The 115,343-nt window shown below is 72.0% G+C and carries 98 protein-coding genes, 1 tRNA gene and 3 pseudogenes (2 of these 102 running past the window's edge); 62 read left to right on the forward strand and 40 right to left on the reverse strand.

Features of this window, described 5'->3' with window-relative positions; translation table 11 throughout:
* From GNZ18_RS30395 to GNZ18_RS30405, 3 genes are all read left to right on the forward strand, one after another.
* On the forward strand, positions 1–180 hold the 3' portion of the coding sequence (locus GNZ18_RS30395; protein WP_216651481.1) for a MarR family winged helix-turn-helix transcriptional regulator. Its footprint begins 261 nt before the window's first position; 180 of the gene's 441 nt are visible here — the last part of the coding sequence; its start codon lies beyond the left edge, outside the window; its stop codon occupies positions 178–180.
* Positions 181–238: 58 nt separating this feature from the next.
* A complete protein-coding gene (locus GNZ18_RS30400) occupies positions 239–667 on the forward strand; it encodes a nuclear transport factor 2 family protein (protein ID WP_156220048.1) in 429 nt (142 codons plus the stop codon).
* Between the two features lie 153 nt (positions 668–820).
* Positions 821–1,495 carry a cysteine hydrolase family protein gene (locus GNZ18_RS30405; protein WP_156220049.1) on the forward strand — a complete coding sequence of 225 codons (675 nt, stop codon included), beginning with the start codon at positions 821–823 and terminating at the stop codon, positions 1,493–1,495.
* A 480-nt stretch (positions 1,496–1,975) separates the two neighbouring features.
* Here GNZ18_RS30405 and GNZ18_RS44105 read toward each other — a convergent pair whose 3' ends face one another.
* The 7 genes from GNZ18_RS44105 to GNZ18_RS30440 form a co-directional block, all read right to left on the reverse strand.
* The gene (locus GNZ18_RS44105; RefSeq protein WP_376766289.1) at positions 1,976–2,788 is read right to left on the reverse strand and encodes an SAF domain-containing protein; all 813 of its coding nucleotides are present in this window, start codon (positions 2,786–2,788) and stop codon (positions 1,976–1,978) included.
* 71 nt (positions 2,789–2,859) lie between these two features.
* A complete protein-coding gene (locus GNZ18_RS30415) occupies positions 2,860–3,684 on the reverse strand; it encodes an S-methyl-5'-thioadenosine phosphorylase (protein WP_156220051.1) in 825 nt (274 codons plus the stop codon).
* A 153-nt stretch (positions 3,685–3,837) separates the two neighbouring features.
* On the reverse strand, positions 3,838–5,967 hold the full coding sequence (locus tag GNZ18_RS30420; protein WP_156220052.1) for an MMPL family transporter: 2,130 nt from the start codon (positions 5,965–5,967) through the stop codon (positions 3,838–3,840).
* A 677-nt stretch (positions 5,968–6,644) separates the two neighbouring features.
* Positions 6,645–7,019 (reverse strand): FmdB family zinc ribbon protein, encoded by a 375-nt coding sequence (locus GNZ18_RS30425; RefSeq protein ID WP_214620166.1) that lies wholly within the window; start codon positions 7,017–7,019, stop codon positions 6,645–6,647.
* A 153-nt stretch (positions 7,020–7,172) separates the two neighbouring features.
* Positions 7,173–8,657 (reverse strand): potassium/proton antiporter, encoded by a 1,485-nt coding sequence (locus tag GNZ18_RS30430; RefSeq protein ID WP_312874846.1) that lies wholly within the window; start codon positions 8,655–8,657, stop codon positions 7,173–7,175.
* A 103-nt stretch (positions 8,658–8,760) separates the two neighbouring features.
* Entirely contained in the window at positions 8,761–9,753 is a 993-nt protein-coding gene (locus GNZ18_RS30435; protein ID WP_156220053.1) for a 2-hydroxyacid dehydrogenase, read from the reverse strand.
* Between the two features lie 206 nt (positions 9,754–9,959).
* A complete protein-coding gene (locus GNZ18_RS30440; protein ID WP_156220054.1) occupies positions 9,960–10,559 on the reverse strand; it encodes a 5-formyltetrahydrofolate cyclo-ligase in 600 nt (199 codons plus the stop codon).
* Positions 10,560–10,574: 15 nt separating this feature from the next.
* On the opposite strand from GNZ18_RS30440, the gene galU reads away from it, so the two are divergent.
* From galU to GNZ18_RS30460, 4 genes are all read left to right on the forward strand, one after another.
* Positions 10,575–11,480, forward strand: a complete 906-nt coding sequence (galU, locus tag GNZ18_RS30445) for a UTP--glucose-1-phosphate uridylyltransferase GalU (protein WP_156220055.1) — start codon at positions 10,575–10,577, stop codon at positions 11,478–11,480.
* 84 nt (positions 11,481–11,564) lie between these two features.
* On the forward strand, positions 11,565–12,773 hold the full coding sequence (gene glp / locus GNZ18_RS30450; RefSeq protein WP_156220056.1) for a molybdotransferase-like divisome protein Glp: 1,209 nt from the start codon (positions 11,565–11,567) through the stop codon (positions 12,771–12,773).
* Positions 12,774–12,778: 5 nt separating this feature from the next.
* The gene (gene moaC, locus GNZ18_RS30455; protein WP_156220178.1) at positions 12,779–13,264 is read left to right on the forward strand and encodes a cyclic pyranopterin monophosphate synthase MoaC; all 486 of its coding nucleotides are present in this window, start codon (positions 12,779–12,781) and stop codon (positions 13,262–13,264) included.
* A gap of 23 nt (positions 13,265–13,287) precedes the next feature.
* A complete protein-coding gene (locus GNZ18_RS30460; RefSeq protein ID WP_156220057.1) occupies positions 13,288–13,758 on the forward strand; it encodes a MogA/MoaB family molybdenum cofactor biosynthesis protein in 471 nt (156 codons plus the stop codon).
* Here the strand turns inward: GNZ18_RS30460 and GNZ18_RS30465 are convergent.
* A complete protein-coding gene (locus tag GNZ18_RS30465; RefSeq protein WP_214620160.1) occupies positions 13,755–14,540 on the reverse strand; it encodes a DeoR/GlpR family DNA-binding transcription regulator in 786 nt (261 codons plus the stop codon). The genes GNZ18_RS30460 and GNZ18_RS30465 overlap by 4 nt on opposite strands.
* A gap of 137 nt (positions 14,541–14,677) precedes the next feature.
* On the opposite strand from GNZ18_RS30465, the gene GNZ18_RS30470 reads away from it, so the two are divergent.
* From GNZ18_RS30470 to GNZ18_RS43325, 8 genes are all read left to right on the forward strand, one after another.
* Positions 14,678–15,589, forward strand: coding sequence for an SIS domain-containing protein (locus GNZ18_RS30470; RefSeq protein WP_246250670.1), 912 nt, complete (start codon positions 14,678–14,680; stop codon positions 15,587–15,589).
* Positions 15,586–16,731, forward strand: a complete 1,146-nt coding sequence (gene nagA, locus GNZ18_RS30475; RefSeq protein WP_312874847.1) for an N-acetylglucosamine-6-phosphate deacetylase — start codon at positions 15,586–15,588, stop codon at positions 16,729–16,731. Before GNZ18_RS30470 ends, nagA begins: the two co-directional genes overlap by 4 nt.
* Positions 16,728–17,639 (forward strand): 1-phosphofructokinase family hexose kinase, encoded by a 912-nt coding sequence (locus GNZ18_RS30480; protein WP_312874848.1) that lies wholly within the window; start codon positions 16,728–16,730, stop codon positions 17,637–17,639. The genes nagA and GNZ18_RS30480 overlap by 4 nt, the downstream gene beginning before the upstream one ends.
* Positions 17,627–18,466 carry a class II fructose-bisphosphate aldolase gene (locus tag GNZ18_RS30485; RefSeq protein WP_156220058.1) on the forward strand — a complete coding sequence of 280 codons (840 nt, stop codon included), beginning with the start codon at positions 17,627–17,629 and terminating at the stop codon, positions 18,464–18,466. Before GNZ18_RS30480 ends, GNZ18_RS30485 begins: the two co-directional genes overlap by 13 nt.
* Positions 18,467–18,494: 28 nt before the next feature.
* The gene (locus tag GNZ18_RS30490) at positions 18,495–19,136 is read left to right on the forward strand and encodes a GNAT family N-acetyltransferase (protein ID WP_156220059.1); all 642 of its coding nucleotides are present in this window, start codon (positions 18,495–18,497) and stop codon (positions 19,134–19,136) included.
* Positions 19,137–19,354: 218 nt separating this feature from the next.
* Positions 19,355–19,903 carry a divisome protein SepX/GlpR gene (gene sepX / locus GNZ18_RS30495; RefSeq protein ID WP_214620157.1) on the forward strand — a complete coding sequence of 183 codons (549 nt, stop codon included), beginning with the start codon at positions 19,355–19,357 and terminating at the stop codon, positions 19,901–19,903.
* A gap of 47 nt (positions 19,904–19,950) precedes the next feature.
* Positions 19,951–20,024: transfer RNA gene (locus GNZ18_RS30500), tRNA-Ala, on the forward strand.
* 814 nt (positions 20,025–20,838) lie between these two features.
* Complete coding sequence (locus GNZ18_RS43325) at positions 20,839–20,961, forward strand: hypothetical protein (protein WP_281378171.1); 123 nt, start codon at positions 20,839–20,841, stop codon at positions 20,959–20,961.
* A gap of 249 nt (positions 20,962–21,210) precedes the next feature.
* On the opposite strand, the pseudogene GNZ18_RS44110 reads toward GNZ18_RS43325, so the two are convergent.
* Both GNZ18_RS44110 and GNZ18_RS30510 read right to left on the reverse strand, forming a co-directional pair.
* Positions 21,211–21,558 (reverse strand): annotated as a pseudogene (locus GNZ18_RS44110) (tyrosine-type recombinase/integrase); the annotation flags it as partial.
* Positions 21,559–22,438: 880 nt separating this feature from the next.
* Entirely contained in the window at positions 22,439–23,374 is a 936-nt protein-coding gene (locus GNZ18_RS30510) for a hypothetical protein (RefSeq protein ID WP_156220060.1), read from the reverse strand.
* A 2,381-nt stretch (positions 23,375–25,755) separates the two neighbouring features.
* Here GNZ18_RS30510 and GNZ18_RS30515 point away from each other — a divergent pair.
* The 3 genes and pseudogenes from GNZ18_RS30515 (at position 25,756) to GNZ18_RS30530 (ending at position 28,150) form a co-directional block, all read left to right on the forward strand.
* Positions 25,756–26,133, forward strand: coding sequence for a hypothetical protein (locus tag GNZ18_RS30515; protein WP_156220061.1), 378 nt, complete (start codon positions 25,756–25,758; stop codon positions 26,131–26,133).
* A gap of 144 nt (positions 26,134–26,277) precedes the next feature.
* Positions 26,278–27,479: pseudogene (locus tag GNZ18_RS42640) on the forward strand (S8 family serine peptidase).
* A gap of 65 nt (positions 27,480–27,544) precedes the next feature.
* Positions 27,545–28,150 carry a hypothetical protein gene (locus tag GNZ18_RS30530; protein WP_156220064.1) on the forward strand — a complete coding sequence of 202 codons (606 nt, stop codon included), beginning with the start codon at positions 27,545–27,547 and terminating at the stop codon, positions 28,148–28,150.
* 102 nt (positions 28,151–28,252) lie between these two features.
* Here the strand turns inward: GNZ18_RS30530 and GNZ18_RS30535 are convergent, their stop codons facing one another.
* Positions 28,253–30,274, reverse strand: coding sequence for an NB-ARC domain-containing protein (locus GNZ18_RS30535; protein ID WP_156220065.1), 2,022 nt, complete (start codon positions 30,272–30,274; stop codon positions 28,253–28,255).
* Between the two features lie 615 nt (positions 30,275–30,889).
* Positions 30,890–31,048 carry a hypothetical protein gene (locus GNZ18_RS30540; RefSeq protein WP_156220066.1) on the reverse strand — a complete coding sequence of 53 codons (159 nt, stop codon included), beginning with the start codon at positions 31,046–31,048 and terminating at the stop codon, positions 30,890–30,892.
* A 5-nt stretch (positions 31,049–31,053) separates the two neighbouring features.
* Here GNZ18_RS30540 and GNZ18_RS30545 point away from each other — a divergent pair, with 5 nt between their 5' ends.
* The 5 genes from GNZ18_RS30545 to GNZ18_RS43330 all read left to right on the forward strand — a co-directional run bounded on the left by GNZ18_RS30545 (position 31,054) and on the right by GNZ18_RS43330 (position 34,261).
* Positions 31,054–31,341 carry a phage distal tail protein gene (locus GNZ18_RS30545; protein ID WP_156220067.1) on the forward strand — a complete coding sequence of 96 codons (288 nt, stop codon included), beginning with the start codon at positions 31,054–31,056 and terminating at the stop codon, positions 31,339–31,341.
* 64 nt (positions 31,342–31,405) lie between these two features.
* The gene (locus GNZ18_RS30550; RefSeq protein WP_156220068.1) at positions 31,406–32,566 is read left to right on the forward strand and encodes a siphovirus ReqiPepy6 Gp37-like family protein; all 1,161 of its coding nucleotides are present in this window, start codon (positions 31,406–31,408) and stop codon (positions 32,564–32,566) included.
* Positions 32,563–33,486: a hypothetical protein gene (locus GNZ18_RS30555; protein WP_156220069.1), complete on the forward strand. Its 924-nt coding sequence runs from the start codon at positions 32,563–32,565 to the stop codon at positions 33,484–33,486. The genes GNZ18_RS30550 and GNZ18_RS30555 overlap by 4 nt, the downstream gene beginning before the upstream one ends.
* An 8-nt stretch (positions 33,487–33,494) precedes the next feature.
* Entirely contained in the window at positions 33,495–34,133 is a 639-nt protein-coding gene (locus GNZ18_RS30560) for a hypothetical protein (protein WP_156220070.1), read from the forward strand.
* Entirely contained in the window at positions 34,130–34,261 is a 132-nt protein-coding gene (locus GNZ18_RS43330; RefSeq protein WP_281378172.1) for a hypothetical protein, read from the forward strand. The genes GNZ18_RS30560 and GNZ18_RS43330 overlap by 4 nt, the downstream gene beginning before the upstream one ends.
* Before the next feature lie 207 nt (positions 34,262–34,468).
* Here the strand turns inward: GNZ18_RS43330 and GNZ18_RS43825 are convergent, their stop codons facing one another.
* Positions 34,469–36,874: a tetratricopeptide repeat protein gene (locus tag GNZ18_RS43825; protein WP_216651482.1), complete on the reverse strand. Its 2,406-nt coding sequence runs from the start codon at positions 36,872–36,874 to the stop codon at positions 34,469–34,471.
* 1,358 nt (positions 36,875–38,232) lie between these two features.
* On the opposite strand from GNZ18_RS43825, the pseudogene GNZ18_RS30570 reads away from it, so the two are divergent.
* A pseudogene (locus GNZ18_RS30570) lies at positions 38,233–38,415 on the forward strand (IS982 family transposase); the annotation flags it as partial.
* 95 nt (positions 38,416–38,510) lie between these two features.
* Here GNZ18_RS30570 and GNZ18_RS43830 read toward each other — a convergent pair.
* Entirely contained in the window at positions 38,511–40,967 is a 2,457-nt protein-coding gene (locus tag GNZ18_RS43830; RefSeq protein WP_173390924.1) for a tetratricopeptide repeat protein, read from the reverse strand.
* An 846-nt stretch (positions 40,968–41,813) separates the two neighbouring features.
* On the opposite strand from GNZ18_RS43830, the gene GNZ18_RS30580 reads away from it, so the two are divergent.
* Together GNZ18_RS30580 and GNZ18_RS30585 are read left to right on the forward strand one after the other, a co-directional pair.
* On the forward strand, positions 41,814–44,621 hold the full coding sequence (locus tag GNZ18_RS30580; protein WP_156220073.1) for a tetratricopeptide repeat protein: 2,808 nt from the start codon (positions 41,814–41,816) through the stop codon (positions 44,619–44,621).
* Between the two features lie 621 nt (positions 44,622–45,242).
* Complete coding sequence (locus GNZ18_RS30585) at positions 45,243–45,566, forward strand: histone-like nucleoid-structuring protein Lsr2 (protein ID WP_156220074.1); 324 nt, start codon at positions 45,243–45,245, stop codon at positions 45,564–45,566.
* A gap of 1,829 nt (positions 45,567–47,395) precedes the next feature.
* On the opposite strand, the gene GNZ18_RS44215 is transcribed toward GNZ18_RS30585, so the two are convergent.
* From GNZ18_RS44215 to GNZ18_RS30595, 3 genes are read right to left on the reverse strand one after another with little or no spacing between them, the layout of a single operon-like run.
* A complete protein-coding gene (locus GNZ18_RS44215; RefSeq protein ID WP_446678412.1) occupies positions 47,396–47,536 on the reverse strand; it encodes a DUF7662 domain-containing protein in 141 nt (46 codons plus the stop codon).
* Positions 47,533–47,706 (reverse strand): hypothetical protein, encoded by a 174-nt coding sequence (locus GNZ18_RS30590; RefSeq protein WP_156220075.1) that lies wholly within the window; start codon positions 47,704–47,706, stop codon positions 47,533–47,535. The genes GNZ18_RS44215 and GNZ18_RS30590 overlap by 4 nt, the downstream gene beginning before the upstream one ends.
* The gene (locus GNZ18_RS30595; RefSeq protein ID WP_156220076.1) at positions 47,703–49,247 is read right to left on the reverse strand and encodes an ABC transporter substrate-binding protein; all 1,545 of its coding nucleotides are present in this window, start codon (positions 49,245–49,247) and stop codon (positions 47,703–47,705) included. The genes GNZ18_RS30590 and GNZ18_RS30595 overlap by 4 nt, the downstream gene beginning before the upstream one ends.
* A 613-nt stretch (positions 49,248–49,860) precedes the next feature.
* Between GNZ18_RS30595 and GNZ18_RS30600 the strand changes: the two genes are divergently transcribed.
* The gene (locus tag GNZ18_RS30600; protein ID WP_156220077.1) at positions 49,861–50,625 is read left to right on the forward strand and encodes a DUF4286 family protein; all 765 of its coding nucleotides are present in this window, start codon (positions 49,861–49,863) and stop codon (positions 50,623–50,625) included.
* Positions 50,626–50,790: 165 nt separating this feature from the next.
* Here the strand turns inward: GNZ18_RS30600 and GNZ18_RS30605 are convergent, their stop codons facing one another.
* Positions 50,791–51,381 carry an MFS transporter gene (locus GNZ18_RS30605; protein WP_156220078.1) on the reverse strand — a complete coding sequence of 197 codons (591 nt, stop codon included), beginning with the start codon at positions 51,379–51,381 and terminating at the stop codon, positions 50,791–50,793.
* 122 nt (positions 51,382–51,503) lie between these two features.
* On the reverse strand, positions 51,504–53,075 hold the full coding sequence (locus GNZ18_RS30610) for a peptide ABC transporter substrate-binding protein (RefSeq protein ID WP_173390925.1): 1,572 nt from the start codon (positions 53,073–53,075) through the stop codon (positions 51,504–51,506).
* A gap of 1,019 nt (positions 53,076–54,094) precedes the next feature.
* Between GNZ18_RS30610 and GNZ18_RS30615 the strand changes: the two genes are divergently transcribed.
* The 15 genes from GNZ18_RS30615 to GNZ18_RS30685 all read left to right on the forward strand — a co-directional run bounded on the left by GNZ18_RS30615 (position 54,095) and on the right by GNZ18_RS30685 (position 66,733).
* Complete coding sequence (locus GNZ18_RS30615) at positions 54,095–54,388, forward strand: hypothetical protein (protein ID WP_156220080.1); 294 nt, start codon at positions 54,095–54,097, stop codon at positions 54,386–54,388.
* Positions 54,389–54,690: 302 nt separating this feature from the next.
* Positions 54,691–56,157: an AMP-binding protein gene (locus tag GNZ18_RS30620; protein WP_246250675.1), complete on the forward strand. Its 1,467-nt coding sequence runs from the start codon at positions 54,691–54,693 to the stop codon at positions 56,155–56,157.
* On the forward strand, positions 56,154–57,074 hold the full coding sequence (locus tag GNZ18_RS30625; RefSeq protein ID WP_156220082.1) for a lysophospholipid acyltransferase family protein: 921 nt from the start codon (positions 56,154–56,156) through the stop codon (positions 57,072–57,074). Before GNZ18_RS30620 ends, GNZ18_RS30625 begins: the two co-directional genes overlap by 4 nt.
* A gap of 26 nt (positions 57,075–57,100) precedes the next feature.
* Entirely contained in the window at positions 57,101–57,388 is a 288-nt protein-coding gene (locus GNZ18_RS30630; protein WP_156220083.1) for an acyl carrier protein, read from the forward strand.
* Complete coding sequence (locus GNZ18_RS30635; RefSeq protein ID WP_156220084.1) at positions 57,378–58,385, forward strand: ABC transporter ATP-binding protein; 1,008 nt, start codon at positions 57,378–57,380, stop codon at positions 58,383–58,385. Before GNZ18_RS30630 ends, GNZ18_RS30635 begins: the two co-directional genes overlap by 11 nt.
* Positions 58,382–59,185 carry an ABC transporter permease gene (locus GNZ18_RS30640; RefSeq protein WP_156220085.1) on the forward strand — a complete coding sequence of 268 codons (804 nt, stop codon included), beginning with the start codon at positions 58,382–58,384 and terminating at the stop codon, positions 59,183–59,185. Before GNZ18_RS30635 ends, GNZ18_RS30640 begins: the two co-directional genes overlap by 4 nt.
* Entirely contained in the window at positions 59,185–60,237 is a 1,053-nt protein-coding gene (locus tag GNZ18_RS30645; RefSeq protein WP_156220086.1) for a cytochrome P450, read from the forward strand. Before GNZ18_RS30640 ends, GNZ18_RS30645 begins: the two co-directional genes overlap by 1 nt.
* Before the next feature lie 2 nt (positions 60,238–60,239).
* On the forward strand, positions 60,240–61,391 hold the full coding sequence (locus GNZ18_RS30650; RefSeq protein WP_156220087.1) for an alpha-hydroxy acid oxidase: 1,152 nt from the start codon (positions 60,240–60,242) through the stop codon (positions 61,389–61,391).
* Between the two features lie 77 nt (positions 61,392–61,468).
* Positions 61,469–62,179, forward strand: coding sequence for a polysaccharide deacetylase family protein (locus tag GNZ18_RS30655; protein ID WP_173390927.1), 711 nt, complete (start codon positions 61,469–61,471; stop codon positions 62,177–62,179).
* Entirely contained in the window at positions 62,155–63,021 is an 867-nt protein-coding gene (locus GNZ18_RS30660; protein ID WP_173390928.1) for a glycosyltransferase family 2 protein, read from the forward strand. Before GNZ18_RS30655 ends, GNZ18_RS30660 begins: the two co-directional genes overlap by 25 nt.
* A complete protein-coding gene (locus GNZ18_RS30665; protein WP_156220090.1) occupies positions 63,018–63,857 on the forward strand; it encodes a sulfotransferase family protein in 840 nt (279 codons plus the stop codon). The genes GNZ18_RS30660 and GNZ18_RS30665 overlap by 4 nt, the downstream gene beginning before the upstream one ends.
* Entirely contained in the window at positions 63,854–64,741 is an 888-nt protein-coding gene (locus GNZ18_RS30670) for a Gfo/Idh/MocA family protein (RefSeq protein WP_173390929.1), read from the forward strand. The genes GNZ18_RS30665 and GNZ18_RS30670 overlap by 4 nt, the downstream gene beginning before the upstream one ends.
* The gene (locus GNZ18_RS30675; protein ID WP_156220092.1) at positions 64,735–65,418 is read left to right on the forward strand and encodes a hypothetical protein; all 684 of its coding nucleotides are present in this window, start codon (positions 64,735–64,737) and stop codon (positions 65,416–65,418) included. The genes GNZ18_RS30670 and GNZ18_RS30675 overlap by 7 nt, the downstream gene beginning before the upstream one ends.
* Positions 65,409–66,251, forward strand: coding sequence for a sugar phosphate isomerase/epimerase family protein (locus GNZ18_RS30680; protein ID WP_156220093.1), 843 nt, complete (start codon positions 65,409–65,411; stop codon positions 66,249–66,251). The genes GNZ18_RS30675 and GNZ18_RS30680 overlap by 10 nt, the downstream gene beginning before the upstream one ends.
* A 56-nt stretch (positions 66,252–66,307) precedes the next feature.
* Positions 66,308–66,733, forward strand: a complete 426-nt coding sequence (locus GNZ18_RS30685; RefSeq protein ID WP_156220094.1) for a VOC family protein — start codon at positions 66,308–66,310, stop codon at positions 66,731–66,733.
* Between the two features lie 14 nt (positions 66,734–66,747).
* Here GNZ18_RS30685 and GNZ18_RS30690 read toward each other — a convergent pair whose 3' ends face one another.
* Entirely contained in the window at positions 66,748–67,629 is an 882-nt protein-coding gene (locus GNZ18_RS30690) for a LysR family transcriptional regulator (RefSeq protein ID WP_312874849.1), read from the reverse strand.
* Positions 67,630–67,708: 79 nt separating this feature from the next.
* Here GNZ18_RS30690 and GNZ18_RS30695 point away from each other — a divergent pair, with 79 nt between their 5' ends.
* Both GNZ18_RS30695 and GNZ18_RS30700 read left to right on the forward strand, forming a co-directional pair.
* Positions 67,709–69,001 carry an MFS transporter gene (locus GNZ18_RS30695; RefSeq protein WP_173390930.1) on the forward strand — a complete coding sequence of 431 codons (1,293 nt, stop codon included), beginning with the start codon at positions 67,709–67,711 and terminating at the stop codon, positions 68,999–69,001.
* Complete coding sequence (locus GNZ18_RS30700; RefSeq protein WP_156220096.1) at positions 68,904–69,779, forward strand: SDR family oxidoreductase; 876 nt, start codon at positions 68,904–68,906, stop codon at positions 69,777–69,779. The genes GNZ18_RS30695 and GNZ18_RS30700 overlap by 98 nt, the downstream gene beginning before the upstream one ends.
* Before the next feature lie 27 nt (positions 69,780–69,806).
* Here the strand turns inward: GNZ18_RS30700 and GNZ18_RS30705 are convergent, their stop codons facing one another.
* The 5 genes from GNZ18_RS30705 to GNZ18_RS30725 all read right to left on the reverse strand — a co-directional run bounded on the left by GNZ18_RS30705 (position 69,807) and on the right by GNZ18_RS30725 (position 74,659).
* Positions 69,807–70,319 (reverse strand): GNAT family N-acetyltransferase, encoded by a 513-nt coding sequence (locus GNZ18_RS30705; protein ID WP_156220097.1) that lies wholly within the window; start codon positions 70,317–70,319, stop codon positions 69,807–69,809.
* Positions 70,320–70,648: 329 nt separating this feature from the next.
* Complete coding sequence (locus GNZ18_RS30710; RefSeq protein WP_156220098.1) at positions 70,649–71,431, reverse strand: TIGR03084 family metal-binding protein; 783 nt, start codon at positions 71,429–71,431, stop codon at positions 70,649–70,651.
* A complete protein-coding gene (locus tag GNZ18_RS30715) occupies positions 71,428–72,432 on the reverse strand; it encodes a carboxymuconolactone decarboxylase family protein (protein ID WP_216651483.1) in 1,005 nt (334 codons plus the stop codon). Before GNZ18_RS30715 ends, GNZ18_RS30710 begins: the two co-directional genes overlap by 4 nt.
* Positions 72,433–72,434: 2 nt before the next feature.
* The gene (locus GNZ18_RS30720) at positions 72,435–74,090 is read right to left on the reverse strand and encodes an FAD-dependent oxidoreductase (RefSeq protein ID WP_156220099.1); all 1,656 of its coding nucleotides are present in this window, start codon (positions 74,088–74,090) and stop codon (positions 72,435–72,437) included.
* Positions 74,087–74,659, reverse strand: a complete 573-nt coding sequence (locus tag GNZ18_RS30725) for a DUF5987 family protein (RefSeq protein ID WP_156220100.1) — start codon at positions 74,657–74,659, stop codon at positions 74,087–74,089. The genes GNZ18_RS30720 and GNZ18_RS30725 overlap by 4 nt, the downstream gene beginning before the upstream one ends.
* 248 nt (positions 74,660–74,907) lie before the next feature.
* Here GNZ18_RS30725 and GNZ18_RS30730 point away from each other — a divergent pair, with 248 nt between their 5' ends.
* From GNZ18_RS30730 to GNZ18_RS30740, 3 genes are all read left to right on the forward strand, one after another.
* Positions 74,908–75,900: a DUF1702 family protein gene (locus GNZ18_RS30730; protein WP_156220101.1), complete on the forward strand. Its 993-nt coding sequence runs from the start codon at positions 74,908–74,910 to the stop codon at positions 75,898–75,900.
* A 240-nt stretch (positions 75,901–76,140) separates the two neighbouring features.
* Complete coding sequence (locus tag GNZ18_RS30735; protein WP_156220102.1) at positions 76,141–78,123, forward strand: FG-GAP-like repeat-containing protein; 1,983 nt, start codon at positions 76,141–76,143, stop codon at positions 78,121–78,123.
* A complete protein-coding gene (locus GNZ18_RS30740; RefSeq protein WP_156220103.1) occupies positions 78,120–79,106 on the forward strand; it encodes an enediyne biosynthesis protein in 987 nt (328 codons plus the stop codon). Before GNZ18_RS30735 ends, GNZ18_RS30740 begins: the two co-directional genes overlap by 4 nt.
* A gap of 83 nt (positions 79,107–79,189) precedes the next feature.
* Here the strand turns inward: GNZ18_RS30740 and GNZ18_RS30745 are convergent, their stop codons facing one another.
* From GNZ18_RS30745 to GNZ18_RS43835, 3 genes are all read right to left on the reverse strand, one after another.
* Positions 79,190–80,125 (reverse strand): DUF6924 domain-containing protein, encoded by a 936-nt coding sequence (locus tag GNZ18_RS30745; protein ID WP_156220104.1) that lies wholly within the window; start codon positions 80,123–80,125, stop codon positions 79,190–79,192.
* 76 nt (positions 80,126–80,201) lie between these two features.
* Positions 80,202–81,269, reverse strand: coding sequence for an amidohydrolase family protein (locus tag GNZ18_RS30750; protein ID WP_156220105.1), 1,068 nt, complete (start codon positions 81,267–81,269; stop codon positions 80,202–80,204).
* 100 nt (positions 81,270–81,369) lie between these two features.
* A complete protein-coding gene (locus tag GNZ18_RS43835) occupies positions 81,370–81,831 on the reverse strand; it encodes a CBS domain-containing protein (protein ID WP_216651484.1) in 462 nt (153 codons plus the stop codon).
* A gap of 155 nt (positions 81,832–81,986) precedes the next feature.
* Here GNZ18_RS43835 and GNZ18_RS30760 point away from each other — a divergent pair, with 155 nt between their 5' ends.
* The 5 genes from GNZ18_RS30760 to GNZ18_RS30780 all read left to right on the forward strand — a co-directional run bounded on the left by GNZ18_RS30760 (position 81,987) and on the right by GNZ18_RS30780 (position 88,510).
* Entirely contained in the window at positions 81,987–83,258 is a 1,272-nt protein-coding gene (locus GNZ18_RS30760) for an ArsB/NhaD family transporter (RefSeq protein ID WP_446678413.1), read from the forward strand.
* 106 nt (positions 83,259–83,364) lie between these two features.
* Positions 83,365–84,021 carry a TetR/AcrR family transcriptional regulator gene (locus tag GNZ18_RS30765; RefSeq protein ID WP_214620124.1) on the forward strand — a complete coding sequence of 219 codons (657 nt, stop codon included), beginning with the start codon at positions 83,365–83,367 and terminating at the stop codon, positions 84,019–84,021.
* Positions 84,022–84,211: 190 nt separating this feature from the next.
* Positions 84,212–85,165, forward strand: coding sequence for an ABC transporter ATP-binding protein (locus tag GNZ18_RS30770; RefSeq protein WP_312874850.1), 954 nt, complete (start codon positions 84,212–84,214; stop codon positions 85,163–85,165).
* Positions 85,162–86,766, forward strand: coding sequence for an ABC transporter permease (locus tag GNZ18_RS30775; protein ID WP_156220107.1), 1,605 nt, complete (start codon positions 85,162–85,164; stop codon positions 86,764–86,766). Before GNZ18_RS30770 ends, GNZ18_RS30775 begins: the two co-directional genes overlap by 4 nt.
* Before the next feature lie 88 nt (positions 86,767–86,854).
* Complete coding sequence (locus tag GNZ18_RS30780; protein WP_216651485.1) at positions 86,855–88,510, forward strand: sulfatase-like hydrolase/transferase; 1,656 nt, start codon at positions 86,855–86,857, stop codon at positions 88,508–88,510.
* Here the strand turns inward: GNZ18_RS30780 and GNZ18_RS30785 are convergent.
* The 5 genes from GNZ18_RS30785 to GNZ18_RS30805 all read right to left on the reverse strand — a co-directional run bounded on the left by GNZ18_RS30785 (position 88,507) and on the right by GNZ18_RS30805 (position 93,149).
* The gene (locus GNZ18_RS30785; protein WP_214620120.1) at positions 88,507–89,448 is read right to left on the reverse strand and encodes a helix-turn-helix domain-containing protein; all 942 of its coding nucleotides are present in this window, start codon (positions 89,446–89,448) and stop codon (positions 88,507–88,509) included. The two genes, GNZ18_RS30780 and GNZ18_RS30785, sit on opposite strands and share 4 nt — an antisense overlap.
* A 57-nt stretch (positions 89,449–89,505) precedes the next feature.
* Positions 89,506–90,255: an SDR family NAD(P)-dependent oxidoreductase gene (locus tag GNZ18_RS30790; protein ID WP_156220108.1), complete on the reverse strand. Its 750-nt coding sequence runs from the start codon at positions 90,253–90,255 to the stop codon at positions 89,506–89,508.
* Entirely contained in the window at positions 90,252–91,274 is a 1,023-nt protein-coding gene (locus tag GNZ18_RS43840) for a 2,3-butanediol dehydrogenase (RefSeq protein WP_173390916.1), read from the reverse strand. The genes GNZ18_RS30790 and GNZ18_RS43840 overlap by 4 nt, the downstream gene beginning before the upstream one ends.
* Positions 91,271–92,542, reverse strand: coding sequence for an MFS transporter (locus tag GNZ18_RS30800; RefSeq protein WP_156220109.1), 1,272 nt, complete (start codon positions 92,540–92,542; stop codon positions 91,271–91,273). The genes GNZ18_RS43840 and GNZ18_RS30800 overlap by 4 nt, the downstream gene beginning before the upstream one ends.
* A 73-nt stretch (positions 92,543–92,615) precedes the next feature.
* Positions 92,616–93,149 (reverse strand): 2,4'-dihydroxyacetophenone dioxygenase family protein, encoded by a 534-nt coding sequence (locus GNZ18_RS30805; protein WP_156220110.1) that lies wholly within the window; start codon positions 93,147–93,149, stop codon positions 92,616–92,618.
* A gap of 251 nt (positions 93,150–93,400) precedes the next feature.
* Here GNZ18_RS30805 and GNZ18_RS30810 point away from each other — a divergent pair, with 251 nt between their 5' ends.
* Complete coding sequence (locus GNZ18_RS30810) at positions 93,401–93,850, forward strand: lamin tail domain-containing protein (RefSeq protein ID WP_312874851.1); 450 nt, start codon at positions 93,401–93,403, stop codon at positions 93,848–93,850.
* On the opposite strand, the gene GNZ18_RS30815 is transcribed toward GNZ18_RS30810, so the two are convergent.
* Complete coding sequence (locus GNZ18_RS30815; RefSeq protein ID WP_214620117.1) at positions 93,847–94,695, reverse strand: helix-turn-helix domain-containing protein; 849 nt, start codon at positions 94,693–94,695, stop codon at positions 93,847–93,849. The genes GNZ18_RS30810 and GNZ18_RS30815 overlap by 4 nt on opposite strands.
* Before the next feature lie 102 nt (positions 94,696–94,797).
* On the opposite strand from GNZ18_RS30815, the gene GNZ18_RS30820 reads away from it, so the two are divergent.
* From GNZ18_RS30820 to GNZ18_RS30835, 4 genes are all read left to right on the forward strand, one after another.
* Positions 94,798–95,736 (forward strand): SDR family NAD(P)-dependent oxidoreductase, encoded by a 939-nt coding sequence (locus GNZ18_RS30820; RefSeq protein WP_156220111.1) that lies wholly within the window; start codon positions 94,798–94,800, stop codon positions 95,734–95,736.
* Positions 95,737–95,829: 93 nt separating this feature from the next.
* Positions 95,830–96,033, forward strand: coding sequence for a hypothetical protein (locus tag GNZ18_RS30825; RefSeq protein WP_156220112.1), 204 nt, complete (start codon positions 95,830–95,832; stop codon positions 96,031–96,033).
* Entirely contained in the window at positions 96,030–96,494 is a 465-nt protein-coding gene (locus GNZ18_RS30830) for a NifU-related iron-sulfur-binding protein (RefSeq protein ID WP_156220113.1), read from the forward strand. Before GNZ18_RS30825 ends, GNZ18_RS30830 begins: the two co-directional genes overlap by 4 nt.
* The gene (locus tag GNZ18_RS30835; protein ID WP_156220114.1) at positions 96,491–97,168 is read left to right on the forward strand and encodes a DUF6084 family protein; all 678 of its coding nucleotides are present in this window, start codon (positions 96,491–96,493) and stop codon (positions 97,166–97,168) included. The genes GNZ18_RS30830 and GNZ18_RS30835 overlap by 4 nt, the downstream gene beginning before the upstream one ends.
* Before the next feature lie 28 nt (positions 97,169–97,196).
* Here GNZ18_RS30835 and GNZ18_RS30840 read toward each other — a convergent pair whose 3' ends face one another.
* Both GNZ18_RS30840 and GNZ18_RS30845 read right to left on the reverse strand, forming a co-directional pair.
* Entirely contained in the window at positions 97,197–98,615 is a 1,419-nt protein-coding gene (locus GNZ18_RS30840; protein ID WP_156220115.1) for a nucleotide disphospho-sugar-binding domain-containing protein, read from the reverse strand.
* A 153-nt stretch (positions 98,616–98,768) separates the two neighbouring features.
* On the reverse strand, positions 98,769–100,889 hold the full coding sequence (locus tag GNZ18_RS30845) for an MMPL family transporter (RefSeq protein WP_156220116.1): 2,121 nt from the start codon (positions 100,887–100,889) through the stop codon (positions 98,769–98,771).
* Positions 100,890–101,066: 177 nt separating this feature from the next.
* On the opposite strand from GNZ18_RS30845, the gene GNZ18_RS30850 reads away from it, so the two are divergent.
* The gene (locus GNZ18_RS30850) at positions 101,067–101,846 is read left to right on the forward strand and encodes an SDR family NAD(P)-dependent oxidoreductase (protein WP_216651486.1); all 780 of its coding nucleotides are present in this window, start codon (positions 101,067–101,069) and stop codon (positions 101,844–101,846) included.
* Between the two features lie 84 nt (positions 101,847–101,930).
* Here the strand turns inward: GNZ18_RS30850 and GNZ18_RS30855 are convergent, their stop codons facing one another.
* On the reverse strand, positions 101,931–102,317 hold the full coding sequence (locus GNZ18_RS30855) for a VOC family protein (protein ID WP_156220118.1): 387 nt from the start codon (positions 102,315–102,317) through the stop codon (positions 101,931–101,933).
* A 362-nt stretch (positions 102,318–102,679) separates the two neighbouring features.
* Between GNZ18_RS30855 and GNZ18_RS40945 the strand changes: the two genes are divergently transcribed.
* The 3 genes from GNZ18_RS40945 to GNZ18_RS30865 are packed head-to-tail and all read left to right on the forward strand — an operon-like array spanning position 102,680 to position 106,044.
* Complete coding sequence (locus GNZ18_RS40945; RefSeq protein WP_173390931.1) at positions 102,680–103,432, forward strand: hypothetical protein; 753 nt, start codon at positions 102,680–102,682, stop codon at positions 103,430–103,432.
* Positions 103,429–104,736 carry an RCC1 domain-containing protein gene (locus tag GNZ18_RS40950; protein WP_173390932.1) on the forward strand — a complete coding sequence of 436 codons (1,308 nt, stop codon included), beginning with the start codon at positions 103,429–103,431 and terminating at the stop codon, positions 104,734–104,736. The genes GNZ18_RS40945 and GNZ18_RS40950 overlap by 4 nt, the downstream gene beginning before the upstream one ends.
* Positions 104,737–104,793: 57 nt before the next feature.
* Positions 104,794–106,044 (forward strand): cation:proton antiporter, encoded by a 1,251-nt coding sequence (locus GNZ18_RS30865; protein ID WP_216651487.1) that lies wholly within the window; start codon positions 104,794–104,796, stop codon positions 106,042–106,044.
* Positions 106,045–106,102: 58 nt separating this feature from the next.
* Here GNZ18_RS30865 and GNZ18_RS30870 read toward each other — a convergent pair whose 3' ends face one another.
* Both GNZ18_RS30870 and GNZ18_RS30875 read right to left on the reverse strand, forming a co-directional pair.
* Positions 106,103–107,779: a (2,3-dihydroxybenzoyl)adenylate synthase gene (locus GNZ18_RS30870; protein WP_156220121.1), complete on the reverse strand. Its 1,677-nt coding sequence runs from the start codon at positions 107,777–107,779 to the stop codon at positions 106,103–106,105.
* On the reverse strand, positions 107,776–112,932 hold the full coding sequence (locus GNZ18_RS30875; RefSeq protein ID WP_156220122.1) for a type I polyketide synthase: 5,157 nt from the start codon (positions 112,930–112,932) through the stop codon (positions 107,776–107,778). The genes GNZ18_RS30870 and GNZ18_RS30875 overlap by 4 nt, the downstream gene beginning before the upstream one ends.
* A gap of 141 nt (positions 112,933–113,073) precedes the next feature.
* Between GNZ18_RS30875 and GNZ18_RS30880 the strand changes: the two genes are divergently transcribed.
* A complete protein-coding gene (locus tag GNZ18_RS30880) occupies positions 113,074–114,636 on the forward strand; it encodes an FAD-dependent monooxygenase (protein WP_173390933.1) in 1,563 nt (520 codons plus the stop codon).
* A gap of 48 nt (positions 114,637–114,684) precedes the next feature.
* On the opposite strand, the gene GNZ18_RS30885 is transcribed toward GNZ18_RS30880, so the two are convergent.
* Positions 114,685–115,343, reverse strand: partial view of a quinone oxidoreductase family protein gene (locus GNZ18_RS30885; protein ID WP_312874852.1) — the 3' portion only. Its footprint extends 304 nt past the window's final position; 659 of the gene's 963 nt are visible here — the last part of the coding sequence; its start codon lies off the right edge, out of view; the stop codon is at positions 114,685–114,687.

Here is a 115,343-nt window from a genome sequence, read left to right on the forward strand (position 1 = left end):
GACGATGGCCGCGTCCAGGTCACCGACGAAGGGCGGGAGCGCTGGACGCGGGTCCGCGCCGCGATCGGCCCGATCACCCAAACCCTGTGGGGCGACCTGCCGGAGGAGGACCTGGCCGTCGCCGGACGCGTCCTGAACATCGTCCTGGACAGGGCGAACACGGTGCTGGCAGCCCCCTGAGACTCCGCACCCAACAGGACGGCACATCGCCCCAGCCCGGACAAAGAAGGAAGACGCCATGCCCACGGACACTCGGATCGCCGACCGCATCGAGATCGGCGACCTGGTCGCCCGCTTCGCGCTCCTGCTCGACGAGAAGCGGTGGGAGGACGCGTCCACGGTTTTCGCCGAAGACGTGACGGTGCACTCGCCGCGCGGCGGCGAACTCCGCGGCATCGACAAGGTCGTCGACTTCATGCGGCGGAGTGAGGTCGAGGGGGAGCACACCCAGCACACGACCACCGACCTGCTGGTGGACGTCGGCGGCGACCAGGCGACCGCGTCGGCGAACTCGACCGTGTACTTCTACCGCGACGGCCAGGCACCCCACTTCACCGGCGGGCTTCGCCAGCATTTCACCGTGGCCCGGACGCCGGGAGGCTGGCGCCTCCGCGAGGTACGGATCACCCCGGCATGGAGCCGCGACAGCACACGATCGGAAACCTGATCGCGGGGCCGATCAGGTCGGGGGAGCGCCGGGTCTTCGGGTGGGGCGGCCACCGGCACTCCTCGCGCTGCCGACCCGCGGCGCCTTCCATGCTGATCACCGTCCGGGAGGGTGCGACGCTACGGAAGTGCGTCAATCTCCGATGGAGGGTCGATGAACCAGGCGCTGGACCGGCGGCCGAAGGTGCATGCCTGGCACATCCAGGAGCGGGAGTACGCCCGTCAGGAGGAGCGGAGGGGACGTCGGCACGCCTACGAGCACATCGCACCGGCGACGACCGCGCTGGTCGTCATCGACATGGTGCCGTTCTTCGTGTCTCAGTCGCCCTACGCTCTGGGTGTGGTCCCCAACATCGCGCGCCTTGCCGCCGGCTTGCGTGCCGCCGGGGGCACGGTGGCGTGGATCCTCCCGACGGGCCCACCCGCGCGCAGCGAGTTCTACGGGCCGCGCGTCGCCGAACTGTTCGACCATCGCGCGGAGGGCGCTCCGCTGCGGGACCGGCTCTGGCCCCGGTTTCGCGTCGACGATCAGGACATCGTCGTCGACAAGACCGCCGCCAGTGCTTTCTTCCCCGGCCGTTGCCGACTTCCGCACCTCCTGGACCAGCGCGGTATCGACACCGTGTTGATCACCGGCACGGTCACCAACGTGTGCTGCGAGTCCTCCGCCCGCGACGCCGGCACCCTCGGCTACCGGGTCATCATGGTGGCCGACGCCAACGCCGCGCGGACCGACCAGGACCACAACGCCACCCTCCACACGATCTACCGCACCTTCGGCGACGTACGCCCCACGACCGACGTCCTCGCCCTGGTCCGCAACTCGTGAGGCTCGGCTCTGTCGGCTATGTCATCTCCGTCGGCCCCCGGCGCTCCCTCGACCCCGTCGGCCCCGGAGGGGCGGGCGGCCCCGTTGACTCCGGAGACCCGGGCACCCCCGTCGGCCCCGGAAGCGCGGGCGACCCCGTCGACTCCGGAGACCCGGGCACCCCCGTCGGCCCCGGAACCGCGGGCGACCCCGTCGACTCCGGAGACCCAGGCACCCCCGTCGACTCCGGAGACCCGGGCGGGCCCCGTCGGCCTCGGAGACGCGTGGCGGCCCCGTCGGCTCCCGAGACCCGGGCAACCCCCGTCGGCCCCGGAGGCGTGGGCGGCCCCGTCGACTTCGGAGACCCAGGCACCCCCGTCGGCCCCGGCAACCCCGGAGACCCCAGGCGAGTTCGATGAGGCGGGCGAGCTGTGATCTGGGCGCTGGCCCCTGATTGTGGGGGGTTGCTTGGGGTTGCTCTGGAAGTGTGGACGGGGTGGTCTACTGGCCTCCAGTGATTGATATGGCGAGGGGGGCTCCGGCGCCCGCCAGGGCTGCGGCCTGGGTGCGGTTGGTCGCGACCACTATGAGTGCTCCGTCTTGGCCTCCTTCTTTGGCCGGTGGCGGGACGGCCAGTACCGGGACCTCTGACACCACGAGGCGGGCGCCGCCCCAGCCGCCCGGATCATCGGGGCGCGAAGAGGCTGGCTGGTCGGAGCGGTCGATGGCGGAACTTCTGGTGTCAGGCGGTGAGAGCGCTGCGATTCCTATTGAGGAGCTTCCTGGGCGGTGCCCGGTCGTGAGGTATGCAGGTGTGTTGCTGAGCTTGGTGTAGGCGGTACGTGCGGAGGGGGTGGTGTGGTTTTGCTGGTTGGTCGTGTGGGGTGGGGGTGTTGTGCGGGGTTGGTCGATGGTTGGGGAGGCTTCTTCAGGTGGGGTGTCGGGCGAGGGCGCGGTCAGGGGGTCTGGGATTGGTGTTGTTCGGGTTGTGAGGATGTCTATGCGGTTGCCCGGGTGGAGCAGGCGGACGGACGCGGCGTCGGCGATGCGGACCGGGGCCGCCACCGTGCCGGGAGCGTAGCCCTCAAGGAGGGAGTCGCCGATCAGGCGGGCGTCGGTGAGGGGTTCGCCGCGGCGCATGGGGGCGGCCAGGACGCGGCCGGTGGCGCTGGTGCGGAGGGCGCCGGACGGGACGGCACCGCGCGGCAGGGCCAGGGCGCGGAGGTCGGACGGGCGCAGGGTCGTTCCGGCGGGGAGGTCGCGGGCCGCTCCGAGGACGTGGACGGACGGTGGCGGCCCAGGGCGCAGGGCCATGAGGGCGGTGCCGGCGGCGGCCGCGGCGAGCAGTGCCGCCAGGGGCCGCCGCAGGCGGGCTAAGCGGGTGTTCACGGCAGTTCCAGAGGGAGCTTGATGCCGTCCAGGACCCGGGGGCAGGGGCAGCCGCGCTCGGCGGGCAGGGCGCCGACCACGTCCGCCACGAGGGTGCGGAGGCGGTCGATGTTCTCGCCGAAGACGCGGAGGACCTCCTCCATCGTGACGCCGTCGCCCTCCTCGATGCCGGCGTCGAGGTCGGTGACCAGGCAGAGGGGGGTGTAGCAGAGCGCCAGCTCGCGGGCGAGGACGGCCTCCGGGTGGCCGGTCATGCCGACCAGCGTCCAGCCCTGGGCGGCGAACCACTGGGACTCGGCGCGGGTGGAGAAGCGGGGGCCCTCGATGACGACCAGGGTGCCGCCCTCGACCGGGCGCCAGCCCGCGGCCTTCGCGGAGTCGGCGGCGGCGCGGCGGCCCGCCGGGCAGTACGGGTCGGAGAACGACAGGTGGACGGCGCCGCCCTCGTCGTAGAAGGTCTGGGCGCGGCCGTGGGTGCGGTCGGCGAGCTGGTCGGGGACGGCCAGCGTCCCGGGGCCGTACTCCGGGGTGAGGGAGCCGACGGCGCTCGGCGCGAGGACCTGGCGGACGCCGAGGGAGCGCAGCGCCCACAGGTTGGCGCGATAAGGGATCTTGTGGGGCGGGTAGCGGTGGTCGCGGCCGTGGCGGGGGAGGAAGGCGACGCGGCGGCCGGCGAGCTCGCCGAGCGCGATCACGTCGCTCGGCGTGCCGTAGGGGGTCTCGACCCGGACCTCCTCGATGTCGTCGAGGAAGGAGTAGAAACCGGAACCGCCGATCACCCCGATGTCGGCGGACGCTGCGTCTTCTCGCGAAGTGGACATGACGCGACCCTAGCCAGCCCTCTTCACCGCTCGACAGCCCCGCCGCCGATTGTGGATAACCCGCGCCGCGGCGAAAAAGGATCAAGGTTCGAACACGCCGGGATCGCAGAAGGGCCCAGCCATGCGGCCGGGCCCTTCCAGGTTGTTCTACGGTCAGCCGACCGGGTCCAGGACCTTCGACTCCGCGTGGGCGGGGTCGTGCTTGGCGAGGCGGCCCGGGGTCCAGATGCGCCGTCCGATGTCGTAGGACAGGGCGGGCAGCAGCAGGGACCGGACGATCAGCGTGTCGAGCAGGACGCCGAAGGCGACCACGAAGCCCATCTCGGCCATGGACACCAGCGGCAGCGTGGCCAGGGCGGCGAAGGTCGCGGCCAGGACCAGCCCGGCGGAGGTGATGACGCCGCCGGTGACGGCCAGCCCGCGCTGGATGCCGCGGCGCGTGCCGAGCGCCTCGGACTCCTCACGGACGCGGTGCATGAGGAAGATGTTGTAGTCGACCCCCAGCGCGACCAGGAAGATGAAGGCCAGCAAGGGGAAGCCGGAGTCGGTGCCCTCGTAGCCGAAGCCGTGCTGGAAGATCAGGGCGCACGCCCCGAGCGAGGCGAGGAACGACAGGACGACGGTGGCCATCATCAGCAGCGGCGCGACCAGCGCGCGCAGCAGCAGGATGAGGATCAGGAACACCACGGCCAGGACGATCGGGATGATGACCTTGTTGTCCCGGGTGGAGGCCCGGCTGATGTCCAGGGAGGTCGCGGTGGTGCCGCCGACCTTCCCGTCCGCGGACGGGACGGAGTGGACCGCTTCCCGCAGCCGGTCGATCGTGTCCTTCGCGGCCTGGCTGTCGGCGGAGTGGCGCATGGTCGCCTCGTACTGGACGAGGCCGTTCGCGGTGACGGGGCGGCCCAGTTCGGCGATGCCCTGGGTCTTCTGGATGGCGGCGCCGAGCGGGGCCGCGGCGGACGCCTTGCCGATGACGACGGCCGGGGCGCCGGAGCCCGCCGGGTAGTGGCGGGAGACGACCTCCGCGCCGACGATGGAGTCGGGGCGTCCGGTGAACTGGCCCGCGTCCGAGAGCCCGTTCGCGTTGAGCGAGCCCAGGCCGAAGGTGAGGGCGAACAGGCCCACGGCGGTGACGGCCCAGAGCGCGCGCGGGTGCTTGCCGACCAGCCCGGAGACCCGGTTCCAGATGCCGTGCTCCGACTCGTACGCCTCGGGCTGGAGGTACTTCTCGTCGTAGCGGGGGACGAGGGGCCAGAACAGCCAGCGTCCGAAGATGACCAGGAGGGCCGGCAGCAGGGTCACCATGGCGGCGAGCGCCGTGAGGACGCCGGCGGCGGCGACCGGGCCCATGCCCGCGGTGGAGTTCATGTCGGCGAGCAGCAGGCACAGCAGCCCGACCGCGACGGTCGCGGCGGAGGCGATGACGGCCGGGGCGGCGCGGTGCAGCGCGTAGGCCATGGCCTCGTGCCGGTCCTCGTGGCGGTGCAGTTCCTCGCGGTAGCGGGCGACGAGCAGGAGCGCGTAGTCGGTGGCGACGCCGAAGACCAGGACGGTGAGGACGCCCGCGCTCTGGCCGTTCACGGTCAGGCCCGCGTTCTTGGCCAGCAGGTAGACGACCGACTGGGCGAGCCCCAGCGCGAACACCGCGCTCAGCACGGGGACGAACCACAGCATCGGGCTGCGGTAGATGATCAGCAGCAGGACGATCACGACGATCCCGGCGGCCATGAGCAGGAAGCCGTCCAGGCTCTTGAAGACCTCGAACATGTCGGCGCCGCTGCCCCCGGGGCCGGTGACGTGCGCCTCCAGTCCGGGCGGTCCCCGCTTGGCGATGTCGCGCGCGCCGTCGACGGCGCCGGTCAGGTCCTCGTCGGTGAGGGGCACGAGGGTCTGCAGGGCCTTGCCGTCCTTGGACGGGAACGGTCCCTGCGCCTTCTGCGCTCCCGGCAGATGCTCAAGCCCGGCCAGGTCGGAGGCGGCCTTCGCCTTGTCCGCGGCGGTGATGCCCGCGGGACGCTCGTAGACGACGACGGCGAGGATCGTCTCGTCCTTGCGGAACTGCTCTTGCAGTTCGATGACCTGCGTGGACTCGGCACCACCGGGCAGCCAGGACGCCGCGTCGTTCTCCTGGACGTCGGCCAGCTTGCCCGCCAGGGGCCCGAGGGCGGCCAGCAGCACGACCCACAGGCCGAGGACGGCCCACTTGCTGCGCCGTCCGGCGATCATTCCGGCCAGGCGGTGGCCCAGGGATCTGGGGGGAGCCGGGCTCTGTGCGCTCATGTTCCTTCTCATTCCGTCCGGGGGGGTAACGAGATATATCGCGTCGCAACGGAAACGATGTCTCGCCTGGAGAGAGATGTCAAGTAGTATCGCGAATTAAGGGGAGGCCGCCGATGGCGAGCTTCTCGTGTTTAGAGTCTCTCGAAAGTAGAGCTTTGTCAAACCGCGACGCGGTCGCGGTGTGCGGGGGTGGGGGCCGGCTCCGCGGATGCCGTCCAGGTCAACCGACAGGATGTGCTGCTCGTCGCGCCGTCCGGTTCCATGCCGTCCGCCCCCAAGGTCTGTCCCGTCCTTCGCATCAATGTTCGATGCAAAGGGTGCGGTTGCGCGTCGGGCAGAAGACGGGAACCGCTCTACCTCACGCGGGGCAGGAGGTTAGGGGGACCTACCCCTTGAGATGTATGTCGTGAGGGAGGCGCCTGCCCGCATGGAGGAGGAGCCGGGGCGGGTCCTCGTTCTCGGGTACAGGGCACGCCGAGCGGTCGCAGGGACGCGCGTAGGCCGCCGAATCGGTCGCCGTAGCGCGATTCAGCGGCGGTGTTCAGAAGGGGCTGAGGGAGGCTTCCGGGCCGCTTCCGGGGGCGTCCCGCAGGCGCGGGGACGTCGGCGACGCCGTCAAGCCGCGCCGCCCGGGAGCGGGTGGCGCGGCTGGTGCCCAGGTCTCGCGGCCTGGCGGGTCAGGCGACCTTCTCGGACGAGGAGGACTTCGCGGCCGGCTTCGACGACGTGCCCGAGGACGAGGAGTCGCTCGACGACTTCGACGACGAGTCGGACTTGGCCGAGTCGCCGGAGCCGCCCGAGCCGTTCGACCCGTCCGAGGCGCCGTTCGAGGAGGACCCTCCGGACGAGGAGCCCACGGTGGCGGTCTTGCCGGAGCCGCGGCTGTCCGTCCGGTAGAAGCCCGAACCCTTGAAGATGATCCCCGCGGCGGAGAAGACCTTGCGCAGCTTGCCGTCGCAGGCCGGGCATTCGGTCAGCGCGTCGTCGCTGAACTTCTGCACGACCTCAAGAGGCTCGCCGCACTCGGTGCAAACGTACTGATACGTCGGCACGGTTCCTCCTCGCTGACTCAGCCCGGGGGAGAGCCGGGCTGGCACTCACTTTGAACGACTGCTAATGGTACCCATGCATGGAACGGGATTCGCCCCCGGCCTGTTCCCGCCTCCGGCCGGAGGCCCTCCTCGCGTCCCGCGGCCGAGACCGGATCACACGCCCGTCTCGCCGAACCAGCCGGCCAGCCTGCCCTGGCGGCTGACGGCGCGCAGGCGGCGTTCGGTGGTGTCCCGCACGGTGTCGGTGGTCACGACCAGGAGCGTGTCCCCCGCTTCCAGGCGCGTCGTGGGTTCGGGGACGAAACTCGCCCCGTTCCGGACGACCAGGGTGACGGACGCGCCGGCGGGCAGCCGGAGCTCGAATATCTCCACGCCGCCCAGCCGGGAGTCGGGGGGGATCCGGACCTCCAGCAGGTCCGCGTGGAGTTCTTCCAGGGGCGCCGCTTCCACGTCCAGTTCGCGTGTCTGTTCGTCGCTCTTGAGCCCGCACCAGCGCGCGACCAGGGGCAGCGTCGGGCCCTGGAGGAGCGTGAACACGACGACGATGGTGAAGACGATGGAGAAGAGGCGGTCGGCGTCCGGGACGTCCTGCACCATGGGGATCGTGGCCAGGACGATCGGGACCGCGCCCCGGAGCCCGGCCCAGGACGCGAAGACCTTCTCCCCCCAGGAGAGCCGGAACCCGATCGTCGACAGGAAGACCGATACCGGCCGCGCGATGAGCAGCAGGACGAACCCGATGACGAGCGCCGGGGCGATCTGGCCGGGGAGGTCGCCGGGTGAGGCGAGCAGGCCGAGCATGACGAACAGGCCGATCTGGGCGAGCCAGCCGATGCCCTCCGCGAAGCCGCGCGTGGCGGGACGGTGCGGAAGCCTGGCGTTCCCCAGGACGAGCGCGCTGACGTACACCGCGAGGAACCCGCTGGAGTGCAGCAGCGTGGCCGCGCCGTAGCTGCCGACGGAGAGCGACAGGACGGCGATGGGGTAGAGGCCGGACGCGGGCAGCGCGATGCGGCGCAGCGCCTGGGCGCCGAGCCAGCCGATGATCAGGCCGATCACCCCGCCGGCGATCAGCTCGTAGACCATCACGGCGAGCAGTTCGGCGGGGTTCGGGACGCTCGCGTGCGCGCTGAGCGTGACCACGATGATCACGACGGGTGCGTCGTTGAAGCCGGACTCGGCCTCCAGCAGGCCGCTCAGCCTGGCGGGCAGCGGGAGGCGGCGCAGCACCGAGAACACGGCGGCCGCGTCGGTCGGGGCGAGCACCGCGGCCAGCAGGAACGCGGGGCGCCAGTCGAGGTCGATGAGCCACATGGCGGCGAGCGCGACGACGAGGATGCTGATCAGCGTGCCGATCGTGGACACGCTGAGCGCCGCGGGCACCGACGGGCGGACCTGCCGCCAGTTCGTGGTGACGCCGCCTTCGGCCAGGATCAGGACGAGGGCGGCGAGGCCGAGCGTCTCGGCGAGCTCGGCGTTGTCGAAGTTGATGTGAAGGGGACCGGACTCGCCAACGAGCAGGCCGAGGCCCATGTACGCCAGGAGGGTGGGAAGCCCCGCCTGGTGTGACAGCCTGACTGCCACGATTGCGCTGAGTACGAGCACGGCCCCGAGGAGTAGCCAGATGTCGAGGTGCACATCCCACCCTTCGGGGTCGTCAAAGTTGAACGTTTAGGAATTCTACATATTCATGGCCGTATCGCACACTTGTGGTTGAGGGACGTGATGTCGCAGGTGCCCGCTATCGACGTCTGACCTGCGGATTTACCCCGTTCACAATATTCTGCACTTCGCGTCCCAGGACGGCCGCCGTGACGTTGTCCCGCACGATCGCGACGAGGTTGAGCTGCGACTGCGAGGACCCTCCCGCCGCGTGCGGGGACAGCAGGACGTTCTCGTGGGAGCGCAGCGGATGCCCCGCCCGGAGGGGCTCCTCGTCGAACACGTCCAGCGCCGCTCCGGCGAGCCGTCCCGATTCCAGGGCGGCGAGGACGGCGTCATCGGGCGCGATGCTCCCGCGCGCCACGTTCACCAGCAGCGCGCCGTCCGGAAGCAGCGCGAGGCGCTCCGGGCCGATCAGCCCCCGCGTCCCGTCGGCCAGCGGCAGCGCGAGCACGACGATGTCGGACGTCGCCAACAGATCGTCGAGTTCCCTGTAGGTGGCGGACGCCTCGGGGCGCGGACGCCGCGTCCAGTACGAGACGGCGCAGCCGAGCGCCGCGAAGAGACGCGCCGCCTCGGAGCCGATCGCACCGAAACCCACGATCCCGACCCGCTGCGCATGCAGCTCGCGGGGTTGCCGCGCGGCGAGTTCCATCTGCGGCCACTCCCCGGCGCGCACCCGCCGGTCGCCCCACACGAGGTGGCGGCACAGGGCGAACGCGGCGCCGACGGCCCACTCGGCCACGCCGCGCGCGTTGGCGCCCGCCGTGTTGGCCACCGGGACGTCCCTGGAGGTGAGCGCCGCGACGTCGATGCTGTCCGTGCCGACCGACGGCATCTGGACGAACGCCAGCCGCGGCCCGGCGGCGACGGCGGCGGCGTCCAGCACCATCTCGCCGGTGAAGTCGCCGATCACCACCTCGGCGCCGTCCGCGAGGGCCGAGTGCAGGCCGTCCTGGCTCCTGCTCTGGGGAAATGTCACATCGACGGCGTCGCCCAGGGGCGCGAACAGGCCGCGCACGAGGTCCTCGCCGAGGGGGGGCAGGGACAGGATCCGCCACGGGTCCGTCATCTCGAACCTCCCAGGTCCGCGTTGCCGGGAGGCGCGCCACCCCGGCGGCCGGGGCGCCGCTTCCTCCCGGTTTCGATCTTGCCGTCCCACACCCTAGGCGCCGCCCCCGGCGGCGCAGAGACCGGCACCAGGCACCACACGGCAACAAATGGCCCATTGCGGCCACAATCGCCACGCGGTCACCCCTGGGCGCCCCGCGCGAGGGGTCAGCCCAGGCGCAACAGCCCGCCGGACGGGGTCACCGCGGCGCGCACCCGCTGGTCGTGGGGCTCCGCGGGCACCTCCGGCAGCAGTTCCCCGTCGTACAGCACGGCCACGGTCAAGATCGCGGGCCCGACACGCGCCAGCGCGCGGTCGTATGACCCGCCGCCGCGTCCCAGGCGCATGCCCGCGCGGTCGACGGCCACCGCCGGTGCCAGCACCACATCCGCGCTGGCCACGGCCCCGGGACCGCGTGGAGGCTCGGTCGGTTCGAGGATGCCATGGGGGCCGGGGGCCAGGGAGTCCGGCCCCTCGTAGGACGCCCAGTCCAGGTCGCCGTCCGGCAGCAGCCTGGGCAGCAGGACGTAGGTGCCGCGCTTCCACAGCGCGAACAGCAGGCCGCGCGTGTCGGGCTCGGAGTCCAGCGACACGTGCGCCGCGACGGTCCCGGCCATCTCGATCTCGGGTTCCGACAGCAGCGCGTCCCGGATGGACCGTGCCGCGTCGGAGCGCACGTCAGACGACATGGTCGCACGCTTTCCCAGTAGTTCCGCGCGTAGGCGGGTCTTCGTCACTATGTCGTGCACGCTGTGGTCCTCACGCATGACTAGGGTCTCTACATGGCCGACATTGCACCTGTGCTCAAGGCGGTCGTCCCGGCGGCCGGTCTCGGTACCCGATTCTTGCCCGCCACCAAGGCGACGCCAAAGGAAATGCTGCCGATCGTCGACAAACCGGCGATCCAGTACGTCGTCGAGGAGGCGGTCGATGCCGGCCTCAACGATGTGCTGATGATCACCGGGCGCAGCAAACGCTCCATCGAGGACCACTTCGACCGCGCGTACGAGCTGGAGGAGGCACTGCGCGCGAAGGGCGACGACGAGCGGCTCGGGGCCGTCCGGGAGTCCAGCGAGCTGGCGATCATGCACTACGTCCGGCAGGGCGAGCCGCGCGGGCTCGGGCACGCCGTGCACTGCGCGCGCCAGCACGTCGGCGACGAGCCGTTCGCGATCCTGCTCGGCGACGACATGATCGACGCCCGGGACCGGCTGCTCAAGCGCATGATCGAGGTGCGCGGGCAGTACGGCGGCAGCGTCGTGGCGCTCATGGAGGTGGAGCCCGACCAGGTCTCGGCCTACGGCTGCGCCGCGATCGAGGCCACCGACGAGGACGATGTCGTCCGCATCAGCGACCTGGTCGAGAAGCCCGCCGCCGAGGAGGCGCCGAGCAACTGGATCATCATCGGCCGCTACGTCTGCGACCCGGCGGTCTTCGACGTCCTGGAGAAGACGCCTCCGGGGCGCGGCGGCGAGATCCAGCTCACCGACGCGCTGCGCACCCTCGCCGACATGCCCGCCGACCAGGGCGGCACCGTCTACGGCGTCAAGTTCCGCGGCCGCCGCTACGACACGGGCAACAAGCTGGAGTACCTGCGGACGGTCGTCCAGTTCGCCTCCGAGCGGCCCGACCTGGCCCCGGAGTTCATGCCGTGGCTCCGCGAGTTCGTCCAGAAGCACGACTCCTGACCGCGCGGTGACGGACGGCGCCGCGGCGGTCGGCGTGGGGAGCGCCTGCGACGCGCGGGTACGCGTCACACTGGGGATGTGGGCATGAGATCAGTCGACGAGCATCTGACCGACATCCTCGGCAGCGTTCCCGTGCTGCCGCCGCTCGACCTGGCGCTGCTGGAGGCGCAGGGGACGGTGCTCGCCGAGCCCGTCTCCGCGCCCGTGCCGCTGCCCCCGTTCGACAACTCCGCGATGGACGGCTACGCCGTGGTCGCGGCGGATATCGCGGGGGCCTCGGAGGCGGAGCCGGTCGTCCTGCCGGTGGTCGGCGACATCCTGGCGGGCGATCCCGGGGTGTCGGCGATCCGGCCGGGGCTGACCGCCCGGATCATGACGGGCGCGCCGCTGCCCGCCGGGGCCGACGCGGTGATCCCGGTGGAGTGGACCGACGGCGGCGCCGCCACGGTGCGGATCTCGCGCCCGGCGCCCGCCGGCAACTACATCCGCCGCGCCGGTGAGGACGTCCTCGCCGGCCAGGTCGTCGCCGACGAGGGCACCCGGCTGGGCGCGGCGCAGATCGGCATGCTCGCGGCCGTCGGGCGGGCGCGCGTGGTCGTCCGGCCGAGGCCCCGCGTCGTCGTGCTCTCGACCGGCACCGAACTGCGCGAACCCGGCGAACGCCTCGGCGACGGGCAGATCTGGGAGTCCAACTCGTTCATGCTCACCGCCGCCGTCGTCGAGGCCGGCGGCGTCGGCTTCCGGCAGGCGACCGTCGAGGACGAGCCGGTGAAGGTGCTGGAGGCCCTGCGCGACCAACTCGTCCGCGCCGACGCGATCGTCACCTCCGGCGGCGTCTCGATGGGCACCCGGGACGTCGTCAAGGAGGTGCTGACCGGGGTCGGGACCGTGGAGTTCCACAAGGTCCGGATGCGCCCCGGCAAGCCTCAGGGCTTCGGGCTGTTCGAGGGGACGCCGGTGTTCACGCTCCCCGGCAACCCCGTCAGCGCCTACATCTCCTTCCAGGTCTTCGTCCGGCCCGCGCTGCGCGCCATGCAGGGGCTGGATCCCGAACCGCTGCCGACGGTCAGCGCCGTCCTCGGGCAGGACGTGCGGTCCCCGGCGGGGATGCGTCACTTCGTGCGTGGCAGGCTGTCCTACAACCGCGGTTTCTACACCGTCACCCCGGCCGACGTGCAGGGCTCCCACCAGCTCGGCTCGCTCTCCTCCGCGGACGCGTTGATCACGCTTCCGGAGGAGGCCGAGGCCATGCCCGCCGGCTCCCACGTCGATGTCATGAGGTTGCCGGCATGAGCGCAATGGGCACCGAGTTCACCCACCTGGACGAGAAGGGCGCGGCCCGCATGGTCGACGTCTCGTCCAAGGACGTCTCCTCCCGCACGGCCACCGCGACGGGCTTCGTCCGGCTGTCCGCCGAGTGCGTGGCGCTGCTGCGCGCGGGCGACATACCGAAGGGCGACGCCGTCTCGGTGGCGCGCATCGCCGGGATCATGGGCGCCAAGCGCGTCCCCGACCTCGTCCCGCTGTGCCACCCGATCGCGCTGCACGGCGTGACGGTCGAGCTGACCGTCCAGGACGCGGGCGTCGCGATCACCGCCACCACCCGGACCGCCGACCGCACCGGCGTGGAGATGGAGGCGCTGACCTCCGTCACCGTCGCCGCGCTGGCGCTGGTCGACATGGTGAAGGCCGTCGACCCGGCGGCCGTGATCACCGACGTCCGGGTCGAGGAGAAGACCGGCGGCAAGACCGGCGTCTGGCGCCGCCCCGCCGGACGGGCATGAGGGACCGGCACGGGGGAGGCGCGATGATCCGGGCGATGGCGGTCACGGTGTCCAACCGGGCCTCGGCGGGGGTGTACGCCGACAAGTCCGGGCCGGTGCTGGTCGAGATGCTGGAGGACCTCGGCTGCCAGGTGGACGGGCCGGTGGTCGTCCCCGACGGGGAGCCCGTCGCCGGCGTCCTGCGGGACGCGGTCGAGGGCGGCTACGACGTCGTCGTGACCTCCGGCGGAACCGGCCTCACCCCGACCGACCGGACGCCGGAGATGACGCGCCTGGTGATCGAGCGCGAGATCCCGGGCATCGCCGAGGCGATCCGGCTGGAGGGGCGGGAGGCGGTGCCCGCGGCGATCCTGTCCCGCGGCCTCGCCGGTGTCGCGGGCCGCACCCTGATCGTCAACCTGCCGGGCTCGACCGGCGGCGTCCGCGACGGGATGACCGTCCTCGGGCGCGTGCTGGAGCACGCCGTCGACCAGATCGCCGGCGGCGACCACTAGGCGCGGATCACCCGGACGCCGGCCTCCCTGAAGGCGTCGAGGTCCGCGTCGGGCACGCTGGCGTCGGTCACCAGGACGTCGATCCTGGACGTCTCGCAGATCTTGGCGAACGCGCGGCGGCCGATCTTGGAGCCGTCCGCGACGACGATGATCTGGTCGGCGCGCTCGGCCATCAGCCGCCCGACGTCGGCCTCGCCCTCGTTGCGGCAGGTGGCGCCGTGCTCGACGGTCACGCCGTTCACGCCGAGGATCGCGACGTCCAGCGTCACCTGGTCGAAGATCCCGGTGGCGAGCGGGCCGGTGAGCTCATAGGACTGCGGGCGCGGCACCCCGCCGGTCAGAACGATCTTCACATGCGGGCGGACGGCCAGCTCGCTGCCGATGTTGAGCGCGTTCGTCACGATCGTGATCGTGGGTGAGGGGCCCTCGGCGTGCAGGTCGGCGCGGGTGGCCAGCACCCGGGCGACCTCCGAGGTCGTCGTGCCGCCGTTCAGCCCGATGATCGAGTCGGGCCGGGCGAGTTCGGCGGTCGCCGCCGCGATGCGCTGCTTCTCCGGGGCGTGCCGCGCGCTCTTGTAGCGCAGCGGCAGGTCATAGCTCACGCTCTGCGCGACGGCGCCGCCCCGGGTGCGGGTGAGCATCTGCTGCTGGGCGAGCTGGTCGAAGTCGCGGCGGATCGTCGCGGCGGAGACCTCCATCCGCGCGGCGGCCTCCTCGACCGTGAGCCGCCCCTCCTCCGCGAGCAGACCCAGCAAGGCGTTCCAGCGCTCATGACGGGACACGGCGGCCCCCGTTCGCGCGTGCCAGCAGGCGTGACGAGGTCATCCCAGGATTCTAGCGATGCGCGGACATGGTCCTTTTTGCTCTGTTTTGCTATAAAACAAGCACTAACAAGCATGAGTGTGCAAGGAGGTCGCCCATGGCGGACATGCCGGACAACACGGCCGGTGCCCATACCGAGGCCGAGATCGGCTCCCAGCCCGCGCTGTGGCGCCGGGCCGCCGAGTCCGCGCCGGGTCTGGCCCCCGTCCTGCCCCGTCCGGGCGAGCGCGTCGCGGTGGTGGGCTGCGGGACGTCGTGGTTCATCGCGCAGGCGTACGCGGCGCTGCGCGAGGCCGCCGGGCAGGGCGAGACCGACGCGTTCGCCGCGTCCGAGATGCCGGACGGGCGCCCCTACGACCGCCTGCTGGCCCTGACCAGGTCGGGGACGACGACCGAGGTCCTGGACGTCCTCGGACGCGTGCGGGGCGCCGTCCCGACCGTCGCGATCACCGCCGACCCGGCGACGCCCGTCATGACCCTCGCCGACGAGGTCGTCGTGCTCGACTACGCCGACGAGCGGTCGGTGGTGCAGACGCGCTTCGCCACCACCCAGCTCATGCTGCTGCGCGCCCACCTCGGGCAGGACGTCGCGGACGCGCTCGCGGACGTCGAGCGGGCCCTCGCCGAGCCGCTCCCGGAGGCCGCCGCCCAGGCCGAGCAGTTCACCTTCCTCGGACGCGGCTGGAGCGTCGGCCTCGCGCACGAGGCGGCGCTCAAGATGCGCGAGGCCGCCCGGGTCTGGACCGAGTCGTACCCCGCCATGGAGTACCGGCACGGCCCGATCAGCATCACCGGCCCCGGACGCGTCGCCTGGATGCTCGGCGACCCGCCCGCCGGGCTGGCCGCCCAGGTGGGCGGCGTCGGCGGCACGATGATCACGAGCGGGCTGGACCCGCTCGCCGACCTCGTCCGCGTCCAGCGGCTGGCCGTGCGGCTCGCCCGCGCCCAGGGCGCCGACCCCGATGCGCCCCGCAACCTGACCCGCTCGGTCATCCTGGACGCGTCGTGACCGTCCTGCGCGACGCGCGTCTCGTGCTGCCCGGCGGTGTCCGGCGCGGTGACCTGCACATCCGGGACGCCCGCATCGTCCCGGAACCCGCGTCGCCGAGCGTAGCGGGCGGCTCCGACACCGCACCGTCCGAAGTGATCGACCTGGGCGGGCGGTACGTCGTGCCCGGGTTCGTCGACATGCACGTCCACGGCGGCGCGGGCGCGTCCTACCAGGCCGGGACGGCGGAGGACGCGCGCCGGGCGGCGGCCTTCCACCTCGCCGCCGGGACGACCACCACGATCGCGAGCCTGGTCACCGGCGACCCGCGCGAACTCGCCGACGCGGTCGCGGCGCTGGCCGACCTCGCCGCCGACGGGGTGCTCGCGGGCGTCCACCTCGAAGGCCCCTACCTCGCGCGGGAGCGGTGCGGCGCGCACGACCCCGCGCTGCTCAGGCCCCCCGACCTCGACGAGTTCCGGAGGCTGGCCGAACTCGGACGCGGCCACCTCCGCATGATCACGGTGGCGCCGGAGCTGCCGGGCGCGCTCGACCTCGTCCGCGCGGCGGGGGACGCGGGCGTGATCGCCGCCGTCGGGCACACCGAGGCGCCGGGCGCGATCGCCCGCGCGGCGTTCGACGCGGGCGCCCGCGTGGCGACGCACCTGTTCAACGCCATGCGCCCGCTGCACCACCGCGAGGGCGGTCCGATCGCCGCCGCGCTGACCGACCCCCGGGTCACCGTCGAGCTGATCAACGACGGCGTGCACGTGGAGCCCGCCGTCGCGCGGCTCGCCTTCGACGCGGCGGGCCCCGGCCGGGTCGCGCTGATCACCGACGCGATGGCGGCGGCCGGGATGGGCGACGGCGACTACCGGCTCGGCGTGATGGACGTCCAGGTCCGCGGCGGCCGCGCGACGCTCGCGGGCGGGTCGTCGATCGCGGGCAGCACGATCACGATGGCGGACGGCTTCCGCCGCGCGGTCACCGAGGTCGGCCTGCCGATCGAGCGGGCCGCCGAGGCCGCCGCGCTGACCCCGGCGCGGGCCCTCGGCATCGACGCGCGCGTCGGGTCCCTGGAGCCCGGCAAGGACGCGGACCTCCTCGTCCTGGACGACGACCTGACCGTGTCCAGGGTGATGAAGGGCGGCCGCTGGCTGTGATCCTCACGGTCACGCTGAATCTCGCATGGGACGTCACCTACGAGGTGCCGTCCGTGACGTGGGGCGGGTCCAACCGCGTGGGCGCGGTGCGGGAGCGGGCGGGCGGCAAGGGCGTCAACGTCGCCCGGGTGGCCGCCGCGCTCGGCGAGGACGTCCTGGCCATCGGTCTCGCCGGGGGAGTGACGGGCGACCTCGTCCGCGCGGACCTGGACGCGGTTGGCCTTCCGCATGCGTTCCGCCCCGTCCAGGGGACGTCCCGGCGCACCCTGACGGTCGTCACTCCCGAGCAGACAACGGTCTTCAACGAGACGGGCCCGGAAATCTCCCTAGGGGAGTGGGAGGCGTTCCAAGAGCACTACAGGGAACGTCTCCGCCGAGCGGAGGTGATCGTCCTCTCGGGCAGCCTCCCGCCAGGCGTCCCCCGCGACGCCTACGCCACGCTGACGGCCCTCGCGGCGGGCCGTCCGGTGATCCTCGACGCGGACGGCGACGCGCTCTCCCTGGGCGTCTCAGCGGGTCCCGCGGTCGTGAAACCCAACGCGGACGAACTCCGCCGCGCCACCGGGCGCGGGCCCGTCCCCGGCGCCCGCGCGCTACGGAACGCGGGCGCGAACGCCGTACTGGTGTCACTCGGCCATGAAGGTCTCCTGGCCGTGACCCCGGACGGTGCCTGGCAGGCGAGACCGCCGGCGCCCATGGCGGGCAACCCCACCGGCGCCGGGGACGCGGCGGTGGCCGCCACCGCACGTGCCCTGATCTCCTCCACCCCCTGGCCCGCCCTCCTGCGGGACGCGGTCGCGCTGTCGGCCGCCGCGGTGCGCGCACCCGTCGCGGGCGACTTCGACGCCGCCGCCTACGCCCGCCTCCTCCCCGAGATCGCCATAGAAGGACTCCCATGCCCCTCGTAGGAACCGGCGACATCCTGAAGGCCGAGCGCGGCACGGGCGCGTTCAACGTCGTCATGCTGGAGCATGCCACCGCCATCGTCGCGGGGGCGGAGGCCGCCGGGACGCCCGTCGTCCTCCAGATCAGCGAGAACTGCGTGCGGTACCACGGCGCCGCGGCCCCGATCATCGCCGCCGCGCTCGCGACCGCCAGCGCCGCCGCCGTGCCCGTGGCGGTCCATCTCGACCACGCGACGTCCGTCGACCTCGTCCACGAGGCGGTCGGGCTGGGCGTCGGGTCGGTGATGTTCGACGCGTCCACCCTTCCCTACGCCGACAACGTCGCCGCCACCGCCGAGGTCGCCGCCTGGTGCCACGCCCGCGGGGTCTTCGTGGAGGCCGAACTCGGCGAGGTGGGCGGCAAGGACGGCGTGCACGCCCCGGGGGCCCGCACCGACCCCGCCGAAGCCGCCGCCTACGTGTCCGCCACCGACGTGGACGCGCTCGCCGTCGCCGTCGGCACCTCGCACGCCATGCTCACCCGCGACGCCGTCCTCGATCTGGACCTGATCGCCGAACTGCGTGCCGCCGTGCCCGTCCCGCTCGTCCTGCACGGCTCCTCGGGCGTGCCGGACGCGACGCTCGCCGCCGCCGTCCGGCACGGCATGGCGAAGATCAATATCGCCACCCACCTCAACGCGGTCCTCACCGCCGAGGTCAGACGGGCGCTGGACGCCGCCCCGGCGCTCGTCGACCCCCGCAAATACCTGAAACCCGCCCGAAACGCCGTCTCCGCTGAGGTGGCCCGGCTCCTCGACGTGCTGGGCGGCGGAATTCTCGGTGACAATTGATGGCGTCCACCCCCGCTACCAGGGAATCATGGGAACCGTGGAACGCTTGCGGGGATGGCCGGTCACCCTGACCGAGGGCCCTGTCGGGCTGCGCCCGCTGCGGCACCGCGACGCCGCCACCTGGCGCGACCTGCGGGTCCGCAACGCCGACTGGCTCCGCCCCTGGGAGCCCACCAACCCCGAGACGCCGCTGTTCCGCAGCGGCCTCGGCCCCTACGTCAGCATGGTCCACACCATGCGCCGCGAGGCCCGCCAGGGCCTCGCCCTCCCCTGGGTCGTCACCCACGAGGACCACTTCGCGGGCCAGCTCACGATCGGCGCGATCGTCTGGGGCTCGGCCCGCTCCGCCCAGATCGGCTACTGGGTCGACCGCCAGGTCGCCGGGCGCGGGGTCATTCCCACCGCCGTCGCCCTCGCCGTCGACCACTGTTTCTTCACCGTCGGGCTCCACCGGGTCGAGGCGAATATCCGCCCGGAGAACACCGCCAGCCGCCGCGTCGTCGAGAAACTCGGATTCCGGGAAGAGGGAATTCGGCGCCGCCATCTGCACATCGACGGCGCGTGGCGCGACCACATCTGCTACGCCCTCACCGTCGAGGACGTGCCCGGTGGCCTGCGCGCCCGCTGGCTCGCCGGACGCAAGCAGGCCTTTCCCCGCTCGACCTCATGACGCCGGGCTGACTTTCCGCCCGTAAGAATCCTGCGATCGAGAAGGCTCGGCAAACGGAGAGTAACGGCGGCATCGATCTCGCGACACACCGCCCCTTATGCTCGTCAACCTCTGACACCGGCTCGTACCGTGCGGGGCGTGACCCTGCTCCCATTGCACGTTCGCGCGCCGAAAGTCGGCTCGCCGGTCAAGCGTGCCCTGGGAACGGCGGTGAGCCGGTGAGCAGCGCCGTCCTGTACCTCGCGATCGTCGCGGTCTGGGCCGTCGTCCTCGTCCCCATGTGGCTGCGCCGCGACACCGAGGCCGGGATCACCCGCCTCCTCCACAAACGCGCCGAGGAGCCCACCGCGGACACGACCCCTCCCGACACCCTGGAGGAGGCCCCGGAACCCCCCCAGCCCGAACACGGGGCCCGCCCGGCCCGTCCCGGCCGCGCCGCCGTCATCGCCCGGCGCCGCCGCCGCACCGCCGGCCTGTCCCTGCTGGCGATGACCACCATCGTCCTGACCGCGACGGGCGTCGCGCCGTGGTGGGCCGTCCTGCCCCCGGTCGCCCTGCTGGCCGGGCACCTCGCGCTGCTCCGCGTCGCCGTCGGCATGGACGCCGCCCGCGCCCAGGCCGCCGCGGAGGCCCGCGCCAAGGCCCGCCAGGCCGAACAGCCCACCGAACCGGCCGAGACCGCCGAACCCGCCGAGGTCATCGAACTCGTCCCCGCCGACGAGGTCTTCGACCAGTACGCCGACGACCGCCGCGCCGTAGGCGAATAACCCGTGCGCGAGCATGTCCCGATGTTTGCTAACCTTACGGAGTCCTTGGGGCTGTAGCGCAGTCCGGTAGCGCACCTCGTTCGCATCGAGGGGGTCAGGGGTTCAAATCCCCTCAGCTCCACCCCAGGTGAGACCCGCTTTGCGGGTCTCGACCGCAGTCCCACAGGAACCCGCCTGTGGGAATTCTGTGGGACGATCATGAAATTCTGATCGTCCTCCACCCTTGCGTGCCGTACAGCGCGGTCCCGCAGTAGCTCGTCCAGAACCGCCACGGGCGAAGAGCCGCTGATCTTCAGTCGGGCATCGAGCGCCGCTTCCCAGCGGGCCGTCAGAGCCTCGCGGAGCTGTGACCGCATGGAGTCGGTCACATGGGAGTACCGCGCGCCCATGCCGCCCATCTCGTGCCCGAAGCGCTCATGCGACAGCTTGGCGTCGATGCGGTCCTCGTTGATCCACGTCTTGTGCGAGTGCCGCAGCAGGTGCGGGGTCAGGCCTTCGGCGATCGGCAGCCAGCACGCCGTGCTGCGTTCGATGTAGTTGCGTCCTCGCACGGGGATGCCGGGGAACGGTCCGGCCAGCACTGGAACGGGCCGCCGGGGGCGCGGTGCCTTGGGCGGATACCACCCCTCGGCCGCGGGCTTGAAGATCATGGACTCAAACCCGCTACGGCGCCAGTGCGGTGCCCTCACCGGCACCAAAGCGTTGCGGGGGTCGCGGCGGCGGTTGATGCGGCCGGTGAACACGTGAGCGCCGCCGGGGTGCGCTGGTGTGCCCTTGGCGGGGCGGTAGCAGGAGCAGACCTCCTCCCGCGGCGCGCGGGTCGCGCTCGCCTGCTGTGCCAGCAACGCCGCCAAGAAGTCCGGCAGGTCCACGTCTCTGCGGCTGTCGTCCTTGGGCGCGCACCGCTCCCAGGTGCCATCGTCGAGTTCCTCGAGTTGCTGCTCGATGCGCAGGACCGTGCCGCGCAGGTAGGGGCGTTCCAGGCCGACCAGTTCGGCCCACCGCGCGCCGGTGTAGCTCAGCGCGATGACGAGGACGAACTCGTCATCGCGCCCTGAGAGGACCGCGCAGCGTTCGGCTATCAGCAGTGCGCCCAAAGGATCCACGATGGGCTTCTCCGGGGCACGGTGCCGGGCTTTGCCCGCGCGCCGGCCTCGGCCGCGTGGCTTGGGGACCGGGTTGAAATCGATCTTGTTCTCCGGTGGGGCGGCGGCATCGGCCAGCACCACCGACAAAACCCCCCGATAGGTGCGGATCGTGTCGGGTTTGTAGCCCTGGCTCCTCATATGCCTCTCCCATTTGCCGACCGTGTCCGGGGAGATGTCGACGAGCGGATCGTCCTGGAAGTAGGGCAGCAGGCTGGTCTCCAGCGCGCTGCGATAGTTCCCCATCGTGCGCGAGGCCAGGTCCTGGCGGGAGTACCAGACGTTCGCCCACTGACCGAAGGTCTCCTTGCCTGCTTTGGGGGCCTGCCATCGGCCTCCGCGCACATCGGCTTCGGCGTCCTCGGCCGCCTTCTTCGCCTCGCGCTTGGTCTTGTAGCGGACGGCCTTGCCGTCGGCGCCCTTTACGCTCGGCCATTTTCCTTGACCGTCGCTGTAGCGGGCGATGTAGTAGATCCGTGATCCGCGACCACGCTTTTCGGCATATGCCACAGTGCCTCCTTCGGAGTGAGGTGGCGCAACTCGCCTGCTGTTTCAAGGTGCACACATAGTACAAGATCCACGTCTGCTCGACGCATGTTAATCGGGTCACTCTCTGCCTTGTTTGTAGCAATTTCGGCTGACAGCTCCGCTGACGCGGGATTCGCTACTCTGGCGTGGTAGGTGAATTCAGTGTGGGAGGAGCAAAGCGCTGCGAAGCAATGCGGTGGGCTGCTTTGGGGGTTGGAGATGTATGGCGTGGAGGAGCTCGATGTCCGATCGCGCGGGTGTGAGGCAGGTCGCCACAGGGGTGTTGAGGTAGAGGTGTGCCGGTGTGCTCGTCGGCCCTCGGCGTGCGGCTCCCCTCCGGCGGGCTGATATGCACCGGCAGGAGCCCTTCTGCTCGGAACGAGCCTCCTTCCACCTCCACTCGGTATCTGAAGCGGCGTCTCTCCTTGCTGATGAGGTAACAGAGAGTTGGCTGCGCGAGAAGGCCCGATGTCGGCAGGTTCCACACTGCTTGATCTCTGGCAAATACATGTTCTCCGATGAACATCTTCAGCAGATAGTGAGATTGTTCGAACGGAGGCCGCTCCAGTCGGCTCCCGTGCCGCAGCCGAGAGAGCCCCTCGCTCCTGCGAACGGAACGAAACCTCTCAATGCTCGAGCTTCGCGCCGAAAACCCCTGGGCTGACCGAGCGACCGCTTCCGCGACATGTCGAACACTGAGGGCACATCTCTCGTGCGGGCGGCGAGCGGTGACCCCAGGGAGTCGGACGGATCGCGGGACGGCCACCTCCCGCCCAGCGGGTCGCGATGGCGGGCGCGACGGGAAAGCGCTTCCCGGCATCTCAGGGTGAGGAGGCGTTTCAGAGCGCGCCTCGACGCCGGGTCATGTGTGCCAGCGCTTGCGAAGGTCTTTCAGAATGTCGGCGGCGGCGCGCTGGTCGGCGCCGTTGTTGGTGGTCGGTGGTGGCGGAGTGATGTGGTCACATTTGCGAACGTAGTCACCGCAGTCGAGGTGGCCGTGGTGGTCGCACAAGGGGCACGCATCGATCGAGGCCCGGAGTTGCCTGGCGTGCGTCGCCGAGGTGGGAGCGCGGGTAGCGTCCTGGCGGTGTCGGGTGAGACGGCGGGGGAAGTCGCGGCGTCCGGCGTCGCTGTTGATCCACGCGGCGATGTTGCGGATGCCATCGCGGGTGGCATCGGCCAGGATCGCACGCACCTCGGTGGGCGTGGCGCCGTAGGCGGTGATGAGGCCGGTGGTGAACGCGGCCAGGTCATGCTCTGGGCGGCCCGGACGGTCGGCGCCTCCGGAGGGCGAAGAGGTGCTGTGGGGGGTGGGGGCGGGTGGGCTGCGATGACCGTAGCCGTCTGCGGTGGGAGGAGCAGGTGGGGAGGAACCGGCGGCTGCTCCGCCGATCGGTGCAGTCCCCGCGACGGGTTCCGCGGTAGGAGCGGTGGTCGGGGCCGGCGGGTAGGTCAGCTGGTAGGGGAGGGTCTTGCGTCTGCGTTGGAATGCTTTGGCCGCACGCGGTGACAGGGGGGAGCCGTTGTCGGGATGCAGGGGAGTCAGCCAGCCCTTGGCCACCAGTGAATCGCGGACACGCGCCACGGTTCCGGCGGAGCGGATTTTGCATCGTTGCATGAGCCTCCGGTCGGTCAGCCACGCTCGGTCGTAGGGCGGGGTGTGGGCGTGGTTGGCGTAGCACAGCGCCATCGCTAGTTCGATGGTCGACAACTCCGCGGCGGCGGCGCCCCATAGCGCGTCCTGGTAGTACTGGTAGGGCTTGGCCGGTTGGGGCTCCTGGGCGTCATCCTCGGGCACCACGCCCCCAGCGGTTCAGCGGATTCGATGACCGGGGGCGCCGAGCGTTCATGTTCTGCCCATGGGGTTGCAGATGAAGGGGAGCAGGTCGGTTCGAGGCGGGGTTGTGCGAGACGGCGGCCGCATCGCGGTGTCTCGCCTGCATGCCGCCAATGCCCAGCGGCCCGTGCGCAGTTCGGTCACCGGGGGTCAGCGGTGAGTCGAGGAGCTGCCTTCCTCGCGGTGGGCATCGCCGGTGCTGTCCTGATGCGGCGCGCCAGGAGTTCTGTGCGCGCTCATCAACGGGCTGTCGTCCCCGGTGGAGGGGGCGTTCGCGCCGCGGCGCCGGAGGGTGTTGATCTGGGGCGCCGGTGTCGGGATCTGGTCGCCAAGGCACGGAACGGGGTGAGGTCGCCTTCGCTGCGGCGGGTCACCTTGCAGACCGTTCGCTCGTCGATGTCCAGCACGGCGCGGTCGAGGGGAGGTCGGTCACCGGGCCGAGCGCTTTCAGCGCTTGGCGGGACCGTGATCGGCCACGGGGAGCTTTGTCGTGCTGGACGCGGGACGAGCCGCCGCCCTCTGATCCGGCATGAGGGTGTGGGTGCCACTCGGCTGGGGGCTTCGCGGTGTTGGGTGTAAGGGGACCTCCTCAGCCGAGAGGTCTTCTGCCAGGCGGACTCGCGTGGGCCTTCTCGCTGTCCCTGATGCTGCCGCGGTCTGACGTTTGCTGGCGTGGGGTTGGCACCTTCCATTCGGATCCCCCTTGGTTTGAGGTGGCTTCGACGTCGTCATGTGGTCGCGGGTCGGGTTTGGGTCGGAATTGATGGAGTGACGATAGCGGCGGAAGTGTCAGCTCGGCTGTCAGCCACATGGTGGCCAAGGGGCATGCAAGTTCCCCGATTCGGCCGTTGTGCGGTGGGACGGGAAGCGTTGGCGGTGTGCACAAGGGCGCGGCTGGGGTGCTGTTCAAGGGCCTGCCATCGACGCGGGACCCGCTACTACCCCCGCGAATGACGTCACCGGCAGGCCGGCTGCGGCAACGCCTTCGTGTGCATTCGCTGGGAACCACAAGGCAGACGTAATATCCAGTTTGGTGGCCCTGGTAGCCGCATGAGGCCGCTCAAGTATTCGGTGCTCTGCTGATCGGGCCGGCCCGTCCGAACTGGTCCCGCAAGCCTGGTGGACGGTCGACTAATGCTGGGTGAGCGCGAAGGCCGTTCCGATCTGCATGCCGACGCCGTGGATGAGTCCTGTGTCGTTCGCCGACAGGCTTCACGGGTGTCGCGCCGAACACGCCGCGTCCAAGGTGTGACCGAGCGGACCGATCACCACCCGGCCTCCTCACCCATGGTCGGGGTGGGAGGGCGGCGCTGCGGTCCTCCCGACTCATTGCTGAGCGGCCTCCGCTTTCGTGTGGTCGGTCAGCACAGGTTCCCGAGGTTGCAGCTGGTTGAGAATTCCCAGGGGACTGGCCCGGAGCGGTCTTGGCGGCACTGTAGCGCCGGTGGTGTCAGCGCGGTTGTCAGCGCTGGGGCCGCTGTCGAGTCCGGCGTCGAGGAGGTTTCGATCGCCGCTCGAGCGGCTTCGCCGTTCGAGATCGAAGTTCTCAGAGGGTCAAAAGAGGGTGGGCTCCGATGATCGGAGCAGTCTGATCCGCTCATCGGAGCAGCGCTGCTCCGATGAGCGGGGCAGTCCGGGCGGTGTCTGCTCCGATGAGCAGAGCACTGTCTGCTCCGCTAGGCGGAGCAGGGAGAAGAGGTGCCTGCTCCGATCATCGGAGCAGCGCCAGCGCCGTGAAGGGATGTCCGGCGCGGCGGGGCGGGGAGAAGATGCCGACGCATGCTCGGCTTTCCCCGAAGTCCCCTTCGCCGGAGATACCGGGGACGGTGTTGGGCGATGCGATGTCCGGGCGGACGGGCTCTACTGCGTCGGGTACACGGACATCGAACCCGCCGACTCGCTGGCGGGTGACCGATGGCGTGATGGTTCGGCCTCACGTGCGACGCCTATGCCCGCGAGCGCGCCTCACGCTGGGCTCGTGGTGATCTGCCGGAGGCAGGTTCCTGGAAGAAATTTCGGCTGACAGTTCGGCTGACATTGCCGCCCCTACTCTTTGGTTCGGGCTCCAGCAGACGTGGATGCCTCTCCGGTGTGGGCGGGCGCAGCCTTCCATGAGCATTTCCAAATAGGTGCCGGCGCCGGGCCGTCTTGAGCCGCAGCCCGTTCAACATGATGAGGAAGTAGGTCTGATGAGGACAGGTGCGGTTGTTGTCGCCACTTTCGGGATGGTGCTGTGCGTGGCCGCGTGCAACGGCTCGGGGGACGCGGGCGATGTGGGAAGCCCGCCACCTCCGCCTTCCTTCTACACAAACGGGCCCAGTGGAGCCGCCAATCCTCGTGGATTGGACGGCACTTGGTCACCGATCAACGCCAGCCCCATCGCCACCTTGACCATTACCGGCGAGAAGGTGACCACCACGGGGAGACTCGCCTGCCCAGGGGCCATCAGCGAAATCGGTTCTCGTCATCCGGTGATCACGATGAGCTGCGCGGGCGGCGCCCATGCGGACCGCAAGCGGGGTGCCGTGATCGTGCTGGATCCCGGGTCGCTGGCGATCAACTGGGAAGGGCCCGCCTGGGGCGGCCTCGTGGACAGTCTGCGCCGCAGATCCGAGGCCCGAAGCGCTGCGGCTGCCTTGACCCTCCCGCGTTGCCCGGGCTGGCGCGGCCGCCTGGTGTGCCGCGCCGCTGCGCCGCTGGCCGTGGGCGAGGAGCACTAGATGCTGGAGCGCAGCCGAAGACTGGCCCATATGGCGACCGCGCTGGTCGTCGTCGCGGTCGTCGGTGCGCCCGGCGCCGCGGCGGCCGACCCCAGGCCCCGACAGGGGGAGTGGTGGTTCTCCGCGTGGGGTGTGGACGATCTCATGTGGCCGATCTCCAAGGGGAAGGGAGTGACCGTCGGCCTCATCGATTCCGGGGTCGAGGCGGATCTGCCGGATCTGCGGGGCGTGGTGCTGCCGGGCCTGGACGCCGAGAATTGGGGCACCGACGGCCGCCGCGACCTCAACAAGTTCGACAAGGCCGGCCACGGGACGGCGATGGCCTCGGCGATCGCCGGTCAGGGACACGGAACGGGAATGGTCGGCGTCGCACCTGAGGCCAAAATCCTTCCCGTGCTGGCGCAGAGCGTGCCCGCCTACATCAAGGGAATCCGCTACGTCGTCGACCACGGCGCCACGGTGGTCAACCTCTCGCAGGCGGCGCCCATGGCCTGCCCACCCGATCTGCAGCAGGCCGTCTCCAAGCGTTGGAGCGGGACGCCGTCGTCGTCGTCGGTGCGGGCAACGAGGGCAGCGAAGGAAATCCCAGCAACACACCGGCCAACTGCAAGGGCGTCCTGGCGGTGGGCGCCGTCGATGCGAAATTGAGGCCCTGGGAGAAGACCGAGCGCCAGGACTATGTGACGGTCGCCGCTCCGAGCGTCCACACGATCGCGCTGGGCCGGGATGGGCGGCTTTGGGGCGGCAGCGGCACCAGCGACGCCACCGCGCTGACCTCCGGGGTGATCGCGCTGGTGCGCGCCAGATTCCCGCAGATGACCAACCGGGAGCTGGTGCGGCAGCTCATCGCCTCTGCCAAGGACGTCTGGGTCAAGGGCCGCGACGACCGCACGGGCTACGGGGTCATCCGCCCCTACCGGCTACTGGCCCGCAAGGTGCCGAAGGGCACCGCCAACCCCGTCTTCGAGGACTACGACCGGTGGGCCGAGCGGCACCAGCCCACCCCGCGGGCGAAGGCCGCGCCGGGCTCCGACGACCCGGTGAGCACCGGCACCATCATCGGCTTCGTCGCCATCGCCGGCTTCTGGGTCCTGGTGGCGGTGACCGTCGTCGTCCTCGCCCGGCGCAAGAGCGGGCGGAGCGGCCCGCCGCCCGGCCCCCCACCACTCGACCCCCCACCACTCGGCCCCGGCGCTGGCGCCGGGATACCTCCAGGGTTCGGCCGGCCTCAGCGGCCGCTGCAGCCGTCCGGTGGGGAGCTGCCCGATTGGCATCTCGGCGGTTCCTACCAGCCACCCGCCCAGCACCGGCCTCCGCGGGACGATGGCCCTCCACCGCCTCGCTGACCTCGCGCACGGATGCAGTGGCTGAACACGCAGGCTGGGGAGGTGCCGCGGCCGCGATTGCGTGGGTGGGGCGGCGCATCGTCGACTCGCGGTGTCCGGCTAATGCCGCCGCAGGCCCCGACCGGGGCGCCGCCTACGCCGGGGCCCTCGCCGCCGCCACCCCCGCGCAGGTAAAACAGCTCAACACTGCGCAGGCGGCGATCGCCAAGGAGTCCACCGCGGTCGGCCAGTCCGCGGCGGACGGGATGTACGACGCGGGCGCCCAAGCGGGCAAAGGGTTCCTCGCCGGGCTCACCGCGCAGCAGAAGGCGATCGAGCGGGCCATGGCCGACCTCGCCAAGTCGATGAAGAACAGGATCAAGAAGGAGCTGAAGATCCGCTCGCCGTCGCAGGTCATGGCCGACCTAGGCAAAGAGGTCGGCGCCGGACTGGCCGACGGTGTCGACACCTCCCTGGCGGAGGTGAAGGTATCGACCGAACGCATGAGCAGCCTTCTTGTACCGGTGACCATCCCGGCAGCCCCGGCGCCTGCCGCGGCCTCGTCGGGCAGCCGACGGGGCGGGATCAGCATCGAGGAGCTGCACATCCACGAGGTCACCGACAGGCCCACCAAGCAGGCCGTCAGCGACGCGCTCCACGACGTGTATGTCCTACACCGGTCGCTGCTGTGAACTTCCACGCAGGCCGAAGAATTGTCGAATTTTGACAGACTAGGGCGAGGCAGAAATTCTCTGGCACGCACTGCACCGGCGCGGTGTTTCACGCATCCGAGCTCACGCGCCGATCAGCCTTAGTCGGTGGAGACCTTGGCTGATGATCAGAATCTCATCGTCTCGATCAGGGCTGAATCGGCACCATCGCACCGGATGATCGTTGCGCCAGAGGGCGACCTCGCGGCCGGTGGCCATCTCCCACACCCGTACAACGCTGTCGTAGTCGCTGGTGAGGACCCGGGAGCCGTCGATGTTGAAGGCCACCGTCGTAATCTCCCCAGTGTGGCCGGTCAGGGTGTGGAGTTCGCGGCCGGTGGCTATCTCCCACACTCGCGCGGTGTGGTCGTCGCTGCCGGTGAGGGCTCGGGTGCCGTCGGGGCTGATCGCTACCGCGTTCACCCAGCCGGTGTGGCCGGTGATGATGTGTTCGAGGGGGCTTGTCACGGGGGAGAGAGCGCCGGGGGTGAGGGGGCGTAGCCAGACGGTGTGATCGGGAGGAGTCAGCGTTGCGGCCCATGCCGCGGTGGCGGGATCGGGATGGTCCATCAACCGGCCGATGAGCTGTTCGGCCAACTGCCCGGCCAGCACCTCGTGCGGGGCGGTGAGCGCGGGAGTGGATTGCATCAGGGCGCGACGGATCGCCTTGGCGTGGGGATGGGTGGTGTGGCTGTAGTCACCGATCAGGTCCGGCAGGCTGGCACCGGTGATGCGAGCGTGCATCCAGCTGATCTGGCCCAGCAGCTCCACCAGCTCACCCTCCCGGCCTGCCTGGGCCAGGTGCCAGGGCAGGTTCGCCAGCAGGTACCGGTCGTCGGTGCTCAGTTGAGCCCATGTGCCGGGGGTGCGGGCTTGATAGCCCGTCAGTAATGCCTCGTGTGCGGTGCGGACCAGGTCGGATCCCAGGCGTTGGGTGATGGTGTCGTACTGCAAGTCGTGCGCGATATACCAGCCGTCCCCGGTGCGGGTGGTCAGGGAGCGGCCGATCAGGTCGGTCAGCAGGCGGTTGACCTCCAGCTCGGGCAGCGGATGCCACAGGGCTGCGGCTGCGGTGGCAGAGAAGGGGCCGCGGCCGGTGAAGGCCGCCAGCCGCAGGTACCGGTCCCGGTCGGCGGGTGGGAGCTCGTTGATGCCGACGTCGATGGCGGCCCGCAGCGTGGGGTGGTCGTACTCGGGGTCGAAGGCGCCCTCGATCCGCTGAAGGTCCAGCTCGATCAGTGCCAGGATGTCGGCGTAGCTGCGGCCGTGGGCCGCCATCGCGCCCGCCATGGCGACCCCCAGCGCGAGATTTTGTAGACGGGTGCACAGCCGGTACGCCTGCGGCGGCAGGTGGGCGACCGGCGTGCCGGTCCAGCGCGCCAGAATCTGCACGGCCTGGTCCTGGGTAAGCTGATCGACCTCGATAGGGACGGCGTTGACCATGGTGACCAGGTCGGTGATCCGGGTGGTGAACAGCACCGGGCAGTCCGGCCCCAGGCCCAGCACCGCGTCCAAGGGCCCGCGGGTCCACACGTTGTCCAGCACGATCAGCAGCCGCTGTCCGGCCAGCGCCGCCGACACTGCGTCTCGCGCCTGGCCGAGCGTGGTGTAGCTGGGTTCGGGGATGCGCAGTCGGCGGGCTAGTTCGGTCAGCAGCGTGACCGGGTCGGTGCCTGGGTCGGTTTTTAACCACGTCACGTGCCGATACGGGCGGCGCAGACGCTTGTTGCGGGTCACCGCTACCGCCAGCGTCGACTTGCCCGCGCCCCCGAATCCCGCCAGCGCGACCACCCGCGCACCACCGCGCAGGGCCCGCACCGCCGCACCGGCCAGGTCCGGGCGCTCGACGAAGTAGGGCACCACACGCGGGGCGTCCCCCAGGAATGCCTCCGGGCCCGCCAGCTCACGCAAGCGGAGTCTGACCTGCCGCTGCCGCGCCCGCCGCACCAACCCGAACACCAACGCCAGCGTCGCCACGATTGCGCCGACCCAACTGGCCCGCTCCAACCCCTTATCTCGCCCCCCGCCCGCTAGCAGCGCCCATCCTAACGCCGCCATGATCGCTACCGCCGCCGTCCAGTAGCGCCACACGCCCCATCCCGCCATGCCACCGCATCCTGCCCGCAACCCGGCACCCCCGACCCGGAAACGCCGAACCCGGCCACCCAATCCATGACGTTAAGCCTGGCTCGATCCCGCACTGGTCGATGGCGCGATCGGGCCCGGCCCTCAAAGGCGAGTCTCAGGGAGAAGGGCGGGTCGAATGCCGATCCTCACCCAGCAGGTCAGCGAGATCGGCACCCACGGTCCGGCTCCTGAGCTGACGACCGTCACCTGGACCAGCCCTCTCGGGCAGGTCACGGTCCTGTCGGACTGGCCGTCGGGATACCTAGTGCGGCCGGGTGCGCGCGGCCTGGACATGCCGACGTTCAAGGCGTATGAGGACGAGTCCCCGGGCATCCACGGGAACCGTCGGCGGGACACCAAGGCCAACGCCCGGGAGATCATGATCCCGGTCGCGATCTACGCCGACGATGGCCGCCCCGCGTTCCTGGCCCGGAAACGCCGACTGCTGCGGGACCTGTCGCCCCTGGAGGGTGATGGCCGGGGGATCTTGACGCTCACCGAGGCGGACGGGTCCTCCCGCTCGATCACCGCGATCTATGCCTCCGGCGCCGAGGGGGCCGAGGATGTCGACTCGGCCGGGCGCTGCTGGATCTCCTACGGGCTCACCTGGACGTGCGAGTCGCCGTTCTGGCTCGGCGCCGAGTTCCTCCGCACCTTCCGCGCCGTCGGCAGCGACCAACCGTTCTTCCCCAGCGGGGTCCCCTGGGCGGTGACCGACTCCCAGGTGCTGGGGACCGGGGTGGAGATCGTCAACCCCGGTGACGTGCCCGCGTTTCCGGTCTGCCGCGACGTTCACCCACCCGACCGGCGGGTCCTGGACCCTCAGCCGCGACCTGTCCGCGTCCGACGTCGCGGTCATCGACTGCCGCGAGCGGATCGAGACCGCAGTGCTGAACGGGACCGAGAACCTGTGGCCGAACATCGACGAGGCCGCCGTGCTGTGGCCGCTGCTGCGCGGCACCAACACCGTGGACCTCCTCGCATCCGGTGCCACCAGCGGCACCACCGTCAAGGTCCGGCTCCGGCCGCGCTACCTGTCGGCCTGACCCACACGACCGCGCGCCCCCGGCCACGGACGCCTCCACACCGCGTACCCGAAGGGAGGTGGCGGTGTTCGCATTGAAGATCCGCCGAAGCGGTGACCTGGCCCCGCTCGGCGCTCTCAGCGACTACACCACCATGCAAGCCATCCCGCGGCACAACGCCGTCGGCTCCTGGACTCTGACGATCGCCGCCGACAGCGACAAGGCCGTCCACCTCATCGAGGGCAACGGCCTGATCATCCGGTTCAACGGGTCCCGGATCATGTCCGGCGACATTCAGGCGGTCGACTCCACCCAGACCAGCGACGACGGCGATGTCGGGACCCTGAAGGTGTCGGGAGCCGACGACAACCAGCTCCTCAAGCAGGCCACGGTGTGGCCGAACCCCGGCCAGGACGACGCGCACCAGACCGCCGGGACCTACAAGGTGTCGGGGCCGGCCGAGACGGTGATGCGGCAGCTCGTCAACGTCAACATCGGGCCCGCCGCCCGGCCCGCCCGCCGGGTCGCCGGTCTGGTCCTGGCCGACGACCTGGGCCGAGGCCCGACCCTCACCAAGCAGATCAACCAGTTCGCCAACCTGCTGGACGTCCTGGCCGACATCGGCAACTCCGCCGGGCTGGGGTTCCGGATCGTGCAGGCCGGGGACCGGCGCCGGTTCGAGGTCTACCAGCCGCGCGCCTCCGGCCTCACCTGGAGCTTCGGGCGCGGGAACCTCTCGGATGTCTCCTACACCAAGACACCGCCGACCTGTACCTGCGCGATCGTGGTCGCCGGAGGCACCAGCTCCCCGCGCGTGGTCAAGGAATACCTGCGCGCGGACCCGCTCGTGCCGAGCCTGAGGATCGAGCAGTTCGTCGACAAGACCGACGTCGACACCGGGTCGGTGGACCTGGCCGCGCAGATGGCCCAGGCCGCCGAGGAAGCCCTCACCGCGGGCGCGCGGCAAGCCTCGCTGTCGTTGTCCCCGATCGACATCGACGGCTGCCGGTACGGCCGCGACTACGGCGTCGGCGACCAGGGGTCGGTGATGGTCCGCGGCGAGCTGGTCACCGACACCGTCCGCGAGGTCACCCTCAACTCCGACACCGCGACCGGTGACAGCGTCCGCCCGGTGATCGGCACGGCCGACGCCGCCGACTCCCGCCAGCCCAACAGCGCGCTCATGAAGCTCCTGGCCGCGATCAACCGCCGGATACGCCTTATCGAAACCCGGGTGCCGAAGTGACCGAGTTCTCCTACCCCTACGGGTCCACCAAGATCGCCACCGAGGACGAGTTCTGCCGCATGATGATGTGGGCGGCGCCGGACGGCGTATGCGCATCCTGGTCGGGGCCGGAGCTGCGCCCCACCGCCAACGGATCCGGCACCGTCACCGTCCCGCCCGGTGAGGCGTTCGTCCGGGGCCAGAAATACCTCAACGACGCCGACAAGCAGCTCACCGTCCCGCCGAACAGCACCGGCGCGACCCGCCTCGACTACGTCGTGCTGAGAAACGACCCTCCCAACGACCGCATCACCGCCGAGTACAAGCCGGGCGGGACCAGCCTGCTGCCGCTCGTGCAGAGCTGGAACGGCGTCTGGGAGATCCCCATCGGCGCGGGGAAGATGAAACCCGGCGCCGCCGGTGTCCAGCCCGAGGACATGGTCGACGCCCGCTGGTTCACCGGGTGGCCGGTCGCCCCGTCGATCCCCACCTCCCGGCCCGCGCCCTACCGGGACCGGATGATCTGCGAGAACGGCGTCATCCTCACCGGCACCGGCACCGACTGGAAGGTCTACGACCCGTTCGCCGACACCGGCTGGGTGAACCTGGTGCCCAACGGCAGCAACGCCGACGCATGGTCCCCGTCGGGGGTGTCACGGATCCGCTGCCGTGACAGGCGGACGGAACTTCGGCTCTCGGTGCGGCGATGGGCCACCAACGGTGTCGGCACCGCCGACGACGACGGGTCATGCGTGTTCAACCTCGCCCCGCAGTACCGGCCCCCAGTAGAGGTGCTCGGGTTCGGCTACGCCCAGGTCGCGCGGCAGACCGTCATCGCGGTCAACGTCGAGACCGGCGGCGACGTCCGCCTCCGGTCGCTGGTCGCCGACCTGCCCGCCTCGCGCACCGTGCAGGCGTTCCTTTCCTGGTTCATCGGCTGAGGGGAGATATGGGCAGGCACTGGTTCGGGCAGTCCCCGAGCGACTGGACGTTCAAGACCGGCGATGGCAACACCGTCGTCCTCGCCCCGGACAAGCCGTTGACGTTCTGGTCGCAGCCCGTCGGCGGCCAACGATACGACGACCTCCTCGATGAGGACGGCAACAAGATCACCGAGATCCGGTCCGCGACCGGCCTCGGCGACCTGCCGCCCGGCTCGATCCCTCGTTTTCAGGGCCCTGAGGACGTCTGGCTGATGTGGGTCGACGGCGGAGTGGGCGTGCGCTTTGCGATGCTCGCCACCGACGTGGGCGACACCCTCGCCCTGGTCCCCGACACCGTCGCGGTGGTGGCGGCGATCCAGGCGACCCTGGCGACGCTCGCCCACGTCGCTCGCACCGGGCTCTACTCCGACCTTGCGGGCACGCCGGCCCTGGCACGAGTTGCCACGACCGGCCGCTACCCCGACCTCAACGAGCTCCCGGCCCCTGGCCTGCAATACGTCACCAAGGGGGCAGAGGGCTGGCCGGTCCGCTCCAGCACCGCCCCCGACGCGAACCGGCCCGCCATGTGGATCGGGGCCTCTCCAGCTCCTCCCAACGGCGGCGCCTACTCTCTCGACAACGATCTGTGGGCGGCGGTCGCGTGATCGTCATCTACGTCCTCAAGGACGGGCTCTGGAAGGCAGCCGGTCGGCCGCCGATCACCCCGCCCGCTCCGCCCAACCCCCGCCCCTACGGCTCCGGCCCCTACGGCTCCGGCCCCTACGGACGCTAGCTATATAGATAGGCGCGTCCCCCACCCATGCCGGTGCCGTCATAGGCCAGCACACCGTGGTCGCGGCCGGTGGAGGTGCCGTACCTGACCGCCGTGTCGGCACGTACCGGCGGGCACTCCCTGCAACTGGCATATGACTCGGCCCGTCCGGCGTCCGGCTGGTTTCGCGCTGCCGTTGCGGTCTCGGTCGATGGCCGACCGGGCTCTCTACCCGGCCCCCTCCAGGTTCTCCCGCACCGTCTTGGTGAGAGGGTGGTCCTCCCCCAGCACACGGCGGCATCCTGCCAAGGTGGCCTCCAGTAGCGGGATCGCGCGCCCCAGATCGCCCGCCTCCTGGTAGGCGCCAGCCAGGTTGCTGCGGGAGATCAGGGTGTTGGGGTGGTCGTTGCCCAGTACCCGTTCCCGGTCGGTCAGTGTCGCCTCCAGTAGCGGGATCGCGCGCTCCAGATCGCCCGCCTCGTAGTAGGCGCCAGCCAGGTTGTTGCGGGAGGTCAGGGTGTGGGGGTGGTCGTTGCCCAGTACCCGTTCCCGGTCGGTCAGTGTCGCCTCCAGTAGCGGGATCGCGCGCTTCAGATCGCCCGCCGCCTGGTAGGCGTGTGCCAGGTTGTTGCGGGAGGTCAGGGTGTGGGGGTGGTCGTTGCCCAGTACCCGCTCCTGGTCGGTTAGCGTCTGCTGGTGTAGCGGGATCGCGCGCCCCAGATCGCCCGCCTCCTGGTAGGCGCGGGCCAGGTTGCTGCGGGAGGTCAGGGTGCGGGGGTGGTCGTTGCCCAGTACCCGCTCCTGGTCGGTCAGTGTCGCCTCCAGTAGCGGGATCGCGCGCTCCAGATCGCCCGCCTCCTGGTAGGCGTAGGCCAGGTTGCTGCGGGAGATCAGAGTGTCGGGGTGGTCGTTGCCCAGTACCCGTTCCCGGTCGGTTAGCGTCTGCTGGTGTAGCGGGATCGCGCGCCCCAGATCGCCCGCCTCCTGGTAGGCGCCAGCCAGGTTGCTGCGGGAGGCCAGGGTGCGGGGGTGGTCGTTGCCCAGTACCCGCTCCTGGTCGGTCAGTGTCGCCTCCAGTAGCGGGATCGCGCGCCCCAGATCGCCCGCCTCCTGGTAGGCGTAGGCCAGGTTGCTGCGGGAGATCAGAGTGTCGGGGTGGTCGTCGCCCAGCACCCGTTCCTGGTCGGTCAGTGTCGCCTTCAGCAGCGGGATCGCGCGCCCCAGATCGCCCGACGCGTAGTAGGCGCCAGCCAGGTTGTTGCGGGAGGCCAGGGTGTTGGGGTGGTCGTTGCCCAGTACCCGTTCCCGGTCGGTCAGTGTCGCCTCCAGTAGCGGGATCGCGCGCTCCAGATCGCCCGCCTCGTAGTAGGCGCCAGCCAGGTTGTTGCGGGAGGTCAGAGTGTCGGGGTGGTCGGGGCCGTGGAGGCGTTGGTTGCTGGCAAGGGCACGCTGGTAGTAGGCGATGGCGCGGGCGATGGCGCCTTGCTCGTGCAGGAACAAGGCGGCACTGTCCAGGAGCAGGCTGGTTGTGGTGGTGTCAGTGTCGGGGTCGGCGTGTTCGGCCAGGGCGTCGATGTGGGGCAGCAGGCTCCGCCAGGTCGGCCATCCTGCCGGGTCGTCGGTGTCGGCGGGGGTGGCTTGGTGGAGGAGGGTGGTGGCGTGGTGGCGGGCGGTGTCGATGTCGGCGGGTTGGCGGTGGGGGTCGCGGGGGTCGGGGGTGCGGGCGACGGCTTGGACCAGGCGGTGCACGCTGATGGTCTCGGGGCTCAGGGTGATCATGTTGTAGGCGGCGAGTTCCCCCAGCGCCGTGGCCAGCCCGACCGGATCGGTGACCGGGTCGGTGATGGGGGTGGGGAGGGTGCGGGGGATGGTCTCGGGTGCCCACCAGGCCATGATCCGCAGCAGCTCACCGGCCAGTGGGGTGCTTTCGGCGAGGGTGTCCAGGGTGATGCGCCAGATCAGGGCGATGGTGGCGGAGTCGCTGCCTCGCGCCGCTCGGTCGTATATCGCTGCCGGGTTGGCGCGATAGAGTTCCAGGTAGTCCTCCGGGGTCAGGTGCGCTTGGCGGACGAAGGCGGCGGCCTGCTTGACCGCCAGCGGCAACCAGCCCAGTTCAGCGCACAACTCCGCCCCCTTCTCCAACCCGGTGGGCACACCAGCGCCCGGGCCCGAGGCCGGGCGGCCGACGGTGAGGACGCCGCGCAGCAGGTCCAGTGCGTCCGATTCGCTCAGCACGTCCAGCTTGATCAGCGCCGGGGCGATGTCGTGCCAGCCCTCCCGCAGCCGACTGGTGATCAGGAACCGGCCTGCCGGGGCGCCCGCCACCAGCTCGGCCACGTCACCGGGGTCGGTGACGTTGTCCAGCACCACCAGCCAGCCTGCATGGGATGCCAGCCACCGCCGCGCCCACGCCGCCCGCTCCTGCACCGGTACCGCCCCCGGCGCGGCCGGTGTGCTCCGGGTCATCTCGGGCACCAGCACCCCCGCCAGCTCCGCCAGCCCCGCGGTGATGTTGGCGGCCGAATCGGCGGTGATCCACCAGGTCAGCACGTGCGCATCGGCGTGCTGCCGCGCCCAGCGGGCGGCCAGCGTGCTCTTGCCGACCCCGCCCAGCCCGTGCACCGCCTGCACCACCGCCCCACCCGGCCCCGCCAACGCAGCATCCAACTCCGCCAACTCCGCTGATCGGCCGACGAACAACTCCGTGCCAAACCGCAGATTCGACGGCGCCCCCCGCGGCGGATCGACCTCCTCGGCCCTGGGCAGCGGCACCGCCTGATACACATCCACGTGCGTGGGCGAGTTGATGACATCGCCGCCAGCAGCGATCGCCGCCGGACCAGACGCCTCGACCGACCCCGGATCCCCAGACCCCGGCCGCGCAGACCCCGGTTTCCCCGGTCCGGGATCGCCCGCAGCGGGGCGACGGCCACGCCACCTCATGAGGTCCCCGGGTCGTCCCGGGTCACCTCGGTCCCCGAATCGCTGACATCGCCTCCCGCCGCGATCGCCCCCAGACCCGACGCGCTCACACCCCCACCCGGCGCCGGGGCCGGTGGCGGGGGTGCTGGAGCGGCCGACACAGGCCGGGACACCCTTGTCGAGGATCCCGACACCGACCCCTGCGCCGCGATCGCGCCGTCCCCGGACGCCGACACCCCGACCGACCCACCCGACTGCGGCTCCGGATCGGGGGCACTAGTGAAGGTCAGCCACGCCAGCAGGCCACCCCCCACCACAACGAACGCCACCGTCGCCGCCCACCACGCCGCATCCCACCGCTGCGTCAACATCCCCGTGGCCACATTCACCACCGCACCGACCACCACACCCGCGCCCGCCGCGCCCGCCTGCCGCCAACGCCTCGCACCCATGGCTCCCCCTCCCGCGCAAGGACGCGCACCCGCACCCGTTCCACACCACGATGTCCCACGCCGCACCGCCAGCACACGCCCTTCCGCGCACCTGACCGCAATCGTCCAAACACAGAGTCCCGCACACACGAAACAGGCGGCCCTGCCAGGCACACGACGGCCCGGCGCGGCCGGCGACGCGACCCGCGCGGGTAGACACCGGAGGCGTCGGCGCGCTCGTCGATGTGCTGTGCGATCCGGACCGACGCCTTCCCGCCCTGGTGATCGCTTCGCCGACCAGCCCTGACAGCGCGTGGTCCGAACGCCTCGCCCAGATAGTCCAAAGGTGCGTTGGCGCAGCCTCTCGGCCGTCTCAAGCCACGCCGCTTGTTCTCGTATGAGGTTGAGCCGATTTTGCTGCACGGCTTCAACCGCACTCTTGTCGTCTGCCCATCCGCTCATGGCTCTCTTTCAGGCTGGAGGCTTATCTTCTCAGGGATGTAGCTGACGGTCAGCTTTTCATGGGGGCGCCGGAGGGAGAGCTACCCTCCCTTTACCTGCCTTCGATTTCGAAGGTGAACAGCATGTGCTCCGCGTCGCCTGCCCCGCTGTGCACCCGGATATGGTTCGGAGGTGCACCGTCTCGAGGCGGTGATCTGGACGTTGAAGAACCAATTCGGGCTGGAACGCCATGCCGCACGCACCACCCAGGGCCTGTGGACACGCCTGTGCCAGCGCATCTGCGCCCTCAACGCCGCGATCCGGCACAACCGGCTGACCGACGCCCCGGTCAAACGGTCAATGACCGCCTACGACCACTGACCACACCACCCAACAACCCCCATCAACGATCTAGCCGCCCCCGCTCGAGTCCCGAATCAGATCGGATGTGTGGGGTGGGGCGGCGAATGTGACTGCTAATCCTTCGCGGTGGTGCTGGCTCGAATCGATTCCTCGAGGGTCGCGTGAGCGACGGCTTCGCTGTACTCATCGCCCGCCATGGCGAAGATCGTCACAGCGGCCTGTCCTGCTTTGATCGCTTCCTCGAACCGCCGCACCCCGCGCAGCACAATTCCCAGATTGGTCAGCGCGCGACCTTCGCCCTGCCGGTCGCCGGTCTGGCGGCAGATGGCCAGTCCCTGCCGATGAGCGTTCACCGCCTCCCCAAATCGCCGCGCCAGCCGTAGCGCTATGCCCAGGTTGTTCAACGCCATGGCTTCGCTGTGGCGGTCGCCGGTCTCGTGGTAGAGGATGATGGCATTCTGGTGGGCGGTGACGGCCTCCTCGACTCGCCGCGTCTGCCGTAGCGCAATCCCTAGGTTGTTCAGTGTCTGGCCTTCGCCTCGACGGTCGCCGGTTCGGCGGCAGATGGCCAGGCCCTGCCGATGAGCGTTCACCGCCTCCTCAAATCGCCGCACCTGTCGTAGCGCGATCCCTAGGTTGTTCAGTGTCTGGCCTTCGCCTCGACGGTCGCCGGTTCGGTGGTAGAGGGTGAGGGCGTCCTGGTAGGTGTAAATGGCGTCGTCAACCGCTCCTGTCTGCTGTAGCGCGATGCCCAGGTCGTTCAGTGCCGTAGCTTCGCCGTGGAGGTTGCCAGCCTCGCGGCAGACGGCTAGATGCTGCCGATAGGCGCTTACCGCCTCCTCGAACCGCTCAACCTCGGGAAGCGGATCCTGGTAGGCGAAGGCGATGCCCGCGTAGGCGATGAACGCGTCCTCAGACTGCCGTGCCTGCCGCAGCGCGACACCTAGGTTGTTCAGCGCTGTCCCTTCGCTGTTCCGGTCGCCGGTCTCGCGGAAGACGGCGACGGCGTCCTGGTGGGCGGTGATGGCCTCCTCGAACCGCCGCACTTCGACTAGTGCAAGCCCCAGGTTGTTCAGCGCGGCGCCTTCGCCATCTCGATTGCCGATGCGTTTGGCGGTGTCGCGAGCGAGGGAGGACATGGTGATCCACTCGCTGAACAGCCGCCGCCAGTTCAGAAAGAAGGCCAGTTCAAGGGGCAGAACGATGGCGACGGCGGAGTGGCCGACGTCAGCGGCGGTGTGCGCGGCCGCCGCCAGGTGGGGCAGTTCGATGTCCAGCCACGCAAGCGCCTGCCAGCGGCTGCCGAACCCGCCGGCGACCGGATCCTCGACCGTCGGGTTCAGATGGGCGACCGCGGCTCTGGCGGTAACGGTGTAGTGGCGTAGCAGGCGGTGCAGGGCCTGGTCGCGGTGATCGACCTCGGCGTGCTGCAGGCTCAAGGTGTTGGCGTACTGGCGGACCAGGTCGTGCATCCGCCACCGGCCGGGGGCGGTGCCGCGTTCGATGAGGTGGGCGCGGGCCATCTCCTTCAGCACAGCCCGGACGGCCGGTTCTGGTTGTGCGGTGAGGGCGGCGGCCGCGGTGGTGGAGATGTCAGGGCCGGGGTTGAGGGTCAGCAACCGGAACAGCTGCTGCTGGTGGGGGGTGGGGGAGCGGTAGGACAGCTCGAACGCGCGCCGGACGCCCTCATCCCCGTAGGCCAGCCCGTCGATAGGCTGGACCTGCTGGAGTTCCCCGGTGAGCACCGCGGGAGTAAGGGCGGGGTCTTCTGCCAGCAGGGCGGCGGCGATCCGCAACGCCAGCGGCAAAAACCCGCACACCTCCGCCAGCTGAGCGGCCCCAACAAGGCCGGCGGGGATGCGGGTGTCGTGGGGGTCGGCGATGCGGAGCGCGGCATCCAGCATCGCCACCGCCCCATCGACGTCGAGGACGTTCAGGTCGAGCAGGCGGGCGTTGAGCATGGCCAGGGTATGGCGGAAGGTGAGGATCGCCGCGTTCACCCCGTCGGCCGGTAGCAGCAACTCCCCCTGCTGGGGAGTGTCGATGTTGTCGGCGATGATGAGGATCCGCTGGCCGTGGGCGGCGAATTCGGCCAGGATGGACCGGTAGAGGCGGGAGCGGTCCTGGGCGTGGGCGGGGATGTGCTCACCCGGCACGCCGAGGGCGCCGAGCATGCCCTCCAGCACCTGGCCAGGGTCGCGGCGACGGTCTTCGTCGTAGCCGAACAGGTCGGCGAACAGCACCCCGCCGGGGAACCAGTCGCGCCCCAGCGCCGTCCGCGCGGCCTGGACGGCCAGTTCGGTCTTGCCCACTCCTGCCAGGCCGCCGACCGCGGTCACCACGACCGCCCGCGCCCGCTCGTCCCTCGTCTGGTCTGCGGGCCCGGGGGGCTTCAGGCTGTCCAGGAGCCGGTCCAGGTCGCGTTGCCGTCCGGTGAAGGTGGGTGATCCCGCTGGCAGGCCTGATGTCGCCATAGGGATCTGTGGCGGCAGTATGACCGTGATGTCGCGGCCTAGGATCGCCGGGCCGACCACGATCCCGCCTGAGATCTGGTTTCGGGTCTGCGGCACCGGCACTCAGTCCCTCGCCGGATCCTGCGCCGATTCATCACCCGGCTGCTCTTGCACGGCGCCGCGACCGGCCGTCTCACCAGGCGGTTGGTAGAAGCCTCCCCCCCGGGGGACTGGTGGGAGTCCGGCAAGGCCGGTGCAGCGGCGGGCCCAGGCATGGGCGCTGCGTGAGAGGCGACGGGGCCGTTGATATCACGGCCCATCACCAGCGGCCCGTAGTTCGGCCCGCCGCTGAAGGTATTGGACACCGTCCCTTCACCCGGCTCACCGGCCTGCGGCCTGGCAGCGGACCCGGCTTCGGCGCCGGTCGGCGGTGCTGGTGCCGTATGCGGTGCTGGCGGGGTGGCCGCAGGTGGTGGAGGCGGGGGACCGGAGGTAACGGCTCCGTTGATGTCGCGGCCCATCACCAGCGGTCCGTGGTTGGTTCCGCTGGTGAAGGTGTTGACCGTGGCGCTGGCGGAGGGCTGCTCGGCCTCTGAACGGGTACCGGGAAGCAGTGGCAGAGTCATCACGAACGCGGCCAAAGCGGCGAACGCGCTGAGTACACCGGCCAGCCACCCGGCCTGCTCCAGGCCCCGCACCCGCCAGAACACCGCCAGCACCATCGCGGCCGCCGCCGCAGCGCCCACACCTGCCCACGCCAGCACGCGCCGCTCATAGCGGCATCATCACCCCTCGCCGCCCGGCAGGACGCGCCCTTGGGCGCACACGCCCACAAGCGGCCACCTCCTCGGAATCCGCCCCAAGGACGCACGGCGAGTGGCCGCGTGACCGGGGCCGGTCACCGGCCTGCGGACCCAGGCCAACTGCGCGCGATCGGAGTCGTGGTGCCCGTACCGTCGCGCCATGGCGGGTGAACGGCGGGGCGGGCCTCAGGGCGGGTCGGGTTGGGTGGTGAACTCGGTGTCGGGGGCGGTGGTGATCGGGTCGGTGGTGCAGGGCCGCGACATCACCGTGCAGCTCCCGCCCCAGGTGCCTACCGGGCTCAACGGCTGGCGCGCCCCGACACCGGAGTTCGTCGGCCGCGACGACGCCCTGACCGAACTGCTGGACGTCCTTGCTCCCACCCCGCCTGGCGACCTGGCGGGCGGAGGAACGACGGCCGGCGCAGGTGCGGGGGCGCGGGTGGCGTTGGTAACTGCGGCGGTGGCGGGCCTGGGCGGCATCGGCAAGACCGAACTCGCCCTCCAAGCCGTCCACATCGCACTGAACAACGGCTGGTTCAGCGGCGGCGTCCTGCCGATCGACCTGCACGGCTACGCGCCCGCGCCCACGCGCCTCACCGTCCACCAGGCCATCGCGAACCTGCTGCGCGGGTTGAGCGTCCCCGATGAGGTTCTTCCGGCCGCCTTCGATGAGCGGGTGCGGATGTACCGGGCGGTGCTGGCCGCCTACGCCGACCTGGGCACCCCGATCCTGGTGGTCCTGGACAACGCCGCCCCCGACACCGACCTTGAGGACCTGATTCCGGGCGTCGGCCGCGCGGTCGTCACCTCCCGCCACATCCTGGCGCACCTGCCGGCACGTCTGCTCGACCTGGAAGTCCTGTCCGACCACCACGCCACCGACCTCTTGGCGCGGCTGCTGACCTCCAAACGCCCGACCGACACCCGCGCCGCCGACCATCCCGAGCACGCCGCGCAGGTCGCCGCGGCGTGCGCCGGACTGCCGTTGGCGATTCATCTGGTCGCCGCGCTGCTGGCCACCCACCCGGGCATGCCGCTGGCGGTGATGGCCGAGCGGCTGCGTGACGAGGCCACCCGGCTGGAGCGCATCGACGAGGACCGGCCGGGCCTGCGCGCCGCCTTCACCCTGTCCTACCAGGCGCTTCCCGCCGACCAGCAGCGTATGTTCCGCCTGATCACCTGCAACCCCGGCCCCCACATCTCCACCCGCGCCGCCGCCGCCACCGCCCTGCTTTGGCCCGGCGAAGGCGAGCGGCTGGTCGAACGCCTCGCCCAAGCGCACCTGCTCGAACCCGGCGAACTTTACGGCTGGTGGCGGATGCATGACCTGGTCCGCCAGTACGCCACCGCCCTCAGCCTGGAGCACTCCAGGACCGATTATCGCGACCGAGCCCTGCGCCGGCTGCTGCAGCATTACCTCGAAACCACGAGAGCTGCGGCCGCCCATCTGAACCCGACCGTCGCCGATCCGGCCACGCTCGGGTTCGCCACCCGCCAACTGGCACTGGCGTGGCTGGACACCGAACTGCCCAACCTGGACGCGGCCGCACACACCGCCGCCGCCACCGGCCACCCCGATATCGCCATCAACCTCCCCCTGGCCCTGGCCTCATTCCTGGAATGGCGGCGGCTGTTCAACGATTTGATCACCCTGTCCTCCCTCGCCCGAGATGCCGCCGCGCGCACCGGGAACCGGCACGGCGAAGCCACAGCGCTGACCTACCTGGGGGCCGCGCTGGCCGAGGTGCGGCGATTCGAAGAAGCCATCACCGCCCACCAGACCGCCGCCGTCATGTTCCGCGAGGCCGGTGACCGCGAGGGCGAAGGCGGGGCGCTGAACAACCTGGGGCTCGCGCTGGCCGGTGCGCGGCGGTTCGAGGAGGCCATCACCGCCCACCGGCGGGACCTGGCCCTCCGCCGCGAGGCCGGTGAGCGGCACGACGAAGGCCGGGCGTTGAACAACCTGGGGACCGCGCTGTGGCAGGTGCGACGATTCGAGGAGGCCATCACCGCTTGTCGGGACGCCGCCGTCATCTTCCGCGAGACCGGCGACCGGCATAACGAAGGCGGGGCGCTGAACAACCTGGGGAGCGCGCTGACCGAGGTACGACAGTTCGGGCAGGCGATCACCGCCCATAAGACCGCCGCCGACATCCTCCGCGAGACCGGCGACCGGCACGGCGAAGGCCAAGCGCTGAGCAATCTGGGCCTGGCGCTGCGGCAGAGCCGGCGGTTGGAGGAGGCGCTCACTGCCGGGCAGGCGGCCGCCGCCATCCACCGTGAGATCGGCGACCGGCACGGCCTCGCCCAAGCGCTGAACGGCCTGGCGCTCACGCTGCGGCAGTTGCAGCGGTACGAGGAGGCCATCCCCGCCTACCGGCAGGCTGCCGAGATCTTCCGCGAGACCGGCGACCGCCACGGTGAAGGTCTGGCGCTGAACAATCTGGGACGCGCGCTGACCGAGGTGCGCAGATTCGAGGACGCCATCCCCGTCCACCAGCAGGCTGCCGCCATCCACCGCGAAACCGGTGACCATCACGACCAAGGTCAGGCGCTGAACGACCTGGGGGCCGCGCTGCAGGGGCTGGGGCGATTCGGGGAAGCCGTCACCGTCCACCGGGACGCCGCCGCCATCTACCGCCAGACCGGCGAGCATCACGACGAAGGCATTACCCTGCACAACCTGGGCGTCGCACTGCGGAAGGCGCGGCGGTTCGAGGAGGCCGTCACCGCTCACCGGCAGGCCGCCGCCATCTTCCGCAGAACCGGCGACCGATACGGCGAAGGCGCGACCCTACAGAACCTGGGCATCGCGCTACGGCAGGCGCGGCGGTTCGAGGAGGCGATCACTGTGGGGCAGGCGGCGGTGACGATCTTCGCGGAGGCAGGCGATGAGGACAACACGGCCATCGCTCGCCAGGTCCTGGAGGAGACGCTGCAAGCTCGCGCTGCACCCGAGGACCAGTAGCCGCGTTCGCGCGACCCAGTCCAGGACATCCGCTCCGATCCGGGCCCTGGAAACAAGGCGGATATCACTGTCGGCGCAGCACGCGGAGGTCGCGCCGCGCAGGGGCGCCTGCCCTTCGACTTTCGATTCGCGAGTATGTGATGGTCCTGCACCATCACGTTCATGATCGCCGAGTGATCAACACTGAGCTGGAGGCCGCTTACCGCGCCGTGTACGACCGAGGCCCGCTTTCCGATCGGTAGGCGATGACCGCTGAAGGGGTCACCGATCCGCGATGCCGTGGGGTCTACGCCTACCCCAGCCGATGAGTTCACCGGCCCCTACCAGGCCGCCACCCCAATACCCACCAGCCCTACGCCTCGGCCGTCGCCCGTGCAACCGCCGCCACCGGCGGTTGCCCTCCTGCCGACGTCACCGGCGTCACCGCCGTGGAGACTGGGCTGTGTCCACGCCGCTGCCTGGCGTGCCGGCATCGGCGACCGGTCGGTGCTTTGGCCTTTTTGGCGGGGCGCGGGGGAGTCGGGCTGACTTCTCAGGGGGCGGGCTTGGCATGGCATCGCACCCATCGTCGTCTCGATCGGTTACGGTGATGGTCGCTATTAGCTCGACGAATGGAATTGAATGGCGCAGCAGGTCACCGTGCGGATGATCGACGATCTGGATGGTAGCGAAGCCGAGGAGACCCTCGCGTTCAGCCTCGACGGCAAAGCCTATGAGATCGATCTCAGCGAGGAGAACGCCGGTAAGCTCCGCAGCGCGCTGCAGCCGTTCATGCAGAACGGACGCCGTTACCGGGCGGCTCGGGGCGGCAGCCAGCAGCAAACGGCCAGCAACCGTGAGCGCAGCTCCGAGATCCGCGAGTGGGCCCAAAGCAACGGCATCAAGGTCAACGACCGTGGACGCATCCCCGCCACCGTCATCGAACAGTACGACGCATCCCGGTAGGCACGTGCTAGGAGCCCTTGGCTCTGTCCGGTGCCTCGGATCAACCTGGCCGCGCTGGACGCCGGGAGGCGCACGATCCGATCGCGGGCGGCCCGCCGGTGTCCTCGGGGTGGGGAGAACTGGCCTGGCGATGGGCTTGTCGGTGAGTTGGCCGCGGACCAGGAGCACGGCGCGCGCTGTGCGGCAACCCCCGGCTCTCGCTCGCGGACGGCGGATGAGGCGAACGGTGGCCGGAACGCCCGATCTCACCCGGGCCGACCACCGAGGTCACAACCGCGCTCCTACCAGGCAACCGCCGCGCCCACGGCACGAGCGGATGCCCCCGGGCCGCGGCAGAGCCCTGACGCGGGAACGGCGCCGGCCGCCGCTCACTTCATCCGCCCCAAGCGCTCACAGCGATGGTGGCGCGGCTGGACTCGGGGCGGTGGAGCGTGAGAAGTGCGCGGCTTGGCGAATGCGGGCGCGGGTGCGCTGGGGTTTGCAGCCGTGGGGGGCGATTCAGGTCTGTCAGTGCGATACGGCATCGGCGACGTGCCGGTACAGCAGGATTTTGTCGCGCTGATCCACCAGGGCAAAGCCATGGGTCGGCAGAGCGCACCCGGGGTCTGGAGGTGGCTGGGCGACGACAGAGGATCGCGCGCCTACCGCGAACAGGAACCACTACCGCGTTGCGCACGGCTGAGAGTACGCCTGATCCCGTTGGCCTACCAGGGAGTCCGACCTCATGCCCTGACCGGCCAGCCGGGCTTCTGGCTGGCCGGTTCTCCTGCCGCCCTGCCTGATCGACTTCGGTCGCCACGACGTACCTGGAACTGACCTTACCTTGGGGATGTCACGGCGATTGTTCGCGGCGTGTCGCAGCCTGGCCGCCGAGCAGGACCGGTTGCTCCACGCCGCTCAAGCTGAATCGCCAGAGCTTTGGGACACCGCTTCCGAGCTTCTGGAGGAGGAATTTGAGGGACGTATCATGGCCCGCCGCGTGTCGTTCGCTGAAAAAGAAGCCGATGAACGCGACCGCCTGAGAGTTGCAACACGTCAGGCGTATGAGCGTGGAAGAAAAGCTCCTGGCAACAACTTCTGGACATTGAACCGCGACTTGACGCCGACCCGCCGGCTAATCTGGTGGAGAGTGCAACTTCCGACACCTACCTCGCAATCGATTCTAACTCGGTTACGGTGGCCGGCCGATAGCCGCTTAGTGCCGTGTACGCGACTGAATATCCTCCTGGGATCCGCTTCGGTACTCTCGGCTTCCGCATTGGACACAGACAGCGTCCTGACGCGCGGACTGCATGTCGCCGAGGAGACAGTCCAGGAGAGCTTCCGGTGCTGAGTGTAAATCCCTAGTACGGGTGTTCGAGATTGTGCGCTTGCCATTGTCGGCTTGGTCGGGTTCGCTGGTGGGCCCAGCGATCGCGGGCTTGGTGACATCGTCCCCGACGATGTCAGTGCAGTTGGTGTTCCAGGCCGGGTTGTCCGTGCAATAGGCCACCTTGGACGGTGTGAACCTGGGGTGGGCTCACCGCGGATCCCCGCCGGGAACAACAAGTTGTCGAGTCAACGTATAGGCGGAAGTGTTTGAGTGGTGTACATCCGCTTGAGGCCGCTTAAGGCGGGAAATGAGCACCTCTGACCGTGTTCCTGCTGGTCGGAGGTGTGAAGGTGGGTAGGGTCGAACCGCTGGCCTTTTGTTTTTCAGCTAGGGCAGCACTCCTTCCGCGCGGCATCGCCCAGAGCTGACGGGCTGTCGGCGTGCGCCTGTGGCTGGCTCTGGTGCCTGCTGTTGCTGTCAGCTTCAGGCGGTCTGATGGAGGTCACGCGCTTTGCGGTCAGGTTCGGGCGTGGGCGATAGCCGACGTCCACCCAGACCGGGTGAGCATGCTTGGGGGTGTTGCCCACCAAGCCGGATGGCTATAGGCCCTCGGGGGTAGCGGCTTCCCGACCACCGCCGATACCTCCGCGAATGTCATCTTGATGCGTTGACGACCATCTGACCCGCCGCCCAGGCGGTCATCTTGTGACGGCGGTCGGCGGCGAGGACGCGGGATTCGCCGCCAGTTTCGAGGCGGCCGGCGCGCGCTTCAGCGGCATCATGGTGGGAAGCGGCTCCGGTTCGTGTGCCGTCGTCCTGCCTGCTCACTGGTCGATGGTGACCTTGGTGAAGTCGTACAGGTTGCCCGAGGGGTATTCCGGGACGAGGCCGTGCACCTTGGAGGAGTACACGCTCACCGTGGGGTTCGACGCGGCGAGGAGGCTCCCGCCCCGTTCGTACTCGATCTGCTTCATCTTCTTCTGGATCCCGCACTGTTCCTGCGCGTCGGCGGTGGCATAGAGCTTCTTGGCCAGCGATTCGAACTCAGGGTCGTGCCAGTGCTGGTGGTTGAACACGTCGTCCGTGCTGGTCGTTTCGTCTACGGCCTCCAGGTAGGGGCGGGTGTCATAGCCGGTGTAGAACGTCCGCTTGCCCCATCTCTCCAGGTAGGCGCCCAGCTCCATCTTCTTCACGTTGATGGTGACGCCGATCTTCTTGGCGTCCTCGGCGAGGATCTGGGTGAGCTGGAGCATGCCGGGCTTGTTCGCGGCGGTCTCCAGATCGACGCTGAGATTGGACTTGCCCGCGTCCGCGAGCAGCTTCTTGGCCTGGGGGAGGTTCTGTTCTCGCTGGGGGACGTCCGGCAGGCAGGCGTCGATGCCCATGTGGTCGTTCGCCAGGACCCCGAGGCCGTCGAAGGCGTTGGTGAGCGCGAGCTTGCGGTTCATGATCAGTTGCATCGCCTGGCGGACGCGCCCGTCGTTGAACGGCGGAACGTCGACGCGCATGTTGATGCTGACCTTCAGGACGTTGTCGCCCTTCATGATCTTCAGGCTCGGCGTCTTCTCGATCGTCGGAAGCGAGGTCTGGAGGATGTTGGAGCTCGCGTCGATCTGGTGGCCGACCAGTGCGTTGGTCGTCGCCTCCACGCTCTTGAAGCTGATGACCCTGACCTTGTCGACCTTGGGCTTCGCCCCCCAGTAGCCGTCGAACCTCTTGACCTCCGTCTCCCGCCCGGGGGTGAATTTGGAGAGCATGAACGGACCCGTCCCGATCGCCTGCTCGGGCTTGGAGCCCTTCTTGTCGAAGATGATGTTGCTGTTGGTGACGGCGAACTGGAACGCCCCGTACGGTTCGGGCAGCTTGAACCTCACCGTCAGGTCGTCGACCTTCTCGATGCCCTTCGGGTCGATTTCGTCGATGTAGTTGCGCTCGATGAGCGCGTTCTTCTTGTCGAGGACCCGTTTGAAGACCGCGACAACGTCGTCGGCGCTGAACGGGCTCCCGTCATGGAACTTGACGTTCGGGCGGAGCTTCACCGTCCATTCGGTGTTCTCCTTGTTGTGCGTCATGCCGGTGGCGAGGGCCCACTGGTAGCCGCCGCCCTTCGTCCGGTGCGCGAGCGGCTCGAACATCGCGGCGTTGCGCACGTAGAAGTCCTGCGACCTCAGGTTGGAGTAGGCGCCGAGAGTGGAGATCGTGCTGGCGACCACGCCGACGCGGAGCGTGCCCCCGGACCCGCCCCCCTCTCCTCCCGGCGAGCCCGTGGAACATGCGGTCGCGAGACCGGCGGCCATGGCGGCGGCCACCATGGGCGCGAGCATCCGGGGACGTCCCCTGTGCCCCTTGCCGACCGATCGACTCAACATCCTTCCTCCTTAGAAAGACGCTGGTGGGGGTGGGATGGGAGCTTTCGCTCGGAACGGGGACGGGGGGTGTCCGTTGGTGCCGTGCTCCGCGAACGTGCGCGAACAGAAGATCGTCCTGCCCGGCCGGATGAGGCTAGTTTGTATGACGTACGAAAGCAGACGTACTATGCCACGTCAATGACGAGACTGGACGCGGATGGTCGGGAAGGTTACATCGTCGCTTGTGACCATTGATTTTGCCGAGCTGCCACGGTATGGGCACATTCGTTGTGAGGCTGGCCTTGAAGTTAGCGTATGACTATGTTATGTCATACAAAAGCGAGGAGGCGGCTTGTCGGAGACGGGACCAGACCTGCGGATCGTTCGCCTCGCTGAGACCGTGCCGCGGTCGGTCGTGCGTAGGTTCGGGCCATCCTCGAAGGCGCGCCGCCGCCGGGGCGCAGGTTCACCGAGCGTGAGCTGATGGAGTGCGACGCGGGTGCCCGGCTGGTGGACCGGGCGTACGACCGTCCAGTACATGTGTCGTATGAGCAGGCGCGCCGGCGAACCGCTCGTCCCCACGAGGATCCCGGCGACGCCCCGACCGCCGGGCTGTTCGCACGAACGGAGCGCAATGACCGCGACACCCTTCTCAAGCGAGTTCCTCTACTGGGTCGCTCTCGACTTCGGCGGCTCGGCCCCGGCGGACGTCGAACGGTTCGACCGGTTCTTCGACGAGACGCACATCCCCGAGGTCCTCGCGAGATATCCGGGCTTCGCGGCCGCGCACCGCTACACCCTCCACCGGCCGGACCCGCGGGGCGACTTCGGCGGTGGGTACCTGGCGGCCTACGAGGTCGAGGACGAGCGGGCGGTCGACGCCTACCTCGCCGACGAGAGCCGCCGACCCCGCTACTCCGCCGACCCGCCGCTCTGGCCGGACCTGCTGACGTACCGGTGGCGGGTGGTCTACGAGAAGATCGCGGAGACCTCTCCCTCGACGGGCACGCCGGACCTGATCTACATCATCGGGATCGACCCGCCCCCCGGCATCGGCGATGGCGAACTGGCCGAGTTCGACGCCTTCTACACCGACACCCATATGCCTGAGGCCGTGGCCAACGCCGGCTTCAGCCGCGGGACGAGGTACAAGGTGCGGCGTGAACTCGCTCACCCGGCCCCCGGCTGCCCGCGTTTCCTCGTCGTCTACGAACTCGCGGGCGATACCGACGAACTGGTCGCCGAAACGCAGCGCAAGCTGGGGAGGGAGGGCCCCTGGTGGACCCCGGGCCCCGCCTCCTGGACCGGGCACACGACGCCGTGGCGACTCTGGTACCGGCACATCTCGTTCCTTCCACGGCCGACGTCGCCGAGCGGGGCGACCATCCGGCGCTCTTGAGAAGGGGCGGCGGCCGGACACGGTGCCGCGTCGGCCCCGGGACTGACCTGCACGGACGATAACCGCGCGCCGCCTGGCCGCATCAGGTCAGGGTCGTCGACGCGGACGATGAGGGAGCACAGCGCGATCGTGGGCGCCGAGCCGCACGGCCCCTGCCGGAAAAGGCTAGGCCGCCGGGTTGAGCGTCCGGCGGGGGCCCAGGACCGCGGCCGTGGCGAGGGCCCCGAGGGCCGCGGCGATGGCGGCTCTGTATCTGAGGTTCGCGGCGATCTCGCCGCCGAGCGGTCCGGCGGCGAGGATGCCGAGGTCCCAGCAGGACGTCATCGTGCCGACCGCCGCGCCGGGCCGCAGCGGCCCGACGCGGCCGAGGGTGATCGTGGTCGTGCAGGGGTAGACGAGGCCGAGGCCCGCATCGGTGACGGCGACGCCGGTGAGCGCGAGGGATTCGGAGGTCGCGGCCGTGAGGACGGCCAGGCCCGCTGCCTCGGCCAGCAGGACGACCCGGACGACGGCGGCGCCACCGTACCGGTCCGCCAGAGGGCTGCCCGCCGAGCGCGACAGCAGGAACGGCACCGCGAACATCGCTGGCCCCATCTGTCGGCCGCCGATGTGCCGGTCGCCGAGGTAGAGGACGAGGAGGGCGGTCAGGGTGCCGTAGCCGTAGGCGGCCAGGCCGAGGCACACCCCTGGCAGCCCGGCCTCCGCTCCTGCCGCGAACGGGTGGTGGCGACCAGGACGCTCGACACGACCGTCCACCAGACGGCGTCGGCGCCGCCGAACCGGTGGGCCAGGACGGCCAGCACGGGGCCGGCGGACAGGCCGCCCCACATCGACAGCCCGAACCATCCGGTCAGCCAGTCGTCGCTGGATGCGCCGGTCTATTTGACGGTCACCTCGTCCAGGCGGACGTGGGGGGCGACGTAGGGGTCGGTGTTGACATTGCTGAGGCGTTTGGAATATGCGATGGTGTCCTGCTGGTTCCACAGCGGCAGGACCGGCAGGTCGGCGAGCAGAATGTCTTCGGCCCGCTGGTAATAGGGGACCGCCTTGTTCGGGGACGGGGCCCGGTTGCCCTGGGCGAGCAGGTCGCGGCAGGCGGCGCCGTTGTAGCCCTGCCGGTTGTCCGGGGTGCATCGGAAGGTCAGGTAGTTCTCCGCGCTGGGATAGTCCATGATCCAGGTGGCCCGGTAGGGCCCGGACATTTTGCGGTCTCCCAGAAGGCCCAGATAGGAGGCTTGGGGGATCGCCCGTACGCGGACGTCGGTGATGCCGAGGTTCTGCCGCAACTGGTTGGCCACATCGATCATCCACTGCCGGTCGGTGGAGTCGTTGCCGGCGACGCTGAGTTGCAGCGGCCCCTGCCAGCCTCCGGCGCGGCGGAGCAGTTCTCTGGCCTTGTCCGGCTGGTAGGTACAGGTCTCCCCGCAGGCGTTCGGGCGAAATCCCGGGATGATGGGCGCGAGGATCGTTCCGGTCGGCCGGTAGGCCCCGTCGTAGACGCCGTTGACGATGCCCTGCCGGTCGATCGCCATGGAGATCGCCTTGCGCAGGTCCTGGTTCTGGAACCGCTTGTCGTAGAGCGGGAACTCCAGGTACTCCATGGTGCTGCTGGGTATGGAGCGGATCCTGCCGCCCGACACCCGGCGTGCCTGGGGGATCAGCGGCGCCGGGATGGACCGCATGACGTCGACCCTGCCGGCGCGCAGGTCGGTGAAGCCGGTCTCCCAGGTGGCGTAGATCTTGAAGGTGAGCCCGTCGCTGCGTGCGGGCCGGATTCCGCGGTAGCCGGGGTATCGCCTGAGTTTGATCTGCCGGTTGTTCTCCCACTGCCCTTCTATCCGAAACGGCCCGTTCCCGATGGGTGCGCGGTCGAATTGCCGGATGTTCGCCAACGCCGCTCGCGGTAGCGGCGCGAATCCGACGAACGCCAGTGTCGTGGGGAACTGGCTGAACGGCGCGGTGAGCCTCACCTGGAAGGTCCGCCGGTCGAGCACTTTCAGGCCGGCGAGCCGGTCGGCACTGGGCGGGGGCGCTGATTTGGGGCCGCCGCCGTCAGGGTCGGGCGGGTTCATCGCCTCGAAGCCGTCGATATGGGCGAAGTAGAAGCCGTTCACCCATCCGTTGGGGCCGTAAGCCGCAGTGTTCCACGCGTCGACGTAGCTGGCGGCGGTGACGGGTTCACCGTTGTGGAACGACAGCCCCGGCTTGATTCTGATCGTCCAGGTGCGCCGGTCGGGACTGGTGATCGACTCCGCCTCGTCGTTCGCCACGCGGCCCTTCGGGTCGGTCCGGGTCAGGGTGTCGAACAGCGCGTCCAGAACATAGAGCCCCTGGATGCTGGTTTCGCGGCCGGGAGTCAGGTGGGTCGGCTCCAGAATGGCGTAGGAAAATGATCTTCCAGTTTCGGAATCCGGACTCGCGCACGACGAGAGGACCAGACCCAGCAGCACGGCGAGGATCAGGACGCGCGGAGGGGTGCCCGCCGCGTTCGGGTGTTGACCTGGGTGATCTCCGGGGTGGCGGGAACGGGCTGGTGTGGAAGGCACCGGCTCTCCTCCTCGGTGAGGTTGTTGGTACTGGCGAGGATCGTGATGGACCTCTCCGGTAGGGACGCCTCCGATGGGGTCGGCCGAGTTTGTGGGTCTGTCCGAGTGCCCATAGTTGCTCGGCCTCATCGGACGCCGGCCCGGCGCCGTTCGCGCCCCCGGCGGCCTCGACCAGCACTACCTCCCCAGGTGTCGGTAGCAGAATCCCTGATACCCGGCATATCCCCCTCTGTGGCAGCCGTAATTCGCCGTGCCGCCACACAAGATCCCACATCGGATGTGCTCCCCGGGTTCCGTCAGGAACGTCAATCTCCTGGATCTTCGCCCAACGGCGGGCATCCTGCACCGCTTAGATTAAGGGAGTTAGTGGAATATCGCATCCGATCGCCCTTTCATGGTCATCAAGTACACGTGCAAAAGTCGCGGCACCACCCGCCGGTTCGAGAAAGATCCTTCTGCTCGGCGCACCGCCGGCTAAGGGTGATGCAAGATCAATTGTGCGGGGCGGCCAAAGCGCACAAAAGAATCAAGGGGGGCAGGTAGGCGTGCCTCCCCGGATTCCGGTAGCCGCGCTCCAGCAGCAGCCTGGCTCTACCGATAGGTGCTGGAAGGCGTCGGAGCGTAGTTCGGCGCCTGCGCCCACTCGTGCGGGGACCTGCCCGCCCGGGACGGTCGGGAGGGGACGGGGCCGTGCCACGGGGAGCGCGGCGCGCCCTCGTTCGTCGGGGTGCGGTGTGGGGGTGCCCCGCACCGGTGGCTGATGGGTCCTGCCGGCAGCGGTGGCGCCGGGTACGCGGGCCCGGAGGGCAAGAGATTAGGTCATCTAACTCATGGGTCCTCAAAAGGTTACGGGCCCGGCGATTGATTGATGTGATGTTAATCACATCGGGGCGCCCAATGTCCGCATGCGGACAGTGTGGATCATGAACTTTCGACAGTTCGAGTATGGCAACCAGCGCCCATCGCGTCCGGTGCATGATTCGGCGCGCAACGTAGCCCTTGCCAATTTTGAAGCGGCCTATAAAGTTACGGAGCGCTCGCAAAGACGATCACTGGCGCGGTTCGGGGAAAGCCCGGTGGTCGGCTCGCACTCCGCGGCCTGCGTACGTGAAGGGGGCAAACGTGAAAGTTTTTCTTTCCAGGTTGTTTTCGCAGAGTTCCGTCGTGCGGATCCTGGGGATCCCACGCTGACGCGCCCCTCGCGGCTCCCGTTCTGAACTCATTTGTGCAGGTCACAGGTGTGTCGACCTGGTCTGGTCGGGACGCCTCGCAGGCCGTGTGCCCGCTTGTCGCGTGATCTTCGCGCCACTTCATTCGGTCGCCGTGTCTCGATGAGAAATGCGCGACGCGTGCGCCCGGATACCGAAGAGAATAAAACCCATCGTTTTTGTCGAGAATCGGGAGGCGGCTCATGACGCTGGCGGAAACGATCGCACCGGGGCCGGGTGGGGTACGGCTTCATTTCCCGAGCGAGAAAGTCTCGGTTCCCTACGGTGAGCTGTGGAAAAGCGGCGAGGCCATGGGGTGTCTGCGCGCGCGGTCCGATGGCCGCCCGGTGGCGGTCGCGTTGTCCAACACCCGCGCGTGCGTGACCGTTCTCGTAGGCGCCATCGCGGCCGGGGTGCCGCTCGTCTCGGTGCCGATGCCGCCCCGCGGATCCGATCTCGACTGGTACGCGGGATTCATCCGGCGGATCTGCGCCGTCTCGGGTGCGGCGACCCTGGTCGTGGACGCGGCGTTCCTGCCGATGATCCCGCCGATGGACGGCATCGAGTTCCTGTCCTACGAGGACGCGGTGGCGCTGACCGGCCCGCGCGACCTCAGCCCGGAGTCGTTCACGCTCACCCAGTTCACCTCGGGCAGCACGGCCGACCCCAAGGGCGTCGTGCTGCCGGGGCACAAGATCACCGCCAACCTGCTGGCGCTGATGGAGTGGCTGGGGCCGGAGCGGGGCGACGGGACCTGCACGTGGCTGCCGCTGTCGCACGACATGGGCCTCATCGGGATGTTCCTCGGCTCGCTCACCGCGGTCGGGCGGCGGCTCGTCCGCGACTTCGACCTGGTCATGATGACGCCGCAGGGGTTCCTGCGGGGCCCGGGACGCTGGCTGGCGACGTGCGAGGAGTTCGGCTCCACGTTCACCGCCGCGCCCAACTACGCCTTCGACATGGTCGCCCGCAAGCGCGGGACGGTGTCGGACCTGAGCCGCCTGCGGTGCTGCATCGCCGGCGGGGAGCCGATCAGGGCGGCCTCGCTGGAACGGTTCACCGAGGTCATGGCCGGGGTGCGCTTCGATCCGGCGGCCTTCGCGCCCGCCTACGGGATGGCCGAGGCGGTGCTGGCCGTCACCGGGACGCCGCAGGACGAGCGCTGGCGGACGGTCGAGCTCGACGCGATCCCCGGCGGCGTGGAGTTCGCCGCCGCGCAGGGGCACCGGATCGTGTCCTCGGGGCGTCCGCTGCCCGGGTACGAGGTGCGCATCGAGGGCGAGGGGGTCGGGGAGATCCTGGTCAGGGGCCCCTCGATCGCCGACTCCTATGCCGATGGCGCGCGGCTTCCCGATGTCGAGGGCTGGTTTCACACCCGTGACATCGGCGCCGTCCACGAGGGTGAGCTTTACGTCTTCGGACGGACCGACGACGTCTTCCAGGTCGCCGGACGCAACATCTACGCCATCGACGTCGAGGCCTACGCGAGCGAGGTCGACGGGATCCGCACCGGCCGGGTGGTGGCCGTGCCCGAGCGGGGCGAGCTGACCGTCGTCGCCGAGTGCGAACCGGGCTTCACCGGAGAGGGCGAGGTCCAGCGGCTGGTGCGGGAGCTCAGCAACCAGATCGTCACGCGGGTCGGGGTCGCGCCGCGGCGGGTGCTGCTCGCGCGGCGCGGGATCCTGCCGCTGACCTCCAGCGGCAAGATCCGGCGCAGGCCGCTGGTCGCCGCGCTGGAGTCCGACGATCTGAAGATCCTCGACGGATCGCAGGTGTGAGCGTGGGCACCGACCCGCTCGCCGAGGCGGCCCGCGCGCTCGTCAGGCTCGGCCCGGACGGCCTCTCCGGGCCCGGCATGGAGGAGTTCGCGGCCGAGGTCGGCCGCGAGCACCCGTCCCGCGACCTCTACGTCAAGGCCACCGCCGAGGCGCTCACCGCGTGCGGGATCCCCGAGGACGTGGCCGACGAGGTCTACGGCAACTTCGTCTGGACGCACTTCGTCTGCAAGCTGCTCATGACGGCCGACCCCGGCGCGGTCATCGACCACGCCCTCGCCCACATCGACCTCTCCGAGCTGACGGCCTCGGTCGAGGGCGGCGGCGCGGCGATCCTGTCCGGCTTCCACTACACCGGCTATCCGCTGATGGCGCTCGCGGTGGCGATGTCGCCGATCGCGCCGCTCATCTCCAAGGCCAGGGTGGACGTCCTCGAAGGGGCCGGCGGCGAGAAGCACAGCGAGCACGTCGTCTACATGTCCGACCGGTCGGCGGCGATCCGGATGACCCGCGCGCTGAAGAAGGGGCGCTCGGTCTGGGTGATGCTCGACGTCGTGCTGCCCTCGGTGCGGGTCACGCACGCGGCGTTCCTCGGGCAGCGGATGCGGGTCGGCGCGGGGCTGGGCGCGATCGCGAGGCTGTCCGGCAGACCGTGCACGCCGCTGTTCTGGAGGATGACCGGCCCCGCCGTGACCCTCCACGCGGGCGACCCGATCCCCATCGCGGACGACACGGACGCCGAGACGGCCGAGGAGCGGCTCATCCAGGACTTCGTCGACACGCAGTCCGGCTTCATCACCGCGAACCCGGCGCACTGGCTGGAGTGGTACGCGGTCCTCGGAGAATCCCCGCGGCTGCGGGCCGAGGTCAAACAAGGCAACGACCAGGTCTGGGCGCGTCTCGCCAAGGCGCTGGACTGAACGGGAAGGGGTGCAAGCCGGTGCTGATGACCTACGACGCCGTGGTGGACGGGATCCGGGTGGCGGTCCGCAACGTCAAGGGCGGCGCGCGGGCCGGTGAGACCGTCCTGGAGTCGACCTGCTTCTGGCCGACCGCCGATCCGGGGCAGCACAGCCTGGCGTTCGACTCGCTGGACTTCCTCGAACTCGTGGTCTACCTGGAGGACCACAACGAGTGGTACGTCCCCGAGGACATGCTGGACTTCGAGGAGTGCCAGACGGTCGCCGACCTCGCCAACCTGATCGTGAAGGCGTGCGGGACACATGGCGGCTGAGGCCATCGTCGTCGACTCGCTGGCCAAGCGGTACGCCGACGGCACCTACGCGGTCACCGACGTGTCGTTCACGGTCGCGGCCGGGGAGATCGTCGGGCTGGTCGGGCCGAACGGCGCCGGGAAGAGCACGACGCTCAACATGCTGGCGACGCTCATCGCGCCGACCGGCGGAGACGCCTACGTGTACGGGGTCCCGGTGCGCAGGCGGGCCGCGGTCCGGCCGCTGCTGGGCGTCGCGTTGCAGGCCACCGGGCTCGACCCGCTGATGACCGTCGCCGACCACTTCGCCGTGCACGGCGCCCTGTACCGCATGCGGTCCAGGGACGTGGCGGCCAGGCAGGCCGAGCTGCTGGAGGTCTTCGAACTCGGCTCGATGCGCGGGCGCCGGGTCGGTGACCTGTCGGGCGGCACCCAGCGGCGGCTCGCGCTCGCGCTCTCGCTGCTGCACGGCCCGAAGGCGATCGTGTTCGACGAGCCCACGGTCGCCCTCGACCCCAACCTGCGCAGGACGGTCTGGGAACTCCTGGAGGACCTGCGGGCGCAGGGCCTGGCCGTCCTGTTCAGCACGCACTACATGGACGAGGCCGACCGGCTCTGCCAGCGGATCGAGCTGATGGCCAAGGGCCGGATCGTGGTGTCCGGCACGCCCGACGAGCTGAAGGCCGCGATGGCGGGCGGTGTGCTGCGGCTGCGCGTCCGCGACGACGCGGGCCGCGCGGAGGAGGCGGTCGCGGCGGCGGCGGCGCGCGGCCTGATCGGCGCGAACGCCACCGTGGAGGGGCAGCTCGTCGAGATCCCCTCCAAGCTCGGCGACGCCTCGCTGGACGCGCTCGCCCCGTTCCTGGCGGAGTTCGACGTCGAGGTCGTGGACCTGCACTGGGGCCACGGGACGCTCGACGACGTGTTCGCCCGGCTGGAGTCGACCACCGGGGAGAGCCAGCTCTCCCCGGTGACGAAGGAGCACCGCGCGCTCGCCCGCCGGGGAGGACGCAAATGATCGCGGTCAGGCTCCGCGCGACCTGGGTGCTCTACCGCAGGTCGATCCGCGAGCTGGTGGCGCTCGGCCCGCAGACGCTGGTCGCGCCGCTGGTGGTGCCGGCGTTCGTGCTGGTCGTCTACTCGGTGCTGTTCTCGGAGGTCTTCGAGACGCTGGGCACGCGCATCCCCGGCACGCCGGGGTTCGACGGGGACGTCAACTACGCGCAGTACGTACTGGCCGGGCCGATGGTCATGTCGGCGATGCTCGGCACGGCCTCGGCCGGGATCGGCGTCGCGGTCGAGCGCCAGCTCGGCTTCTACGACCGGATGGAGCTGTCGCCGCTCGGCCCCTCGCAGAGCCAGTTCGGCCGCAGGCTCGGGGACGGCACCCGGATCGCGCTGTTCGTACTGATCCTCACCTTCGTGGCCTGGGGGTCGGGCGCGCACATCGCGAACTGGCCGCTGGCGCTGGCGGTGACGATCCCGCTGGCCGCCGGGCTGGGCATGGCCTACGGCGGGCTCGCGTTCGCGCTGTGCCTGCGCTCGGGCAGCGCGGAGGCGGCGCAGGCGGTGACGCCGCTGTTCCTGCCGTTCCTCCTGCTGTCCACGGCGTTCGTCCCGCTCCAGCTCATCCCGGAATGGCTGCGGACGACCGTGGAGTGGAACCCCCTGTCGGCCGTCTGCGACGCGATCCGCGGCGCGGCCGCCGGGCACTTCGAGGGGTCGGCCGTGCTCCGCAGCGCGGTGGAGATCGCGGTGCTCGGCACGCTGACCCAGATCCTGGTGATCAGGGCGGAGCGGAAGGTGCGGGTGACCTGATGGAGTTCGTCGGCGACGGCACGGCGCTGCTCACCGGCTCCGCGTACGTCCGGGGCTGGGAGCGGTGCAGGAGCGAGCTGGCCGAGGACGCGCTGGTGTCGGACGGTTCGCTCGCCGGCCTCGGGCAGGCGGAGAGCAACAACCTGCTGCTCATGGAAGGCGAGCCGCATCAGACGCTGCGGCGCCTCGTCCGGTCCCACCTGACGAAGGCGCATCTGGACGCGGTGCTGGTCCGGCTGGAGGCGGTGGCGGACGAACTGCTCCAAACCGTCCTGTCGGATCCGGAGGCCGACCTCGTCACCGGCCTCGCCGAGCCGCTGGTACTCGAAGCGATCATGTCGGTGCTGGGGATCCCCGCGGACCGGCGCGCCCGCCTGGGCGAGCTGACCAGGAAGATGCTCGGCCTGCTCGAACCCGATCTGCCGCCCGACCGGCGGCGGGTGGCGGTGAACGCCGGGATGCGCGCGACGCTGCTGTTCGAGCGGGACGCCAAGGCGGGGCGGGCCGCCGGGTTCCACGCCGCCCTGGAGGCGGCGGCGGAGGCCGGGGAGATCCCGGTCAAGACCGCCAGGTCGACGCCGGTGGTCATGCTGCACGGCGGCTACGAGAACCCGCTCAACCAGCTCGGCTGCCTGGTCGCGTGGGCGGTGGAGAACCCGGAGCGGTTCGCCGGGGTGGCGGAGGACGCTCCGGCGGTGCTCGTCGAGGAGGTCCTGCGGGTGTACTCGCCCGTGCGGCTCGTCGCGCGCTGGGCCGCCGCCGACGGCGAGGGGTTCCGGCGCGGGCAGTTCGCCTGGGTCGACCTGGAGAGCGCCAACCTCGACGGGGACCGCTTCGCCCAGCCCCATGACCTGGACTTCTCCCGGAAGCGCGGACACATGAGCTTCGGGCACGGCCGGCACGTCTGCCCCGGCGCGGCCCTGGCCCGCCTTGAGGGCCGGGCCCTGATCGCCGCCCTGCGGCGGATCCCGCCCGACGTGCTCGGCGGGTTCACCGCCACCTGGCGGGACGGGGTCGTCGCCAGGGGCCCGCTCACTATTGCGAGGAGGTAGCCATGCCATCGCCGATCCTGACCGTCGCCGACGCCAGGAAGCGGGCCCGGGGGGTCCTGCCCAGGGCGCTGTTCGACTACATCGACGGCGGCGCCGACGGCGAGGTGACGCTCGCCGCCAACGAGCGGGCGTTCCGCGAGGTCGCGCTGCGTCCGCGGATGGGCGTCGATCCCGAGGTGGACCTCACCACGACGGTCCTCGGCCGCGAGCTGGCCATGCCGGTGCTGCTCGCGCCCGCCGGGATGGTGCAGCTCGTCCACCCGGACGGGGCGGTCGGGGTGGCCCGCGCCGCCGCGGCGGCGGGCACGCTCGCGGTGCTGAGCAAGATCGCGCTGTGCTCGCCCGAGGAGCTGGCCGCGAACGCGCCGGGCCCGCACTGGTTCCAGCTCAACTCCGCCGGCGGCCGCGAGGAGGTCAAACGGCTGATCACCCGGGCGCGGGACGCGGGCTTCGACGGCCTCGTCGTCACGATGGACGGCCCGCCGCCCGGCAACCACGAGCGCGACCTGCGGCACGGCGTCGTCCCGCCGGTGCGGCCGCGCCCGGCGCTGGCCGCGCGGTTCGCCGGGCAACTGCTGGCCAGCCCGCGCTGGGCGGCCGCGATGGCGCTGGCCGCCCGAAAGCAGAAGGCGACGGTCCAGGGCGCGACGCGGGTGCTCGGCTCGGGCGGGCTGCACCGCTCGGCCCGGTTCACCTGGGCCGACATCGCGTGGATGCGCGCGGAGTGGGACGGCTCGCTGCTGGTCAAGGGCGTCCTCGTCGGCGCGGACGCGATCGCCGCGCGCGACGCGGGCGCCGACGCCGTCATCGTCTCCAACCACGGCGGCCGCGCGCTCGACGGGGCTCCGGCCACGCTGACCGTCCTGCCCGAGATCGTCGCCGCCGTCGGCGACACGACCGAGGTGCTGCTGGACGGCGGCGTCCGGCGGGCCGCCGACGTCGTCAAGGCGCTGTGCCTCGGCGCGCGGGCGGTGCTGATCGGGCGCCCGTTCGTCTACGGCCTCGCCGCCGCCGGGCAACCGGGGGTCGAGCAGGTCCTGTCCGTCTTCCAGACCGAGCTCGTCCGCGTGATGCGGCTCCTCGGCTGCGCGTCCCCAGCGGAACTCGACACCGGCATGACCCAGGCCATGCATCCCTGGACGGAATCGAAGTAACCACCCCGGCACCCAGCGAAAGGGCCTTCTCGATGGTGAGCGAACCTTCCCGAACATCATTATTTCCACCACCCCAGGTGGGTTCCGCTCCCGGGTGGCCCGTCGTCCTGTACTTCCACCATGTCGACCCGGACATCAGGCACTACACCTCCGTCACCCCGGCGGCCTTCGACGCGGCCCTGGCCCGGCTCGGCGAACGCTTCGCGGCGCTCGCGCCGGAGGCGGTGGACGGCGTCCTCGGCGGGGGCGGGCATCCCGGCCCCTCCTGCCTGGTGACCTTCGACGACGGGTACGCCGACGTCTTCGAGCACGCGCTGCCGATCATGGAGCGGCGGGGGTGGCGGGCCGTCCACTTCGTCAGCGTGGACCTCGTCGGCACCGTCGAGGAGCATCCCGTGCGCGGCCCGCTGCGGCACATGACCTGGGACGACCTCGCCGAACTCCAGCGGCGCGGGCACGTGGTCGCCAGCCACGCCAGCACGCACCGGCCCTTCAGCGGGCTCGGCGCGCAGGAGGTCCGCCGCGAGGTCGACCGGGCCCGGAGCGTGCTGGCCGAGCGCCTCCCCGGCGCCCGCGACTGGCTCGCCTACCCCTTCGGCGAGCCGCCGCGCGACCCCGTCGCCGGGCTGCCGCCGCTGTGCTTCGGATCGGTCAAGGCGCCCGCCCTGGCCTGGGACGCGGCGCCGCGGGAGATCCGCCGGACCTACCTCCCGGCGGACGAGCAGGGCCAGTGGGAAAGCTGCATGACCGAATGGAGGCGGGCGTGGACGCCCAGCACATCGCACTGATCATTCCGACCTGCGGGCGGCCCGACGACCTCGCGGCCTGCCTGCGCTCCATCGCCGGCGAGGCCGACGGCTCGGTGGCGCAGGTGATCGTGATCGACGACGGCGCCGACGAGCTGGTGGTCGTGCCGCCCGAGGTCGGCGGCGTACCGGTGGTGAAGCGGCGCAACGCCGTCCGCCGGGGCGCCGCCTACAGCCGGAACCTGGCCCTCCAGGTGCTCGCGGACGAGGTGGACGCCGTCGGCTTCCTCGACGACGACGCCCGGCTGACCCCCGGCTGGCTGGAGGCGGCGCGCAGGGAGCTGACCCGCGCGCGGGGCGCGGTGACCGGGCCCGTCCTGCGGTTCGACCGCGGGATCGTGTCACGTGCCAGGCAGCTCCGGTACAACGACCGCTACGCGCCGCTGGAGCCGGGCCAGGCGGTCCCGTTCCTCGCGGGCGGCAACGCGATGGTCTGGCGGGACCTGCTGGTCAAGGCGGGCGGGTTCCCCGACACGCGGACGATGAGCGACCGGTTCCTCGTCCGGCGGCTGGAGGCGGCGGGCGGGATGACCCACTTCGTCCCCGACATGGTGGTGCTGCACCGCAACTCCAAGGGGCTGCGGGTCGCGGTGCGGGAGGCGTGGCGCGCCGGTCTGCTGGACGACACGCCGCTGACCGGCACGGCGTCCGAGCGGCTGAGCGGCGGCATGCGGGCGGCGGTCGCCGGTGAGCACGCCCCGGCGGCGCTGCTCAACGTCGCGCTCGACGCCGTCTACCTCGGCGGCCGGGAGCGGGCGCGGCGCTCGCAGTGGCGCGCCCGCGGCGCGCGCGTCGTGCCCAGGGCGTCCACGGCGAAGCGATGACCCGCGCCGATCCCGTGCTGCTCGTCGGCGCGCAGCGGTCGGGCACCACGGCGCTCGGCGCGGCGATGGCGCGGGCGGCCGCCGCCGCCGGGGGCTGCTTCACCGTCAACGGGAAGCTGCCCTACCTGCTGCGGCGCTGGTGGACGGGGCCCGACGTGACGGCCGGCCACCTGCGCTCCGACGAGGTGTCGCACGCGCTGCGCCGCGTCCCGCCGTACGGGCCGGGCGCGGACGCCTGGCTCGCCGGCGCGGACGCGGCGCTGCTCGCCGGTGCGCGCAGGGCCGCGTCGGGCCGGGCCGCCGAGCGGGTCGAGGACGAGGTCGGGCGGGTGTGCGCCGAGGCGTACGGGCTGTGCGGAGACGGGCGCCCGTGGGGCGACAAGTACAACGAGTACCTCCTCGACCTGCCCTGGCTGCACGCGGTGTTCCCCCGGGCCCGCTGGGTGTTCCTGACCAGGGAGCCCGCCGAGGCGGTGGCCTCGATGCTCGCCTGGCGGCACGACAAGCCGTGGAACCCGCGCGAGGTGGCGGCGGCCTCGGCGAAATGGGCGTACTGGACGGCGCGCTGGCTCGCCTTCCGGAACGCCGTCCCGCCCGAGCGCCGCTGCGAACTCGACTACGGCGGCCTGTGCGACGACCCGTCCGGCGCGCGGGCCGAGGCGCTGTCGGAGCTGCTCGGCGCGGACACCGAACCGTTCCTGAAGGACTTCCGGCGGTCGCCGTCGGAGCGTCCGGTGCCGGAGCTGGGCTCGGAGGCACTGGCCGTCCGCGACGCCCTGAAGAGACTGCGGATCCTCGGCGGGGCCCGCGACGCGTTGAGATCGGGAGAGCGATGAGGGTGACCATCTGCGGGTTCGGCTCCGCCGGGCGGCAGCACGCCGAGGCGATCGAGCGGCTGCCGGGCGTGGCCGTCCACTCGGTGCTGGAATCGAACACGGCCGTCACGACCGGGTCCTTCACCCGGTCGGTGGGATGGCGCGCGGTGCTGGAGGACCGCGACATCGACGCGGTCGCGCTGTGCCTGCCGCCGGGCGGGCGCGCGGAGCTGGCGGCCGAGGCGATCGCGGCGGGCAAGGCCGTGCTGCTGGAGAAGCCGCCGTGCATGTCGGTCGAGGAGCTGGACCGGCTGGCCGGTGCGGGCGGCACCGTCGGGGTCATGCTCCAGCACCGGTTCCGGCTGCCCGCCGAGGTGCTGGCGGCGCCGTTCACCGCGGCCGCCGGCACGCTGCTGGTGAGCCGGTTCCGCGACCCGGCCACGCACTACACGGGCTGGCGGGCCGACTCGGGGCAGGCGCTCGGCGGCATCACCGCCCATCTCGGCGTCCACTACCTGGACATGGCCTGCCAGCTGCTCGGCGCGGTCGAGTCCGTGGACGTCCACGACTACCGGTCGTGCGCGCCCGGCATCGACACCCGGGTCAGCGGGCTGGTCCGGTTCGCCTCGGGCTCCACGCTGGCGCTGACCGTCGCCGCCGACGTCCCGGCGCGGATCGAGCAGCTGGTCATCGCCGGGGACGAGCGCTGCGTGACCGTCACCGACGGCGCCGTCACGCTGCGGGAGGGACGGGCGGAACGGACGTTCCCGGCCGGATCGACCAGCGAGATGCGGACGAAGGTGTACGAGGACTTCGCGCGCGGCCCCGGGCTGTCGTCGCTGGAGCGGACCAGGCCGGTCACCCGGATCCTGGACGAGGTGCGGAAGGCGGGGACCGGATGGTGAGGCTCGGGCTGTCCTCGGGATCGGTGCCGGGGCTCGCGGCCGGCGAGCTGGCCGCGCTGGTGCGCGCCGCCGGAGGCACGGTGGCCGACCTGCGGGCGGGCAAGGGCCACCGCTGGGAGGAGCAGGGCATCGCCGGGCTGGACGGCCTCGCGGTCTCCTTCGTCGGGATCTCGGCCGTGCTCGGCGCGGACGGCCAGGACCTGTCGGCCGCCGAGCGCTACCCCGACCGCCGCGTGAAGGTGTTCGCCGCGCCCGGGTCCGCAGACGCCCCGGCCACCGCCGAGCAGATGGCGGCGCTCACGAAGCGGCGGGCGCCCGAGCGGGTGCTGGTCGAAACCCACCGGGGCGGTGCCTCGCCGGAGGAGTTGGTGGCGCTCTGCCGGCGCCACGGCTGCCGCCTGGTGCTGGACAACCTCGGCCTGGACGACATCGCCGACGACTTCGCCTCGGCGGTCCCGCCGCTGGCGCCGTGGACGGCGGCCGTCCAGGTCAAGGGGTACGACCGCCCGGAAGGCGGGGGCAGACCGCCGCACCGCCCTCTGAGGGCGACCGACCTCGGCTGGCTCGGCGCGGTCGCGGCGCCGGGGACCGACATCACCGTGGAGTCCCGCTCCGGGACCCCGCACGAGGACCTGACCACCCTGCGCACGGTCTGGGAGGCCATCGCATGCGCCTAGCCATCATCAACGACGAGGTCGACCAGGACCTCGGCCGGGCCGCCGACGCCGCCGCGTCCTGCGGGTTCGGCGGCATCGAGGTCAGGTCCGTGGGCAACGTCCCGCCCCACGAGCTGACCGACGGGCGGCTGGAGACGATCGCCGCCGAACTCTCGGCCCGCGGCCTCGCCGTCGCCGGGTTCTGCCCGCCCGCGCTCAAGGTGCCGATGCCGCGCACCGAGCAGGACGTGGCGGCCGCCCGCGCGATCGTGGTCCGCGCCGTCGAGCAGGCGCGGATCCTCGGCGCCCCGCACATCCGGATCTTCACCTTCTACCGCGACGGCGGCCCGGCTCCGCTCGCCGCCGCCGAGCAGGCCAGACGCGTCCTGGACGGGGTGCCGCTCGACGGCGTCGACCTGCTCGTCGAGACCGGCATGCGGACGAACACGCCCACGATCGCGCTCGTCCTGCGCTTCCTGGAGGCCGTCGACATCCCGGGCCTCGGCATCCTGTGGGACCCGGGCAACTCGGTCTTCGCCGGAATGAACCCCGAGCCGTTCCCCGCCGAGTACGAGATGGGCAAGGAGCTGATCCGGCACGTCCACGTCAAGGACCCGGCCGGGAGCACCGCCTACGTCAGGCTGGGCGACGGCGACCTGCCCTGGGGCGACATCGTCGACACCCTCCGCGCGGACGGCTACGCGGGCTGGCTCTCGCTGGAGACCCACTGGCGGATCGGCCGGGTGCTGGACCAGAGCCAGCGGGACAATCCCTGGTGCGACGACTTCACCGACGGCGGTTACGAGGCGAGCGTCGAATGCATGAAGCGCCTCGCCGAACTGGTGGACCGCTAAGAGCGGAACTGTGCCAAGGTTGAAGGGGAGACGAACGGAATGGAGTGCGCGCGCTCATGACGGAGATCTCGTCCCAGGGCTACGGCCCTGACCACGAGTCGGAATTCGGCTACGGCCTGCACCATGTGCAGATCGCCATCCCACCGGGCAGCGAGGACGACTGCCGCGCCTTCTACGTCGGCGCGCTCGGGATGCTGGAGATCCAGAAGCCGCCGGTGCTCGCGGCTCGCGGCGGCCTGTGGGTGCGCGCCGACGGCCTCGAAATCCACCTGGGTGTGGAAAAGGATTTCAGGCCCGCCCGCAAAGCCCACCCGGGCATCCGCGTGGCGGATCTGGACGCCCTGGAAAAGCGCCTGACCGAGCACGGTGTCGCCGTCACCTGGGACGACAACTTCCCCGGCCACCGCCGCTTCTACGTGGCCGACAACCTCGGCAACCGCATCGAATTCATCCAGCGCGACGGGACCACCCCGCAATGGTGAGGTAGCCGCGCGGTTCACCTCTCCGCCGGGGAGATGTCCAGGGCGGACAGGAAGGCCGTGGCGGCGGGCGAGGGCTGGGAACGGCTCCAGACGACGTGCTCGATCCGGGCGGGCGCGTCGCGGAGGCGGACGACGCGCAGGTCGGGCAGTTCGGGGACGAACGCCGACGGCAGCATGCCGATGCCCAGGCCCTGCCTGATCAGGCGGGCCATGAGCGCGGCGGCCGTCACCTCGAAGGCGACCTCGCGCCGTATGCCGGCCGCCGCGAACGCCGCGTCCGAGTGGGCGCGCCCGGCGGTGCCCGCCGGGAAGTCGACGAACGTCTCCTCCGCCAGCCGGCGCACGTCCACGTCCTCCTGGTCCGCGAGCGGATGGTCGGGCGCGACCACGGCGACGAGGTCGTCGCGCGCGATCTCCCGGCCGTGGACGCCCGTGGGGCGGACGCCCAGCGGCAGGCCCAGGAAGGCGACGTCCAGGGTGCCCTGCCGCACCCGTTCGACCAGTTCCTCGCTGGGGCTCGTCCGGAGGCTGATCCGCACCTCCCGGTGGCGCCGGCGGAACCTCTTCAGCACGGCCGGGAGGTCGACCGCGGCGACCGTGGAGATGGCGCCGATCGCGAGCCGTCCCCGGATCACCCCGCCCGCGGCCGCGACCTCGGCGCGGGCGCGCTCGGCGGCCTCCAGCGCCTGGCGGGCGGCGGGGAGGAACGCCTCGCCCGCCGCGGTCAGCCGGACGCGGCGGCTCGTCCGCTCGAAGAGCCGCGCGCCGAGTTCGCGCTCCAGCCGGGCGATCTGGTGGCTCAGCGCCGACTGGACGACCAGGCAGCGCTCGGCGGCGCGGGTGAAGTTGCTCGTCTCCGCGACGGCGACGACGTAGCGCATCTGCTGAAGCTCCACGCGTCCATCGTGATGCACGATCGATCCGATGACAAACATGTGTTGGACTCATTGATCGCCCATCACCGAGGGTGGGCGCATGACGAGACCTCATCCGGACGGCGCCGCGCCGCGCGGGCTTTTCCTGCTCATGTCGGTGGCGACCGGGCTGGCGGTCGCGGGCAACTACTTCACGCAGCCGCTCCTCGACCTGATCGGCCGCGAGCTGGGGCTCGGCCCCTCGCTCGCGGCGCTGACGGTGACGGCGGCCCAGGGCGGCTACGCGCTGGGGCTGATCTTGCTGGTGCCGCTCGGCGACCTGGTGGAGCGGCGGCGGCTCGCCGTGTCGCTCTACGCGGTGACCGCGCTGCTCCTGCTGGTGTCGGCCACCGCGCCGGGCGGCACGATCCTGCTGGCCGCCACCGGCCTGACCGCGCTGACCTCGGTGGGCGCGCAGGTGCTGGTGCCGTTCGCGGTGACGCTGGCGGCCCCGGCCGAGCGCGGCCGGGTGGTCGGCACCGTGATGACCGGCCTGCTGCTCGGCGCGCTGCTGGCGCGGACGGCGGCGGGCGCGCTGGCCGAGGTGGGCGGCTGGCGGACGGTCTACTGGGTGAACGCGGCGCTGATGGCGGCGATGGCCGTGCTGCTGCGGATCTGCCTGCCCCGGCTCGGCGGCGAGGGGCGGCGGCTGTCCTACCCGGGCCTGCTGCGCTCGACGGTGCTGCTGCTCCGGGACGAGCCGCTGCTGCGGTGGCGCTCGGGCATCGCCGCCCTGAGCATGGCCGCGTTCAGCGTGCTGTGGACGGCGCTCACGTTTCTGCTGGTGCGCTCGCCCTACGGCTGGTCGGAGTCGACGATCGGGCTGTTCGGCCTGGTCGGCGCCGCGGGCGCGCTGACCGCCTCGCTGACGGGACGGCTCGCCGACCGCGGGCACGCGCAGCTGCTGACCGCCGCCGGGGCGCTCGCGCTCGCGGCGTCCTGGATCGCGCTCGCCGCCGGATCGACCTCGCTGCTCTGGCTGCTGGTCGGCGTCATCGTGCTGGACCTCGCGCACAAGATGGTGCTCAACGGCAACCAGCACGTCGTCTACGCGCTCCGGCCCGAGGCCCGCAACCGGATCAACTCCGCGTTCATGACGGCCTTCTTCGCCGGCGGCGCGGCCGGCTCCGCGCTGACCTCGCTGGTCTGGGCGCGGAGCGGCTGGAGGGGGGTGTGCGTCCTGGGCGCCGCCCTCTCGGTCGCGACCTTCGTCCTCTGGGGCCTGGAACGCCTTTCGATGAACAAGGAGAATGAGCATGCCACGCACCGTTCTGATCACGGGCGCCACCGGAACCGTGTCCACCGCGCTGATGGACTCCCTGAAAGGGAGGAGCATCCGAGCCCTCGTCCGTGACGAGTCGAGGGCGGAGCGCCTGCGCGAGCGGGGCGCCGAGGTCGTCGCCGGCGACCTCGGGGACGCCCGGTCGCTGCCCGCCGCGTTCGAGGGCGTCCACGACGTGTGGCTGCTCACGCCGAACGGCCCGCGCGCTCCGGAGCACAGCATGAACGCCGTGTGGGCCGCGCGCGAAGCGGGCGTGGAGCGCGTCGTGCGCCTCTCGGTCGTCGGCGCGGCGCACGACGCGCCGAACCGCGGCGGCAGGCTGCACGCGCTGTCCGACCGGGAGACCGAGCTGTGCGGCATGCGCTGGACGATCCTGCGCCCGCACTGGTTCATGCAGAACCTGCTGAACGAGGCGGGCGACATCTCCGCCACCGGCACGTTCTCGCTGAACATGGCCTCGGCGCGGGTCGGCATGATCGACGCGCGCGACATCGCGGACTGCGCCGCCCGCGTCCTGCTCGATCACCCCGACCGCCACCACGGCGCGACCTACACCCTCACCGGCCCGCGCTCGGTGTCGTTCGCCGAGGTCGCGCGGCACCTGGGCCACGTCCTCGGCCGATCCGTCGCGTACCTGCCGGTCGGGGACGCCGCCAAGCGCAAGGAGCTCCTCGGCCACGGCGTCCCGGAATGGATGGTCGACATGCTGGAGGAGTACGCGCGGGCCTACGCCTCCGGTTGGGGCGACCTCACCACCGGCACGGTCGCCGAACTGCTCGGGCGGCCGCCGCGCGACATCGCCGACTTCGTCCGCGACCACGCCTCCGCGTTCACCCCGGCCGCCGGCTGAGGCCGGCGGCCGGGGCGCCTCAGAGGGTCAGACCCCGAACGCCTCGGGGTAGCGGATCGTCCCGGACGGGACGGGTCGGTCGGGGTCGAGGGCCAGCGCCATCATGTAGCGGTCCTCGACGTCGAAGGGCGGGCGGATGGAGTGCCGCGAGGCCGGGGCGAAGCCGAACCTCGGGTAGTACTCGGCGTGGCCGAGGACGAGCACGAGGTTCTCGCCCATCTCGCGGGCGGCGTCGAGCGCCGCGCGGATCGCGGCGGAACCGGCGCCGTGCCGCTGGAACTCGGGCCGCACGGCGCACGGGCCGAGCGTGAGCGCCGGGGCGCCGTCGACGTGGCAGCGCGTGAGCAGCGCGAACCCGGCGATGGTGCCCTCCAGGGTCTCGGTGACCCAGGACAGGCCGGGGATCCACGCGCCGCCGTCGGCGCGCAGGGCCTCGACCAGGTCGGCCTCGTGCGGGGTGGGGAAGGCCGCGAGGTTGACGTCGCGGATCCCGGTGAGATCGGCGGTCGTCTCGGCGCGGGCGATCCAGGAATTGATCATGACGGTGGTGAAGTCCGTTCTGTGTTCGGTGGGGACGCGACGCCACGGGCGAACGGAACGAGGGGACCGTTGAGAGATCACTGCCCGTGCCGTGAGCGCCGCGCTCATCGAGGGCGGATGCCCGACCCGGGGCGCAAGCGGTGGGTCAGGCCGAAGCCCAGGACGTGGGGATTGTCGGGACGCTGCCCAGGGCAGCGTGAATCACCGCGACCACCGAACCCCACCTCCCATCCGACCGGAACCGACACCGAACGATCGACATGCTAACAAACAACCGCGCGTGGCCCGACCGAAAAGATCTTCGGCCGGGCCACGTGCCGGACGCGGGGTCAGGCGAACTGGCCGGGGCGGCGGCCCTCGCCCGCCGGGCCCCGGTACGCCTGGGCGATGTCGAGCCAGTGGTCGGCCTCGGCGCCCACCGCGACGATCTTCAGGTCGTCGCGGTGGCGGCGGCGGGTGACCAGCAGGCAGAAGTCCTCGGCGGGGCCGGAGACGCGCTGCTCGGCGTCCGCCGGGCCGTAGGCGTGCACCGCGCCGGACGGGGCGGTGATCTCGAAGCGGAACGGGGTGTCGGGCTGGGTCTCGCCGCGCGCCTGGTAGCCGAACTCCTGCACGAGGATCGCGAACACGACCACGTGCATCAGCCGGTCGGTCGCCTCGCGGCGGACGCCGACGGCGTCGGCGATGTCCTGGCCGTGGGCGAACAGCTCCATCATGCCCGCCGCCGCGAGCACGGCCGCCGGGATCGGTCGGACGAGCCAGGGCACCAGCCTGTCGCCCGGCAGCGCGGCCAGCGCCTTCTCCGTCGCCGTCCGCTGGGCGCGGAAGGCGGCCAGCATGTCGTCGGGCGCGCCGGTGTGCTGCTTCACGGCGGCGTTGACGGCGCCCTGGAAGTCCTTCGCGGCGGCCTCGGTGACGGACTTGAACGCGTCCGGGTCGGACGCGGCCATGCCCGCGAGGCCGTAGACGAAGGTCAGGTGCGCGATCTGGTCGGAGACCGTCCAGCCGGGGGCCGGGGTCGGGGTCTTCCACTGGTCGGGGGCGATGCCCGTCACCATCCGGTCGAGGGCGTCGCCCTCGGCGATCAGGGCGGTGACCACTGGGTCGGTCATGTCTGTGTTCCTCTCTCAGCGGATGGTCCGGCCGCGTGGACGCGCGCTCCGGCGGCGCGGGCGGCGGTGAAGGACGCCCACGCGGCGAGGCCGACGAGCGTCCCGTCATCGGGGCGGACGGCGCGGAACGCCGCCACGTCGCGCGCGCCCACCTGGTGCGAGGCGAACGCCGTGAGCAGGGCGAGCCGCCCGGCGGGGCGGTCCACCGGGTGCAGCGCGCCGGCGGCCTCCTCGGCCCACCCCTTGGACAGGCCCTTGGGCGAGCCGTCCCAGGCCGCGACCTGCGCGCGGACGAGGTCGCGCACCGGCGGCGGCACCGCCGCGCCCGCCCGCGCGAACGCCGCCGCCGCGCGCGCGAACGCCTCCGCCACGTGCGGGGTGCGCGCGGCCCAGGCGAGGTCGCCCGGCAGCGGCGCGGCGGGCAGCAGCGCCGCCGAGACGCCGGGGGAGCGGATCCTGCGCCGCGTCATCCGGCCGAGCAGCCGCATCATCGGGTCCCGCGCGGCGCCGGGGACCGACGGGGGCAGCGGCGAGTCGTCCAGGAACAGGTTGACCATGCGGTTCAGGTACTCGAACGTGACCAGCACGCCGATGTACTCGGGGGCGTGCTCGTCCGGGAACGGCGACTCGCCCGCCCCGCCGCGCTGGACCCAGCCGGTGAGCGGCGTCGCCGCCGGGGCCGCCGCGGCGTGCACCGCGACGCAGTACGGGCAGGTGTTGCGGCGGGAGACCTCGGCGGCGACGGCCTCCTTGGCCGCCCGCCCGGCCAGGCCCGGCACGACGAGGCTCTCGCGCAGGATCGTCCAGGACGCGGCGAGCACGTCCGGCAGCGGCGAGTGCAGCGCGACCGGCGGGGCGAGCATGCCGAAGTCGCGCTCGACCTGGCCATACACGGCGGCGACCAGCCCGGTCGCCGCGCCGGGCGCGACCGGGCTGACATGCTCGACCCTGGCCAGCGCCCGGCGCAGCGGGCGGCTGAGCGGCTGACGCAGCGGGGCCACCGCTACTCCCGGACGAGGTCGCGGACCAGCGGCAGGACGGCGTCGCGGGCGGCGGTGTCCCCGTCCGGCGCCGGCGCCCCGTAGCCCACGTCCACGCCCCGGTCGCGCAGCGCGCGGACGATGCCGGGGATCGACCGCTCGGCGAGCGCGGCGATGGTGAGCGCCGGGTTCACGGTGAGCGCGCCCGGCACCGCCGACCCGTCGGTCACGAACACGCCGGGGTGGCCGCGCAGCTCGTGCCGGTCGTCCAGCGCGGACGTGCCGGGGTCGTCGCCGATCCGGCAGGACGCGAGCGGGTGGACGGTGTAGGCGCCGACGAGGTCGTTGGTCCACGGCAGCACGGTGGCGAGCCCGTCCTTCTCCATGACCCGCTTGGCCTCGGCGTCGGAGATCTCCCAGCCGTGCAGCGTGTTCGCGGTCGGGACGTAGCCGAGGTTGCCGCGGCCGAGCATCTGCTGCGAGATCCGGACGGAGTTGCCGGTCGCGGGCGGCGGGCCGAACACGCCCTCGTTGTCGTCCTCGCTCATCGTGAAGATCGTCAGCCAGGACTGCCAGCGCCGGAGCATCTCCTTCTTCTCCGGCCCGAACCACGTCCTGCCGTCGGCCGTGGGCGTCTGCGCGAGGATCGTGCCGAGCCCCGGCGGGAAGTAGAGCTGCTCCAGCGAGAAGCGGTCGTACTCCGGCAGCGACCCGTCGAGGTTGTCCCAGCTCGCGACGCACGGGCCCTTGCCGATCTGGGACGCGCCGTACGCCGGGCCGTCCGGCCGCGACAGCCCGAGCACCTCCGCGACCTTGTCCTCGTTCAGCACCGCCGTGTTCAGCCGCTCGCCGTTGCCGGAGAAGTAGCGGCCGACCGCGTGCGGCATCTCGCCGAGGTGCGGCTCGGAGCGCTGGAGGATCACCGGGGTGGCGCCCGCCCCGGCCGCCATCACGACGATCTTGGCCTCCAGCGTGCCGGAGCCCGCGGTGACCCGGTAGTCCTCCTCGTCGATGACGTTGTAGTGCACCTGGTAGCCGCCGTCGTCGGTCCGCGAGAGGTACTGCACCTCGTGCAGCGGGCGGATCTGCGCGCCGTGCGCGACGGCGGCGGGCAGGTAGTTCAGCAGCAGCGACCGCTTGGCGTCGAACCGGCAGCCCGACATCATCCAGTTGCAGTTGGTGCACAGGTCGTTGTCGATGGCGGTCGGCGCGGGGTTGGCGGTGCGGCCCGCGTGGTCGCACGCGGCGGCGAACACCCCGCCCGAGTAGGTGACGACGTCCCACCCCTGCCGGCGGACGGGCAGCGCCTCGGCGACCCGGTCGTACCAGGGCTCCAGGGAGTCCCGGTCGATCGCCGCGGGCCACATCCGGCGGCCGATCGAGCCCTTGCGCTCGAACACGAACCGGGGCGCGCGCGGCATCGTCGCGAAGTACACGACGCTCCCGCCGCCGACGCAGTTGCCGCCGAGCAGGCTCATCCCGTCGCCCACGACGAAGTCGAACACGCGGGTGTAGGACGAGCCGAGCAGGAAGTCGTGCTCGAACTCGTCGGTCTTCACCCAGGGGCCGCGCTCCAGCACGACGACCTTCGCCCCGCCCGCGGCGAGGTGGTAGGCGGCGATCGCGCCGCCGAATCCGCTGCCGATGACGATGACGTCGGCGCGCTCGGGGCTGCTCATGACGGGCTCCCTGTCGAGGTCGTGTCGGGGTGGATCGAGGCCAGCTCGCGGCCGTAGGAGAAGGCGCCGAACCGCCACAGGCCGTCCGCGTCGGGCGGCATGAACCCCATGGCCGTGAGCCCGGGATGGCCCGCCGCGAGGGCGTCGGTCGTGTGCATGTGCGCGGCGGTGTCGTAGGCCATGTTGCAGAACAGGGCGAGCAGCACCCAGAAGTCCTTCTCCGGGTGGCCGGGCGTCGTCAGCGTCCGCACCAGCGCGGCCCGGTCGGCGTAGGAGAGCGCGACGAACGGCGGCAGCGCGGCGTCGAGGTCCAGGCCCCGCTCGCGGGCGTACCCGAGGGCGTGCTCGTTGACGCCCTGCGCGTAGCCGTCCAGCGCCTCGGAGATGCCGGGCGCGAACATGCCGAGCAGTTCCAGCGCCCCCGCCTGGACGGCGCCGGGGCCGGGCGCCGCGCCCGCGATGGCGACGTCGTCCGGGCCGCGCTTCTCGCCCGGCACGATCGTGTCGGCGAACGCCTCCAGGGTCAGGGTCGTGGTGTCGTCGCCGTCGGGTGCGGCGTCATCGGTCATGTTCCGTCCCTTTCACGAGAACGGCGGGGAATGAGGTCCGGGCATGCGCCGCCGGGACCTCCTGGGAAACGCGGTGACTCGTGCTTCCAGGCTTGCGCCGACCGGTGGGCGCGCGCATCTCTCCGATTGCCATCGGGTTTTTCTCCGGGCGGCCCGGAGCGCACTCCGAAAGATGCGCGCCCGCCGTTGCGGGGCGACGGTTGACGCACCGGCGGTGTGCCGGTGGGAGAACGAGGGAGGGGACCTCCATGCCGACCGTCCTCGGCTCGCTGCGCAGGCTCGTGCTGACCCCGAAGCTGGCCGACGTCGGCTTCGAGAAAAGGGGGTTCCCGGTCACGCCGTCCCCCGTCACCGAACGGCTGGAGGCGGTACCGCAGGCGGTCGTCTGCGGTTTCGAATGGGGAATCGACGCGCGCGGCCAATGGGAGGTCGAGCGCAAACTCGCGATGGTCGAGCCGGAACTGCGCGGGTTCGCCTACGAGGGCGCGACGATGGCGTTCACCGTGCTGGACGCGATGGGGCCGCGCGGCACCCGCACCCGCGACCTGCTCATGGGCCCCGGCCAACCCCACATCTTCCTCGCCTACATCGGCATCGGGTTCGCGATGGCGCGGCTGCCCCGGCCGCTGTGGAAGAAGGTGCTGCCCGACCTCACCGGCTCCCCCTACCACCCGACGATGAGCTGGCTCGCCGTGGACGGCTACGGCTTCGACAAGGCCTACTTCGACACCCCGCGCCACATCGGACGCCAGGAGCCGCTCAAGCCCTACCCCTGGCAGGGCGCGCCCGACTACTTCCCGCGTGCCGTCGACCAGGGGATCGGCCGCGCGCTGTGGTTCGTGCACGGCGCGCGCCCCGAGGCGGTCGCCTCCGCCGTCGAGGCGTTCGCCGAGCGGCGCCATGCCGACCTGTGGAGCGGGGTCGGGCTGGCGGCGACGTTCGCGGGCGGCTGCGACCACGAGGGCCTCGCGGCGCTGCGCGCGGCGGCCGGGACGAGCGCGCCCGACCTCGCGCAGGGCGCGGTGTTCGCCGCCAAGGCCCGCGACTACTCGGGCCACCTGCCCGAGCACAGCCGGGCCTCGCTGGCGGCGCTGACCGGCCTTCCGGCCGGCGCGGCCGTCCGGCTCGCCGACGACACCGGCGACGCCGCCGCCGCCTCCGGCCCGGCGCCCGCCTACGAACTGTGGCGCGCCGCCGTCCGCCACCATTTCGCCGGGACGCGCAACCGCCCCGCCGCATAAGGCGGCACGGCCGCCACCCGAAACCCGGGAATTCGCTCGCCAAAATGGCGGCGATCCCGGGATTCGGGCATGTGATAAAGCGTCGCCAACTAAGCAACCAGGAAGTAAGTCCATGGCATAACACTGCCTAGACTTTCGCTGAGTCGGCAGGCCGCGACCCGCGCGTGCCGAGCAAATGTGAGCGGAAACTCATGGAGCGAAGTATGCGCGACCGTCCACGCAACCTTTCAAGGGGGAGCGATGCCCAATTCGCATGAGCGCGTCCGAAGATCTGTTCCGGCTGCCCTGGCGGTGGTGCTGGCGCTGGCGCTGTTCTTCGTCGCGCGGATCCCGGGGTCGTCGGGATCGGAGCTGTCCACCGTCGCGGCGCCCTACAAGTTCACCGAGATGCCGCTCGCGATGCCGCCCGGCTACCGCCAGACGCAGACGATCCGGCAGGTCAACCCCGCCTACTACAAGATCCGCTCCTGGATCTCCTCGGTCGGCGCGGGCGTCGCCACCGCCGACCTCACCGGCCACGGCAGGGACGACGGGATCTGCATCGTCGACCCGCGCACCGACGACATCGTCGTGACCTACGCGCCGACCGCCCCCGCGGCCGACCGTTTCACGCCGTTCGCGCTGAACCCCGCGCCGCTGCCGATGGACCACCGGATGGCGCCCATGGGCTGCACCCCCGGCGACTTCAACGTCGACGGGCGCGCCGACCTCCTCGTCCACTTCTGGGGTCGGACGCCCATCCTGTTCCTCGCCAGGTCGGACGCGAAGACGCTCTCGCCGACCGCCTACCAGCCCGTCGAACTCCTGCCCGGGGTCTCCACCGCCGGCCGCTACACCGGGCCGCGCTGGAACACCGACGCGCTCGACGTCGGCTCGTTCGACGGCACCGGCCACCCCGACATCTTCATCTCCAACTACTTCCCCGACTCCGACGTCCTCGACCCCAAGGGCCAGCCGAACGTCGTGATGCCCAGCTCGTTCTCCGACGCCAAGAACGGCGGCGGCACGCACGTGTACCGCTGGACGGGCGGGACGTCCGGCGCGCGCCCCTCGGCCGCCTACGAGGAGCAGACCGACGCCGTCCCCTACAAGCAGGCCACCGGCTGGACCCTCGCGATCTCCAGCGCCGACCTGACCGGCGACGGCAAGCCCGAGGTGTACGTCGCCAACGACTTCGGCAAGGACCGCATCTTCTACAACGTCTCCACGCCGGGGCACATCAAGTTCAAGAACGTCACGGGCAAGCGCTCGGCGATCACGCCGAAGTCGTTCGCGATCGGCCACGACTCCAACAAGGGGATGGGCGTCGACTTCGGCGACCTCCAGGGCAAGGGCCGCTTCGACCTCGCCGTCAGCAACATCACCGCCGCGTGGGGCCTTGAGGAGAGCAACTTCGTGTTCCTCAACAAGGCCAAGAGCGAGGCGGAGATGGCGCGGGAGATGGCCGACGGCCACGCGCCGTTCGAGCAGCGCGCCCAGCAGCTCGGCCTCGCCTGGACGGGCTGGTGCTGGGACGTGAAGATGGGCGACTTCAGCAACAGCGGGCGGATGGACGTCGTCCAGGCCGACGGCTTCATCAAGGGCGACATCCAGCGCTGGCCGTGGCTGCAGGAGATGGCCATGAACAACGACTCGGTGTTCAGCAACCCGAAGCTGTGGCCGCACGTCCAGCCCGGTGACGACCTGTCCGGCGGCGAGAAGCTCGCGTTCTACGCGGCCAAGCCCGACGGCAAGTACAGCAACGTCAGCGAGCAGCTCGGCCTCGCGGTGCCGATCCCGACCCGGGGCATCGCCACCGCCGACACGCGCGGCACCGGCGCGCTCGACCTCGCGGTGGCGCGGCAGTGGGGCCCGCCGGCGTTCTACGCCAACAGCTCGCCCAAGCTCGGCAAGGCGCTCAGCCTGCACCTGTTCCGCCCGGTCAACGGCGCCAAGCCCGGCCAGGGCCTGTCCGGCGCGGGCACGCCCGCCTACGGCGCGACCGTGCAGATCTGGACCGCCGACGGCCGCACGCAGATCTCCCGGCTGGACGGCGGCGGGGGCGGCACCGGCAAGCGCAGCTTCGAGGTCCGCTTCGGGCTCGGCTCCTCGCAGGCGCCGGTCAAGGCCCGGGTGCGCTGGCCCGACGGCACCGGATCGATGCGGCAGCAGGACCTCAACCTGGCGCCGGGCGCCCACACCCTGCTCCTGACCAACACTGCCACGGAGGTCCCGACGTCATGAGCACGACGGTCGAAACGGTCAACACACCGCCCGCGGCGGAACCGCCGCGCGGCGCGCCGCCGGCGGCGCCGAACGTCCGGTATCTGGCGCTGCGCAACTTCGCGATCTCGCTCACCGTCTTCAACATCCTCGGATACACGATCCTCGGCTTCGAGCAGCCGTGGCTGTGGCCGTTCCTCGCGCTCGCGACCGGCTACACCACCGAGATCGTCTTCGAGTACATCAGCGCCTGGGCCGAGCGCAGGCGGGTCCGCTTCCGCGGCGGCGGCTGGCGCGGCGTCCTTGAGTTCATGCTCCCGTCGCACATCACCAGCCTCGCCGTGAACATGCTCCTGTACGCCAACAACCAGTGGTGGCCGGTCATGTTCGGCGTCGTCGTCGCCGTCGGGCAGAAGCACGTCCTGCGGGCGCCGATCAACGGCCGGATGCGCCACTACATGAACCCGTCGAACCTCGGCATCGCGGTCACGCTCCTGGCCTTCGGCTCGTGGGTCAGCATCGCGCCGCCCTACCAGTTCACCGAGTACGCGAACGGCCTGTTCCGGGTGCTGATCCCGCTCGTGATCGCGACCGCGGGCACCGTCATCAACGCGATGCTCACCAAGCGCGTCATGCTGATCATGGGCTGGATGGGCGGCTTCGCGATCCAGGCGCTCATCCGCCACTGGATCTGGGACGTCGCGCTCGTCTCGGCCCTCGGCGTCATGGCCGGCGTCGCGTTCGTCCTGTTCACCAACTACATGATCACCGACCCGGGCACGACCCCGCACGGCGGCCGCGCCCAGTTCATCTTCGGCAGCTCGGTCGCCACCGTGTACGGCGTCCTGATGGTGGCGAACGTCGTCTACACGCTGTTCTTCGCGACCGCCATCGTCTGCGGCCTGCGCGGCCTCGGCTGGTGGGTGGCCCACTGGCGGGCCGAGCGCAGGAACCGCCAGTACGAGAGCGTCCCCGCCCCCGGGGCAGCGAACGCGATCGCCTGACACGTCCGAGGGGGCGGAACCGCCGACGCGGCTCCGCCCCCTTCGGCATGGCCTACCACCACAGGTCGCCTACCACGGGTCGCCTACCACCACGGGTCGGAGCCCTCTTCGAGGACGAAATCGTGGAAGTCCATGTTGCTGATCTCCAGGTTGGCCGCCATCGAGCCGACCACGCGGCGGGGGAGGACGGCGGGCTGCCCCGGGGTGTCGTACAGGTCGACGGCGGTGAGCGGCCGGTCGGCCTCGGCGAAGGTCCGGGCGTCGGCGAGCGCGACCAGCGTGGCGTGCTCCTCGGGCGGGACCAGCGCCGGGACCTCACCGGGCAGGAGCCCCTCGTACCGCCGGTCCTCGACGACCTCCGCCGTCAGCGGATAGTCGTCCACGTCGATCTCGTCCCAGTCCAGATCGGCGCCCACCCAGCCGTCCTGGTCGATACCGCCGAAGTCGTCGAGCAGGGCGCGCCAGCCCTCCTCGTCGTCGAAGCAGGTGCGGACCAGGAGGGCGCCGGACGAGGCGGGAAGCGGCGGATGGCTCCGCCGTTCCGACGGCTCGGGCGCGGGGAACGCCGGACGGCCCGCGTCCCCCTGGTAGACACCGCGCACATCCATCTCGCGCACCAGGTCCTCGAACCGGACCCCGCCGCGCAGCAGACCGGCCAGGATCTCACCGAGCCGGGACGCCGGCACCCGGACGCCGCGTCCGGGGACCGCGACCAGGTCCACCAGCAGCGGATCGCCTCCGCCGGCCACCACCGGAATGTCGACCAGGACGGCGACCGGCGCGGCCCGAGCGCCGTCCGGGACGAGCGCCGGGACGTTGCCGCCGTGCAGGTAGTCCCAGCCGGCCCCTTCGACCACGCGCAGCCGCGCCCCGCCCTCGCCGAGGAGGAGCACGTCGCCCTCCCGGCGGCCGCCGACGTCACCGAGCACACCGCCCCAGTCCGCCTGCCCGTCCTTGTAGTACGTGCAGAGCAGCAGCACCTCGCCGCCCACCGTCGGGGGAAGCGCGGGAATGGACATGGCTCGCCTCCAAAGGGGCCTGCGACGCTCTCGGCCCCGCCGGTGGACGGGGCCGAGGGTGCCGCGGGGACTTCGATCAGCAGATCTCCGGGGCCTCGTCCTTGATGGACAGCAGGCGGAAGTAGTTCTGGCCGAGGGCGATGTCGCGGAAGGCCTCGTCGTCGAGGTCCTTGTTGACGTCGCTGGTGATCTCCAGCTCCTCCTTGTAGACCTCGAAGTTCTTGTCGCGCGAGGCCACGAAGTCGGTGCCGGGGATGACGCGGGTCGGGTGCCGGTTGAAGAACTCGACGTAGAGCTTGCGGTTGGCGGGGTCCTTGAAGTACTGGTCGTAGAGGACGCGCCAGCTGATGTCGAGGGTCAGGTTCGGGTGCGCCTCGACCAGTTGCTCCACGGTCTCGATGTGCTGTTCGGCGGGCATCGTCTTCAGTTCCTTGGACAGCCCCATGTGCGCCCAGACGATCTTGTTGTTCGGGTAGCGGCGCAGGACCTCGCGCATCAGCGGGAGGTACTTCGTCGGCTCGGCGTCGCTGCCGAGGTCGGAGTGGAGGGTGAGCGGGATCGAGCGCTCCCGCAGGATCTTCATGAACGGCGCCCAGCGGCCGATGTCCTTCATGTCGGCCGGGTCGTGCTTGTTCGGCAGCAGCGCCTGCTTGATCAGGTTCACCTCGCCCATCCAGGTGAACATGCCGGGGTACTCCTGGTCGAGGAGCTTGATCCGGTCGACGATGCCCTCGGGGTTGGCCAGGTCGGGGAAGGTCATCGAGAGGGTGAGGCGGGGCGTCTTCGGCTTGAACGCGGCGTAGTTGGCGGCGTTGACGAAGTCGTTGCGCAGGCTCGGGGTGACCGGGGTGCCGGGGCAGTTCAGGTAGTACGTGCAGGTCGAGGCGGCCGGGAGCGTCTGGCCGATGCCGTACATGTTGGCGTAGCGGACGCCGGTCTTGTCGAGGTAGCCGAGCATTTCGGGGAACGGGACGGCGGGCCCGCCGAAGGGCTGGAAGTGCAGATGGCTGTCGACGACGGAGGTATAGGGGCTCTTGTGCCGGTCGAAGCAGTCCGGTGACGGTGCGGCGTCGGCCGCGGGAGCTAGTAGGGTGACCGCGAGAGCGGCCCCGAACGCGGTGGTCAACGCGGCGTTTCGCAGCATGGGACTCCCTGTATGGATCGGTACAAGTTGATCATCAGGGTAGCGCGGCGAATGGTCGTGCGCAGCCAGAAAAGCCACGCCCGGGTTGAATACCCCCGGGTTATTCCGGCGGCAGGAGACGGCCCAGAAGGTCGGCGACGGTGATCACGCCGAGCATGGGGGCGTCGGTGCCGCGCGGGTCGTCGGCGACGGCGACGACCGGGCTGCGGGCGCCCGCCATGACGCTGGCGATCTCCATGACGGTCGCCTGCGCGTCCACGACCGGCGGCGGCGTCCCGTCGGTGGGCAGGAGGTCGGCGACGCGCCTGCCCTCCAGCCGCCGGCACAACTGGTCGGCGTGCCGCTCGTCGTAGGTGCGGGCGAGCGCCGGGTCGTCCTGGACGTAGCGCGGGATCATCGATCCGAGCAGCCGCGACCCGGGCAGCACGGCGGTCGGGCGGCGCTCGGCGTCCACCACGATCAGCCCCGGCAGGCGGCCGGCGGCCAGCAGCCGCGCCGCGTCCAGCGCGCTGGTCCCGGGTGTCACGGTGGGGTAGTCGACGGCGAGGTCTCGGGCGCGCACCCCTCGACGGTAGCAGCCGGGCGAACCCGCCGACCTGGGGCTTCTCGCGTGCGAAACACGGCCGGTTCCGGTTAGGGTCGGGTGCTGGTGTGCCGGGAAGGCTGGTCGGCGGTTCTGTTCAGCGACCCCTCGGGAAGGGGAGCCCTTTGACCGCCGTGGCCGCGATCACGATCTTCGTCGGCGCCTATCTGCTGATCGCGTCGGAGAAGGTGCACCGGACGGCGGTCGCGCTCGGCGGCGCGGGGCTGATGCTGCTGCTGCACATCACCGACGGCCACGGGGCGTTCTTCTCCGAGGAGACCGGCGTCGACTGGAACGTCGTCTTCCTGCTGCTCGGCATGATGGTGATCGTCTCGGTGCTGCGCCGGACCGGGGTCTTCGAGTACGTCGCGATCTGGGCCGCCAAACGCGCGCGCGGGCGGCCCTACCGGCTGATGGTGATGCTGGTCGTGCTGACCGCGGCGGCGTCGGCGCTGCTGGACAACGTCACGACCGTGCTGCTGGTCGCGCCGGTCACCTTCCTCGTCTGCGAGCGGCTCGCGCTGCGGGTGGAGCCGTTCCTGGTCGCCGAGGTCATGGCGTCCAACATCGGCGGGACGGCGACGCTCGTCGGCGACCCGCCCAACATCATCATCGCCAGCCGGGGCGGGCTGTCGTTCAACGACTTCCTGCTGAACCTCGCGCCGCTCATCGTCCTGCTGATGGTCGTGTTCTGCGTGCTGTGCCGGTGGCTGTTCCGCGCCCACTTCCACTACGACCCCGAGCTCGCCGCCGAGATCATGGAGTTGGAGGAGCGGGAGGCGATCACCGACCGGCGGCTGCTCTGGCAGGGCCTGTCGGTGCTGGCGCTCGTGGTCGTCGCGTTCGTCCTGCACCCGGTGCTGCACTACGAGCCGTCGGTCGTGGCGCTGCTCGGCGCCGGGCTGCTGGTCGCCGCGACCAGCGTCACCACCCAGCAGGCGCTGGACGAGGTCGAATGGCCCACGCTGGTCTTCTTCGCCGGGCTGTTCGTGATGGTCGGCGGCCTGGTCGAGACCGGGGTGATCGCCGACGTCTCCCGCGCCGCCGCCGACGCCACCGAGGGGCGCCCCGCCTTCGCGGCCATGCTGCTGCTGTGGGCCTCGGCCGGGCTGTCGGCGATCGTGGACAACATCCCCTACGTCGCCACGATGAGCCCGATCGTGTCGGACCTGGTGCAGCGGCAGCCGGGCACCGAGGGGCACGTGCTGTGGTGGGCGCTGGCCCTGGGCGCCGATCTCGGCGGCAACGCCACCGCGATCGGCGCGAGCGCGAACGTCGTGGTGCTCGGCATCGCCGCGCGCAACGGCACCCCGATCAGCTTCTGGTACTTCACCAGGTACGGGCTGGTCGTCACGCTCGTCACGGTCGCGCTCTGCGTGCCCTACCTGTGGCTTCGCTACCTCTGAGCGACCCTCTTCCGAGCCTTTTCAGGGGACGCCTTGTCGGCCCCACTGTACAAGCGTACGATAGCGCCGTCGCTAAGTTATTGAACGCTTGTACAGGCTGGTGGACGTGGGCACGGACGAGTCCGAGGAGACCGCGCGGATCCGGATCAGGGACGCGGCGCTGGAGCAGTTCGCCGAGCACGGCGAGCGGGGCGCCACGATCCGGGGGATCGCGCGGGCGGCCGAGGTGTCGCCCGCGCTGGTCCAGCACTACTTCGGGACGAAGGAGGGGCTCCGCCGGGCGTGCGACGAGTACGCCATCGAGCTGTTCCGCACCACCAAGCAGGACGCGATGAGCGGCGGGCTCGCCGAGCCGGGGTTCATGGAGGTGGCGTTCCGGGCGGGCATGCCCGTCCAGCGGTACCTGGCGCGGGCGCTGGTGGACGGCTCGGAGGCGGCCGACAGGTTCTTCGACGACGCGGTCGCGCTCAGCGAGGAACTGCTCCAGCGCGACCTGCCGGGCCTGGCCAAGCCGAACACCGACGACCTGCACGGATACGCGGCCGTCATGACCGCGATCAGTTTCTCGCTGGTCGTGATGCACCACCACCTCTCGCGGGCCCTCGGCGCCAACACCCTGACCCGGGAGGGATATCCGCGGCTCGTCATGGCCGCGCTCGACGTCCATTCCGACGTCCTGCTCTCGCCGGAACTGCTCGAACAGGCCCGCGCCGCGCTGCGGCAGATGGCCGCCGCCCAAGAGGACCCCGACGACGATGCGTGACGCTCCCGCCGCCGGCGCCCGCCGCGCCTCGCCGCGGCGGATCCCCACCTCGGACGCGGCCGCGCGCGAGACCGATCCCGACCCGCCGCGCGAATGAGGGAACCCGCCTTCCGGCCCCGCTGAACAGTGTCGCTGAACAGCGCAGGGGTCGGCCGCCGCATGCCTTCCGACCCCCCACAAGGAGCCACGAGTGACCACAGATTCGATCCCCATATCCGTCCGCGGCCTGGTCAAGACCTTCGGGCGGACCCGCGCGCTGGACGGCCTCGACCTGACCGTCCGGGAAGGCGAGGTCCACGGCTTCCTCGGCCCGAACGGGGCCGGGAAGTCGACGACGATCCGCGTCCTGCTCGGCATGCTCCGCGCGGACGAGGGCACCGCCCGGCTCCTCGGCGGCGACCCCTGGCACGACGCGACCGAGCTGCACCGCCGCCTCGCCTACGTCCCCGGGGACGTGACGCTGTGGCCGAACCTGTCGGGCGGCGAGGTGATCGACCTGCTCGGCCGCATGCGCGGCGGCACCGACCAGCGGCGCAAGGCGGAGCTGCTGGAGCGCTTCGAGCTGGACCCGCGCAAGAAGGGCCGCGCCTACAGCAAGGGCAACCGGCAGAAGGTCGGGCTGGTCGCGGCGCTGTCGTCGGGCGCCGAGCTGCTGATCCTGGACGAGCCGACGTCCGGCCTCGACCCGCTGATGGAGGAGGTCTTCCAGGAGTGCGTGCGGGAGGAGCGGGACCGGGGACGCACCGTCCTGCTCTCCAGCCACATCCTGTCGGAGGTCGAGGCGCTGTGCGACCGGGTGACGATCATCCGGAACGGCGCGGCGGTCGAGACCGGCACGCTCGCCGACCTGCGCCACCTCACCCGCACCTCCATCGACGCGGAGCTGGCGCGCTCGCCCGGCGGCCTCGCGGACCTGCCCGGCGTCCACGACCTGCGGGTGGACGGCGGACGGGTGCGCTGCGAGATCGACACGACGCGGCTGGACGGCGTGCTCCGGCTGCTCGCCGACGGCGGCGTCCAGAGCCTGTCGATCCGCCCGCCGACGCTGGAGGAGCTGTTCCTGCGCCACTACAAGGACGACCTCGCCGCGGAGGAGGCGGCGCACGCCGCCGCGTCCGCCGACCGGGAAGGCCGCGCGTCATGACCGCGCTCGCCGGCACCGGCGGGATGATCCGGCTCATCCTGCGGCGCGACCGGTTCCTCATGCCGGCCTGGATGCTGGTCGCGGTGCTCATCCCGGTCAACTTCGTGGCGGCGACCGACAAGCTGTACCCGACGGCCGCCGAACGGCTCAAGTACGCCAACACGAGCGGGACGAACGCGACCTTCCTCGCGCTCTACGGGCCGCTGTTCGACTCGGGGCTCGGCAGCATCGTCGCGCAGCGCTCCGGGTTCATCCCGGTCGTCCTTGGCCTGATCGCGTCGCTGACCGTCGTCCGGCACACCCGGACCGAGGAGGAGGCCGGGCGGCGCGAGCTGCTCGGCGCGACGATCATGGGACGCGGCGCCGCGCTCGCCGCCGCGCTCGCGGTCACCTGCGCCGCGGGCCTGGTGATCGCGGCGCTGCTCACCGCCGGGATGGCCGCGCAGGGTCTGCCGCTGGCCGGGTCGCTGGCGTTCGGGCTGGAGCTGGGCCTCGCGGTGTGCGTGTTCGCGGCGGTCGCGGGCGTGGCCGCGCAGCTCACCGAGGGCGCCGGGGCGGCGCGGGGCCTGTCGGTCGCCGCGCTCGGCGCCGCGTTCACGGTCCGGCTCGCCGCCGACGTCGGCGGCGCCGGGAACGGGCTGTCGTGGCTCGGCTGGCTGTCGCCGCTCGGCTGGCTCCAGCGGATCCGGCCCTACGCCGGCGAGCGCTGGTGGGTGCTCGCCATGGTGGTCGCGCTGTCGGCGGCGCTGGTCGCGGCCGCGGCGGCGCTGTCGGCGCGGCGGGACGTCGGCGCCGGGATCATGGCGCCGAGGCTCGGCCCGCCCGACGCCTCGCCCCGGCTGAACGGCGCGTTCGGGCTGGGCTGGCGGTTGCAGAGCCGCGCGCTGTACGGGTGGCTCGCGGGGTTCGCGGCGCTCGGGCTCGTCTACGGCGGGGTGGCGGGCAGCGTCGAGCAGCTCGTCGACGACAACCCGGACCTGAGGGAGATCTTCACGAAGCTGGGCGGGGAGTCGGCGATCGTGGACGCCTACTTCGCCTCGGTGATGAGCATGCTCGGGCTGTTCGCCGCGGCCTACGCGGTGTCGGCGACGCTGCGGCTGCGCGCCGAGGAGTCGGGGCAGCGCGCCGAGCCGCTGCTGGCCACCCCGGTCGGGCGGCTGCGCTGGGCGGCGAGCCACCTGGTGTTCACGCTGCTCGGGTCGGCGGCCGTGCTGGCCGCGGGCGGCCTGATGGCGGGCTTCGCGCACGGCGTGGACGACGGCGACCCCGGCCGCGAGGTGCCGCGCGTGCTCGGCGCGGCGATGGCGCAGCTCCCGGCGGTGTGGCTGGTCGCGGCGGTCGCGATGGCGATCTACGGGCTGGCGCCCCGCTACAGCGCGGCGGGCTGGGCGGTCGTCGCGGTGGCCGGGGTGATCACGCTGTTCGGGACGAGCCTCGACCTCGCCCAGATCGTGCTGGACGTCTCGCCGTTCACGCACGTCCCGAAGCTGCCGGGGCACGACTTCAGCGCGACGCCGCTGCTGTGGCTGCTCGCGGTCACGGCGGCGCTCGGGGCGGCCGGGCTGGCCGGCTTCCGCCGCCGGGACCTCGCGCTCGGCTGACGCTCCCGGCATATCCGGGTGAACCGGATGCGGGCTCCGCACGTTCAAGAGAGGGTAAGGAGGGCGGCGCGGCGCGGCGGGGGGCACGGTGACGACGACGGACGACGGCCTGGACGCCGGGCCGGAGACGGCGGAGGTCGCCCCCGCACATGGACAGGCGCGCCGCGTCCTCGGGTGGGTCGTCACCGGTCTGGCGTGCGCGCTGGTCCACCTCGCCCTGGTCGTCCCGGACGAGTTCGCGCGGCTGGCGCCCGGGGCGCTCCTACGCGTCCCCGCGGAGGCGGTCGTCGGCGCCGCCGTCCTCGCCGTCCTGCCCGGTCGGGTGCGGACGGCGACGGCGGCGGCCGCCGGGGCCGCGCTCGGGCTGCTGACGATCGTGAAGGTCCTGGACGTGGGGTTCGACGCGGTGCTCGTCCGGCCGTTCGACCTCGTCCTCGACTGGGTGCTGCTCAGGCCCGCCGTCGAGTTCCTGGACGCCTCGCTCGGCCGCGCCGGGGCCGTCGCGGCGGTGATCGGCGTGGTCGCCCTCGCGGTCGCGGTGCCGGTGCTCATGACGCTGTCGGTGCTGCGGCTGGCGCGGCTGGCCGCCGCGCACCGGCGGGAGGCGCTGGCGGGCGCCGGGGTCGCCGGGACGGCGTGGCTGGCCTGCGCGGCGCTCGGCGCGCAGCTCGTCCCGGGCCTGCCGGTGGCCTCCGGCGGCGCGGCCGCCCTCGCCTACGACCACGCCCGCGAGGTCCGGACGAGCCTCCGCGACGAGCGGGTCTTCGCCGCGCAGGCGGCCGTGGACGCCTTCCGCGACACCCCGGGCGACCGGCTGCTGACCGGCCTGCGCGGCAAGGACGTCGTGCTCGCCTTCGTCGAGAGCTACGGTCGCGACGCGATCGAGGACCCCCAGTTCGCCCCGCAGGTCGACGCGGTCCTCGACGCCGGGACCAGGCAGCTCCGCGCCGCGGGGCTCTCGTCCCGCAGCGGCTTCCTGACCTCGCCGACGGCGGGCGGCGGGAGCTGGCTCGCGCACGCGACGCTGCTGTCGGGGCTGTGGATCGACAACCAGCAGCGCTACCGGACGCTCGTCGGCGGCGACCGGCTGACGCTGAACCGGGCGTTCCGGCGGGCGCGGTGGCGGACGGCCGCCGCGATGCCCGCGAACGTCCGCGCCTGGCCGGAGGGCCGCTTCTTCGGCTACGACAAGGTCTACGACTCGCGCAACATCGGCTACCGGGGCCCCCGGTTCAGCTACGCGACCATGCCCGACCAGTTCACGCTGTCGGCGATCCAGCGGTCGGAGCGGACGCGGCCGGAGCCGGTGATGGTCGAGACGGCGCTGGTGTCGAGCCACGCGCCGTGGGCGTCGATCCCGAGGATGGTCGACTGGAGCGCCGTCGGCGACGGGTCGGTCTACCGGCCCATGGTCACCGACGAGAACCCGCCGTGGCCCGCGCACATCCGCACCGAGTACCGCAGGTCGATCGAGTACTCGCTGAACAGCCTGATCTCCTACGCGAAGACCTACGGCGACGAGAACCTGGTGATGGTCTTCCTCGGCGACCACCAGCCCGCCTCCACGATCACCGGGCCGGGCGCCGGACGGGACGTGCCGATCACGATCGTCGCCCGCGACCCCCGCGTCCTGGACAGGATCTCCGGATGGGGCTGGCAGGACGGCCTGCGCCCCGGCCCGAACGCCCCGGTCTGGCCGATGAACGCCTTCCGCGACCGCTTCCTCACGGCCTTCGGCGGTTAGGAGCCGGCGGCGCGGGCCTCGGTGGGGGTGCGGTCGAAGCGGGCGCGGAAGTGGCGGGCGAAGTGGGCCTGGCTGGAGAAGCCCCAGCGGTAGGCGACGTCCGCGATCGTCGTCGCGGCGGCGCCCGGGGCGGTGAGGTCGTCGTGGGCGCGCTGGAGGCGGCGCTCCAGGATGTGCCGGGCGGGGGTGGTCCCGGCGGACTCGAAGATCCGGCCGAGGTGCCGGACCGACACCCCCATCACGCCCGCGACCTGGCCGGGGGTGAGGCAGGCGTCGTGCAGGTGCCGCTCGATGTAGTCCTTGGCGATGATCAGCTGGGTCTGGTAGGCGGCGGGGGCGGGGCGGTCGCCCGAGCGCCCGGCGGCCAGCAGCTTGATCAGGTCCAGGACCGTGCCGCGCGCCCGCTCGCCCGGGTTCTCCAGGACCGACCGCAGCGCCACGACCAGCTCGCCCTCGCGGGCCGTCCCCCGGCCGAACAGCATCGGCGCGGGCACCCCGCCCGCCATGCACGCCTCGACGAACAGCTCGCGCGGGATGTCGACCAGGAACTGCCGCATGGACGAGGAGAACCCGAACAGGTAGGGCCGCCGCGTGTCGTAGACGACGAGGTCGCCCGCGGTGGCCGACAGGCAGCCGTGCTCGTGCAGGAACACCGCCTCGCCCTTGACCAGCAGCGTCGCGAACACCGAGTCCTTCGGGGCGGACCGCGCGACCTCCGGGGTCCGCTCGACGGCGTGCGCGTTGCCGCTGATCTCGGCCAGCCGCACGTCGTCGAGCTGGAAGTTGGCCTGCCGGGCGAGCAGCCCGCGCTCGGAGTAGGAGGTGCAGGACAGCCCGACCAGAGCCCTGCGGTTGTACTCCTCCCAGAACCCGATCCGCTCGCGCGGATCGATGTCCTCGGTGGTCGCGTGGCTGGTCATCAGTGCGGGTGCCGGCATGGGGCTCCTTCCCGGGCGCGGGCGGTCCTGAAATAGGAGCCTATGTCGTGTTCGCCGCTATACGGCCAGGTAACCTCCGTCCACCGGAAGGACCGCGCCGGTCATGTAGGACGCGGCGGGCGAGCACAGGAACGCGTTCACGGCGGCGATCTCGCGGGGGCGCCCGTAGCGTCCGAACGGGATTCGGGCGCGGACGGCCTCGGCGGCGGGCGGGTCGTCCAGGAGGCCCCGGGCCAGCGGCGTGACCACGAACCCGGGCGCGACCGCGTTCACCCGCACGCCGTCGGCCGCGTACTCGGCGGCCAGCGACTTGGTGAGCTGGGAGACCGCGCCCTTGCTGGCGCTGTAGGCGGGCCGGTCGCGGCTGCCGGTGAAGGAGAACATCGAGGAGACGTTCACGATCGAGCCGCCGCCCTCGGCGCGCGCGAGCGCGGGCCGCGCGGCCTGGCAGGCGATCATCGTGGCGGTCAGGTTGATCTCCAGGACGCGCCGCCAGCGCTCCAGGTCGTACTCGTCGCGGTCGTGGCTGACGCCCGCGCAGTTGACCAGGACGTCCAGCCGTCCCGCCTCGGAGATCAGCCCGGTCAGGCCGCCGCCGTCCAGCACGTCGTGCTCGACGACGCGGACCGCCGGATGCTCCGGCAGCTCGCCCTCGTCGGCGGGGCGCAGGCCGAGCGCGGTCACCTCGGCGCCCAGCTCGGCGAACAGCACGGCGGTCGCCGCGCCGATCCCCGACGTCCCGCCGGTCACGAACGCCCGCCGCCCGGCGAACAGGCCCGGGGCGAGCCCCTCGGTGTCGTTGGTCATGGCCGCACCAGCACCTTGATCTCCTCCTTGGAGCCCGCGCCCAGCAGGGTCTCGAATCCGCCGCCGACGACGTCGGCGAGCGGGACGGTCGAGGTCACGATCGGGGTGAAGTCCATCCCCTCCTCGGCGACGAGGCGGATCAGCTCGGGGTGGGCGTCCCGGTAGCCGACCGTCCCGATGATCGACTGCTCGTTGTTGACCAGCGCGAACGCGTCGAACTCGAAGATCCCGCCGAGCCCGGCGAGGACCACCCGGCCGCCGCGCCGGGTGGCGGCGAGGCCGTCGCGCAGCGTCCCCTCGGTGCCGACGGCCTCGAAGGCCACGTCGGCGTCCCCGGGCGGCAGGGCCCCGATGCCGACGGTCTCGGACGCGCCGAGCCGCGCCGCCAGCGCACGCCGCTTCTCCGACGGGTCGGAGGCGGTGATCCGCCCCGCCCCGTACCGGGCGGCGAGCTGGACGATCAGCAGCCCGATCGGCCCGAGCCCGACGACGGCGACGCTCTCGCCGGGGACCAGCCCCGACCGCCGGACGGCGTGCAGCGCGACCGCGGCGGGCTCGAAGACCGCCGCCTGCTCCAGCGAGACGGAGTCCGGGAGCCGGTGCAGCATGTAGGACGGCACGACGGCCCGCTCGGCGAGCCCGCCGTCGCCCATCAGCCCGGCGAACCCGAAGTGGCGGCACAGGTTGTACTCGCCGGCCAGGCAGCGGGCGCACTCGCCGCACCGGTAGTGCGGCTCGACCGCGACCCGGTCGCCGGGGGAGAGGCCCTCCACGCCGGGGCCGACCTCCGCCACCGTCCCGCTGAACTCGTGCCCGAGGGTCAGCGGGGCGCGCCGTCCGGATTCGGGGTGCGGTTCACCGACCGGGATCGCGTGCGGCCCGTCGGCGTACTCGTGCAGGTCGCTGCCGCAGATCCCGCAGTACGCGACCGTGATCGCGACCTCGCCGGGCCCCGGGGGAGCGGACGGGACGTCCTCCACCCGCACGTCCCGGGCCTTGTACCAGACGGCCGCCTTCACGCGGTCACCTCCGTCTTCCCCGAGCGGCGCAGCACCGCGGGCGCGGTCTCGCGGAGCCCGAACGACAGCGCGACCACCAGCGCGGCGCCGCCCGCCGCGATGAACATCGCGGCCTGGAATCCCCAGGTGTCGGACGCCCAGCCCGCCACCAGCGGGCCGAGGAACCCGCCCGCCAGCTCTCCCACGCCCATGATCACGCCGAGCGCGGTGGCCAGCGCCGCCCGCGGGACGGTCTCGGCCGGGATCGTCGCCATGAACAGCGTGAAGCAGCCGAGGCCGGTGTAGGTGAGGATCATCAGGGCGCCCAGCAGCACCGGGCTGCTCACGTACACGACCGCGATCGGGCAGCACACCGCGAGCGCGGTGAACCCGATCAGCGCGGGCCGGCGCCCGATCCGGTCGGAGATCCCCGGGGTCGCGAAGCCCCAGACCACCCAGGCGACGCCGAGGCAGGTCATGACCGCGCTCATCGTGCCCGAGCTCCAGTCCTTCTCGTCCGTGAGGTACTTGGGCGTGAAGGTGATCAGGGTGACGAACCAGGTGAGGTAGCACGGGGCGATCAGCATGCAGATCACCACGTTGCGCAGCTTCAGGACCTCCTTGACCGGCACCTTCGGCGCCGCCTGCGCGGCCTTGGCCGGCTCGGCGTCCTCGCGGCCCGCCGGGGGCTTCTCCAGGACGAACTTCGCGATCAGCCCGGCCACGATAAGCCCCGGGATGATCGTGACGAAGAACGCCGTCCGCCAGCCGAACGTGTCGGCCATCCAGACCACCACGACCGGCGCGACGATCCCGCCGAGCAGGCCCGCCGAGGACCCCTGGAGCAGCCCCATGTTCAGGCCGCGCCGCGACTCGCGGGACGCCTCCACCATCAGCGACTGCGACATCGGGAGCACCGCGCCCTCGGCGGTGCCCATCAGCGCCCGCGCGGCCAGCAGCCCGATGAACCCGGTCATCAGCCCGGACGCGGAGGAGAACACCGAGAACAGCAGCACGGCCCCGACGAGGATCGGCTTGCGCCGTCCCAGCCGGTCCGACAGGCTCCCGGCGAACATCCCGGCCAGCGCCCAGGTCAGCGCCAGCACGCCGGACAGGATGCCGAGCTGGGAGTTGGACAGTCCGAAGTCGTCGTCCATGTAGGGCGCGAGGAACGCCAGCGCCTGCCGGTCGAAGAACACGAAGCCGAACGCCAGGAACAGGATGAGCAGCAGCCGGTTCTCGTACCGGTCGGCCGCCCCACGCGCCGTGCGCGTCAGGATCTGGGTCATGTCAGGGTCCAGGTTTTTCTCGGGGGGCCCGGCCTGGGCCGGCGCCCCAGGGCCCATGTTCAGCGGACGGTCGTCAGCGGAACAGCGAGTTGACGTAGTCCGCGCCCAGCCCGACCTTCTCGTAGTGCTTGCGGCACATGTCGATGTAGTCGTGGACGTCGAAGAAGCCCTCGGTCTCGCCGTTCTCGTCCAGCCAGATCAGCGGGCCCTTGACGATGAACAGCGTCTTCATCGGCTCCTCGTGCTCGTAGGCGACGAGCGTGTGGCCCTCGCCCGGGGCCTCGTAGACGAAGTCGCCCGCGGTGGCGGTCCAGGGCCGCTCCAGGTAGCCCCACTTGCCGGAGATCGTGTAGGCGAACACCTCGTGCGGGTGGTAGTGCCGGTTGACGAGCCCGGCCTCCTTGGACCGCAGGATGTCGGACCAGGTGTTGTCCTTGACGTTGATCCACAGCGGCCGGGACCCGACCGTGTCGGTGAACGGCACGTAGTACCGGTCGTCGTCGGTCGCGACGTTGGACAGGTACACCTCGGGCAGCGCGTCGGGCTTGAACGAGTTCTCGATCGGCTTGAGGTTCTTCCAGAACTCAGAACCAGGGGTTTCGGGCATGTGAACGGCTCCTCTCGTTGCGGCGAGTGAACCCCGTTCTGCCGGTCCCCGTCTTTCGTGTGGCAGACGCCACGGTTTGCACATCCAAGACATGACCCGCCCCTGACCGGACGCCGCATGATCAGCGGCGACGCCCCACCGCCCGCTCCGGTTGCCACGAGGCCCGCACATGGCCATGACCCGCGATAACCCAGGTACCGATCCCCACTTACCGGTACATCTGGGGATCCACTACAGAAGGGACCCACGGGGTGAAGAGAATCGTCGTCATGGGGGCGGTCGCCATCGCCGGAGCGACCGGAGCGGCGCTGCTGGCCGCCGCGCCGGCCGAGGCCGCGAGCGCGGTGCAGATCCACCGCGTCTACTTCGACTCGCCGGGCAAGGACAACCGCTCGAACTCCTCGCTGAACGGGGAGTGGGTGCAGCTCTCCAACACCTCCAGGTCGTCGCGCCAGCTCAGGGGCTACAAGCTGCGGGACAAGACCGGCTACACCTACACCTTCGGGACGTTCACCCTCGGCGGCCGCAAGTCGGTCTACATCCACACGGGCAAGGGCCGCAACAGCGCGACCCACCGCTACTGGGGCCGGACGAGCTACGTCTGGAACAACAACGGTGACACCGCCTACCTCCGCTACCCGAACGGCAGCACGGCCGACTCGTGCTCGTGGGGGAGCAAGGGGTCCAGCAAGTACTGCTAGCGGGCGGTGCGCCCCGTCCCCGCGGCCATGGACAGCAGCGCCAGGGCGTCGTGGGACGGGGTGCCGGGCCACGCCTGGTAGACCGTGACGCGCTGTCCGGTACCGGTGAGGCGCAGGGACTCCACCTGGAGGGTCAGCTCTCCCACCTCGGGATGGCGGAAGGTCTTCTCCTCGCCGCGCCGGTGCCGGACGTCGTAGCGCCGCCACAGGGCCGCGAACTCCGGGCTCCGCCCGTCCAGCTCGTCCACCAGGGCGGCCAGGTCGGGGGCGTCGGGGTCGGCCGCGGCGACCCCGCGCAGGTTCGCCACGCACCCGGCGGCCGAGCGGTCCCAGTCGGCGAGGAGGCGGCGCGCCGCCGGATGCAGGAAGACGTACCTGACGGTGTTGCGCCGCTCCTCCGGCCAGTCGGCCAGGCCCGCGTAGAGCGCGAGGGCCTCCGGGTTGGCCGCCAGAACGTCGCCGGTCCGCGACAGCGCGTAGGCGGGGCACGGGCGGAGGTTCTCCAGCAGCAGCCGCACCGCCGGGCGGACGGCCGGGTCGGCGGCGCCGCGTCCGGGCGGCGTCCGGCGGGCCGCGTGGTCGGCCAGCGCGTAGAGGTGGGCGTGCTCCTCCTCGTCCAGCCGCAGCGCGCGGGCCAGCGCGTCCAGGACGGCCCCGCTCGGATTGGTCTCCTTGCCCTGTTCGAGCCGGATGTAGTAGTCGATGCTCACCCCGGAGAGCGCCGCCAGCTCCTCGCGGCGCAGGCCGGGCGTCCGCCGCGCGCCTGGACCCGGCGGCAGCCCCACCTCGGACGGCCGGACACGGGCACGGCGGGCGCGCAGGAACACGCCGAGCTCACTCGACACCGCACCAGTGTCCCAGCACCGCCCCGCGCGCGGGTGACCCTGTCACTGCCAGGAACGCGGGGGTGCTCACACCCCGGCGCCGGGTGGGCCAGCCTCGGCGGCATGACCTTTACGACCTTCGGGGCGGACTCCACCGCCATGGACGTGATCGCCGGGCACGACCTGTCCGGCAAGGAGGCGGTCGTGACGGGCGGGGCGTCCGGCCTCGGCCTGGAGACGGCCCGCGCCCTCGCCGCCGCCGGCGCCCGCGTCGTGCTCGCGGCCCGCAACCCCGGCGCGGGCGAGGCCGCGGCGGCGAGGCTGCGCGCGGAGACCGGCGGCGAGGTGGTGTTCCGCCCGCTGGACCTCGGCTCCCTCGCCTCCGTCACCGGCTGGGCCCGCCGCCACGTCGAGACCGGCAGGCCGCTGCACCTCCTGGTCGCCAACGCGGGGATCATGGCCACGCCCCTGACCAGGACCGCCGACGGGTTCGAGTCCCAGTTCGGCGTCAACCACCTCGGCCACTTCGCGTTCACGGCCGGCCTGCTGCCCGCCCTCCGCGCCGCCGGGGGAGCGCGCGTGGTGGTGCTGTCCTCGCGCGCGCACCGCCGCGGCGACGTCGACCTCGACGACCCCAACTACGAGCGCGGCCCCTACGACCCCTGGCAGGCCTACGGCCGGTCCAAGACCGCCAACGCCCTGTTCGCCGTCGGCCTCACCGCCCGCCACGCGGCCGAGGGGATCACCGCCAACGCGGTGATGCCCGGCGCGATCATGACGGGCCTCCAGCGGCACATCCCCCGCCAGGAGCTGGCGGACATGGGCTGGTCGGGCGTCTTCGACCCGCGCGGCTGGAAGACCCCGGAGCAGGGCGCGGCCACCTCCGTCTGGGCCGCCGTGGCCCCCGAGCTGGACGGCGTCGGCGGCAGATACCTCGAAAACTGCGCCATCGGCACCCCCTGGACCGGCCCCGGCGACCCCCCGACCGGCCACTACCTCCCCTACGCCCTGGACCCGGGCACCGCCGACCGCCTCTGGGCCCTCTCCGAGCGCCTCACCTGAGATCGCGGGGTGTTTTACGGGGTTTCCGCTGGGCAGGGGGAGATCGACCCCCTCGAAGACGGAGACGCCGACCTGTCCGGTGGGAGGGGATCGATGGCGAGCGCCGCGCCGACGGCGTCCGGGGTGGACGAGGGGAGCACCCTGTGGACGTCCGAGCGAACGAGGCACGACGGGGGGACGGCCGCGGACGCCCCGCCGGGCCCGGCGCCGCGCGGTGAGCGCGCCGGGGGCGACCCGCCGGGCGTCCTGCTCTCCTACGGGCCGTTCGTCCGCGCGATGCGTTCGATCACGCGATGAGCTGGGACGACGCGCGGGTCCGCGAGCACGTACAGGACCTTGAGGGGCTGCTCGGACGGCTGGACGCGCAGGCCGCGCGGACCGTCCGGGCCCTCGTGGAGCTGTACGGGGAGGCGCTGGAGCGGGTGCAGCGCATCGCGGCGAACGCGGGCGCGGACGCCGCGCTGACCGGCGACGAGCTGATCCGCCACCTGCTGATGGCGCACGGCCTGCATCCCGACCCGCCGGAGGTGCGGGTCGGGCGGGCGCTCGGCGCGATGGAGGCCTTCCTCGCCGGGCACCGCGCCCGCGCCGAGGTCGCGGGCATCGACGGCGCCGCGGTGGAGCTGGTCGTGGCCGGCGAGGGGGCCGCCGGCGGGGAGGTGCCCGCGCCGGTCGCCGCCGCGGTCGTGCGGGCGGTGCGGGCGGCGGCGCCCGAGCTGGAGCGGGTCGAGGTGCGCTCGACCGGGCCGCGGCCGTGAGCGCTCCCGACCTGGCCCTGGACCTGCTCGGCATCGAGCCCGAGCGGTGCGCGGCGACGCCGACGCTGAACCTGCTGGTCGGGCTGCGGCGCGCGGACGGCGGGCCCGTCCAGTGCGTCCTGCTGACGACGGTGGTGAGCATCGCGGCGGCCCGGCGCGGCTACGACGGGGAGGACCAGGACCGGCTCGCGGGCGTGTTCGGCGCGCCGGAGCTGTGGGACCGGTCGCTGCACGGGCTGACCTGGGCGCGGATCACCGCGACCGTCCCGGCGTTCCGGGGGGCGACGGAGCTGACGCTCGGGCTGCCGTGCGGCCACGACATGCAGGTCGCCGCCGACCAGTACCTGAACGCGCTGCGGGACGGGGACGTGCCGATCGACCTGTCCTTCAGCGGCACGGTCTTCTACCCCGACGCGGACGGCGCGCTGCGCACCGGCCAGATCTCCTGGCACTACCAGGCGACGGGCGAGCTGACGATCGGCCTGTGGCGCGACCTCATGGACCGCTACTACGGCTCGGCCCGCTGGCTGCGCCTGGACGAGGACCGCTTCGACCGGCTCGCCGCCTACCGGGCGCGGCGGGCGCTCGCCTCCTTCGACGACGCCGTGGACGAGTTGCTGCGCGTCGCCGAACCCGAGCGCGGGAGCGGGGGCCGGCGCCGGTGGACGCGGTGACCCCGTCCACCGGCCGGCCGGGCCCTCGTCAGGCGCGTCCGCGGCGCTCGGCGGCCATCCGCTCCAGGACGGGCACGACGTCGGCGGGGCTGGGGGTCGCCAGCCACTGGTCGTAGACCGCCTCGGCGCCCCGCCGGTAGGACTCGTCGGTCGCGACCGCGCGGATCAGCTCCCGCATCTCCTCGACCGACTGGGCCCGGTGGTCCAGCCGGGCGCCCGAGCCCTGCGCGATGACGAAGTTCGAGACGGGCGTCGCCTCGACCTTCTTGGCGGGCAGCTCGAACACCGGCGGCGGGCCGTCGGCCTCCCGGTCCTCCCGCTTGCCGATCTCCAGGCCGGGCAGCAGCGTGCCGGTGCGCGAGGCGTCCTTCTCCTGGACGGGCTTCAGCATCAGCGACTCGCCCTCGATGTCGCACACCAGGTGCGGGACCTTCGCGGGGACCGCCGCCGAGTAGGTCCCGATGCCGCCGTGGTGGATCATCGCCGAGCAGGTCGGCAGCAGGTGGGTCAGGTTCACCCACTCGATCTGCCGGACGTTCTCGGGGATCTTCTCCACGCCGTCGAGCTGGAGGTCGTTCAGCGTGGCCACGACCTCGACGTCCAGGCCGTCCAGCGCCTTCATGATCTTGGGGGTGCGGTCCCAGTCGCCGCGGATGAACCGGCGGGTCGACTCGCCCAGCGACATCGCCACCCGGGGGCGCTCCGGCCGCTCGCGCAGCCACTCCGGGAACTCCTGCGCGCCCGCGTACGGGACGTGCCGCATGTGCACCCGCGTGATGTTGGTGGGGAGCTGCATGCCCTCGGGGATCGAGTCCACCGTGAACTGGCCGAGGAGCAGCTCCCTGTCGACCTCCATGCCGTATTCCGCCGCCAGCGGCGCCATCAGGGTCGCGAGCGGGTTCGGGTCGAGCCCGGCGGCCCTGACCTGCGCCTCGCGCTCGGCGAGCTTCTCCAGGCTGAAGGACAGCACGTCCTCGCCGTTGCCGAGCCGGGCGTGCGCCGCGCCGCAGGCCCGCGCCGCCACCGCGCCGGCCGGGACCGTCACGTCCCACAGCACCAGGTCCGGCTTCCACGCGCGGGCGAAGTCGACGAGGTGCTCCGCCTCGGACCGGTCGACCCGGACGTAGTCCGACATCGGCACGAACAGGTACTGGTAGAAGGTGATCCAGAACTCGCGCTCCCGGTCGTCCAGGCCGAGCGCGCGGGTGTAGCGGTCGACCTCCTCCGGGGTCTTCGGCGGGTTGGCCTCGTCGGTGAGGCGCACCTCGGGGACGTCGGTGTCACCGAGCTGGACGGGGGACAGGCCGGTGCTGATGATCTGCTCGGCGGCGCTGTGGTGCGAGGCGACCCGGACCTCGTGCCCGGCGCTCTGGAGGGCCCACGCGAGCGGCACGACCGGGTAGAGGTGCGCGAGCGAGTTGGGGTAGATGGTGAACAGAACGCGCATCGGATCTCCTTCGGACACTGGCGGTCACGAGCATCGTCCGCCGCGGCGCGCGCCCCGGGCACCTCGTGGATTGCTCAGCGGACCCCCTGGACATCGCTCCGGGGCGGCCTCGTCGTCGAGGCCGCCCCGGAGCACAGGGGGTGAGGAGTGGTTTTAGGTCCGCGGCGCGGGCTCCAGGCTCGCCTCGGCGTCGCGGACGGGGGCGTCCTCGCGTTTCGCGAGCGCGCTCGGCAGCCAGATGCGGCGGCCCATGTCCATCGTCAGCGACGTCACGAGCACCGACCGCACGACGAAGGTGTCGAGCAGGATGCCGAGCGCCACCGCCGTGCCCATCTCGACGAACGAGACGACGGGCACGGTCGTGAGGACGGCGAACGTGGCGGCCAGCACGAGCCCGGCCGAGGTGATCACGCCGCCGGTCGCGGTCAGCCCGGTCAGCGTGGCCTGCCGGGTGCCGTGCTCGCGCGCCTCCTCGCGCACGCGCGTCATGAGGAAGATGTTGTAGTCCACGCCGAGCGACACGAGGAACACGAACACCAGCATCGGGAACGAGGTGTCGGTCCCCGCGAACCCGAACACGTTGTGGAACAGCACCGCGCTCACCCCGATCGCCGCCGCGTACGACAGGACGACGGTGGCGATCAGCACCAGCGGCGCCACCAGCGCCCGCAGCAGCACGACGAGGATCAGCAGGACCGCCGCCAGGACGAGCGGGATCAGCAGCTTGGTGTCGTGGTCGTAGGCGCTGTTGGTGTCCTTGGTCAGCGCGGTCTGGCCGCCGACCCGCGCGTCCGCGCCGTCGACCGCGTGCAGCGCGGTGCGCAGGCGCGAGACCGTCGTCAGCGCGGCGTCGCTGTCGGGCTGCGCCTTGAGCGTGCCCTCCATGTAGACCAGGCCGTCCTTGGTCACCGGGGTGCTGACCGAGGCGATCCCGTCCGAGGAGCTCAGCGTCTGCCGCAGCTCCTGCGCCGCCGCGGCGTTGCCGATCACCACGACGGGCAGGCCCTGCTGCCCCGCCTGGTAGTGCCGGGCGAGGGCCTCCTGGCCGGTCACCGACGGCTGGTCGTTGGTGAACGCGTCCTGCGACTCAAGGCCGGTGTTGTGGAGCTGGAGGTTCCCGAGGGCGAGGACGCCGAGGATGAGCGCGGTGCCGATCCAGACCATGCGCGGGCGCGCCGCGATGCGCGTCCCGATCCGCGCCCACAGCCGGGCGCTGGTGGCCTCCGAGGCGTCCACCCGGGGCTTGACCGGCCAGAAGATCCACCGTCCGAAGATCACCAGCAGTGCGGGCATCAGCGTCAGCGTCACGACCAGGCCGACCGCGATGCCGATCGCCAGCACCGGGCCGAGCCCCTTGGTGTTGTTCATCTGCGCGAACTGGAGGCACAGCAGCCCGACCGAGACCGTGGCCGCGCTCGCGATGATCGCCGGCGCGGCCCGGCGCAGCGCGATCGCCATCGCCTCGTGCCGGTCCTCGTGCCGCGCCAGCTCCTCCCGGTAGCGCGAGAGCAGCAGCAGCGCGTAGTCGGTGCCGGCGCCGAACACCAGCACCAGCAGGAACCCGGTGTCCTGCGCGTTCACGGTCAGCCCGGCGTGCTCGGCCAGCAGGTAGATGAACGCCTGCGAGCTGGTCAGCGCGAGCATCGCGCACAGGAACGGCAGGATCCACAGGACGGGGCTCCGGTAGGCGAACAGCAGGATGATCACGACCGCGAGCACCGTGAACAGCAACTGCGTCGAGTTGAGCCCCGAGAACGCGTCGGTGGTGTCGGCCAGGTAGCCGCCCTGCCCGGTGATGTGGACCGCGAGCCCGTTCGCGCCGGGGCCCGCCGTGTCGCGCACCCCGTCCACCCGTTTGACGATCTTGGTGGTGCCGTCCGAGCCCATCTGGATCGGCACCACGGTCTGGAGCGCCTTGCCGTCGGCGGACGGCATCGGCCCCACGATCCGGTTGAGGACGCCCTCGTCCTTGGCGAACGCCTGCACGTCCGCGGCGGCCTTGGCCCGGTCGGCCGCCGTGATCCCGGACGCGCGCTCGTAGACCACCACCACCGGCACGTTGTCACCGGGCTGGAACTTCTTCTGCAATTCCAGGACCTTCGTGGCCTCGGCGTTCCCCGGGAGCCACTGTGTGTAGTCGTTGTCCTCGGCGCCCGTGAGCCTGCCGGCCAGCGGCCCGGCCACCGTGATCGTCAGCAGCAGCCAGACCACGAGGACGACCCACTTGCTTCGTCGCCCGCTGACGAACCGGGTGATTCCAAGCGTGCTGTCCATCCGTGCTCCTGACGGTCGAGTGGGCTCCGCGGTCGGCGGTACCTGTATGACGGCACCCCCGCGGAAAACTCACCGCGTCCCCGGATACCGCAGGTCAGCACGGCGGAAACAGCGCGATGAGGTTCACGGCCACCACCCGTCTCAACAGACGGCACACAACCGCTGGAGGAGAACATGATGCTCAACGGCAAGAACGCGGTCATCTACGGGGCCGGTGGCGCGGTCGGCACGGGCATCGCGAAGGCGTTCGCGCGCGAGGGCGCCCACGTCTTCCTCACCGGACGGACGCGGGACAGGCTCGACCGGCTCGCCAAGGAGATCGCCGCCGAGGGCGGCCGGGCCGACGCGGCGGTCGTCGACGCCCTCGACGAGGACGCCGTCGACGCGCACGCCCGCTCCGTCGCGGACCGGGGCGGCCTGCACATCTCGCTGAACCTGGTCAACCGGGGCGACGCCCAGGGCATGCCCCTCGCCACGATGGCGACGGCCGACTTCACCCGGGCCATCACCAAGGGGATCACCACGACGTTCATCACCTCGCGCGCCGCCGTCCGGCACATGGCCGAGCAGGGCTCCGGCGTGATCCTCGCCTTCAACAGCGGCTCGGCCCACGGCAGCCCGATGATGGGCAGCACCGGCCCCGCGGACGCGGCGATCGACGCCTACATCCGCAACCTGGCCCAGGAGGTGGGGGCGAGCGGCGTCCGCGTCCTCGGCCTGTGGGCGGCGGGCATCCCCGAGACCCTGACACCGGAACTGCTCGGCTCGGTGAACAGCGAGATGCGGGTCGACAGCGCGGCGCTCCGGGGCATCCTCGACAACCTGGACGGCATGCGCATCCTCAAGCGCTCCCCGTCCCTGGCCGAGGTCGCCGAGGTCGCGGTCTTCCTGGCCTCCGACCGCGCGTCCGCGATCACCGGCACCTTCGTCAACGCCACCCAGATGTTCGCCGGCTAGCCGACCGTGCGGTGGTTCCAGGGTCCACGAGACGGGGAGCGGCGTCTCGTGGACCCTGGCCGGCACCGCGTGCCGGCGGGGGCCTCAGGTGCGGCGGGCCATCTGCTGGAGGGCCCAGCTGTTGCCGTCGGGGTCCGCGAAGTAGGCGTAGGAGACCGTGGGCTTGCCGGGGGCGGACATGTCGTTGATCTCGCTGATCTCCAGGCCGCGGCCGGAGAGTTCGGCGTGCACGGCGCGGATGTCGTCGACGACGAGGTGCAGGTTCTGGATCGAGCCGGGCGGGGTGCCGACCCAGCCGTCGCCGAAGCCGATCGAGCAGGACGAGCCGGGCGGGGTCATCTGCACGATCCGCATGCCGCCGCCGGGCGTGATGTCGTGGTCGAGCTTGAATCCGACTTTCTCGGAGTAGAAAGCGATCGCCCGATCGGTGTCGGATACGGGGATCGGGAGCAGTTCGAGTCTGAGGTCCATGGGCCGGACGTCCTTTCGCCAACGCGATTGTTTTCCTTACACGGACGCGCCGATCCGGTCGGTCGGATCGGCGCCGGCTCAGCAAACCACGTCGTGCCCAGCACTGTCATGCGAACGCGGACCCCGTCTGACTCGTGCCAGTCGGGGGGAATGGCCGGTGTTCGGCGCGCGGTGGCCGGACGTTCTCCTCGCGGTGTCCCGGTGTTCCCGCGTCCCGGGGCGGCCGGAACGGAGGTCGCATTCGGGAAGAAGCGGCACTGACCTCGGGCCACGAGCATGAGTCCTGGATGAGGACCGTATGCGCCGTCGGCCGCGGGCGTGGCGTCCGGTCACCGGCGGCCCCGAACTGAGGGGTTGTGTCCATGAGGGTGCGCCTTCGCGAGTGGGGGTGGGCCGCGTGCGGCGCCGGGGTGGTGGCCGCGACGCTGGTGGCCGGGGCGCCGCCGGCGTCGGCGTCGCCGGGGGTGCGGCCGACGGCGGTCTCCGGGAGCGTTCCGGAGATCGGCCTCACGGTCGCGGACGGAGCGGCGCTGCGCTGCCCCAGAGGGGTGACGACGTGGTCGCCGATGATCGTGCCGGCCGAGGTGGCGATCGCGCGGGGGGCGCCGAACGGGAGCCTCGACCCGCGCCAGGCCGCGAACATGCCGGACGGCTCGTCCCTGTGGTACCGCTCGCTCGGCGACCTGCGGTCCGGCGGTGCGATGAGGCTCGACGCGCGGTGGACGAGCGACGGCCGGGCCGGCGTCCCGATCACGGCGGCGCTGCGGTCGGGCACCTACCTGTTGGGCGCGCTGTGCGCGAAGCCCGGCGGGGGCCGGTACACCTTCCCGCTCGACGCGAACGGCGACCTGATCGGCGAGTGGAATGTCGTGACGCTCACCTGGGCGGACGGCAATCCGGAAGCGGGGACCTTCCGCTTCGAGCAGCCCGGCACCTCCGCATCCGCCTCCGCGCCCGCGCCGCGAGCCGCCTCCGTGCATACGCAGCACGGCGCTTCGGGTGGTTCGGGCGGGAAGGGCTGGTTCGTGATCGCCGCCGCCGGGCTCCTGGTGCTGGCCGCCCTCGGCGTGACCGGCGCCCGCCTCGGCCGTCGCGCATCCGCGGAGGACAAGTGAGAGGGCCGCGGTCGATCCCGCTTCTGGCGTGGCTGGGGCTCCTGGTGGCCTCGATGTCGTGCGCCCCCGCCCAGGCGGCCGCGGCACCCGGCGCGGTCCCGGCGGGTGAGGAGGTCACCGCGATGGTCGCGGGGGCCGACCACACCTGCGCGCTGTTCGGCGGCAGGACGATGCGGTGCTGGGGCGGGAACCGGCACGGGGAGCTGGGCGACGGGACCACGGTCTCCTCGGCGAGGCCCGTCGAGGTCAAGGGGCCGGTGGCGGCGCCCACCACCACGCTCTCGCGCGGCGGGCACACGTGCTCGCTGCTCGGGGACGGGACCGTCCGGTGCTGGGGGAGCAACGGGTACGGGCAGCTCGGGGACGGCACGCGCGCCGACTCCACCCGTCCCGTTCCGGTCAGGGGGCTGACCGGCAAGGTCCGCCTGCTGGCGGTCGGGGACGACCGCACCTGCGTCGCCTACGAGAGCGGCGCCACCTGGTGCTGGGGGCGGGACGGGAGCGGCGGGCCGTCCGGTCCGGCCGAGGTCAGGGGGCTGCCGTCGCCGCCTGCGCAGCTCGTCGCGGGGGCGGCGCACACCTGTGCCGTGCTCAGGGACGGGTCCACCTGGTGCTGGGGGCGGGACGGGGGCGGCGGGCCGTCCTCCGGCGCGCCGGTCGAGGTGAAGGGGCTGCCCTCGGCGCCCGTCCGGCTCACCGCCGGGGACTCCCACACCTGCGCGCTGGTGAAGGACGGCTCGGCCTGGTGCTGGGGCGAGGGGAGGCACGGGCAGCTCGGCACCGGGTCCACGAAGCCCTCGCCGGTGCCCAGGCGGGTCGTCGGCCTGCAACGCGGACCCACGCAGCTCGCGGCGGGCGGCGACCACACCTGCGCGGTGTTCGGCGACAGCACGCTGTGGTGCTGGGGTCGCAACGACTTCGGTCAGCTCGGCGACGGGACGACCGCGGACGCCTCCAGGCCCGTGCGGGTGCGCAACGTCCGGCTCGACCCCGCGCTCCTCGTCGGCGGCGGCGGGCACACCTGCCTCGCCTACCGGGACTCCTCCATCGACTGCTGGGGGCTCAACACCGCCGGTCAGCTCGGCGACGGGACGGTGAAACCCCTCAACCGGACACCGGGCTCGGTCGTTGGCCTGGCCGCCGCACCGGCGCACCATGGTGTGCACCAGCACGAGGCCGCGGCCGCCGCGACGTCCGATCCCGATGACGGGATCCTCGCCGGAAGGGCCGCGGAGATCGGCCTTCTCATTCTCACCGCCGCTGTATTCGCCGCCTTTCTGGCGACGCGGCGACGCCCGAACTAGCGCTCCGAAGGGATTCCCAGAGATGACCGGACGGAACTGACCGTGCGGACGGAAACGGTGACCACCATCGTGGTCGGCGACGTCGCCCTGATCGTGGCGGCGTCCACCCTGCTGGGCGCGGTCGCGCGCCGGCTGGGGCAGCCGACCGTGTTCGGGCAGATCCTCGCCGGGATCGCGCTCGGGCCCACCTTGCTCGGACGATTTCCCGGCGACCCGACGTCCCGCTTCTTCCCCGGGGAGGTGCAGCCATTCCTCAATGTGCTCTCGCAGATCGCCATCGTGGTCTTCATGTTCGTGGCGGGATATGAGATCGACTTTCGACTGCTGCGGCGGGAGGGGCGCAGCGCCCTCACGGTCGGGGTGCTCGCGCTGGTGGCGCCGATGGCGCTGACGCTGGGCGCGCTGTCGCTGTTCGACGGCACGTTCGCGAACGTCGACCCGGACCACGCCGGGACGCGTGCCTTCACGCTGTTCCTGGCGGTCGCGACGTCGATCACCGCGCTTCCCGTGCTGGCCGCGATCGTCCGGGAACGGGGCATCGCGGCCACGGCCCCGGGGACGGTGTCGATGGCCGCCGCGGGGCTCATGGACGCGGCCGCCTGGCTGCTGCTCGCCGCCGCGCTCGCCGGGACCGGCCACGCCTCCGACCGGCCGTGGCAGGTCACGCTGGCGATGCTGATCGTGTTCCTCGCGGTCATGTTCGGGGTGGTGCGGCCGCTGGTGGCGCGCTGGATGGACCGGCCGCGCGCGCTGGCCGCGAACCACCTGCCGCTCGCGCTCGTCCTCGCGCTCACGGCCGCGTGGGCGACCTCGCGGCTCGGCCTGCACCCGGTCTTCGGCGGCTTCGTCGCGGGGCTGGCGATGCCGCGCCGCGACGGGGTGCCCGACGCCGAGATCCTGGAGCCGATGGAGCAGAGCGCGGGCCTGCTGCTGCCGCTGTTCTTCGTCACGACCGGCCTGTCGTTCGACATCGGCACGGTGGACGGCGGCGGCCTCGCGCTGCTGGCGGTGATCCTGGTCGTCGCGATCGGGGGCAAGCTCGTCCCCGGCTACCTCGGCGCCCGCCTCAACGGGCTGCGGCCGCGCGAGTCGGCGGTGGTCGCCGCGCTGGTGAACGCGCGGGGGCTGACCGAGCTGATCGCGCTCAACGTCGCGCTGGAGGCGGGGATCATCAACGCGGAGCTGTTCACGGTCCTCGTGCTGATGGCGCTGGTGACGACGTTCATCACCGGGCCGCTGCTGGCCGTCCTGACGCCGGAGCACAGCGTCCGGACGGCCCCGCCGCTGAAGGCGACCTCGGCCCCCTGAGCGCGGAACGCCTCAGCCGCCGCGCGGGAAGCGCGGCGGCTGAGGTGTTCCCGGCCGGCTAGGCGGCGGTTCCGCGGTCGCCGGTCTGGAGGAGGTCGCGCAGCGCGTTCTTGTCGGGCTTGCCCAGCGGGGTGTGGGGGAGGTCGGCGAGGACCTCCAGCCGCTCGGGGAGCTTGAACGCGGCGATGCCCCGGACGGTCAGCGCCGCGCGGACGCCGTCGAGCGTCAGCCGCCGGCCGGGGTGGAGCCGGACGACCAGGCACACCCGCTCGCCGAGGGCGGGGTCGGCGAGCCCGAGCACGGCGGCCTCGGCCACGGCGGGAAGCTCCTGGACGAGCACCTCGACCTCGCCCGGCGCGACCTTCTCGCCGCCCCGGTTGATGAGGTCCTTGACCCGGCCGCGGACGACGACCATGCCCTCGGGGGTGATCTCGACGAGGTCGCCGGTGCGGTACCAGCCGTCGCGGGTGAACGAGGCGGCGTTCTGCTCCGGCGCGCCGAAGTAGCCGCGCGGCGTGTAGGGGCCGCGGGTCAGCAGCTCGCCGACGCCGCCCGGCGGGACGGGCGCCCCGTCGCGATCCACGACGAGCAGCTCGTCGTAGGGGCTGATCGGCGCGCCCTGCGCGGAGTGCGCGACCTCGTCGGGGGCGTCGACCGGCATGCAGCAGATGAGGCCCTCCGCCATCCCGTACATCTGCTGGAGGCGGCAGCCGAGCGCGGGCCCGATGCGGGCGGCGACCTCGGGCGACAGCATCGACCCGCCCACCTGGACGAAGTGGAGGCTGGACAGGTCGCGCCCGCAGCCCTCGGCCTCCTCCATCCAGCGCAGCGCGATCGCGGGCGTGGCCGAGGTGACCGTCACCCCCTCCGCCTCGATCGCGGCGAACACCGGCGCGGGACGCGGCGAGGGCAGCAGCACCACCCGTCCGCCCGCGATCAGCGTGCCGAGGATGCCGGGGTTGGCCAGCGGGAAGTTGTGCCCGGCGGGCAGGACGGCGAGGTACACGCTGTCCGGCCCGACGCGGCAGATCTCGGTGATGCGGCGGATGTTGTACTCGTAGTCGTCGTGCGTGCGGCTGATGAGCTTGGGCATCCCGGTCGTCCCGCCGGACAGCAGGAACAGCGCGGGGTCCGACGGGGACGGGGCGTTCGCGTCCAGCCGGGCGCGCCGCTCCGCCTCCCCGCCGCGCCCCTCCCACAGGTCCGCGAGGGCGACGCTCCCGCGCGCCGACGGTTCGCCCGACACCAGCACCAGCGGGCGCGCGTCCAGCCGGTCCGCGACGCGGTCCGCGACACGGTGCGCGAGGGCCTCGTGGTCGTACCCCCGCCAGTCGGCGGGGACGAACAGCGCCCGCGCCCCGACGTGCTCGGCGATCGAGGTCAGCTCGTACTCGCGGTGCGGCAGCAGCATCATGACCGGCGCGGCCCCGAGCCGCAGGCACGCCATCGTGACGACGACGAACTCCCACGAGTTGGGGAGCTGCACGAGCACGCGGTCGCCGCGCGCGAGGCCGCGTTCGGCGAGGCGCTCGGCGAGCAGGTCCGCGCGCTCGGCGAGGGCCCGGTAGGTCAGCCGGGTCCCGCCGTCCACGACGGCGGTGCGGTCGGGCCCGCGGTCGGCGGACTCCCACAGGTAGGCGCCGAGGGGGCGGCCCCGCCAGCACCCCGCCTCCCGGTAGAAGGCGGCCCTGTCGTCGGGCCAGCGGACCATGCGGTGGTGTGTCGGGGCACTCATCCGGGCACTCCGTCCGGGTCGGGGGTGAGGAGCTCGGCCAGCAGCCCGGCGACGGCCTCGACCGTGGGACGGTCCCAGAACAGCGTCGCCGGGAGCTGGAGGCGGAACCGCCGTTCGAGCCCGCGTCTGATGCGTACGGTCATGACCGAGTCGACGCCCATCTCCGCGACCGGGCGGGCGGCCTCGACCTCGTCCGGCGACAGCCGGGTCTCCGCCGACACCTGGTCCCTGACCTCCGCCAGCAGGAAGTCGCGGAGGCTCTCGGGATCGAGGCCCTGCCAGGGGGCGTCCGCCGTGTCCCGCTGGGACTCGGGAGGCGCGTCGGCGAGGTCGCTGAGCAGGGGCGGCCTGCGGTCGCCGGGGCCGGGCGGGATCGTGCGGAGCACGGCGGCGTAGGGCAGCGCGTGCCGGTCGGCGAGCCACCACGCGCTGAACGCCTCGGTGGCGCTGATGTCGGAGGTGCCCCGCGCCGCGAGTTCGGCGTCGATGACGGCCGAGGACGTGGACATGCCGAGCCCCCGCCAGGACGTCCAGCCGAAGCTGGTCGTCGCGGTGTCGCCGGCGGCGCGGCGGTGCGCGGCGAGCGCGTCGAGGAAGGCGTTGCCCGCCGCGTAGCTCGCCTGCCCCGGAAGGCCGAGGAGTTGCCCGCAGGAGGAGAAGAGCACGAAGAAGTCCAGCGTCCCCGGCGGGAACATCTCGTGCAGGACGAGCGCGCCGTTCACCTTGGGCCGCATGACGGTGCGCAGCGACTCCTCGTCGAGCGTGCGGAGCGTGTGGTCGTCCAGGACCCCGGCGGCGTGCACGACGCCCCGGATCGGCGGCAGCCCGAGCGCGGCGAGCGAGAGCAGCTTGCGCGCGGCCTCGGCGTCGGCGATGTCGAGCGCGACGGTCGCGACCGTGACGCCGAGCCGCTCCAGCGAGCGGATCTCCTCCACCCGCGCGGCCTCCGCCGGGTCGGTCAGGTCGTCCCAGGTGTCGCGGGGCGGCAGCGAGCGCCGGCCGACCAGGACGAGGCGCCGCCCGCCCCGGTCGGCCAGCCAGCGCGCGACCTCCAGCCCGAGCGTGCCGAGCCCGCCGGTGATCAGGTAGGTGCCGTCGGGGCTGCAACTCAGCGGCTCGCGCACCGGCTCGCCCTCCAGCGGCCGCAGCCGCGCGACCGACGCCTCGCCGTCGCGGACGACGACCACGTCGTCCTCCAGCGCCGACCCGACGATCTCGACCAGGCTCGGCGCGTCCTTGGGCGAGGAGCCGACGTCGACGACCCCGCCCCAGAACTCGGGGTGCTCGCCGCCGATGATCCGGCCGAGCCCCCACAGCGCGCTGTGCGCGAGCGAGCCCTCCTCGGCGCACTCCCGCACGCCCTGGGTCGCGCACCACAGCCGGGCGGGCGCGGCGAGCCCGGAGTCGGCGAGGCGCCGCGCGGTCCGGGCGAGCAGCCAGGCGGCGTCCACGGCCGCCTCGCCGGTGTCGACGGACGGGCCGAGCGGCGGCACGACCACGATCGTGTACCCCCCGGCCAGCTCGGACTCCGCCAGGTCCTCGGGCGCCGCCGCGACCCGGAACGGGACGTCGGCCGCGCCGAGCCGCTCGGTCAGCCGGCCGAGCAGCGCGGTGTCGGGCCCGACGAGCACCACCGAGGTCCGGGTGGCGGCGGGGATCTCGGGCAGCGGGCGCCAGACCAGCTCGTGCACCAGCCGGCGCGGGCTGGTCAGCACGGCCGTGTCGCCCTCCAGCACCCCGTAGCGGAGCCGGTCGAGCCTGCCGACCACCGCGCCGCCGGTGTCGCGGATCTCCACGTCGACCGTGTCCTCGCCGACCACCCGCACGAGGACCAGCGCCCGCGCGGGGCTCGGGCCGTCGAGCGCGACGCGGTGGACGTGCGCGGGCATCCGCAGGACGGGGTCCCCGGCGAAGGCGACCGACGCCGCCGACAGCGCCGCGTCCAGCAGCGGCGCCCAGGTGTGCGGCGGCTCCGCGCCGTCGCCGACCTGGACGTCCACGGCCAGCGCGCCCCCGCCGGCCCGCACCCGCGGCAGCTCCCACGCGAAGCCCATCGCGGCGACGCCCAGCGTCGCGAGCCGGTCGACCACGTACCCGGGCGGCAGGTCGGTGCCGGTCTCGGGGAGCGGCCCGCCCGGCGGAAGGGGCTCGGTGCGGACCTCGCGGGTGCCCGTCGTGTGGGTGACCCAGGCCCGGTCGTCGGGGGTGCTGTCGGCGATCCGCGACGACAGGCGGAGCATCGCGTCCTGGAGGACGATCTGCACCTCGCGCGGACGGGTGACCGTCACGGGGACGTGCAGGCCGACGCCGGTGAGGTCGGGCCGCTCGCCCCCGGACGAGGCGGCGGTGAGGAAGGTGTTGAGCAGCACGGCGGCGGGCACGATCTCGACCTCGCGGACGGGGTGGTCGCCCGGGTAGGGGCGCGTCTCGCGGTCGAGCGAGGTCAGCCAGACCGTGGCGGGGGTGGAGCCGTTCACGCTCGTCCGCCCGCCGAGCAGGGTGTGGCCGCGGGGGTCGTGCCGCTCCAGCACCTGCGGCCGGGCGGCCGACTCCTCGATCCAGTGCGGGCGGTGCCGCCACGGTGCCGGGGGGAGGTCGGCGGGGCCGCCCTCGGGCCACAGCGCCGACCAGTCCACCGGAGCGCCGTGGCAGTGCAGGACGGCGAGGTTCTCCAGCAGCGTCCGCCGCTCGGGGCGGTTGCGCCGCATCGAGTGCGCCACGCAGCTGTCGGCGGAGCCGCCCAGGTCGTCGAGGGTCTCGATGATCGAGTGCTCCACGACGGGGTGCGGGGAGACCTCCAGGAACATCCGGTACCCGTCCTCGCGCGCGGCGGTCACCGCGTGCATGAACCGGACCGTGCGCCGCAGGTTGGCGGCCCAGTAGGCGCCGTCGCGCGCCGCGCCGTCGCGCGGGTCCTCCAGCGCCGTCGTGTAGAGGGGCACCTCGGGCGGGCGCGGCGCCAGGTCGGCGGCCGCCGCCTCCAGCCCGTCCAGCAGGGGGTCCATGGCCGGGCTGTGGAAGGCGACGTCGGAGTCGACCCTCCGCACGGCGACGCCCTCGGCCTTCAGCCGCCCGCCGAACGCCTCCACCGCCGCCGGGTCGCCCGACACCACGGTCGACCTCGTCGCCGCCGCGACCGCGACCGCGACCGCGACGCCGGTCCGGTCGCCGAGCATCTCCGCGACCGCCTCGGGCGGCATCGCGACCATCAGCATCGCGCCCTGACCGACCACCCGCCGCAGCAGCAGCGACCGGCGGCAGACCAGCCGCGCGCCCTGCTCGACGGTGAGCACCCCGGCGGCGACGGCGGCGGCGATCTCGCCCACCGAGTGCCCGATCACCGCGTCCGGCCGCACCCCGGCGGCCCGCCACGACGCCGACAGCGCGACCTGCGCCGCGTAGATCATCGGCTGCGCGACGTCCACCGGGAGCGGGGCGTCCCGCCGGATGACCTCGATGGGGGAGAAGCCGATCTCCTCCCGGAACACGGGGTCGATCTCCCGCATGACGGCGGCGAACTCCAGGTCCTCCGCGAGGGACTCCTTGGCCATGCCCCGCCACTGCGTGCCGTGCCCGGAGAACACCCACACCAGCCCCGCGCCGGGCGCGAGCGCCTCGGTCGCCGCGACCCCGCGCAGCGCGGCCGCGAGTTCGGCCCGGTCGGAGGCGACCGCGGCGGCCCGGTGGGCGAGGTGGGTGCGGCCGAGCGCGAGCGTGTGGCCGATGTCGCGGAGCGGGACGTCCGGCGCGTTCTCGACGTGGTCGGCGAGCGCGGCCGCCCGCTCGGCCAGCGCCTCGGGCGACGCGGCCGACAGGGGGAACACGCGCGCGGTGCCGTCGTCGCCCGCGCCGCCGGGCGCGTCGGCCTCCTCCAGGATGACGTGCGCGATCGTGCCGCCGTACCCGTAGCCGGAGACGCCCGCGCGCCTCGGCCCGGCCCCGGACGGCCAGGGCGACGCCTCGGCGACGACCCGCAGCCCGGAGGTCTCCCACGGGATCGCCGGATTGGGCTCGGTGAACCCGGGATTGGGCGGGATCTCGCCGTGCCGCAGCGCGAGGACGGCCTTGATCAGCCCCGCCATGCCCGCGCCCGCCTCCAGGTGGCCGACGTTCGGCTTGACCGACCCGATGAGCAGCGGGTCCTCGGCGGGCCTGGCCGCGCCGAGGACCTCGGTGAGCGCCGCCGCCTCCAGCGGGTCGCCGACCCGCGTGCCGGTGCCGTGGGTCTCGACGAAGCCGACCGAGGCCGGGTCGACGCCCGCGCCCTCGTACGTCCGGCGCAGCAGGTGGGCCTGCGCGTCGGCGTTGGGCGCCATGATCCCGCTGGTCCTGCCGTCCTGGTGGACGGCGCTGCCGCGGATGACCGCGAGGACCCGGTCGCCGTCGCGGCGCGCGTCGCTCAGCCGCTTCAGGACGACGACGCCGCCGCCCTCGCCCCGGCCGTAGCCGTCCGCGTCGGCCTGGAAGGACTTGCTGCGGCCGTCCGGCGCGATCGCGCCCGCCGCGTCCAGCACCATCGACAGGCCCGGCGCCGCGACGACCAGCACGCCGCCCGCGAGCGCGACCGGGCACTCGCCCGCGCGCAGCGCCTGCGCCGCCAGGTGCACCGCGACCAGCGAGGACGAGCAGGCCGTGTCGATCGCCATGCTCGACCCCCGCAGGTCGAGGACGTGCGAGACGCGGTTCGCCACCGCGCAGTACGCGCCGCCGATGCCCGACCACGCCTCGATCCTCGGCAGGTCCTCCAGCAGCCGGCGGCCGTAGTCGTCGGAGCCGACGCCCATGAACACCCCGGCGTCGGTCCCGGCCAGCGAGTGCGGCGGGATGCCCGCGTGCTCCAGCGCCTCCCACGACAGCTCCAGGATGATCCGCTGCTGCGGGTCCATCAGCGCGGCCTCGCGCGGGGTGATGCCGAAGAAGTCGGCGTCGAAGCCCTCGACGTCGTCCAGGAACGACCCCGTGCGGGGCGCGTCGCGGACGGCGGAGGCGTGGTCGGGGCCGCGCTCGGCGTACCAGTCCCAGCGTCCCTCGGGGAGTTCGCCGGCGGTGGTCCGGCCCTCGCGCAGGAGCGTCCAGAACCCGTCCGGCGAGTTCACCCCTCCGGCGAAGCGGCAGGCCATCCCGACGATGGCGACGGGTTCGGGCGAGTGCATCGCGCCCACCTTTCCTTCACAGCGGACCCGGGATGGTCCCCATCGTCGGTTCGCCGCCCGGCCCCCGGCACCTTGAGAAGTGCGGAGCCCCGGCGGTACCGGGCGCCGCGTCCGGCACCGATCATGGGAGCGGGAGGCGCCATGGACGTGAGGCACGTGGTGATCGTCGGAGCCGGGCCCGCGGGGCTGTTCGCGGCGCGCATGGTGCGGCTGCTGCTGCCGGCCGCGGCGGTCGAGGTGTTCGAGCGCGCGGGCCCGGACGAGGTGTCGGGGTTCGGCGTGACGCTGTCCGCGCGGACGCTCGGCGGGATCGCCGAGGCCGACCCGGACACGCACCGGCGGATCGCGGCGGCGAGCCTGCCCCTGTCGGGGATCGAGATCGCGCTGCCCTCCGCCACGCTCCGCTACGACGGGTTCGAGGTCGCGAGCATCTCCCGGAGCACGCTGCTGGCGATCCTGCGCGAGCAGGCCGAGGCGGTCGGCGCGCGCGTCCGGTACCGCGCGGCCGTCCCGCCCGGGGCGGTGCCCGCGGCGGACGTCGCCGTGTTCGCCGACGGCGCCGCGTCCGCGCACCGCGGCGCCCGCGCCGCCGGGTTCGGCACGACGGCGCGGGCCGGGGCGGCGCGGTTCGTGTGGCTCGGGACGCCCGCCGACCTCGGCGGCCGGACGTCGTTCGCGTTCGTCCGCACCCCGCACGGGCCGATGGCGGCGCACTGCTACCCGCACGCCGACGCGGGCGGGACGGTCGTGGTCGAGACCGACGAGGCGACCTGGCGCGCCGCGGGCCTCGCGGGCGCCGAGACGGTCGGCGCGACGGGCGGCGCGACGGTCGGCGCGACGGTCGGCGAGGCCGCGCTCGTCCGGCTCGGCGACGTCTTCGCCGACCACCTCGGCGGCGCGGGCCTGGTCGGCGCCCGCAGCCGGTGGGGGCGCTTCACGGTCGTGGCGAACCGGAGCTGGTCGGCGGGGAACGCGGTGCTGCTCGGCGACGCCGCGCACACCGCGCACTTCACCGTCGGGTCGGGCACGAAGCTGGCGCTGGAGGACGCGATGGCGCTGGCGACGGCGCTCGCCGCCCACCCGGACCGCGCCGAGGCGTTCCGCGCCTACGAGGAGGCGCGGCGCGGGCCGGTCACCCGGACCCAGCGGCTCGCCGCCCCGAGCATGCGCTGGTGGGAGAGCTACGGCCGGCGCCTGCACCTGCCGCCGGAGGAGTTCGGGCTGCACTTCCTGACCCGCACCCCCGCGATGACCTACGTCGCGCTCCGCCGCCGGTGCCCGGAGCGCCTCGCGGAGGCCGCGGTCCTGTTCGGCGGCCGCGCCGACCGCCACGCGGCCGAGGCGCCGTTCGAGCACGGCTCGATCCGGTTGCCGCACCGCGTCGTCTCCGAGGCGGTGCCGCGCCTCGTGGAGGTCCCCTGCCCCGAGGACCCGGACTGGAGCGAACTCGACCCCCCGCTGCCCAAGGTGGAGGACGGGTGCGCCGTCCTGGTCCGGGCGCAGGAGGGGCGGGAATGGGAGCGGTGGCACGAGACCGTCCGGTACGCGGGGGCGGTCCGGGCCGGGACCGGCCGCCCGGTCGCGGTGCGGGTGCCCGCGGACTGGAGGGACGGCCCCGGCCTGGACGCCGACGGCGACTCCTGGCAGGCCCGCGTCCACCTGGCGCTGCTGTCGGGGCGGATCGACCTGGTCGCCGCCCGCTGAACCCCCCGGCCTCGACGGCCGGGGGGCGGAGGATCAGCGGGGCGAGGGTCAGCCGGCGGGGCGGATCAGCACCTTGCCCGCCGCCTCGCGCGACTCGATCGCGCGGTGCGCGGCGGGCGCCTCGGCCAGCGGATGCGCGGCATGGACGCGCGGCCGCAGCTCCCCCACCATCCCGAGCACGGCCGCGGCGCGCCGCCGCGTCAGCTCGGGCGTGGGGTCGTAGCGTCCGAGCGACGGCTTGGTGAGGAACAGCGTGCCGCCCAGCGCGTTGAGGTCGACGGCGCCGACCGGGCCGCCGGTCTGGCCGTAGGAGACGAACGTCCCGCGCGGACGCAGGCAGGTCAGCCCCTCCGCGAAGGTGTCCCGGCCCACCGCGTCGTAGACGACGTCGACGCCGCGCCCGCCGGTCAGCTCCAGGACGCGGTCGGCGAAGTGCCCGCCGGAGTAGTCGACCACCTCGTCGGCGCCCGACTCCCGTGCGGCCTTCGCCTTGGCGGGGGTGGAGGCCGTGCCGATCACCCTCGCGCCCCGCAGCGACGCGAGGCGGCACAGCAGCCCGCCGACCCCGCCGCCCGCCGCGTGCACGAGGCAGGTGTCCCCGCCGCCCAGGGGCACCACGTCGGTGGCGAGCATGTGCGCGGTCATCCCGTGCACGAGCACGGCGGCGGCGTCCTCGTCGGAGACGCCGTCCGGAACCGGGACGAGGC

The sequence above is a fragment of the Actinomadura litoris genome, from assembly GCF_009733595.1.
GTDB classification, from domain to species: domain Bacteria; phylum Actinomycetota; class Actinomycetes; order Streptosporangiales; family Streptosporangiaceae; genus Spirillospora; species Spirillospora litoris.

Coding starts and splice junctions, on each gene's coding strand:
- GNZ18_RS30485 (WP_156220058.1), top strand. CDS start 17,627: ATGCCCCTCGTAGGAACCGGCGACATCCTGAAGGCCGAGCGCGGCACG.
- GNZ18_RS30560 (WP_156220070.1), top strand. CDS start 33,495: ATGGGCAGGCACTGGTTCGGGCAGTCCCCGAGCGACTGGACGTTCAAG.
- GNZ18_RS30850 (WP_216651486.1), top strand. CDS start 101,067: ATGCTCAACGGCAAGAACGCGGTCATCTACGGGGCCGGTGGCGCGGTC.
- galU (WP_156220055.1), top strand. CDS start 10,575: ATGGCCGACATTGCACCTGTGCTCAAGGCGGTCGTCCCGGCGGCCGGT.
- GNZ18_RS30845 (WP_156220116.1), bottom strand. CDS start 100,889: ATGGACAGCACGCTTGGAATCACCCGGTTCGTCAGCGGGCGACGAAGC.
- GNZ18_RS30460 (WP_156220057.1), top strand. CDS start 13,288: ATGATCCGGGCGATGGCGGTCACGGTGTCCAACCGGGCCTCGGCGGGG.
- GNZ18_RS30720 (WP_156220099.1), bottom strand. CDS start 74,090: ATGAGCAGCCCCGAGCGCGCCGACGTCATCGTCATCGGCAGCGGATTC.
- GNZ18_RS30670 (WP_173390929.1), top strand. CDS start 63,854: ATGAGGGTGACCATCTGCGGGTTCGGCTCCGCCGGGCGGCAGCACGCC.
- GNZ18_RS30785 (WP_214620120.1), bottom strand. CDS start 89,448: ATGCCGGCACCCGCACTGATGACCAGCCACGCGACCACCGAGGACATC.
- GNZ18_RS30745 (WP_156220104.1), bottom strand. CDS start 80,125: ATGTCCATTCCCGCGCTTCCCCCGACGGTGGGCGGCGAGGTGCTGCTG.
- GNZ18_RS30685 (WP_156220094.1), top strand. CDS start 66,308: ATGACGGAGATCTCGTCCCAGGGCTACGGCCCTGACCACGAGTCGGAA.
- GNZ18_RS30820 (WP_156220111.1), top strand. CDS start 94,798: ATGACCTTTACGACCTTCGGGGCGGACTCCACCGCCATGGACGTGATC.
- GNZ18_RS30680 (WP_156220093.1), top strand. CDS start 65,409: ATGCGCCTAGCCATCATCAACGACGAGGTCGACCAGGACCTCGGCCGG.
- GNZ18_RS30790 (WP_156220108.1), bottom strand. CDS start 90,255: ATGACCAACGACACCGAGGGGCTCGCCCCGGGCCTGTTCGCCGGGCGG.
- GNZ18_RS30630 (WP_156220083.1), top strand. CDS start 57,101: ATGACCTACGACGCCGTGGTGGACGGGATCCGGGTGGCGGTCCGCAAC.
- glp (WP_156220056.1), top strand. CDS start 11,565: ATGAGATCAGTCGACGAGCATCTGACCGACATCCTCGGCAGCGTTCCC.
- GNZ18_RS30400 (WP_156220048.1), top strand. CDS start 239: ATGCCCACGGACACTCGGATCGCCGACCGCATCGAGATCGGCGACCTG.
- GNZ18_RS30875 (WP_156220122.1), bottom strand. CDS start 112,932: ATGCACTCGCCCGAACCCGTCGCCATCGTCGGGATGGCCTGCCGCTTC.
- moaC (WP_156220178.1), top strand. CDS start 12,779: ATGGGCACCGAGTTCACCCACCTGGACGAGAAGGGCGCGGCCCGCATG.
- GNZ18_RS30440 (WP_156220054.1), bottom strand. CDS start 10,559: ATGCGTGAGGACCACAGCGTGCACGACATAGTGACGAAGACCCGCCTA.
- GNZ18_RS30880 (WP_173390933.1), top strand. CDS start 113,074: ATGGACGTGAGGCACGTGGTGATCGTCGGAGCCGGGCCCGCGGGGCTG.
- GNZ18_RS30750 (WP_156220105.1), bottom strand. CDS start 81,269: ATGCTGCGAAACGCCGCGTTGACCACCGCGTTCGGGGCCGCTCTCGCG.
- GNZ18_RS30870 (WP_156220121.1), bottom strand. CDS start 107,779: ATGAGTGCCCCGACACACCACCGCATGGTCCGCTGGCCCGACGACAGG.
- GNZ18_RS30615 (WP_156220080.1), top strand. CDS start 54,095: ATGAACTTTCGACAGTTCGAGTATGGCAACCAGCGCCCATCGCGTCCG.
- GNZ18_RS30730 (WP_156220101.1), top strand. CDS start 74,908: ATGCCGACCGTCCTCGGCTCGCTGCGCAGGCTCGTGCTGACCCCGAAG.
- GNZ18_RS30490 (WP_156220059.1), top strand. CDS start 18,495: ATGGGAACCGTGGAACGCTTGCGGGGATGGCCGGTCACCCTGACCGAG.
- GNZ18_RS30585 (WP_156220074.1), top strand. CDS start 45,243: ATGGCGCAGCAGGTCACCGTGCGGATGATCGACGATCTGGATGGTAGC.
- GNZ18_RS30580 (WP_156220073.1), top strand. CDS start 41,814: ATGGCGGGTGAACGGCGGGGCGGGCCTCAGGGCGGGTCGGGTTGGGTG.
- GNZ18_RS44105 (WP_376766289.1), bottom strand. CDS start 2,788: ATGGCCCTGCGCCCTGGGCCGCCACCGTCCGTCCACGTCCTCGGAGCG.
- GNZ18_RS30435 (WP_156220053.1), bottom strand. CDS start 9,753: ATGACGGACCCGTGGCGGATCCTGTCCCTGCCCCCCCTCGGCGAGGAC.
- GNZ18_RS30640 (WP_156220085.1), top strand. CDS start 58,382: ATGATCGCGGTCAGGCTCCGCGCGACCTGGGTGCTCTACCGCAGGTCG.
- GNZ18_RS40945 (WP_173390931.1), top strand. CDS start 102,680: ATGAGGGTGCGCCTTCGCGAGTGGGGGTGGGCCGCGTGCGGCGCCGGG.
- GNZ18_RS30775 (WP_156220107.1), top strand. CDS start 85,162: ATGACCGCGCTCGCCGGCACCGGCGGGATGATCCGGCTCATCCTGCGG.
- GNZ18_RS30805 (WP_156220110.1), bottom strand. CDS start 93,149: ATGCCCGAAACCCCTGGTTCTGAGTTCTGGAAGAACCTCAAGCCGATC.
- GNZ18_RS30800 (WP_156220109.1), bottom strand. CDS start 92,542: ATGACCCAGATCCTGACGCGCACGGCGCGTGGGGCGGCCGACCGGTAC.
- GNZ18_RS44215 (WP_446678412.1), bottom strand. CDS start 47,536: ATGACATTCGCGGAGGTATCGGCGGTGGTCGGGAAGCCGCTACCCCCG.
- GNZ18_RS30735 (WP_156220102.1), top strand. CDS start 76,141: ATGCCCAATTCGCATGAGCGCGTCCGAAGATCTGTTCCGGCTGCCCTG.
- GNZ18_RS30635 (WP_156220084.1), top strand. CDS start 57,378: ATGGCGGCTGAGGCCATCGTCGTCGACTCGCTGGCCAAGCGGTACGCC.
- GNZ18_RS30470 (WP_246250670.1), top strand. CDS start 14,678: ATGGCGGACATGCCGGACAACACGGCCGGTGCCCATACCGAGGCCGAG.
- GNZ18_RS30825 (WP_156220112.1), top strand. CDS start 95,830: ATGGCGAGCGCCGCGCCGACGGCGTCCGGGGTGGACGAGGGGAGCACC.
- GNZ18_RS30855 (WP_156220118.1), bottom strand. CDS start 102,317: ATGGACCTCAGACTCGAACTGCTCCCGATCCCCGTATCCGACACCGAT.
- GNZ18_RS30405 (WP_156220049.1), top strand. CDS start 821: ATGAACCAGGCGCTGGACCGGCGGCCGAAGGTGCATGCCTGGCACATC.
- GNZ18_RS30420 (WP_156220052.1), bottom strand. CDS start 5,967: ATGAGCGCACAGAGCCCGGCTCCCCCCAGATCCCTGGGCCACCGCCTG.
- GNZ18_RS30665 (WP_156220090.1), top strand. CDS start 63,018: ATGACCCGCGCCGATCCCGTGCTGCTCGTCGGCGCGCAGCGGTCGGGC.
- GNZ18_RS30415 (WP_156220051.1), bottom strand. CDS start 3,684: ATGTCCACTTCGCGAGAAGACGCAGCGTCCGCCGACATCGGGGTGATC.
- GNZ18_RS30695 (WP_173390930.1), top strand. CDS start 67,709: ATGACGAGACCTCATCCGGACGGCGCCGCGCCGCGCGGGCTTTTCCTG.
- GNZ18_RS30620 (WP_246250675.1), top strand. CDS start 54,691: ATGGGGTGTCTGCGCGCGCGGTCCGATGGCCGCCCGGTGGCGGTCGCG.
- GNZ18_RS30705 (WP_156220097.1), bottom strand. CDS start 70,319: ATGATCAATTCCTGGATCGCCCGCGCCGAGACGACCGCCGATCTCACC.
- GNZ18_RS30535 (WP_156220065.1), bottom strand. CDS start 30,274: ATGGCGGGATGGGGCGTGTGGCGCTACTGGACGGCGGCGGTAGCGATC.
- GNZ18_RS30595 (WP_156220076.1), bottom strand. CDS start 49,247: ATGTTGAGTCGATCGGTCGGCAAGGGGCACAGGGGACGTCCCCGGATG.
- GNZ18_RS30700 (WP_156220096.1), top strand. CDS start 68,904: ATGCCACGCACCGTTCTGATCACGGGCGCCACCGGAACCGTGTCCACC.
- GNZ18_RS30840 (WP_156220115.1), bottom strand. CDS start 98,615: ATGCGCGTTCTGTTCACCATCTACCCCAACTCGCTCGCGCACCTCTAC.
- GNZ18_RS30710 (WP_156220098.1), bottom strand. CDS start 71,431: ATGACCGACCCAGTGGTCACCGCCCTGATCGCCGAGGGCGACGCCCTC.
- GNZ18_RS30725 (WP_156220100.1), bottom strand. CDS start 74,659: ATGACCGATGACGCCGCACCCGACGGCGACGACACCACGACCCTGACC.
- GNZ18_RS30740 (WP_156220103.1), top strand. CDS start 78,120: ATGAGCACGACGGTCGAAACGGTCAACACACCGCCCGCGGCGGAACCG.
- GNZ18_RS30645 (WP_156220086.1), top strand. CDS start 59,185: ATGGAGTTCGTCGGCGACGGCACGGCGCTGCTCACCGGCTCCGCGTAC.
- GNZ18_RS30600 (WP_156220077.1), top strand. CDS start 49,861: ATGACCGCGACACCCTTCTCAAGCGAGTTCCTCTACTGGGTCGCTCTC.
- GNZ18_RS30650 (WP_156220087.1), top strand. CDS start 60,240: ATGCCATCGCCGATCCTGACCGTCGCCGACGCCAGGAAGCGGGCCCGG.
- GNZ18_RS30830 (WP_156220113.1), top strand. CDS start 96,030: ATGAGCTGGGACGACGCGCGGGTCCGCGAGCACGTACAGGACCTTGAG.
- GNZ18_RS30675 (WP_156220092.1), top strand. CDS start 64,735: ATGGTGAGGCTCGGGCTGTCCTCGGGATCGGTGCCGGGGCTCGCGGCC.